This is a genomic window from Kitasatospora sp. NPDC097691, assembly GCF_040302665.1.
Classification (GTDB): Bacteria; Actinomycetota; Actinomycetes; order Streptomycetales; family Streptomycetaceae; genus Kitasatospora.
In genome coordinates this window covers 113,814-213,741 of record NZ_JBEORY010000008.1, presented here as the reverse complement: position 1 = coordinate 213,741, position 99,928 = coordinate 113,814, and the positions used below count along the sequence as shown (strand labels likewise).

At 73.0% G+C, this 99,928-nt stretch carries 95 protein-coding genes (1 of these 95 running past the window's edge); 42 read left to right on the top strand and 53 right to left on the bottom strand.

What is annotated here, in order from left to right:
• Positions 1–116: 116 nt before the first annotated feature.
• A complete protein-coding gene (locus ABTY56_RS08955; protein WP_350627705.1) occupies positions 117–2,501 on the bottom strand; it encodes an outer membrane protein assembly factor BamB family protein in 2,385 nt (794 codons plus the stop codon).
• A gap of 424 nt (positions 2,502–2,925) precedes the next feature.
• Here ABTY56_RS08955 and ABTY56_RS08950 point away from each other — a divergent pair, with 424 nt between their 5' ends.
• Complete coding sequence (locus ABTY56_RS08950) at positions 2,926–3,573, top strand: TetR family transcriptional regulator (protein WP_030055725.1); 648 nt, start codon at positions 2,926–2,928, stop codon at positions 3,571–3,573.
• Positions 3,574–3,768: 195 nt separating this feature from the next.
• Here the strand turns inward: ABTY56_RS08950 and ABTY56_RS08945 are convergent, their stop codons facing one another.
• The 6 genes from ABTY56_RS08945 to ABTY56_RS08920 form a co-directional block, all read right to left on the bottom strand.
• Positions 3,769–4,713 (bottom strand): beta-ketoacyl-ACP synthase III, encoded by a 945-nt coding sequence (locus tag ABTY56_RS08945; protein ID WP_350627703.1) that lies wholly within the window; start codon positions 4,711–4,713, stop codon positions 3,769–3,771.
• A gap of 119 nt (positions 4,714–4,832) precedes the next feature.
• Positions 4,833–6,170: a L,D-transpeptidase family protein gene (locus tag ABTY56_RS08940; RefSeq protein WP_350627701.1), complete on the bottom strand. Its 1,338-nt coding sequence runs from the start codon at positions 6,168–6,170 to the stop codon at positions 4,833–4,835.
• Between the two features lie 128 nt (positions 6,171–6,298).
• Positions 6,299–7,462, bottom strand: coding sequence for an aminofutalosine synthase MqnE (gene mqnE / locus ABTY56_RS08935; RefSeq protein ID WP_350627699.1), 1,164 nt, complete (start codon positions 7,460–7,462; stop codon positions 6,299–6,301).
• Positions 7,463–7,513: 51 nt separating this feature from the next.
• Positions 7,514–8,476, bottom strand: coding sequence for a threonine ammonia-lyase (locus ABTY56_RS08930; RefSeq protein ID WP_350627697.1), 963 nt, complete (start codon positions 8,474–8,476; stop codon positions 7,514–7,516).
• A gap of 3 nt (positions 8,477–8,479) precedes the next feature.
• Entirely contained in the window at positions 8,480–8,938 is a 459-nt protein-coding gene (locus ABTY56_RS08925) for an Lrp/AsnC family transcriptional regulator (RefSeq protein WP_030055719.1), read from the bottom strand.
• A 119-nt stretch (positions 8,939–9,057) separates the two neighbouring features.
• The gene (locus tag ABTY56_RS08920) at positions 9,058–9,741 is read right to left on the bottom strand and encodes a UbiX family flavin prenyltransferase (protein ID WP_350627695.1); all 684 of its coding nucleotides are present in this window, start codon (positions 9,739–9,741) and stop codon (positions 9,058–9,060) included.
• Between the two features lie 67 nt (positions 9,742–9,808).
• Between ABTY56_RS08920 and ABTY56_RS08915 the strand changes: the two genes are divergently transcribed.
• Positions 9,809–10,561 (top strand): cyclase family protein, encoded by a 753-nt coding sequence (locus tag ABTY56_RS08915; RefSeq protein ID WP_350627693.1) that lies wholly within the window; start codon positions 9,809–9,811, stop codon positions 10,559–10,561.
• Positions 10,562–10,636: 75 nt separating this feature from the next.
• Entirely contained in the window at positions 10,637–11,353 is a 717-nt protein-coding gene (locus ABTY56_RS08910; RefSeq protein ID WP_350627691.1) for an MOSC domain-containing protein, read from the top strand.
• 7 nt (positions 11,354–11,360) lie between these two features.
• On the opposite strand, the gene ABTY56_RS08905 is transcribed toward ABTY56_RS08910, so the two are convergent.
• Complete coding sequence (locus ABTY56_RS08905; protein ID WP_350627689.1) at positions 11,361–11,744, bottom strand: VOC family protein; 384 nt, start codon at positions 11,742–11,744, stop codon at positions 11,361–11,363.
• Positions 11,741–12,559 (bottom strand): TetR/AcrR family transcriptional regulator, encoded by an 819-nt coding sequence (locus ABTY56_RS08900; protein ID WP_350627687.1) that lies wholly within the window; start codon positions 12,557–12,559, stop codon positions 11,741–11,743. The genes ABTY56_RS08905 and ABTY56_RS08900 overlap by 4 nt, the downstream gene beginning before the upstream one ends.
• Before the next feature lie 100 nt (positions 12,560–12,659).
• Between ABTY56_RS08900 and ABTY56_RS08895 the strand changes: the two genes are divergently transcribed.
• The 5 genes from ABTY56_RS08895 to ABTY56_RS08875 all read left to right on the top strand — a co-directional run bounded on the left by ABTY56_RS08895 (position 12,660) and on the right by ABTY56_RS08875 (position 19,338).
• Positions 12,660–13,883, top strand: coding sequence for an FAD-dependent oxidoreductase (locus ABTY56_RS08895; RefSeq protein ID WP_350627685.1), 1,224 nt, complete (start codon positions 12,660–12,662; stop codon positions 13,881–13,883).
• A 107-nt stretch (positions 13,884–13,990) separates the two neighbouring features.
• Positions 13,991–14,377, top strand: coding sequence for a glycine cleavage system protein GcvH (gene gcvH, locus ABTY56_RS08890; protein WP_350627683.1), 387 nt, complete (start codon positions 13,991–13,993; stop codon positions 14,375–14,377).
• 70 nt (positions 14,378–14,447) lie between these two features.
• Positions 14,448–15,203 carry an alpha/beta fold hydrolase gene (locus ABTY56_RS08885; RefSeq protein ID WP_350627681.1) on the top strand — a complete coding sequence of 252 codons (756 nt, stop codon included), beginning with the start codon at positions 14,448–14,450 and terminating at the stop codon, positions 15,201–15,203.
• Between the two features lie 367 nt (positions 15,204–15,570).
• Complete coding sequence (locus ABTY56_RS08880) at positions 15,571–18,003, top strand: HelD family protein (protein WP_350627679.1); 2,433 nt, start codon at positions 15,571–15,573, stop codon at positions 18,001–18,003.
• Positions 18,004–18,102: 99 nt separating this feature from the next.
• The gene (locus ABTY56_RS08875; protein WP_350627677.1) at positions 18,103–19,338 is read left to right on the top strand and encodes an MFS transporter; all 1,236 of its coding nucleotides are present in this window, start codon (positions 18,103–18,105) and stop codon (positions 19,336–19,338) included.
• 86 nt (positions 19,339–19,424) lie between these two features.
• Here ABTY56_RS08875 and ABTY56_RS08870 read toward each other — a convergent pair whose 3' ends face one another.
• The 7 genes from ABTY56_RS08870 to ABTY56_RS08840 form a co-directional block, all read right to left on the bottom strand.
• Positions 19,425–20,375 carry an ATP-grasp domain-containing protein gene (locus ABTY56_RS08870; protein WP_350627675.1) on the bottom strand — a complete coding sequence of 317 codons (951 nt, stop codon included), beginning with the start codon at positions 20,373–20,375 and terminating at the stop codon, positions 19,425–19,427.
• A gap of 39 nt (positions 20,376–20,414) precedes the next feature.
• Entirely contained in the window at positions 20,415–20,831 is a 417-nt protein-coding gene (gene panD, locus ABTY56_RS08865) for an aspartate 1-decarboxylase (protein WP_350627673.1), read from the bottom strand.
• A gap of 38 nt (positions 20,832–20,869) precedes the next feature.
• Entirely contained in the window at positions 20,870–21,511 is a 642-nt protein-coding gene (locus ABTY56_RS08860) for a class I SAM-dependent methyltransferase (protein ID WP_350627671.1), read from the bottom strand.
• A gap of 31 nt (positions 21,512–21,542) precedes the next feature.
• The gene (locus ABTY56_RS08855; RefSeq protein WP_350627669.1) at positions 21,543–22,874 is read right to left on the bottom strand and encodes a hypothetical protein; all 1,332 of its coding nucleotides are present in this window, start codon (positions 22,872–22,874) and stop codon (positions 21,543–21,545) included.
• Complete coding sequence (locus tag ABTY56_RS08850; RefSeq protein ID WP_350627667.1) at positions 22,871–24,052, bottom strand: hypothetical protein; 1,182 nt, start codon at positions 24,050–24,052, stop codon at positions 22,871–22,873. Before ABTY56_RS08850 ends, ABTY56_RS08855 begins: the two co-directional genes overlap by 4 nt.
• A 55-nt stretch (positions 24,053–24,107) precedes the next feature.
• Positions 24,108–25,466, bottom strand: coding sequence for a DUF6002 family protein (locus tag ABTY56_RS08845; RefSeq protein WP_350627665.1), 1,359 nt, complete (start codon positions 25,464–25,466; stop codon positions 24,108–24,110).
• Positions 25,467–25,849: 383 nt separating this feature from the next.
• The gene (locus ABTY56_RS08840) at positions 25,850–26,893 is read right to left on the bottom strand and encodes a methyltransferase (RefSeq protein WP_350627663.1); all 1,044 of its coding nucleotides are present in this window, start codon (positions 26,891–26,893) and stop codon (positions 25,850–25,852) included.
• A gap of 266 nt (positions 26,894–27,159) precedes the next feature.
• Between ABTY56_RS08840 and ABTY56_RS08835 the strand changes: the two genes are divergently transcribed.
• The 14 genes from ABTY56_RS08835 to ABTY56_RS08770 all read left to right on the top strand — a co-directional run bounded on the left by ABTY56_RS08835 (position 27,160) and on the right by ABTY56_RS08770 (position 43,551).
• Complete coding sequence (locus ABTY56_RS08835; RefSeq protein ID WP_350627661.1) at positions 27,160–28,311, top strand: glycine amidinotransferase; 1,152 nt, start codon at positions 27,160–27,162, stop codon at positions 28,309–28,311.
• A 107-nt stretch (positions 28,312–28,418) separates the two neighbouring features.
• Complete coding sequence (locus ABTY56_RS08830; RefSeq protein WP_350627716.1) at positions 28,419–29,549, top strand: cytochrome P450; 1,131 nt, start codon at positions 28,419–28,421, stop codon at positions 29,547–29,549.
• A gap of 23 nt (positions 29,550–29,572) precedes the next feature.
• Positions 29,573–29,770, top strand: coding sequence for a ferredoxin (locus ABTY56_RS08825; protein WP_350627659.1), 198 nt, complete (start codon positions 29,573–29,575; stop codon positions 29,768–29,770).
• A 31-nt stretch (positions 29,771–29,801) separates the two neighbouring features.
• Positions 29,802–30,944 carry a glycine amidinotransferase gene (locus ABTY56_RS08820; protein ID WP_350627657.1) on the top strand — a complete coding sequence of 381 codons (1,143 nt, stop codon included), beginning with the start codon at positions 29,802–29,804 and terminating at the stop codon, positions 30,942–30,944.
• Between the two features lie 36 nt (positions 30,945–30,980).
• Positions 30,981–32,279, top strand: a complete 1,299-nt coding sequence (locus ABTY56_RS08815; protein ID WP_350627655.1) for a cytochrome P450 — start codon at positions 30,981–30,983, stop codon at positions 32,277–32,279.
• Positions 32,276–35,362 (top strand): non-ribosomal peptide synthetase, encoded by a 3,087-nt coding sequence (locus ABTY56_RS08810; RefSeq protein WP_350627654.1) that lies wholly within the window; start codon positions 32,276–32,278, stop codon positions 35,360–35,362. Before ABTY56_RS08815 ends, ABTY56_RS08810 begins: the two co-directional genes overlap by 4 nt.
• Positions 35,359–36,108, top strand: coding sequence for a thioesterase II family protein (locus ABTY56_RS08805; RefSeq protein ID WP_350627653.1), 750 nt, complete (start codon positions 35,359–35,361; stop codon positions 36,106–36,108). The genes ABTY56_RS08810 and ABTY56_RS08805 overlap by 4 nt, the downstream gene beginning before the upstream one ends.
• A gap of 62 nt (positions 36,109–36,170) precedes the next feature.
• The gene (locus ABTY56_RS08800; RefSeq protein WP_350627652.1) at positions 36,171–37,583 is read left to right on the top strand and encodes an enoyl-CoA hydratase/isomerase family protein; all 1,413 of its coding nucleotides are present in this window, start codon (positions 36,171–36,173) and stop codon (positions 37,581–37,583) included.
• A 135-nt stretch (positions 37,584–37,718) separates the two neighbouring features.
• Positions 37,719–38,843 (top strand): pyruvate dehydrogenase (acetyl-transferring) E1 component subunit alpha, encoded by a 1,125-nt coding sequence (pdhA, locus tag ABTY56_RS08795; protein ID WP_350627651.1) that lies wholly within the window; start codon positions 37,719–37,721, stop codon positions 38,841–38,843.
• A gap of 1 nt (position 38,844) precedes the next feature.
• On the top strand, positions 38,845–39,861 hold the full coding sequence (locus tag ABTY56_RS08790) for an alpha-ketoacid dehydrogenase subunit beta (RefSeq protein WP_350627650.1): 1,017 nt from the start codon (positions 38,845–38,847) through the stop codon (positions 39,859–39,861).
• Positions 39,858–41,144 carry a dihydrolipoamide acetyltransferase family protein gene (locus ABTY56_RS08785; RefSeq protein WP_350627649.1) on the top strand — a complete coding sequence of 429 codons (1,287 nt, stop codon included), beginning with the start codon at positions 39,858–39,860 and terminating at the stop codon, positions 41,142–41,144. Before ABTY56_RS08790 ends, ABTY56_RS08785 begins: the two co-directional genes overlap by 4 nt.
• Positions 41,145–41,204: 60 nt before the next feature.
• Positions 41,205–42,293, top strand: coding sequence for a branched-chain amino acid aminotransferase (locus ABTY56_RS08780; protein ID WP_350627648.1), 1,089 nt, complete (start codon positions 41,205–41,207; stop codon positions 42,291–42,293).
• The gene (locus ABTY56_RS08775; protein ID WP_350627647.1) at positions 42,290–42,541 is read left to right on the top strand and encodes a hypothetical protein; all 252 of its coding nucleotides are present in this window, start codon (positions 42,290–42,292) and stop codon (positions 42,539–42,541) included. The genes ABTY56_RS08780 and ABTY56_RS08775 overlap by 4 nt, the downstream gene beginning before the upstream one ends.
• Before the next feature lie 203 nt (positions 42,542–42,744).
• A complete protein-coding gene (locus ABTY56_RS08770; RefSeq protein WP_350627646.1) occupies positions 42,745–43,551 on the top strand; it encodes a Rossmann-fold NAD(P)-binding domain-containing protein in 807 nt (268 codons plus the stop codon).
• A 39-nt stretch (positions 43,552–43,590) separates the two neighbouring features.
• Here ABTY56_RS08770 and mqnP read toward each other — a convergent pair whose 3' ends face one another.
• Together mqnP and ABTY56_RS08760 are read right to left on the bottom strand one after the other, a co-directional pair.
• On the bottom strand, positions 43,591–44,496 hold the full coding sequence (gene mqnP / locus ABTY56_RS08765) for a menaquinone biosynthesis prenyltransferase MqnP (RefSeq protein ID WP_350627715.1): 906 nt from the start codon (positions 44,494–44,496) through the stop codon (positions 43,591–43,593).
• On the bottom strand, positions 44,484–45,941 hold the full coding sequence (locus tag ABTY56_RS08760) for a menaquinone biosynthesis decarboxylase (RefSeq protein ID WP_350627645.1): 1,458 nt from the start codon (positions 45,939–45,941) through the stop codon (positions 44,484–44,486). Before ABTY56_RS08760 ends, mqnP begins: the two co-directional genes overlap by 13 nt.
• A gap of 91 nt (positions 45,942–46,032) precedes the next feature.
• Between ABTY56_RS08760 and ABTY56_RS08755 the strand changes: the two genes are divergently transcribed.
• The 4 genes from ABTY56_RS08755 (at position 46,033) to ABTY56_RS08740 (ending at position 49,626) form a co-directional block, all read left to right on the top strand.
• Positions 46,033–46,455, top strand: coding sequence for a PLD nuclease N-terminal domain-containing protein (locus ABTY56_RS08755; RefSeq protein ID WP_350627644.1), 423 nt, complete (start codon positions 46,033–46,035; stop codon positions 46,453–46,455).
• A 451-nt stretch (positions 46,456–46,906) separates the two neighbouring features.
• Complete coding sequence (locus tag ABTY56_RS08750; RefSeq protein ID WP_350627643.1) at positions 46,907–48,508, top strand: acyl-CoA carboxylase subunit beta; 1,602 nt, start codon at positions 46,907–46,909, stop codon at positions 48,506–48,508.
• Between the two features lie 72 nt (positions 48,509–48,580).
• A complete protein-coding gene (locus ABTY56_RS08745) occupies positions 48,581–48,790 on the top strand; it encodes an acyl-CoA carboxylase subunit epsilon (protein ID WP_350627642.1) in 210 nt (69 codons plus the stop codon).
• Between the two features lie 224 nt (positions 48,791–49,014).
• Positions 49,015–49,626, top strand: coding sequence for a ScbR family autoregulator-binding transcription factor (locus ABTY56_RS08740; protein WP_350627641.1), 612 nt, complete (start codon positions 49,015–49,017; stop codon positions 49,624–49,626).
• A gap of 73 nt (positions 49,627–49,699) precedes the next feature.
• Here ABTY56_RS08740 and ABTY56_RS08735 read toward each other — a convergent pair whose 3' ends face one another.
• Positions 49,700–50,335 (bottom strand): ScbR family autoregulator-binding transcription factor, encoded by a 636-nt coding sequence (locus tag ABTY56_RS08735; protein WP_350627640.1) that lies wholly within the window; start codon positions 50,333–50,335, stop codon positions 49,700–49,702.
• Between the two features lie 349 nt (positions 50,336–50,684).
• Between ABTY56_RS08735 and ABTY56_RS08730 the strand changes: the two genes are divergently transcribed.
• Positions 50,685–51,803, top strand: coding sequence for a ScbA/BarX family gamma-butyrolactone biosynthesis protein (locus ABTY56_RS08730; RefSeq protein WP_350627639.1), 1,119 nt, complete (start codon positions 50,685–50,687; stop codon positions 51,801–51,803).
• A 73-nt stretch (positions 51,804–51,876) separates the two neighbouring features.
• Here ABTY56_RS08730 and ABTY56_RS08725 read toward each other — a convergent pair whose 3' ends face one another.
• The 7 genes from ABTY56_RS08725 to hemL form a co-directional block, all read right to left on the bottom strand.
• Positions 51,877–52,284, bottom strand: coding sequence for a hypothetical protein (locus tag ABTY56_RS08725; protein ID WP_350627638.1), 408 nt, complete (start codon positions 52,282–52,284; stop codon positions 51,877–51,879).
• A gap of 125 nt (positions 52,285–52,409) precedes the next feature.
• A complete protein-coding gene (gene ccsB, locus ABTY56_RS08720) occupies positions 52,410–53,543 on the bottom strand; it encodes a c-type cytochrome biogenesis protein CcsB (RefSeq protein ID WP_350627637.1) in 1,134 nt (377 codons plus the stop codon).
• A gap of 3 nt (positions 53,544–53,546) precedes the next feature.
• On the bottom strand, positions 53,547–55,325 hold the full coding sequence (gene resB, locus ABTY56_RS08715) for a cytochrome c biogenesis protein ResB (protein WP_350627636.1): 1,779 nt from the start codon (positions 55,323–55,325) through the stop codon (positions 53,547–53,549).
• Between the two features lie 2 nt (positions 55,326–55,327).
• A complete protein-coding gene (locus tag ABTY56_RS08710) occupies positions 55,328–56,101 on the bottom strand; it encodes a cytochrome c biogenesis CcdA family protein (RefSeq protein WP_350627635.1) in 774 nt (257 codons plus the stop codon).
• Positions 56,098–56,715: a TlpA family protein disulfide reductase gene (locus ABTY56_RS08705; protein WP_350627634.1), complete on the bottom strand. Its 618-nt coding sequence runs from the start codon at positions 56,713–56,715 to the stop codon at positions 56,098–56,100. The genes ABTY56_RS08710 and ABTY56_RS08705 overlap by 4 nt, the downstream gene beginning before the upstream one ends.
• A gap of 234 nt (positions 56,716–56,949) precedes the next feature.
• Positions 56,950–57,600: a histidine phosphatase family protein gene (locus tag ABTY56_RS08700; RefSeq protein WP_502893059.1), complete on the bottom strand. Its 651-nt coding sequence runs from the start codon at positions 57,598–57,600 to the stop codon at positions 56,950–56,952.
• Positions 57,601–57,663: 63 nt separating this feature from the next.
• Entirely contained in the window at positions 57,664–58,992 is a 1,329-nt protein-coding gene (gene hemL, locus ABTY56_RS08695) for a glutamate-1-semialdehyde 2,1-aminomutase (protein WP_350627632.1), read from the bottom strand.
• Positions 58,993–59,457: 465 nt separating this feature from the next.
• Here hemL and ABTY56_RS08690 point away from each other — a divergent pair, with 465 nt between their 5' ends.
• Entirely contained in the window at positions 59,458–59,940 is a 483-nt protein-coding gene (locus ABTY56_RS08690; protein ID WP_078589103.1) for a hypothetical protein, read from the top strand.
• Positions 59,941–59,974: 34 nt separating this feature from the next.
• Positions 59,975–60,424 (top strand): hypothetical protein, encoded by a 450-nt coding sequence (locus ABTY56_RS08685; RefSeq protein ID WP_350627631.1) that lies wholly within the window; start codon positions 59,975–59,977, stop codon positions 60,422–60,424.
• On the opposite strand, the gene ABTY56_RS08680 is transcribed toward ABTY56_RS08685, so the two are convergent.
• The 5 genes from ABTY56_RS08680 to ABTY56_RS08660 form a co-directional block, all read right to left on the bottom strand.
• Positions 60,396–61,853, bottom strand: a complete 1,458-nt coding sequence (locus ABTY56_RS08680; protein WP_350627630.1) for an MFS transporter — start codon at positions 61,851–61,853, stop codon at positions 60,396–60,398. The two genes, ABTY56_RS08685 and ABTY56_RS08680, sit on opposite strands and share 29 nt — an antisense overlap.
• Positions 61,854–61,961: 108 nt before the next feature.
• The gene (locus tag ABTY56_RS08675; RefSeq protein WP_350627629.1) at positions 61,962–62,450 is read right to left on the bottom strand and encodes a MarR family winged helix-turn-helix transcriptional regulator; all 489 of its coding nucleotides are present in this window, start codon (positions 62,448–62,450) and stop codon (positions 61,962–61,964) included.
• 63 nt (positions 62,451–62,513) lie between these two features.
• Positions 62,514–63,794, bottom strand: a complete 1,281-nt coding sequence (locus ABTY56_RS08670; RefSeq protein ID WP_350627628.1) for a glycosyltransferase family 39 protein — start codon at positions 63,792–63,794, stop codon at positions 62,514–62,516.
• A gap of 249 nt (positions 63,795–64,043) precedes the next feature.
• Positions 64,044–65,681, bottom strand: a complete 1,638-nt coding sequence (locus ABTY56_RS08665; RefSeq protein WP_350627627.1) for an RICIN domain-containing protein — start codon at positions 65,679–65,681, stop codon at positions 64,044–64,046.
• Between the two features lie 242 nt (positions 65,682–65,923).
• On the bottom strand, positions 65,924–66,163 hold the full coding sequence (locus ABTY56_RS08660) for a chaplin (protein ID WP_063348866.1): 240 nt from the start codon (positions 66,161–66,163) through the stop codon (positions 65,924–65,926).
• Positions 66,164–66,735: 572 nt separating this feature from the next.
• Between ABTY56_RS08660 and ABTY56_RS08655 the strand changes: the two genes are divergently transcribed.
• The 3 genes from ABTY56_RS08655 (at position 66,736) to ABTY56_RS08645 (ending at position 67,854) form a co-directional block, all read left to right on the top strand.
• Positions 66,736–66,978, top strand: coding sequence for a chaplin (locus tag ABTY56_RS08655; protein WP_350627626.1), 243 nt, complete (start codon positions 66,736–66,738; stop codon positions 66,976–66,978).
• Between the two features lie 109 nt (positions 66,979–67,087).
• Positions 67,088–67,357 (top strand): chaplin, encoded by a 270-nt coding sequence (locus ABTY56_RS08650; protein WP_350627625.1) that lies wholly within the window; start codon positions 67,088–67,090, stop codon positions 67,355–67,357.
• A gap of 116 nt (positions 67,358–67,473) precedes the next feature.
• On the top strand, positions 67,474–67,854 hold the full coding sequence (locus ABTY56_RS08645; protein WP_350627624.1) for a hypothetical protein: 381 nt from the start codon (positions 67,474–67,476) through the stop codon (positions 67,852–67,854).
• Positions 67,855–67,991: 137 nt separating this feature from the next.
• On the opposite strand, the gene ABTY56_RS08640 is transcribed toward ABTY56_RS08645, so the two are convergent.
• Positions 67,992–68,711, bottom strand: coding sequence for a hypothetical protein (locus ABTY56_RS08640; protein ID WP_350627623.1), 720 nt, complete (start codon positions 68,709–68,711; stop codon positions 67,992–67,994).
• A gap of 300 nt (positions 68,712–69,011) precedes the next feature.
• Between ABTY56_RS08640 and ABTY56_RS08635 the strand changes: the two genes are divergently transcribed.
• The 3 genes from ABTY56_RS08635 (at position 69,012) to ABTY56_RS08625 (ending at position 70,274) form a co-directional block, all read left to right on the top strand.
• Complete coding sequence (locus tag ABTY56_RS08635) at positions 69,012–69,356, top strand: hypothetical protein (protein WP_030232098.1); 345 nt, start codon at positions 69,012–69,014, stop codon at positions 69,354–69,356.
• 82 nt (positions 69,357–69,438) lie between these two features.
• The gene (locus ABTY56_RS08630) at positions 69,439–69,783 is read left to right on the top strand and encodes a rodlet layer protein (protein ID WP_350627622.1); all 345 of its coding nucleotides are present in this window, start codon (positions 69,439–69,441) and stop codon (positions 69,781–69,783) included.
• A gap of 224 nt (positions 69,784–70,007) precedes the next feature.
• Positions 70,008–70,274, top strand: coding sequence for a hypothetical protein (locus ABTY56_RS08625; RefSeq protein ID WP_350627621.1), 267 nt, complete (start codon positions 70,008–70,010; stop codon positions 70,272–70,274).
• 73 nt (positions 70,275–70,347) lie between these two features.
• Here the strand turns inward: ABTY56_RS08625 and hemB are convergent, their stop codons facing one another.
• From hemB to ABTY56_RS08590, 7 genes are all read right to left on the bottom strand, one after another.
• On the bottom strand, positions 70,348–71,328 hold the full coding sequence (gene hemB / locus ABTY56_RS08620) for a porphobilinogen synthase (protein ID WP_350627620.1): 981 nt from the start codon (positions 71,326–71,328) through the stop codon (positions 70,348–70,350).
• A 76-nt stretch (positions 71,329–71,404) separates the two neighbouring features.
• Complete coding sequence (locus ABTY56_RS08615) at positions 71,405–73,054, bottom strand: bifunctional uroporphyrinogen-III C-methyltransferase/uroporphyrinogen-III synthase (RefSeq protein WP_350627619.1); 1,650 nt, start codon at positions 73,052–73,054, stop codon at positions 71,405–71,407.
• On the bottom strand, positions 73,051–74,058 hold the full coding sequence (gene hemC, locus ABTY56_RS08610; RefSeq protein WP_350627618.1) for a hydroxymethylbilane synthase: 1,008 nt from the start codon (positions 74,056–74,058) through the stop codon (positions 73,051–73,053). The genes ABTY56_RS08615 and hemC overlap by 4 nt, the downstream gene beginning before the upstream one ends.
• Positions 74,059–74,099: 41 nt before the next feature.
• On the bottom strand, positions 74,100–75,443 hold the full coding sequence (locus ABTY56_RS08605; RefSeq protein ID WP_350627617.1) for a glutamyl-tRNA reductase: 1,344 nt from the start codon (positions 75,441–75,443) through the stop codon (positions 74,100–74,102).
• 25 nt (positions 75,444–75,468) lie between these two features.
• On the bottom strand, positions 75,469–76,365 hold the full coding sequence (locus ABTY56_RS08600) for a redox-sensing transcriptional repressor Rex (RefSeq protein WP_350627714.1): 897 nt from the start codon (positions 76,363–76,365) through the stop codon (positions 75,469–75,471).
• Positions 76,366–76,472: 107 nt separating this feature from the next.
• Complete coding sequence (locus tag ABTY56_RS08595; protein WP_350627616.1) at positions 76,473–77,219, bottom strand: 3'-5' exonuclease; 747 nt, start codon at positions 77,217–77,219, stop codon at positions 76,473–76,475.
• 162 nt (positions 77,220–77,381) lie between these two features.
• Positions 77,382–77,657, bottom strand: coding sequence for a glutaredoxin family protein (locus ABTY56_RS08590; RefSeq protein ID WP_350627615.1), 276 nt, complete (start codon positions 77,655–77,657; stop codon positions 77,382–77,384).
• Between the two features lie 112 nt (positions 77,658–77,769).
• Here ABTY56_RS08590 and ABTY56_RS08585 point away from each other — a divergent pair, with 112 nt between their 5' ends.
• The 3 genes from ABTY56_RS08585 (at position 77,770) to ABTY56_RS08575 (ending at position 81,739) form a co-directional block, all read left to right on the top strand.
• Entirely contained in the window at positions 77,770–78,771 is a 1,002-nt protein-coding gene (locus ABTY56_RS08585; RefSeq protein WP_350627614.1) for an HAD family hydrolase, read from the top strand.
• Positions 78,772–79,390: 619 nt separating this feature from the next.
• The gene (locus tag ABTY56_RS08580; RefSeq protein ID WP_502893058.1) at positions 79,391–80,164 is read left to right on the top strand and encodes an ECF subfamily RNA polymerase sigma factor, BldN family; all 774 of its coding nucleotides are present in this window, start codon (positions 79,391–79,393) and stop codon (positions 80,162–80,164) included.
• Between the two features lie 270 nt (positions 80,165–80,434).
• The gene (locus tag ABTY56_RS08575; RefSeq protein WP_350627613.1) at positions 80,435–81,739 is read left to right on the top strand and encodes a DUF5667 domain-containing protein; all 1,305 of its coding nucleotides are present in this window, start codon (positions 80,435–80,437) and stop codon (positions 81,737–81,739) included.
• A gap of 71 nt (positions 81,740–81,810) precedes the next feature.
• Here ABTY56_RS08575 and ABTY56_RS08570 read toward each other — a convergent pair whose 3' ends face one another.
• The 5 genes from ABTY56_RS08570 to ABTY56_RS08550 form a co-directional block, all read right to left on the bottom strand.
• A complete protein-coding gene (locus ABTY56_RS08570) occupies positions 81,811–82,818 on the bottom strand; it encodes a lysophospholipid acyltransferase family protein (protein ID WP_350627612.1) in 1,008 nt (335 codons plus the stop codon).
• Positions 82,819–82,825: 7 nt separating this feature from the next.
• Positions 82,826–83,935 (bottom strand): NAD-dependent epimerase/dehydratase family protein, encoded by a 1,110-nt coding sequence (locus ABTY56_RS08565; protein ID WP_350627712.1) that lies wholly within the window; start codon positions 83,933–83,935, stop codon positions 82,826–82,828.
• Positions 83,936–84,157: 222 nt separating this feature from the next.
• The gene (locus tag ABTY56_RS08560; RefSeq protein ID WP_003948845.1) at positions 84,158–84,256 is read right to left on the bottom strand and encodes a 30S ribosomal protein bS22; all 99 of its coding nucleotides are present in this window, start codon (positions 84,254–84,256) and stop codon (positions 84,158–84,160) included.
• A gap of 190 nt (positions 84,257–84,446) precedes the next feature.
• Complete coding sequence (locus ABTY56_RS08555; protein WP_045699258.1) at positions 84,447–84,656, bottom strand: helix-turn-helix domain-containing protein; 210 nt, start codon at positions 84,654–84,656, stop codon at positions 84,447–84,449.
• Positions 84,657–84,892: 236 nt separating this feature from the next.
• Positions 84,893–86,089 carry an acetoin utilization protein AcuC gene (locus ABTY56_RS08550; protein ID WP_350627611.1) on the bottom strand — a complete coding sequence of 399 codons (1,197 nt, stop codon included), beginning with the start codon at positions 86,087–86,089 and terminating at the stop codon, positions 84,893–84,895.
• 178 nt (positions 86,090–86,267) lie between these two features.
• Between ABTY56_RS08550 and ABTY56_RS08545 the strand changes: the two genes are divergently transcribed.
• Positions 86,268–86,798 carry a hypothetical protein gene (locus ABTY56_RS08545; protein ID WP_350627610.1) on the top strand — a complete coding sequence of 177 codons (531 nt, stop codon included), beginning with the start codon at positions 86,268–86,270 and terminating at the stop codon, positions 86,796–86,798.
• Between the two features lie 48 nt (positions 86,799–86,846).
• Here ABTY56_RS08545 and ABTY56_RS08540 read toward each other — a convergent pair whose 3' ends face one another.
• A complete protein-coding gene (locus ABTY56_RS08540; protein WP_350627609.1) occupies positions 86,847–88,052 on the bottom strand; it encodes an MFS transporter in 1,206 nt (401 codons plus the stop codon).
• A 115-nt stretch (positions 88,053–88,167) separates the two neighbouring features.
• Complete coding sequence (gene proC, locus ABTY56_RS08535; protein ID WP_350627608.1) at positions 88,168–88,995, bottom strand: pyrroline-5-carboxylate reductase; 828 nt, start codon at positions 88,993–88,995, stop codon at positions 88,168–88,170.
• A 257-nt stretch (positions 88,996–89,252) separates the two neighbouring features.
• Between proC and ABTY56_RS08530 the strand changes: the two genes are divergently transcribed.
• The 3 genes from ABTY56_RS08530 to ABTY56_RS08520 all read left to right on the top strand — a co-directional run bounded on the left by ABTY56_RS08530 (position 89,253) and on the right by ABTY56_RS08520 (position 91,173).
• Positions 89,253–89,702, top strand: a complete 450-nt coding sequence (locus ABTY56_RS08530) for a hypothetical protein (protein WP_350521622.1) — start codon at positions 89,253–89,255, stop codon at positions 89,700–89,702.
• A gap of 124 nt (positions 89,703–89,826) precedes the next feature.
• Entirely contained in the window at positions 89,827–90,006 is a 180-nt protein-coding gene (locus tag ABTY56_RS08525) for an SCO2583/SCO2584 N-terminal domain-containing protein (RefSeq protein WP_350627607.1), read from the top strand.
• A gap of 159 nt (positions 90,007–90,165) precedes the next feature.
• Positions 90,166–91,173: a hypothetical protein gene (locus ABTY56_RS08520; RefSeq protein WP_350627606.1), complete on the top strand. Its 1,008-nt coding sequence runs from the start codon at positions 90,166–90,168 to the stop codon at positions 91,171–91,173.
• A gap of 31 nt (positions 91,174–91,204) precedes the next feature.
• On the opposite strand, the gene ABTY56_RS08515 is transcribed toward ABTY56_RS08520, so the two are convergent.
• From ABTY56_RS08515 to ABTY56_RS08485, 7 genes are all read right to left on the bottom strand, one after another.
• On the bottom strand, positions 91,205–91,768 hold the full coding sequence (locus ABTY56_RS08515; RefSeq protein WP_350627605.1) for a hypothetical protein: 564 nt from the start codon (positions 91,766–91,768) through the stop codon (positions 91,205–91,207).
• Between the two features lie 93 nt (positions 91,769–91,861).
• Entirely contained in the window at positions 91,862–93,706 is a 1,845-nt protein-coding gene (gene ilvD / locus ABTY56_RS08510; protein ID WP_350627604.1) for a dihydroxy-acid dehydratase, read from the bottom strand.
• A gap of 306 nt (positions 93,707–94,012) precedes the next feature.
• Positions 94,013–94,783 carry a class I SAM-dependent methyltransferase gene (locus ABTY56_RS08505; protein WP_350627603.1) on the bottom strand — a complete coding sequence of 257 codons (771 nt, stop codon included), beginning with the start codon at positions 94,781–94,783 and terminating at the stop codon, positions 94,013–94,015.
• Between the two features lie 49 nt (positions 94,784–94,832).
• Positions 94,833–95,636, bottom strand: a complete 804-nt coding sequence (locus ABTY56_RS08500; RefSeq protein WP_350627711.1) for a sugar phosphate isomerase/epimerase family protein — start codon at positions 95,634–95,636, stop codon at positions 94,833–94,835.
• Positions 95,637–96,213: 577 nt separating this feature from the next.
• A complete protein-coding gene (locus ABTY56_RS08495) occupies positions 96,214–97,176 on the bottom strand; it encodes a Ppx/GppA family phosphatase (RefSeq protein WP_350627602.1) in 963 nt (320 codons plus the stop codon).
• 266 nt (positions 97,177–97,442) lie between these two features.
• Positions 97,443–98,750: an SUKH-4 family immunity protein gene (locus ABTY56_RS08490; protein ID WP_502893057.1), complete on the bottom strand. Its 1,308-nt coding sequence runs from the start codon at positions 98,748–98,750 to the stop codon at positions 97,443–97,445.
• An 821-nt stretch (positions 98,751–99,571) separates the two neighbouring features.
• Positions 99,572–99,928, bottom strand: the 3' portion of a protein-coding gene (locus tag ABTY56_RS08485) for a DUF5959 family protein (protein ID WP_350627600.1). Its footprint extends 117 nt past the window's final position; only the last 357 of its 474 coding nucleotides appear in the window; the start codon falls outside the window, past its right edge; the stop codon is at positions 99,572–99,574.

The window sequence follows — 99,928 nt, the reverse complement described above, 5'->3', positions numbered from 1 at the left end:
ACGACGCCGGTGTCGCGCTCGGCGCCGCCTGGAGCGTGCGGCCGCCCGCTGCCGCCCCCGCCCCGCTCGACCCGTACCTCGGCAGCCCGGTGTGCCCCGCCGCCACCGGCCCCGCCTCAGCGGGCGGGCACCGCCGTACCGTAGAAGGCGTCCAGCGCGTACACGCAGCGGTCCTTGGAGCCGACGAAGACCCGCCCGCCGACGGCCACCGGCGAGCCGGTGAGCTCGCCCTTGGTGCCGAGCTCCCAGCGGAGCTGACCGCTCGCCAGGTCCAGGGTGTGCAGCGAGTGGTCCCGGCTGCCCAGGTGCACCAGGCCGTCGGCCACCGCCGGGGAGCCGACGATCTCGCCGCGGGCGGTGTAGCGCCAGCGCTCCCGGCCGGTCGCCGCCTCGAAGGCGTACAGCACCTCGCCGCTGCCGACCAGCACCATGCCGTCCCCGACCACCACGGGCTCGCCGCCCTGGCGGCTGCCGGTGACCCCGCGCCAGCGGTCCAGGCCGGTGGCCGCGTCCAGCGCGTAGACCGTGCCCAGGTAGTCGGCGACGTAGACGGCGTCGGCGTCCAGCGCGGGCGGGGTGAACAGCACCACCGGGGCCTCGAAGCGCCAGCGCTCGGCCCCGCTGGCCGCGTCCAGCGCGTACACCCGGGTACCGGCCGTGACGTACAGCACGCCGCCGCGTTCGACCGGGTGCGAGGGCACGTCCTCGCCGACCGGGAAGGACCAGCGCAGGCCGGCCCCGCGCGGGTCGATGCAGCGCAGCCGCCCGGCGCCGTAGTAGTAGGCGGCGCCGCCCACCAGGACCGGGCCGGACTGCGGGTTCTCGTAGTCCTGCTGGGCGTCGTCGGAGCGCCACAGCTCGGCGCCGTTGGCCGCCGAGCGCAGCTGGACGCCGCCGCCCCTGATGCCGCAGCAGAGCACGCCGTCGGCGGCCGAGAGCGAGTAGACCCAGCCGTCCAGCGAGGTGCGCCAGCGCTCGGTGCCGTCGGCGGCGTCCACGGTGTACAGGTGCGGGCCGTCCGCGGCGTGCACCCGGCCGGCGTCCACCGCGAGCGCCCAGGCGACGTCCCGGGTCTTGTAGCGGCGCTCGCCGGAGCCGATGTCCAGCGCGTGCACCTCGAAGCTGGAGACGAAGAGCGTGCCGTCGGCGACCACCGGGGTGCCCCAGACGTCGTTGGACATCCGGAACCGCCAGGGGCGCCAGCGCGCGGCCGGGGCCGGCGGGGGCGGCGGGGTGGGGCCCGCCCGGCGGACCCAGTCGGTCGCGGCCGGGGCGGTGTTCGGGCCGGGCTGCTCGTGCTCGGCCCGCGGCCCCGGGCCTATCCGCACCGAGGCGCCGGAGAGCTGCACCTCGACGGCGCCGCCGGTCGGCGCGCGGTGCCGGTTCGGGGAGGCGATCTTCGCGGTCGGGATCTCGGCGTCGGAGGCCTGGCCCGGCCGCGGCGCGGCGTGCACCGGCCCGGCCGGCGGCTGGGCGTGCCGGCCCGGGTTGGTGCGCGGGTCGGCCGGCCCGTGGGGCTGCGGCGGGACCTGGGGGTGCGGCGGCGCGTGCGGGGGCGGCTGCGGCGGCTCCGCCGGGCCCTGGGGCGGGCGCGGCGGCGGGGCGGCCGGGCGGCGGCCGCGCTTGCGCTCGATCAGCTCCAGCGCGTTGGCCGGCAGCCAGTCCCCGGCCTCGCCGGAGGCGTCGTCGCGGGAGAAGAGGTGCGGGGCCAGCTCGGCCTGGATCTGCGCCGGGGTGGGCCGGTGCTCGGCCGACTGCTGCATGCAGGCGCGCACCAGGTCCATCAGCTCGGGCGGCATGCCGGTCAGGTCCGGCTCCTCGCGCAGCAGCTGGAACACCGTCTCGACCGGGTTGGAGCCGCGGTAGGGCGGGTGCCCGGTGGCGCAGAAGACCATCAGCGAGCCGAGCGAGAAGACGTCGCTGGCGCCCCGGACGGTGCGGCTGTCCCGGGCCTGCTCGGGGGACATGTAGGCGGGGGTGCCGACCGCGACGTTGGTCATGGTGAGCCGGGTGTTGGACACCCCGGCCGCGATGCCGAAGTCGATCACCTTCGGGCCGTCCTCGACCACCAGGACGTTGGAGGGCTTGAGGTCGCGGTGGATCAGCCCGGCCGCGTGGATGGACTGCAGGGCCTCCGCGATCCCGGCGACCAGCCAGCGGGTGGCCTCCACCGGCAGCGGGCCGCACTCCTCGACCAGGTCCTCCAGCGAGGGCGCCGGGATGTACGCCGTGGCCAGCCAGGGCACCCGGGCGTCCGCGTCGGCGTCCACCACGGCCGCCGTGTAGAAGCCGCCGACCGTCTTGGCCGCCTCGATCTCCCGCGCGAAGCGGACCCGGAACAGCTCGTCCTCGGCCAGCTCCCCCCGGACGGTCTTGATGGCCACCCGTCGCCCGGACGCGGACCGCGCCAGGTAGACCAGCCCCATCCCGCCCGCGCCGAGCCGCCCCAGCACCTCGAAGGGCCCGATCCGCCTCGGATCGTGCGCCGTCAGCTGGTCCACTCCGCTGCCACCTCCCCGTTTCCGCACCCGCCGCGTGGTGCCGGACCCGATTCTCCAATGCCGCCCGGCGCATCTCCAACCTCCCCCGCCCGGAGAGCACCGTCGGGCGCCCCCGGGCCGACCGGAACGGAACGGCCGGATTCTGACGCCCGCTCCGGCCCCGGCTTGCGCCCGGCACCCTGGACCGTCCACTTCGGGACGATTCCGGACCCGCCACAAGTCGTCACGCTCCGTCACCCGACCACCCCTCAGCGGACTCGCCGTCACGCTGTGAGATCAAAAGCACACGGGGGGGCTTCAACAGGGGCTTCGGAGCCCGGTGAATATCCGTCCGAAGCGGTTCATGCCGCTATAGCGACCCCCGTGCGGAGTAATAGTCGCATCACCGAATCGCGCCAAGATCGTGCCACGGTAAGCTGACGGCATGACAGGACAAGTTCGCACCGTCGACGGTCGCGTCGCCGGGCGACGCGGACAGGAGACGCGGCAGAAGCTGCTCGACTGCCTCCGCGAGATGCTCAGCACGTCGCCCTATCGGGACGTCAAGGTCATCGACGTCGCCCGTATGGCGGGTACCTCCCCCGCGACCTTCTACCAGTACTTCCCGGATGTCGAGGGCGCAGTCCTCGAAATCGCCGAGGAAATGGCCAAGGACGCCGACACCCTCAAAGAGCTGGTGGCCGGAAAGTCCTGGGCAGGGAAGTCCGGACCGACCACTTCGGAAGAACTGGTCGACGGATTCCTCGCCTTCTGGCGCAAGAACGACGCCATTCTCCGAGTGGTCACGCTCGGTGCCGCCGAAGGGGACAAGCGGTTCTTCAAGATCCGCATGACGGTCCTCAACGCGGTCGCCAAGCCGCTCGCGGAAGCCGTCAAGGAACTCCAGGCGAAGGGTCAGGCCGACAAGTCGCTCGACCCGAACGCCGTGGCCGGGGCCCTGGTCTCGCTGCTCGCTTCGGCAGCCGAGCACCAGAAGGCCTTCACCTCCTGGGGCGTCAAGGTCAAGGACCTGAAGCCCAACCTCGCTCCCCTGGTGTACCTGGGCGTCACCGGCAAGAAGCCGCCCAAGTAGACCGATCCCCACACCCACCATCCGCTCCGCGCGCAGCCCCGGCCTCCTGTCCGGGGAACGACGGACGGCGGCCGTGTCCTCGGGGGAGGTCCGCCGACGTACCGCACGCGCGCCAGACATGCCGGTGGGCGGGCACCCCCTACGAGGGGTGCCCGCCCACCGGCATTCGTCGTTCTCGGAGCCTTCCGGCCGTCTCTATGGGCAGCGCACGACCTGTCCGGCGTACGCCAGGCCGCCGCCGAAGCCGAAGAGCAGGACCGGGTCGCCGGGCGACAGCTCGCCGCGCTCGACCAGCTTGGAGAAGGCCAGCGGGATGGAGGCCGCCGAGGTGTTCCCGGAGTCGACCACGTCCCGGGCCACCACCGCGTCGGAGAGGCCCAGCTTGCCGGCGATGGCGTCGATGATCCGCAGGTTGGCCTGGTGCGGGACGAAGCCCTTCAGCTCGGCCGGGTCGATCCCGGCACGCTCGCAGGCCTGCCGGGCGAGCGGGGCGAGCTGGGTGGTGGCCCAGCGGAACACCGACTGGCCCTGCTGGCTGATCACCGGGTCCCAGCCGGTGATCACCACGGCGTCGCCCTTCTCCGGCTCGGTGCCCCAGACCACCGGCCCGATACCGGGCTCGGCGCCCTCCTCCTGGGCCTCGACCACCGCGGCGCCCGCGCCGTCGCCGAAGATCACGCAGGTGGAGCGGTCGGTCCAGTCGAGTGTGTCGGTCATCCGCTCGGCGCCGATCACCAGCGCACGGCGGGCCGCACCGGCCCGGATCGCGTGGTCGGCGGTGGCCAGGGCGTACGAGAAGCCGGAGCAGACCGTGTTGATGTCGTACGCGGCGGGCGAGCGCACGCCCAGCCGGGCGGCCACGGCGGCCGCGGTGTGGGGGCTGCGCTCGATCGCGGTGCAGGTGGCGACCACCACGAGGTCGATCTCCGCCGCCGTCCGGCCGCTGTTGGCGAGTGCCTTCTGCGCGGCCTCGGTGGCGAGGTCGACCAGGCTCTCGCCCTCGGCGATGTGCCGGGTGCGGATGCCCACCCGACTGCGGATCCACTCGTCGTCGGTGTCGACCAGCGCCCTCAGGTCGTCGTTGGTGAGGACCTTGGGGGGCTGGTAGTGCCCGAGTGCCACAATGCGCGAACCGCTCATGCTGCCATGGAACCGGGTTACCCGCTGGTCAGCGGGGCATGACCGGCGACAGGATCCGCGCTCGTGATCTGTAGGGGATCGACAAGGGGCGTTGCGGGGACCGGGTCGCGCGTCAGCGGTCAGGTGGCCAGGGTGGTCGTGTCGCCCATCACGATGACCGGGTGGGCGGCCGGGTCCAGGGTACGGATCAGCTGGGCCATCTTGTCCTCGGGGATCGACACACAGCCGTGGGTGGGGCCGTCGTGGTCCACGTGGAGCCAGATGCCGCCGCCCTTCTTGGAGCCCATCGGGCGGCGCGCGTCGAGCGGGGAGTTGCCGGCGACGCGGTTGTAGTTGATCGCGACCACGTAGTCGAAGGAGCCGGCCAGCTGGTCGCCGAAGAAGCCCGTGCCGGAGACCACGAAGCTCGGGTCCTTGTCGTACGGGAGCTTGCTGCCCGGGTTGTCGTTGCGGCCGCCGGCGTCGGTGAGGCCGAAGACGCCGATCGGGCTGCGCAGGTCGCCCTCGTTGTGGTCGGTGGTCCAGCCGTTCTTGCCGTTGTGGCCCTGCCAGGTCTCGCCGGCCAGCCAGCGGCCCTCGGGGGTGCGGGTCCAGAGGACGACGGTGTTCTTGTCGGTGTTCTTGTCCGCGCCGGAGGCGACCACGACCTGGGTGGTCTCGGCGGGTATCTTCGCGGTGAAGGTGGCACCGAGGCCGGGTATCGCGGCCACCGAGGCGTCCGGGCGGGCCTCGCCGCGGGCGGCGGCCTGGGGCGCGGCCTGCCGGTCGGAGGCGGCCTGGACGGCCGCGGGGGCCGGGGCCGGGTGGTCGGGCTTGCTGACGCCCTCGGGGCCGGGGCCGTCGGCCGCGGCGAGGCCGGGCTTGGCGCCCTCCTGGCCGACGGTGTACCAGCCGGCGGCGGCCGCCACCAGCAGGGCGGTGCCGGCCATCACGGCCTTGCCGTGACGTTTCTTCTGCTTCGCCTTGCGCCGTCGGCCCCGGGCGGCCGCCCGACCGCCCTCGACGGGCGTGGCGGCGGGCACGACGGGGGCGAGCGGAGCGAGGGGTTCGGCGGCCGGCGCGTGGACTGCGGTCCCCGGCTCCTGGGCGGCGGACTCCGGCGCGGAACCGTACGGCCCGAACGGCTGCGCGTACGCCTCGGAGTACCCGTCAGCGGTCTGCTCGTAGGACGACTCGTACGGCTGCTCGTAGACGTGCTCGGGGGACTGCGCGTACCCGGGCTCGTACGGCTGCTCGTAGGACGGCTCATAGGACGGCTCGTACGACGGCTCGTACGACTGGTAGACGCCCTGGCCGTAATCCTGCCCCGCGGGCTCCTGGTACGCCTGCCGGACCGGCTGCGAGTACGGCTCGTACGTGCCGTACGGCGCCTCCTGCGACTGCTGCGGCACCCCGTACACCGGCTCCTGCATCGGCTCGTACGGCGGGTACTCGGTGGCGCGATGAGAACCGGACATGTCGTCGATCCTGCCAAACGCCGTACCCGTTGGTAAACCCGGGGTCGCGTGCGGAGGCCGTGAAGACGCCGCCGCCCGGGCCGAATGACGGCCCGGGCGGCGGGGAAGTGCGCAGGTCGGAGGGTGTGTCAGAGACGCATCGCCTGCGGCGACTCACGGCGCGTCGGGTCCGGGCCCTCGTACTCGCGGATGATCTCGTAGCGGGTGTTGCGCTCGACCGGGCGGAAGCCGGCGTCACGGATCAGGCCCAGCAGGTCGTCGCGGCCGAGCTTGTTCGGGGTGCCGAAGTTGTCCGCGTCGTGGGTGATCTTGTACTCGACCACGGAGCCGTCCATGTCGTCCGCGCCGTGGCTGAGCGCCAGCTGCGCGGTGGTGACGCCGTGCATCACCCAGAAGACCTTGACGTGCGGGACGTTGTCGAAGAGCAGCCGGGAGACGGCGAAGGTCTTCAGCGCCTCGGCGCCGGTGGCCATCTCGGTGCGGGCCATCAGCTTGTTGCGCACGACGCCGTCCTTGGAGTCGTGGAAGTCGTGCTGGTAGCGCAGCGGGATGAAGACCTGGAAACCGCCGGTCTCGTCCTGCAGCTCGCGCAGCCGCAGCACGTGGTCCACCCGGTGGCGGGGCTCCTCGATGTGGCCGTACAGCATGGTGGACGGCGTCTTGAGGCCCTTGCCGTGGGCGAGCCGGTGGATCCGGGACCAGTCCTCCCAGTGGGTGTCGTGGTCGACGATGTGCCGGCGGACCTCCCAGTCGAAGATCTCCGCGCCGCCGCCGGTCAGCGACTCCAGTCCGGCGTCGATCAGCTCGTCCAGGATCTCGTCGGCGGGCAGGCCGCTGATCTTCTCGAACCAGTGGATCTCGGTGGCGGTGAAGGCCTTCAGCGAGACGTTCGGCAGGGCCGCCTTCAGCTCCCGCAGCGAGCGCGGGTAGTAGCGCCACGGCAGGGTCGGGTGCAGGCCGTTGACGATGTGCAGCTCGGTGAGGGAGTCGACCTCCATCGCCTTGGCGAGGCGGACGGCCTCCTCGATGCGCATCGTGTAGGCGTCCTTCTCGCCCGGCTTGCGCTGGAACGAGCAGTACGCGCAGGACGCGCTGCACACGTTGGTCATGTTGAGGTGGCGGTTGACGTTGAAGTGGACGACGTCGCCGTTCTTCCGCGTCCGCACGTGGTGGGCCAGACCACCCAGCCAGGCCAGGTCGTCGCTCTCGTAGAGCGCGATCCCGTCCTCGCGGGTCAGCCGCTCACCCGCGTAGACCTTCGCCTCCAGCTCGCGCTTGAGCCCTGCGTCCATGCGGTGCCCCGCCTCCTCCGACTTCGATTCCTTGCCGGAACGAGGTTACGCCTATGCCGAGAGCAGCTCCGCGAGCAGTGCGGGTTCGATGTTCCCGCCGCTGACCACGGCCGCCACCGACTGGCCGCCGGTCTCGGCGGCGCGGTGGAAGTACGCGGCCGGGGCGACCGCCCCGGAGGGCTCGGCGACCAGCCGGCCGCGCCGGGCCAGCAGGGCGACGGTGGCACGGATCTCGTCCTCGGTGACGGTGACGATGTCGTCCACGTAGGCGGTGATGTGCTCGTACGGCAGCACGCCGACGGCCGGGGTGCGCAGGCCGTCCGCGATGGTGCGGTAGGTGTCGGCGACCGGCCAGGAGAGCCGTCGGCCGGCCCGCAGGCTGGCCTGGGCGTCCGCCGCCAGCTCGGGCTCCACCCCGACCACCCGGATGCCCGGGCGGGTGAGCTTGAGCGCGGCCGCCGTGCCGCCGATCAGGCCGCCGCCGCTGACCGGCACCAGGACGGTGTCCAGCCCGGCCGGGGCGTCCTCGGCGATCTCCAGGCCGACCGTGCCCTGGCCCGCGATGATGAACGGGTCGTCGTACGGGGGCACCCAGACGTAGCCGTGCTTCTCGGCGAGCTCGCCGGGCACGGCGTCCCGGTCCTCGGGCGACACCAGGACCACCTCGGCGCCGAACGCCCGGGTGGAGTCCACCTTCACCGCCGGCGAGGTGTCCGGCATCACGATCACGGCCTTGATGCCGAGCAGCCCGGCCGCGTACGCCACCGCCTGCGCGTGGTTGCCGCTGGACTGGGCGACCACGCCGCGGGCCCGCTCGTCCGCGGTGAGCGCGGCCAGCCGGTTGTAGGCGCCGCGGGTCTTGAAGGCCCCGGTCGGCTGGAGGTTCTCGGGCTTCAGCCAGAGCCGCCGCTCCCCCTCGGCCGCCCAGGGGGCGGGAACCAGCGGGGTGCGCACGGCGACCCCCGCGATCCGCTGCCGAGCTGCACGCAGCTCCTCCAGACCGACCAGTGCCATGCGTCACTCTCCTACAGGAGGAAGTTCACTCACCCGGTTCTCCCACTTCGTGGAGAGTACGACCGTGGTGCGGGTCCGGGCCACGCCTTTTGTGCCCGAGATCCGCTTCACCACCGATTCCAGGCCGGCCACGTCGGCCACCCGGACCTTGAGCATGTAGGAGTCGTCACCCGCGATGAACCAGCAGTCCTCGACCTCGTTGAGGTCCTTGAGCCGGAACGCCACGTCCTCGTGGTCCGCGGCGTCCGTGAGCTGCAGGCCGATCAGGGCCGTGACGCCGAAGCCGAGCGAGGCCGGGTTGACCGTCGCCCGGTAGCCGGTGATGACCCCGGCCTGCTCCAGGCGGTTGATGCGGTCCGTGACGCTCGGGCCGGAGAGTCCGACCAACCGGCCCAGCTCGGCGTAGGACGCACGGCCGTTCTCCCGGAGCGCCTGGATGAGCTGTCTGTCCACCGTGTCCATATACCGTCCGCGTCCTTCCGAACCTCTCCAGACCCACAGATCATTATCCGGATTCAAAGGCGCTGTGCGCCGACCGACCCGGATATCGCAGAGAAGATACTCTCCCGCCTTCGGTCTCCTTACTCCCCCTCAGCCGTAGCGCCGTCCTCGCGCCCGGTCCGGCGGGCCGCCGCGCCCAACTCCCCTTCCCAGCGCAGGTACAGGGAATGCGGTACGCCGACGGCGTCGAGGACCCGTCCGGCGACGAAATCCACGAGTTCGCGCACGGTGGAGCCGCCGGCGTAGAAACCGGGCGAAGCGGGCAGGACGACCGCGCCCTGCGCGTCGAGTTCCACCAGGTGCTTCAACGTCACCCCGTTGAGTGGCGTCTCGCGGACGCACACGACGAGCGGCCGGCGCTCCTTGAGGGTGACGCTGGCGACCCGCTGCAGCAGGTCCTTGCTCAGGCCCAGCGCGATCCCGGCCACCGCGCCGGTGGTCGCGGGCACCACCAGCATGCCCTTGGCGGGGTACGAGCCGCTGGACGGGCCGGCCGCGAAGTCCCCGGCGGGCCAGTAGCGGACGTCGTCCAGGCCGTCCTCGGGGCCCTCGATGCCCAGCCAGGCGGCCAGGTCGGCGCGCCAGTGGGCGTCCCGGAAGGAGATGCCGGTCTCGTCCAGGATGGTCAGCCGGGCGGCCCGGCTGACGATCAGGTCCACCGCCTCGCCCGCGGCCAGCAGCCCCCGGATCACCGAGGCCGCGTACGGCGTCCCCGACGCGCCCGAGACCCCTACCACCCACGGCTGACGCTTCGCATTTCCCATGGGGCATTTCTATCCGGCTTCCCCCGGTCCGGCCGCATCCGCGGCTGCCCCTGGAAGGATGGGGGCCATGGCAGCGACCCTCGTCGACCTCACCCATCAGGTGACCACCGCGATGCCGGTCTACCCCGGCGATCCGGCCGTCCTGCTGGCGCCCGCGCTCACCACCGCCACCGCCGGGGTGAACGTGCTGGCCCTGCACCTCGGCTCGCAGTCCGGGACGCACGTGGACGCGCCGTACCACGTGGACGTCACCTGGCCGACCCTGGACGGGCTGCCGCTGGAGCGGTTCACCGGGCCGGCCGTGCTCGCCGACCTGCGCGGGCTGGAGCCCCGGGCGGCCGTCACCCCCGAGCTGCTCGCTCCCGCGCTGGAGCGGGCCGTGGGCTCCGGTGACGGCACCGTCCTGCTGCTGGCCACCGGCTGGGCCCGGCACTGGGGCACCGACGCCTACCTCGCCCACCCGAGCCTGACGCCGGCCGCAGCCGAGGCCATCGTGGCCGCCGGGGTGCGCACGGTCGGGGTGGACGCGCTCAGCGTCGACCCGACGCCCGACCCGGGGCCGGGCGACCCCGCGGTGGCCGCGCTGCTGGCCGACCTCACCGACGAGCACGACCCGGACGCCGCCGACGAACCGTCACTCGCCGCACACCGGGTGCTGCTGGGGGCGCCCGGCGGCGGGGTGATCGCCGAGAACCTGACCGACCTGCGGGCGCTGCTGGAGGCCCAGGAGGCCGGCCTGCCGGTGACGGTCTCGCTGTTCCCGCTGCGGCTGGTCGCGGCGGACGGCGCCCCGGTGCGGGCGGTGGCCCGGCTGGGCTGAACCGCGCCGATCGCCGCCGCCCGTACGCCACTTGGTCTAGACCATCCCCCGGTGGCGCCAGTACGCTGTCCGCCCATGGCTGAGATCATCGGAGTGATCGAGCGACTGTGGCGCTACCCCGTGAAATCCGCCGGCGGCGAGCGGCTCGACTCCGTCGAGGTGGACGGGCGCGGCCTGGCCGGCGACCGCCTCTACGCCGTCCGCGACGCGGCCGGGAAGCTCGGCTCCGGCAAGAACACCCGCCGCTTCCGCCGGATGGACGGCCTGTTGCGCCTCTCCGCCCGCCTCGGCCACCGGATCGACGGCCCCGAGCTGTTCGACCCGCTCGGTCGCCCGGTCGACCGGCCGACCGCCTTCCTGCGCGCCTACCTCCAGCGCGAGGACGTCGAACTCGCCCGCGAGGACGCCGTCTCGCACTTCGACCGGCTGCCGGTCAGCGTGCTCACCACCGCCACCCTGGACTGGGTCCGCGAGGCCGTCCCCTTCGCCGTCGTCGACGAGCGGCGCTTCCGGCCCAACATCGTGCTGCGCACCCCGCCCGGCACCCCGCCGTTCGTCGAGGACGCCTGGTTCGGCCACCAGGCCCGCGCCGAGGCTCCGGGCAGCGCCCGGCTCGCCTTCGTCACCTCCAGCGAGCGCTGCGCGATGACCGGCGCGCCGCAGCCGGGGCTGCCGCACGCACCCGAGATCCTCAAGGCCGTCGTGCACGCCCACGACGGCCGCCTCGACGCCCTCGCCGAGGTCGCCGCCCCGGGCCGGCTCCGGGTCGGCGACCGACTGATCCTTGCCTGACGCTTCGTCAACTTCCGCTGCGCGGGGGGCCGATCAGACAGAACGGGTGACCGGCCGGGTCGACGAAGACGCTCCACCGGCCCGCGTCGTACAGGTGGGCGGCGCCGAGGGCGCGCGCCTCGCGCGCGGCGACGGCGAGGTCCGCCACGTCGAGGTCCAGGTGTGCCTGCTGGGGGTGCTCCGGGTCCCCCCAGCGCGGCGGGCGGTGGTCGGCGACCTGCTGGAAGCAGAGCACGAGGCCGCCGTCGAGGTGCAGGGTGGACCAGCCCGCGCCCAGCGACCAGCGCGGATCCGGGCGGTCCACCTCGCCGCCGAGCAGGCCGGCGTAGAAGCGGGCCGGCGCCGCCGGGTCGGAACAGTCGAGCACGAGGCACTGCAGGGTACCGATCACGGTTCTTCTCGGGTCGGGTCGCCGTCGCTCCCGGACTCCGCCCCGGGCAGGGCGACCGCCCGCAGGTAGGCGTCGGCGAACAGGTCGATGGACTCCTCCAGCGAGGGCAGCCCCGCACCCAGTGCGGGTTCGAGCACCGGCCGCAGCAGGATGTGCGTGATCAGCGGGCCGAGCAGCAGTTGGACCAGCACCGGGAGCGGCAGCGGCCGCAGCCGGCCGGCCTCGATGTGCGGCCGCAGCAGCCCGTTCAGCCCCTCGAACATCCGCGGCAGGTTGGCCGCCATCATCCGGGCGGCGGGGCCGCCGGGGCGGCTGAACAGGTCGGCGAAGACGGCCGGAACGATCCGGGGCTCCCGCCCGAAGGCCGCGGCGAAGGCGTCGTAGAACGCCCGGACGGTGTCCGGCAGGCTCTCCGGCGGGTCGGCCGCCAGCGCCTCCAGGTCCGGCAGCGGGCCGTACTGCCCGAAGACGGCGGCGAGCAGGCCGTCCCGTCCCTCGAAGACGGTGTGCAGGCTGGGCAGCGAGCACCCGGCCCGGTCGGCGACGGCGTCCAGGGTGATCCCGGCCAGGCCGCGCTCGGCCACCAGCAGGGCCGCCGCCTCGATCGCGCGCTCGCGCACCGGCGGCCGGCCGCCCGGGTCGACCCCCGCCTGCCGGACGGCCTCGTCCAGCGCCGCCCGGGAGCCGCCCAGCCGGCGCAACAGCGTGCTGCGGGAGATGCCGGCCGCCGAGGCGATCGCCGTCAGCGGGACGTCGGCGACGTCCCGGTCCCGCTCCTTCGCCGCCGCGAGGGCGGCCGCCACCAGATCCTCCATGTGGAGCATCGTACTACTTGACACCTGAGACGGTTCCATAGAGTCTGTAAATGCAAGTTCCACGCGGGAAGTGATCAGTCGAACACTGAGGGAGACAGTCATGAGCGTCGTGATCTCCGGGGGCGGACCGGCCGGAATGATGCTGGGCCTGCTGCTGGCCCGCGCGGGCGTCGACGTGACGGTGCTGGAGAAGCACGGGGACTTCCTGCGCGACTTCCGCGGCGACACCGTCCACGCCTCCACCGTGCGGCTGATGGACGAGCTCGGCCTCGGCCGGGAGTTCGCCGCACTGCCGCAGAGCCGGCTCGGCAACATGGTGGTGACGGTGCCCGGCGCCGGCCCGGTCGCCCTGAGCGCCTTCGAGCGACTGCCCGCGCCGTACGACTACATCGCGATGATCCCGCAGTGGGACCTGCTCGACTTCCTGGTCGCGGCGGCGAAGCGGGAACCCACCTTCACGGTGCGGATGAACACCGAGGCCACCGGACTGCTCCGGGAGGGCGGCCAGGTGGTCGGCGTGCGGTACCGCACCCGGGACGGCGAGGAGGGCGAGCTCCGTGCCGCGCTCACCGTCGCCGCCGACGGCCGGCACTCCACCCTGCGCCGGGAGTCCGGCCTGGTGCCCGAGGAGTTCCCGGTGCCCTTCGACACCTGGTGGTTCCGCCTCCCCCGGCACGCCGACGAGCAGGCCGCGCCGCCCAGCCTCACCCCCGGCTTCGGGCACGGCGACATGGCGCTCAGCCTCACCCGCGACGACTACTTCCAGATCGCCTACTTCCGCGCCAAGGGCACCGACCCGCAGCTGCGCGCCGAGGGCATCGAGCACTTCCGCGAGCGGATCGCCCGACTGCTGCCCCAGTACGCCGACCGGGTCGACCGGCTGGCGGGCCTGGACGACGTCCACCTGCTCGACGTCAAGCTCAACCGGCTGGACCGCTGGTACACCGACGGGCTGCTGCTGATCGGCGACGCCGCCCACGCGATGTCCCCGGCCGGCGGGGTGGGCATCAACCTCGCCATCCAGGACGCCGTCGCGGCCGCCGCCCTGCTCGCCGAACCCCTGCGGCGCGGCCGGCCCACCGAGGCGGCCCTGGCCCGGGTGCAGCGCCGCCGGTGGCGGCCGACCGTGATCATGCAGCGCCTGCAGCGGGTCCTGCACCGCGTGATGTTCCAGCCCGTCCTCACCGGCCGCCGGGTCGGCCCGCCGATGCAGCTGGTGCTGCTCTCCCGCTACGTCCCCGGCTTCCCCGCGCTGCTGTCCCGCATGATCGCCTTCGGCCCGCTCCCCGAGCACGCCCCGGCCTTCGCCCGACGCGACGCCTGAAGTTCGCTCGTTCGAGTGACCGTCGCGGCGCGGGGCGGCGGGCTGTAGCAGGCTCCTCCTCGACGCTGACGAACCGTCAACGCATCGCGGAACCAAGGGAGCCCGTCATGGCCAACGTCCCGAAGAGCCTCAAGTACACCAGGGACCACGAGTGGGTGGAGACCATGGGCAAGGACAAGGTGCGGGTGGGCATCACCTACTACGCACAGAAGCAGCTCGGCGACATCGTCTTCGTCGACGTCCCCACCGAGGGGAAGACCCTCGACGCCGAGGAGGTGTTCGGCACGGTGGAGTCCGTCAAGTCGGTCAGCGACCTCTTCCTGCCGCTCACCGGCTCGATCACCACCCTGAACGAGGCACTGTCCGACGAGCCCGAGCTGATCAACGCCGACCCCTACGGCGACGGCTGGATCATCGAGCTCACGCTGACCAAGCCCGACGAGCTGAAGTCCCTGCTCACGGCCGACCAGTACGAGAAGCTCATCGCCGAGTAACAGCAGGGCCGGCCGATCGTCCGGCGAACCGGCCGTTCGGACGGGCCGGTCGAGGGGAACGACCGAGGGCATGACGATCCCTCACCGCTCGACCGGCACCGGCGACCACCACGTCCTGGTCCTGCACGACTGGTTCGGCACCAGCGCGGGCTGGGGCCCGTTCCTCGACTACCTCGACGGCGGCGCCTTCGGCTACGCCTTCCTCGACTACCGCGGCTACGGCGAGCGCAAGGACGTGACCGGCGACTACACCCTCGCCGAGATCGCCTCCGACGCCCTCGCCCTGGCCGACCAGCTCGGCTGGGACCGCTTCTCGGTGGTCGGCCACTCGATGGGCGGCAAGGCGGCGCAGCAGGTGCTCGCCGAGGCGCCGCTGCGGGTGCGCAAGCTGGTCGGCCTGGCCCCGGTGCCCGCCGGGGCCTACCCGCTGGACGAGGCCGGCGAGGCGCTGTTCTACGGCGCCGCCGAGGACCGGGAGAAGCGCCTCGCGATCCTCGACCTGGTCACCGGGCAGCGGGCCGGCCGGATCTGGCTGGACCGGATGGTCGACCAGTCCCTGCACCTGTCCACGCCCGAGGCCTTCGGCGGCTACGTCCGCGACTGGACCACCGCCGACCTGGAGCGGCGGATCAGCGGCAACCCGGTGCCGGTCAAGGTGATCGTCGGCTCGCACGACCTCGCCCTGACCGCCGACGTCATGCGCGGGACGTGGCTCACCCACTACCCCAACGCGGAGTTGGAGGAGCTCGGCGGCAGCGGCCACTACCCGATGTACGAGGCGCCGGTCGCCCTGGCCGCGTCGCTGGAGGGCTTCCTGCACGACTGACGCCCCAACTCCCGCGCGTGGGACGTCGGACGGGCCGACCTCCCACGTCCGACCCGGGGGAGCTCCGAACAAGTCTGCTATACTGCCCGCAGGTTCGTGATCTCCGAGCCGGTTTCCCCGAGGCGCTGCACGGTGGCTCCGCCACCCCGCCTCTCCCGCTCGCTCCCCGGCTCGACGGGTGCACCGCGGCGGACCGCAGTACCGACACACAGCACAGCACCCCGACGACGCGTTCCCCGACCACCGGGACCCACGATCGTCGACCGCGAACACCCTCCCGGCCACCGGCCGGGAGGGTGTTCGTCGTTTCCACCCCCGTCACCGGCGCGCGCCACCAGGCACGCCGGCCTTCGCCATGGAGTCCGCTATGACGTCTTCCCCACCGGAGCACCCGGCCGAGCCGGACGAGCTCCACCGTGAGCAGAACCGACTCGGCCTGCTCTACCGTCAGATGGACGTCCTGCGCGAGGAGACCGGCCGGGAACTGCGCGACGTGCTGTACGAGTCCACCGGCACCGCACAGGCGCGGGTGGAGCGCGGCGCCACGGCGGCGCGGCTCGGCCGGCGGCTGGCCGCCCTGGAGGCCGCCGAGCACGGCCTGTGCTTCGGCCGGCTCGACCGGACGGCCGGAGACCGGCTCTACGTCGGCCGGATCGGCGTCCCGGGCGTCGGCCCGGACGACGACCCGCTGCTCATCGACTGGCGCGCCCCCGCCGCCCGGCCGTTCTACACCGCCACCGCCGCCGCCCCCCAAGGGGTCCGGCTGCGCCGCCACCTGCTGACCCGCAACCGCCGGGTCCTGCGGGTGGACGACGAGGCGTTCGACGGCCTCGCCGCCATCCCCGACGACACCCTGCAGCTCTCCGGCGAGGCCGCGCTGCTGGCCGCGCTCCGGGAGGGCAAGACCGGCCGGATGAAGGACGCCGTCGCCACCCTCCAGGCCGAGCAGGACCGCATCATCCGCGCGCCGCACACGGGCGTCCTGGTCGTCCAGGGCAGCCCGGGCACCGGCAAGACCGTCGTCGCCCTGCACCGCGCCGCCTACCTGCTCTACACCCACCAGCGCCTGGAGCGCACCGGAGTCCTGGTCGTCGGTCCGAACCCGGTCTTCCTCGACTACGTCGGCCAGGTCCTGCCCGGCCTCGGCGAGACCAGCGTGCTGCTGTCGTCCGTCGGCGGGCTGTACCCCGGGCTCTCGGCCGTCGGCGAGGAACCGCCGGGCGCCGCCGAGGTCAAGGGCCGGCTGGCCATGGCCGACATCCTGGCGGCGGCCGTTCGGGCCCGCCAGGCGGCCGTCACCGAACCGGTCGAGGTGGTGCTCGGCGGCGAGTTCATCCGGCTGACCCCCGAGTTCCTGGCCGAGGCCGCAGCCGATGCGACCGGGGACGGCGTCCAGCACAACCTCGCCCGGCCCGCGTTCCGCGAGGCCCTGTTCGACGAACTGGCCGACCGGCTGGCCCGGGTGATCGGCGAGATCGAGGCGGGTTTCGAGGACATCCTGGCCGGTCAGCTCGACGTCTCGGAACTCGACCGGGCCATCAAGGAGGACCTGGCCGGCGTGTTCGGCGAGGGCGTCGCCGCGTACGACCTCAAGGCGCAGGAGCCGGTCGAGTTCGCCGAACGGAAGGCCCACTGGCTGGACGCGCTGCCCCGCGACCCGGTGGCCCGCAAGCTGCTGGACTCGCTGTGGCCCCTGCTCACCCCGGAGCAGCTGCTCACCGAGCTGTTCGCCGACCCCGGCCTCCTCGCCGAGGCGGCACCTCGGCTCGGCGACGCCGAACGGGCGCTGCTGCGGCGCGCGCCGACGGCTCCCTGGACGCCCTCCGACGTCCCGCTCCTCGACGAGGCGGCCGAACTGCTCGGCCACGACGACCGGGCCGAGACCGCGCGGGAGGCCGCCCGGCGGGAGGAGCGGAACGACTACGCCCAGGGCGTTCTGGACATCGCGCGCGGCTCCCGCGACCGGGACGGGTCGTCGGAGGAGTCCGAGCAGCTGCACGTCTCCGACCTGCTCAGCGCCGAACAGCTGGCCACCTGGCACGCGGAGGCGGATTCGCGCACCATCGCGGAACGCGCCGCGACCGACCGCTCCTGGGTCTTCGGCCACGTCATCGTCGACGAGGCGCAGGACGTGTCGCCGATGACCTGGCGCCTGCTGGTGCGCCGCTGCCCCACCCGCTCCTTCACCATCGTCGGGGACGTGGCGCAGCGCAGTGAGGCCGCCGACTCGGTCTCCTGGCGGCAGATCCTCGAACCGGTCTTCGGCGCCCGCTGGCGGCTGACCGAACTGACCGTCAACTACCGCACTCCCGTCGAGATCATGGCGGCCTCGCACCGGGTGCTGGCGGAGATCGCCCCGGACCTCAGCCCGGCACACGCGGTCCGCGACGGCGCCGAGCCACCCCGGTACGAGCGCACCACCCCCGAGGAGTTCCCGGCCCGGCTGGCCGAGGTGGCGGCCGGGGCGGCGCGCGGCGGCGCAGGCGCGCGGGTCGCCGTGATCGTGCCCACGGACGAGCTGGAACGGCTCGCCACGGCCGTCGCCGCGGCGGTCCCCGGCGCCTCCTGGGGCCCGGACCCCGACCTGGAACGGGGCGTCGCCGTCCTGAGCGTCCGGCAGGCCAAGGGGCTGGAGTTCGACTCGGTCGTGGTGGCCGATCCCCAGGGGATGCTGGACGGCTCCCCGCGCGGACTCAGCGACCTCTACGTGGCACTGACCAGGGCGAGCCGGAGCCTGCACGTGCTGCACCCCGGCCCGCTGCCGGCCGTCCTGGACCTCCGCGACCGGCAGCCCTCCTGACCGGTCCGTCGGCGCCCTCCGCGCTCCCCCTCCGTCCTCCTGCCCTCCGTTTCTCCTGCCCTCCGTTTCTCTCGCCCGGACAAGGAATCCACCAACGACATGTCGACCACGCTGACCGTCCCGCTCCGCCAAGTCGCGGGGTTCCGGAACTTCTGGCTCTCCCGTGCGGTCTCCGGCCTCGGGTCCGCCATCACCACCGTCGCCCTGCCCGTCCTGGTCTTCCAGGAGAGCGGGTCGCCCCTGCTGGTCTCGCTGGTCGCGGCCTCCGCGACCCTGCCCTACCTCGCCTTCGGCCTGATCGCAGGGGCCGTCTCGGACCGGGTGGACCGGCGCACCCTGATGATCGTGACCGACGTCCTCAACGCCCTCTGCATCGGCTCCGTCCCGCTGGCCTGGGCGATGGGCTGGCTGACGGCCGGTCACGTCGTCGCGGTGGCCTTCCTGTCGTCGAGCCTCGCCCTGTTCTTCGACGCGGGGGTGTACGGCTTCGTGCCCGACATCGTCGGGAAGGAGAGCCTGACCCAGGCCAACAGCGCGATCTACGGCGCGGAGACGGTCGTCCGCATCGCCGGCAACGCGGTGGCGGGCGGGCTCATCGCGCTGTTCCGTCCGGCCGGCACGCTCGCCCTGGACGCCCTGAGCTTCGCCGTCTCGGCGATCTTCATCAGGGCCGTCACCAATGTCGCGGCCCGGATCGCACCGGCGGGCGCGCGGCCGGGCTTCAAGGAGTCGATCAGCGAGGGCCTGCGCTTCCTGGCCGGCCATCCCACGCTGCGGGTCATGACGCTGGTCGGCACCCTCCAGTCGTTCTCCGGCGGTGCCATCGTCGGCCAGCTGGTGGTCTTCGCCGACCGGGTGCTGGGCATCCACGGCTCGGACGGGCGCATCGGCCTGCTCTACATGGCCTGGAGTGCCGGCGGCATCGGCGGGTCCATGCTGTTGCCCCGGCTGCGGCGCCGCTTCGACGCCTTCCCGCTGCTGCTGTGGGTGCTGCCGGTCGGGGCGCTGCTCGGCCTCGTCGTCGTCCTCACCACCGACTGGCGGGTCGCCCTGGTGGCGCTCGCGGTGTGGGGCACGGCCTACCTGGTCGTCCTGGTGAACACCATGACCTACTCCCAGGAGGTCACGCCGCCCGAGCTCCAGGGCCGGGTCAACACCACCCGCCGGATGCTGTCCTCGGGCCTGGGCGTCCCGCTCGGCGCGCTGGTGGCGAGCAGCATCACCCTGTCCGTCGGCATCCGGGCCGGGATGGCCACCGCGGTCGTCTCGATCGCCCTCGCCGCCGTGGTCGTGTGGGTGGTGCGGCTGAGCGGTCGGCTGAGCCCGGCGCAGTAGCCGGGAAAGGCCGCGCCGCCCTGCGGTCTGCAGGGCGGCGCGGCCTCGTGGTCACGGTCGGAGTGGTCCGAGTGGTCGGAACCGGCTCACCGGCCGGGATCCGTCTCGAACCGGCGGCGGATCCAGCCGAAGAAGGCGTCCGCGACCTTGCCGAGCTCCGGCTCGGGCATCATGGTGAAGCCGCCGTGCGCGGTGCTCCACTCGTTGAGCACCGGGCCGGAGTCGGTCATCAGCCAGTCGATGCACATCCACTCGGCCCGCAGGTCCTGCGCCATCCGGCCGCAGAGATCGGCGACCTCGACATGGTCCTCGTTCACCTCGATGCTCCCGCCCTGGCTGACGCTGGCCAGGTAGCCGCCGGGCCGGGGACGGCGGGTCAGGGAGGAGACGACCTTGCCGTCGGCCACGAAGACGCGCATGTCGCCGAGGTGCTCGATCAGGGGCTGCACGATGTACCCGGCACCGGCCTGGGCGGCGATGTCGATCGTCGCCGCGAGCTGCTGGTCGGAGTCGACCCGCAGGACGCCGTAACCGCCGGTCATCTCACGCGGCTTGACGACGTACGGTCCGTCGCCGAGCTCCCGCCGCACCTCCTCGATCGCCCGGCGGGCGTACTTGCCGGGGGGCACGGTGACGGTCGGCGCGGTCGGGATGCCCAGGCCGGCGGCGTGCTGGAGCTGTGCGAGCTTGTCGCGCTCCAGGTAGTCGGGGCCGTCGAACGATCGGTTGAGCAGCACCGAGCCGCTGGCCTCGATGGTGCGGTAGACGGCGCGCAACGCCTGCAGGCCCTGCGGGTCGGTGGCCATGTCCTCCACGATGAAGCACTGCCGCTGCTCCAGCAGGTCCTCACCGCCGTGGCGCAGGACGGGCCGGCCCACGCAGGACGGCACCAGCTCCGTCGCCCTGATCACCCGGAAGTCGAAGCCGCGGGGCCGTGACAGCACCGAGTAGCGCCGGGTGATGCTCTGCTCGAACGCCTCCACCTCCGCCGGATCCGAGTCCTCGGACTGGTAGATCCATGTGATGACCGGGTTCATACGCCGTGAGTCCTTCTCTCGCTGGTGAGTGGCCGACCGCTACCGGGACACCCGGTTGCCGGGCGTCAGACCGAATCCGGCCGGGACCTGCGCCGGGTCACTGTCCTGGCTCACGATCCGGTTGTCGCCGTCCACGAAGACCACCCGGGGCTTGAGGTCCCGGGCCTCGTCCTCGGTGACCGTTCCGTACGCGATGAGGATGACCAGGTCCCCGGGGCTGATCAGGCGGGCGGCGGCACCGTTGATGCCGATGACCCCGGAGTCGCGGGGGCCCTCGATGACGTAGGTGGTGAGCCGGGCCCCGTTGTCGATGTCCACGATGTCGACCTGTTCGCCCGGGAGCAGGTCGGCGGCCTCCATGAGGTCGGAGCTCACGGTGACCGAGCCGACGTAGTGGAGGTCCGCCTGGGTCACGGTCGCGCGGTGGATCTTGGACTTCATCATGGAACGCAACATGATGCGGTCTCCTCGCATGGTGTGTGGGGGTTGAACTGCTAGGCCCGTTCGGGCAGTCGGGACCAGAGGAAGTAGTAGTCCTCGTAGCCGTCGCCGCACTCGAAGGCGCCGACGACCTCCAGGCCCGCCTTCTCGGCCATCCCGGTGAAGTCCTCCGGGGCGGAGAACCGGTGGTTCTCCTGGATGACGACGGACCCGCCGGGCCGCAGCCGATCCGCCGCCGCGTCGTAGAACTCCCGGTGGATGGCCCAGTCGGTGTCCTTCCAGATCAGCGGGGAGTGGCTGTGCTGGTACTCCGAGCCGGCCGCGGCCGCGTTGACGTGCGGCGGGTTGCCGACCATCAGGTCCCAACCCAGCTCGCCGGGCACGTCGTCGAAGCCGTCCGACAGGTGGAACCACACCTTCCCGTGGAGGTCGTTCGCCTCGACGGACCGCGCGACCGCCGCCCCGGCGTCGGGGTTCACGTCGCCCAGGTCGAGCCGGTCGCAGAGACCGGCCGCCAGCAGGGAGAAGCCGATGAATCCGGGGCCGGCGCACCACTCGAAGACCGAGCCGACCCGGCCGAACCGGGACCGGACGAACGGCTCGTAGGCCCGCCCGAAGGCGTTGCCCCCACCGTCGAGTTCGGCCGTGTAGGACACCGACAGCGGTCCGTACCGGGCCTGCGCGTAGGTCGTCATGCCATCCTCCTGGGAAGGGTTCGGGTGCCGGTCACCGGAGGGCGAGCGCCACGTTCGACAGGGCGCCGTGCCCGTGGATGCTGACCACGCCGTCCCGGTCCGGCGGCAGGTAGCGCACCATGCAGCCGGCGTCCCGCCGGTCGAACAGGAAGGGGCTGAACACCGGAACCACGTCGGCCTCGTGGCCGCCGGATCCGTCCGGCCCGGCGAACTCCATGCGGTAGGGCACGGGTTCCACCAGCTCCTGCGCGATGTGGTCCTCCGCCGCGACGGCCGCGGTGACCGCGGCCCGCCAGGTCCGCGGCGGGCACGAGCGGCCCATCAGGACCTTTGCGCCGCTCATCCCGATGGCGGGCTTCAGCACGAAGTCCTGCTGCCGGTCCAGCAGCAGTTCCGGCAGCGGCACCGTACGGCCGTGCCGCTCGACCGGACGGTCCCCGACCACCCGGGTCCACGGCAGGTAACGGGCGACGACCTCCCGGTCCCGGTCCGTCATCCACGGCCGGCCCTCGGAGACCCAGCCGAGCACCTTCTTGTTGGCGATCAGGTAGGCCGTCTGACTCGCGATCAGCCGGACCCCCGCGTCCAGCGCGGTCCGCACGGGCTCCAGGTCGATGCCGTGCGCACGCCATTCGAGGATCGTGAAGTGGCGCAGGCCGAGCCGGAAGCGGGGTTCGCCCGGCAGGCCGAGCCCTTCGAGCAGGTCCTCGGGCTCGAACACCTCGGCCGCCAGGCCGCGCCGGCGTAGCGACTCCGCCTGGACCTCGAAGTAGCGGCCGTTCCCCCCGAAGTCGCGGAGCGTGCCGACGATCGCCACCGCGGGCGGGACGCCGAGGTCCCGGACGGCGCGCGCGAAGAGGTCGTCGCGCACCGCGAGCGGGTCGACGGCGTCGAAGGGCATCCGCTCGGGGCCGCCGAACGCCGCCACCCAGGCGGCGGTGTGCAGGGCGGTGTCCACCACCCCGCCGATGCCGGAACCGATGTTGAACTCCACGAACTTGGGGCCGTCCGTGCCCACCATGACGTCGGGCCGGGCGATGCAGGTGGCGTAGTCCTCCTCCACCGGGCCGGCCATGACCAGGGGGTACATCCGCTCGTCGGCGCCGAGGGCGGCGATCCGCCCGGCCGCCGTGGGGGCGCGTTCCAGCAGGGTCCGCCGCAGCAGGCCCAGCAGCGCCGCGGTGGCGGTGAACAGTTCGTCGTAGGAGGCCCGCGGCAACAGGACCGGCCGCAGCGAGGCCGTGCTGGGCACCACGTGGACGTACTCGCCGTCCGCCAGCCGGGCCAACTCCGCCTGCACGGCGGCCGGTTCGACCCGGTTGTCGAGCGGCAGCGGCCCACTGCCGTACCACCGGGCGGTCACGAGCGGGCCCTTCCGGTGTTCCGGCCGGCCACCGGGGCGAGGAACCGGTCGAGGTCCACCTCGCGCACCCCCGCCACGCCGGGGGACTTGGCGGAGTAGTCGAGCTGCGGGGCGCGCTGCGCGTCGTGGAAGTAGACCGCCTCCAGGGAGCCGTCCGGGGCCTCGGCGAGCAGCGGGTTGGCGACCAGGTAGTCCCGCACCTCGGGGGTGTCGCTGCGGACCTGGAACCACAGCCGCTTGTGGCCGAAGTGGTTCGGCGGCAGGACCACGCTGGTGCCGAAGCGCCGCTTCCACTGGTAGGTGCCCTTGCTGAGGAAGGGCTCGGTGCCCTGGAAGTCGAGCCGGCGCACGCCGTGGCGGGCGCACCAATCGATCAGGAGGTGGTAGATCGCCTTGAACGCGCCGCTGTCGTAGTGCTGCTGCGAGCCGCCGGCCACGCCCAGCAGGCGCAGGGTCATGGTCCGGGAGGCCCGGTCCCAGTGGCAGAGCGCCCCGCCGATCCGCTCGCCGTCCTCGGAGAGGACGAACATCCGGCCGTCCCGGAAGAGGCACTCGTAGGAGACGTCCCTGGTCTCGGTGCGCTCCCGGGCCCCGTGCCGCTGGAACATGGTGGGGCGGTAGTAGTCGTCGTAGAAGCGGTCGAACCAGGCCGGGTCGCGGTCGAGGCCCCAGCTCCAGGCGTGGCCGCGCAGGTCGCGCCGGAACTGCTGGCGCTCCCGCTTGGAGATGCGCTGCTGCGCGCTCTCCGGGTCCCCGTCGAAGTCGATCACGAAGTGGACCCGCATCGGCACGACCAGGGAGGCGGCCCGCGGCAGTTCGCGGGCGCGCGCGGCACTCGTACCGACGATGACGATGTCCGCATCCGGCAGCCGGTCCGGAGCGCGGAGGGCCGCGCCGGTCAGCCGCCCGGTCCGGCGCGCGGCGCCGAGCCGGTCGGCGTCCCGCCGCAGTTCGGTGAACTCCAGGGTGTACGCGAGGCCCTCGGCCAGGCCCGCGTAGCTCACCGACAGGCCGCCGGCCTCGGACCGGACGGCCGGCACCCCGACACCGCCCCGGGTGTCCCACGCGGCCCGCGCGGTGGCGAGGACGTGGTTGCCGCTGTTGCGCCAGTGGTAGCCGGCGTGCATGCGCAGCCGCTGGTGCAGCGGGGAGCGCGGGGGCGGGACGGCGGGAAGCACGTCGGATCTCACCTCGGCAGGTCGTCGGTTCGTGCGGGCGGTACGGGGGCGGCGGTCACGAGGAGGGCGTGGCCTTCAGCACCACGTGCTTGAGGTCCTCGGCGTCCTCCACCGGGTGCAGGTCGCGGACGGTGAGGTGGCCGTAGTCCCCGGCGGAGTAGCTGCCGGACCCGTGGACCAGGATGTCGGTCTCGGTCACCAGCCCGCGGTCGACCGCGTTCAGGACGCCGGTCACCGCCATGGTCAGCGACCACTCGCGCAGCTCGGTGGGGTTCGCCGGCAGCCGTACCCCGGCCTCACCGAGCATCGCGCGGACCTGCCCGTAACGGCTCAGGCACTCGGCCAGCGAGACCACGATGCCGCCACCGCCCTGGCTGCGGATGATCTCGTTCATCCGCGGGGAGGTGGGCGGGTTCCGGGTGTAGAAGGTCGGGTCGAGCGTCTCGCCCGGGTCGAAGGTCGTGGCCGGGTAGCGCGGGTCGACGCCCTGTGCGAACAGTCCGGTCTCGGCGTCGAAGGCGTACGCGGGGAGGTTGGCGGTGTCGGTGGAGCCGTTGTTGTACAGGCTGAGCACCATGTCGGGCGCGCCCAGGTGCTGGACCAGGAGGTAGCGCGGCGGCAGGGTCCGCGCACGGACGTCCTCGGGGAGCCGGCTGCGCCCGTACGCGTGGCCGAGCAGGCCGTACGCACTGGACACCGCGTGGACGTGCAGCCGGGCCTGATCGGGCGCCGAGGGGAACAGCTCGGCCTCGGCCAGCGCTCTGACCACGTCCGCGGCCAGGTAGTTCTCCAGCTGCAGGGTGTACCAGAGGTTGGTCTCGCACTCCTTCTCCACCACGCCCCGGAACTGCTCGGCGAGTCCGAGGGCGATGGTCTTCACCGTGCCGGGCGCTTCACCGCCGTAGACCGCGATCGGGTTGCGCACCCGCAGCGCGGGGTCGGTGAACAGCTCCGAGGAGCGCAGCTTGGCCACCGAGCCCTCGGGGACCACGGTGACCACGTTGAGCTGGGCGGCGTCGACCAGACCGGTCCGGATGGCCCGCAGCACGGCGTCCCGCATGGCGATGGCCTTGTTGGCGGAGGACGGCGTGACGATGGTGACCCGCTGACCGGTGTCCTGGATGAAGCGGATCGCCCTGGCGACGATGACCAGCGACGCGAAGGTCTTGGTGGTCATGGTGGCCGGGTTGCGGGTGAGGTCGAGCAGTGCGAGGCGCCGGCCCCGGTACGACGGCATCCCGGCGTGGCCGAGGGCGGAGACGGACAGGTACTCGCGCATGGCGGGAGTGAGTTCGGGCAGTTCCACGCCCGGGGTGAACCCGTCGGCGTCGCTGTCGTCCCGGTCGCCCAGGAGGTCCCGCAGTGTCGCTCGGATCTCGTCGTAGTACTGGACAAGAGCGTTGTCGAGAACCACTTTTCCGTACCTTTCGGATACTGTTCCCGGCCACGGACCGGCATGTTCGGCCGAGGAGTTCGTTGTCCGTGACGGGGTGGACGTCCGCAGTCCGCGCGCGTGGTCGCCGCCTGCCGGCCGGCTCGGCCGTCGTGGTCGACCGCCTCCCGCGCCGGACCGTGCCCGGGGGAGGCCGCGAGCGCCGAGCGCCGGTGGGCGCCGGGCCACGGCAGCGGACGCGCGTTCATGGTGTCGGAGACCGAACGGAACCACCGAACGGCCGACAAACGGCGGGGCGGCCCACGGAATATCTCGTCGCCCCTGTTTCCCAACGCTCCGCGAGACGGTGGCACGGCCTGCTCCCGGAAACCTCGGCAGGTCGTGCCACCCGTTCTGCGCGTCTACTACGGCTTGGTTCCGATGTGGAAGCCGTGCTCGTAGTCGAGTTCGCCGACGGTCTTGACGTCGACGAATCCGACCTTGCTCAGCCAGCCCTCGAAATCGTCCGCGGGGTAGGCCATTCCCGTACCACTGGCGAGAATGTTGAAGTAGAGCCCGAGCCGCGCGCCGTAGATTCCCGTGGTCTCTTCATTCGTGACGTTGTAGTCGTAGATGAAGATCCGGCCGCCGCTGGGCAGCACGTCGTAGGCCTTCTTGAGAAGGGTGACGATCTGCTCCGGCGAGAAGATGCCGAGAACGTGGCTGAAAAGCACCGAGTCGGCACCCTCGGGGAAGGGGGTGTCGAAGAAGTCACCGGTGACCAGGTCGATCCGGTCGATGAAGGCCTGTGCTTCCTTGCCGTGGGCGAGCTCCGAGACGCTCGGCTGGTCGAAGACCGTCGAGCGCATGTTCGGGTAGCGGGCGAGCAGGCGGGCCGTGGTGGTGCTGTCGCCGCCGCCGATGTCCAGCAGGTGGCTGACGGTGCCGAACTCCTCGCGCTCCACCAGGTCGTTGATCGACGCGAGGGTGAAGGCCGCCATCGCCTTGTGGAAGACCGCTTCCAGCTCGGGGTTGCGGGTCAGCCGCTTGTAGAGCGTGGGCTCGTCGCCGGGGTAGCTCTCCAGCGCGGTGTTGGTGCCGGCCTTCAGGGCCTTGGTCATCTGACCGAAGGCGGGGTAGTAGATCTCCTTCCAGCCGATGAGGGTGTGCGCCCAGCTGTCGGGCTCGTCGGACGCCAGGAGGTCCTCGGCGACGGCGGAGTTGCGGTACTTCCCGTCGGTGCGCTCCATCAGACCGGCCGCGCAGATCCCCTGCAGCAGCACGCGGAGCTGGTGGGCCGGGACGCCGGAGAACTCGCGCAGCGCCTCGAAGTCGGAACCCGGGTTCTCCGACAGGTAGATGAACAGACGCAGCTCCGCCCCCGTCGCGGCGGCATTGAACAGCGCCGGCGCGTTCATGAGGAAGTCGAACTGCTGATAGTCAGGGCCACTCTTTTGCTGGCTTGGCATTGCCTCTGAGCCTCCGCACCGGAACTCTCGTGAAGTCCCGGATGGTTGGGTGGATTCGCGCCATCTGATGACGTAGCAGCTACGCAAACCGGAGTATTGATCGCTTGCGTGGACACCGTCAACCACCCGTCGATGTGACGCAGGTTACACCCACGCGCCCCACACGTGACGTTGCGTCACACAGTTCACTGTGCTTAGCATGACAAAAGTTTGTTGTGTAACTTGCCTTCCCTTTCGGTCGGTGCACACATATACGGGGAGCGTCAGTGCGGCTGAATAGCTTTGATGAATGGTCACCCCTGAAGGAAATAGTCGTAGGCTCGGCCGAGAACTATGTTTCGCACGAGCGCGAGCTTTCTTTTGAACTCTTTTTCCACGACAACATCGCCGGGGACAACCGGTCGGAGTGGTACTACCCGCGCCTGACTTCCCGCCTCGGCGACCCGACCGCCGGCGGCACCCGGATCCCGGTCAAGCAGCGGTACGTCGCCGAGCTGAACGAGGACCTGCAGGGTCTGGTCGACACGCTCACCTCCCTCGGAGTGACGGTGCACCGGCCGACCGACGTCACCCCGGAGACCGCGGAGGTGCGGACGCCGGCCTGGTCGGCCTCGGTGGTACCGCCGCTGAACCTGCGCGACAACACCCTGATAGCCGGGGACGAGATCATCGAAACCTCTCCGATGATCCGCTCCAGGTACTTCGAGACCCAGCTGCTGAAGCCGGTGTTCCAGGAGTACTTCCGGCGCGGCGCCCGCTGGTCGACCATGCCCCGGCCGCTGATGACCGACGCCTCCTTCGACCTGTCGTACGCTCGCTCCAGCAAGGCCGGTGGCCCGATGGAGCCGATCGAGGACCCGCAGTCGTCGCCCTACGACGTCGGCTACGAGATGCTCTTCGACGCCGCGCAGTGCCTGCGGCTCGGCCGGGACATCGTCGCCAACATCGCGACGGAGAACCACGCCCTCGGCGTCGACTGGCTGGAGCGGCACCTGGAGGGCCGCTTCCGCATCCACCGCGTCCACCGGCTGAGCGACAGCCACATCGACAGCATGGTGCTGGCCCTGCGCCCGGGCACGCTGCTGTGCCGCTCGCAGGCCGTGGTGGACCTGCTGCCCGAGCCGCTGCGCAAGTGGGACGTCATCGTCCCGCCCGCTCCGGAGACCTACAACTTCCCCGCGTACGCGGATGACGACCTGATCCTCACCAGCCCGTTCATCGATCTCAACGTGCTCTCGGTGAGCCCCGACACCGTCCTGGTCAACGAGGCGTCCCCCGAGCTGATGCGCGAGCTGGAGCGCCACGGCTTCACCGTCGTGCCGGTCCGCCACCGCCACCGCCGGCTCTTCGGCGGCGGCTTCCACTGCTTCACCCTCGACACGGTCCGCGAGGGCGGCCCCGAGGACTACCTCGACTGATCCACCGGCAGCGCCTCTCACACGAAAGGAGGTCGACCGTGCCCACGGACCCCGTGCCATCCCATCCGACCGCGCGCGTCCGTCCGTTCGATCCGCCCGTGGACCTGATGGAGTGGCAGGACAACGAGCCGCTGCGGCGGATGAGCTACCCGGACGGCCACGTCGGCTGGGTGGTGACCAGCCACCAGCTGGCTCGCCAGATGCTCACCGATCCCCGCTTCAGTGCCCGTTCCGAGTTCAAGCGGGCGCCGGTGTACCGGCCCGGCGCGGATCCGTTCTTCGGTGTCCCCGCACTGCCCGGCTGGCTCGTCGACATGGACCCGCCGGAGCACACCAGGCTGCGGCAGCAGCTGGCCGGCCAGTTCACCGCGCGCCGGATGCGGGAGATGCGACCGCAGATCGACCGGATCGTCGACGACCTGCTGTCCGACCTGGAGCGTTCCGGCCCCGGGACGGACCTGGTCGAGGCCTTCGCACTGCCCCTCCCCTCGCAGGTGATCTGCGAGCTCCTCGGTGTCCCGTACGACAAGCGCGCGGAGTTCCAGCACAACAGCAAGCGGCTCTTCGACCTGGAGTCCACCGCGGCCGAGACCTCCGCCGCCATGGACCGGCTCTACGCCGTGGTGCGCGAGATCGCCGAGGGCCGGTCGAAGGACGAGACCCCCGGTCTGCTCAGGGTGCTCGCCGAGGACGGCACCCTGGACACCGAGGAGATCGCCGGGGTCGGAGTGCTGCTGCTGACAGCGGGCCACGACTCCACCATGGGCTCGCTCGGGCTCAGCGTCCACGCCCTGCTGTCCCACCCCGACCAACTGGCCAGGCTGGTCGCCGATCCGTCGATCGTGGACAACGCGGTGGAGGAACTGCTCCGCTACCTGACGATCTTCCACTTCGGCGTGCCGCGGACCCCGCTGGAGGACCTGGAGTTCGCCGGGCAGCACCTCAAGGCCGGCGACTCCGTCACCGTGTCGCTGTCCGCGGCCAACCGGGACCCGAACTGGTTCCAGGACGAGGCCGACCGGCTGGACCTCGGTCGGCGCACCACCGGCCACCTCGCCTTCGGCTACGGCATCCACCAGTGCCTCGGCCAGAACCTCGTCCGCATGGAGATGCGCGCCGCACTTCCTGCGCTCTTCCACCGCTTCCCGTCGCTCGCACTGGCCGTTCCGGCGGACGAAGTCCCGCTCGCCACCGACCGGAGCGTGTACGGCGTGCACCGCCTGCCCGTCACCTGGTGACGCCGACCGCGCCGGAGGACACCATGCGCGTATCCGTGGACACGCACGCCTGCATAGGGGCCGGCCAGTGCGCCATGGCCCTGCCCGAGGTCTTCGACCAGGACGACACGGACGGCCTCGTCGTCCTGCTGGACGAGACACCGCCCGAGGATCTGCACGACGCCCTGGACGAGGCGGTCAGGCGCTGTCCGGTGCAGGCGATCACGACCACCGACTCCTGACCGCCACCCCGCCGAGAAGGGCACCGCTTCCATGCGACTCAACAGCTTCGACGACTTCACCCCGCTCAAGGAGATCATCGTCGGCTCCGCGGACGGGTACGCCGACCGCATCCGCGACCTGTCGTTCGACATGTTCATCAGCGACAACCTGTCGGGCACCCGGGGCTACTTCCCGAGCCTGTCGACCTGGCGGGACAGCGAGGCCCGCCGGCAGCGCAACGAGCCCGACCGCCTGGCCCTCAAGGAGCGCTTCCTCCAGGAGCTCATCGAGGACGTGGAGGGCGTGGTCGAGCAGCTGGAGGCCCTGGGGGTGACGGTGCACCGCCCGCTGGAGCCCGCCGCCGACCTCACCAAGGTCACCACCCCCGCCTGGGACGCCGCGGTGGTGCCCCCGCTCAACCTGCGCGACAACACCCTCGTCATGGGCGACGAGATCATCGAGACCCCGCCGACCCTGCGCGCCCGGTACTTCGAGAACCAGTTCCTCAAGCCGACCTTCATGGGCTACTTCGCCCAGGGGGCGCGCTGGACGGTCATGCCGCGCCCGGTGATGACCGACGCCTCCTTCGACCCGGACAACGACAACCCCGCGCCCAACATCGAGGTGCCGGAGAACCCTCAGCCGTCGCCGTACGACTCCGGCCTGGAGCCGATGATCGACGCCGCGAACTGCCTCCGGCTCGGGCGCGACCTGATCGTCAACGTCGCCAACCGGAACCACGCGCTGGCCTACGACTGGCTGGAGCGCCACCTCGACGGGCGCTTCCGGGTGCACCGCATGGACAAGCTGACGCAGAGCCACATCGACAGCGTCGTGGTGCCGCTGCGGCCGGGCACGCTGCTGCTCCGCTCGGCCGACGTGCTGGACTACCTGCCCGAGCCGCTGCGCACGTGGGACGTGATCGTGCCGCCGGCCCCGCAGATCAGCGACTACCCGCAGTACGAGAACGGCGACCCGATCCCGCCCAGCCCGTACATCGACCTCAACGTGCTCTCCATCGACGAGAACACCGTCATGGTCAACGACGCCTGCAAGACGCTGATCCGGACCCTGGAGGAGCACCGCTTCACCGTCGTCCCGGTCCGCCACCGCCACCGCCGGCTGTTCGGCGGCGGCTTCCACTGCTTCACCCTCGACACGGTCCGCACGGGCGGTGCCGAGGAGTACATCTGAGCCGGTCCCCCACTCGTGTCGTAGGGAAGCAGAACCATGCGCATAACCTCTGGCGGGGCCGCCGCGGACGACGAGCCCGGACCGGACCTCTCCGATCCGCACTACTTCGGCACCGGGGACCCCCATCCGGTCTGGACCCACCTGCGCGCCCACGATCCCGTCCACCGGCAGTGCCCCATGGGTGGCAAGCCGGAGTTCTGGGCGGTCACCCGGTACGCGGACGTGTCCCGGGTGCTCTCCCAGCACGGCGAGTTCACCACCACGCGGGGCAACATCCTGACGACCCTGGGGCAGAGCGACATCGCCGGCGGGAAGATGCTCGCCGTCACCGACCCGCCGCAGCACAAGCGGCTCAAGGACCCGCTGTCCCCGCACCTGACCAGGCAGGCGGTCCAGGCGTACGAGCCCGCACTGCGGGAGTTCTCCCGCCGCCTGCTCTCGGTCGGTGCCCGGCAGGACACCTGGGACTTCGCGGCCCAGGCCGCCTACTACCCGATCGCGATCGCGGGGCTGCTGCTCGGCATCCCGGAGTCCTCCTGGAACCGGCTGAGCCGCTTCACCTACGCGGCCGTCGCCGAGTCCGACCCGGACTACGCCGGAACCGGCGACTCCCGCTCCGCCGTGCTCAACCGGGCGCACTCCGAGATCTTCCTGCACTTCCACACCGAGGTGTCCCGCCCCGGCCGGGCAGAGGCGGACGACCTCATCGGGGCGCTGCTGCGGGCCGCGCCGGAGGGCGAGCAGCTGAGCCGCGAGGAGGTGCTCCTCAACGCCTACAGCCTCCTCATCGGGGCGACCGTCACCACCTCCCACGCTGCCGGCGCCGGCCTGCTCGCCCTGCTGGAGAACCCCTCCGAGCAGGAGCGCTGGCTGGCGAGCGGGGACACCGAGTCCCTGGTGGAGGAGATCCTGCGCTGGTCCTCGCCCGCCAACCACGCGCTCCGGCACACGACCGGGGAGGTGCGGATGGGCGGCACGACCATCGGGGCCGGCCAGCCGGTCACCGCGTGGCTGGGCTCCGCCAACCGCGACGAGAGCGTGTTCGACGAGCCCTTCCGCTTCCGGGCCGACCGGACTCCCAACCGCCACATCGCGTTCGGCGTGGGCGCCCACCGCTGCATCGGGACCCACCTGGCCCGGCTCGCCCTGACCGTCCTGTTCGACGAGATCGCCAGGAACTTCGAGCGGATCGAGTCGGCCGGGGAGCCGCGCCACCTGCACTCCACCTTCATCGCGGGGATCAAGAGCCTCCCCGTGCGAACGGTCCTGCGGCCGGACGGAGCCGGGCTCCGCGACCTCCGACCACTCGGCGACACCTCTGAGGAAGCACTGTGACAGCCCCGGCACACCCGACATCCGACCCACTCGAACCCGGCCCGGCCCCCTGGTCGCACCCCTCCCACCACGTGGTCCGGTGCCTTCGGCTCACCGGGGAGTTCGACCCCGCGGCGGCACACCACGCGCTGCGGGAGCTGACCTCGCGACACTCCGTGCTCCGGACCGTGCTCCCCGCGTCCACCGGACTGGCGGTGCCGCAGTCCGCCGCGCCGGACACCGAAGGCGCGGCGGAGGCCGACTTCGCCGCGATCGACGTACCGCGCGAGCAGGCGACCGGGCACGCCGCCCGGCTGGCCGCCGAGCCCTTCGACCTCGCCCGCGGCCCGCTGCTGCGAGTTCGTGCGCTGCGGGTCGGCGAGCAGGAGTGGCTCCTGCTCGCCGTCGCGCACCGGCTGGCGCTCGATCCGGTCGCCCTGGACGCCCTCCTCGTCGAGCACGCGCTCGCCCACACCGCCGTACGGCAGGGGGCGCCGCTCGCCGCGGCGGAGGTCCCGGAGCTGCGCCGGCCCTCCGCCGCGGAGGCGACCGTCGAGCTCGACCACTGGCTGAACCGGCCGGAGGCGCTCCCCGTGGTCGACCTGCCGACCGACCGGCCCCGCCGGCCCCGAACCTCCCGCCCCGGCGGCGTGGAACACTTCGCCCTCCCGGCCGGCCTCGCGCCGCGCCTGCGCGAACTGTCCGGAACGGCCGACGCGCTGAGCGCCCTGTGCGCCGCCGCACTCGCGCTGCTCGCCCGCCAGACCGGACAGCAGGCCGTCCCGCTCCTGGTCCCGGTCCGCCCCGACCCGGACACCCCGCTCGGCCGGCCGGAGACCGACGTCGTCCTGGACCTCCGGCTGGACGGCAAGCCGACCTTCCTGGACGTCGTCGAGCAGGCCCGGACGGAGCTGGCCCGGGCCCGCGCGCACGCCACCGCCCTGCCGCCGGGAGCCCTGGCCGGGCCGGCCGGAGCCTGCGGTGACCCGGCACGCCAGCCGGTGCCGGTCAGGCTCGCCGCCCGGAACTTCGGCACCGCGCTGCCGGAGTATCCCGGTGCCACCTGCACCCCCGTCGAGCTGCACCCGGGGACGGCTGCCCGGGACCTCTCCCTCGTCTTCGAGCTGCGCGGGGACGAACTGCGCGGGACGGTCGAGTACGACGCCGACCTGTTCGAGCCGGTCACCGCACGACGGCTGGCGCGGCGGATCGAGCTCCTGCTCACCGCCGCCGCGGAGAACCCGCACACACCGGTCGCCGCCCTGCCCGTGCTCCCGCCCGAGGAGCGCGCCCTCGTGGTGACCGAATGGAACCGCACCGGGCGCGACTTCCCGCGCGACCGCACCACCGCCGCCCTGTTCGAGGAGCAGGTCCGCCGCGACCCCGAGGCGACCGCCCTCGAACACGAGGACGTCCGGCTCTGCTACGGCGAACTGAACACCCGGGCGAACCGGCTGGCCCACCGCCTGATCGAGTGGGGTGTGGGCCCCGACGTCCCGGTCGGCATCTGCCTGCCCCGGTCGGTCGACATGATCGTGTGCCTGCTGGCCGTGCTCAAGGCCGGCGGCGCCTACCTCCCGCTCGACCCCGACCACCCCGCGCAGCGGCTCGCCTTCGTGGTCGGGGACGCCGGTGCCCCGGTCGTCCTCACCGACACCGCCCACGCGGAGTCCTTCGCCGGGACGCCCGCCCGGGTGTTCCGGCTCGACGCGCCGGACGACGCGGAGCGGACGGACGGCCTGCCCACGACCGACCCGGTCGTCCCGGCGGCCACCGCCGAGCACCTCGCGTACGTCATCTACACCTCGGGCTCCACCGGCGCCCCCAAGGGCGTCGCCGTCACCCACCGTGCCCTCAGCCGGCTGGTCAAGGGCGCGGACTACGTACGGCTCGGGCCCGGCGAGACACACCTGCAGCTCTCCCCGCTCACCTTCGACGCCTCGCTGATCGAGCTGTGGGGCGCGCTGCTGAACGGCGGCACGCTGGTCCTGCCGCCGTCCGGGCTGCCCTTCCCCGACCTGCTCAAGGCCGCGCTGCAGCGCCACCGGATCACCACGCTGCTGCTCGTCTCGCCCCAACTCCACGTGGCGGCCGAACAGTTCCCCGAGGAACTGGCCCGCGTCCGACAGCTGATGGTGGGCGGTGACGTCCTCTCGCCGGCCAGCGCCGCGCAGCTGCTGCCGTACCTGACCGACACCAGCTTCCTGCACGTGTACGGCCCCACCGAGTGCACCCTGTTCGCCACCTGGAAGCCCATCGAGGCCGCCGACACCACCCGCCCCACCATCCCCATCGGCCGTCCGATCGCCAACACCCGGACCTACGTCCTCGACGAGGACCTGGAACCGCAGCCCGTCGGCGTCCCCGGTGACCTGTGGCTCGGCGGCGACGGCCTGGCCCGGGAGTACCTGGGCCGACCCGACCTCACCCGGGAGCGGTTCCTGCCCGACCCGTTCGGCCCGCCGGGAAGCCGGATCTACCGCACCGGCGACCTGGCCCGGTGGCTGCCGGACGGCAACCTCGAATTCCTCGGACGCGGCGACGACCAAGTCAAGATCCGGGGGTACCGGATCGAGCTGGGCGAACTGGACGCCGCCCTCGCCGCGCACCCCGACATCCGTGCCGTGGCCACCGTGGTCCGCGACGACGCGCCCGGCGGACCGGCCCTGGCGGCCTACCTGGTGGGCGACGCGCGGCCCGACCACGCGCAGCTGCGGGAGTACATGGCGGCCCGGGTGCCGTCGTACATGATCCCGGCGGCCTTCGTCTGGCTCGACGAGATCCCGCTGACCGCGAACGGCAAGCTCGACCGCAAGGGCCTGCCCGCACCGGAGTACGACTCCGGGGCCGGCCCGGACTCCGCCCCGCGCACCCCGGTGGAGGAACGGGTCCTGTCCGTCATGGCGCAGACCCTCGCACGCGAATCGGTCGGCCCCGACGACGACTTCTACGAGCTCGGCGGCAACTCGCTGCTGCTGGTCACGCTCTTCACCCACCTCCAGTCGGCCTTCCCCGACGCCGGGTTGAGCCTGGTGGACCTGCTGGACAACCGGGCCGGCGGGCAGATCGCCGCACTGCTGGAAACCCGGCAGGGCACCGCGTGAACCCCGACACGACGCGCTGGCTGCTGGGCCCCCCGGCCACCCGCGCGGCCGAGGAGCGGCTGTTCTGCTTCCCGCACGCGGGCGGCGGGGCGAGTGCCTTCGCCTCCTGGCGCCCGCACCTGCCCGACTCGGTGGAGCTGTTCCCGGTCCAGCTCCCGGGCCGGGAGAACCGGGTCGGCGACCCGCTGCCGGCCACGCTCGAAGAACTCACCGTCCAGGCGGCCCGGGCGCTGCTCCCGCTGCTCGAACCGCCGTACGTCCTCTTCGGCCACAGCTTCGGCGGTCTGCTCGCCTACTCGCTGACCAGGCACCTGCACGAACACGGCCACCCGCTGCCCCGGACCCTGCTGATCTCCGGTGCCCGGCCGCCGCACCTGGCCGCCGACACCGCGTACCACGCGCTGCCCCACGACGAACTCCTCGACTTCCTGCGCGCCACCAACGGAGTCCCCGAACTCCTCCTGCAGCACGAGGAGTTCGTCCACCGAATGCTGACCGGTCTGCGCGCCGACCTCAGGCTCGCCGCCGAGTACCGGCCCGCCCCCGCCGCGCCCCTGCCGTGCGACCTGCGGGTCTTCGCGGCGACGGAGGACCCGGTGGTCCCGCCCGCCGCTCTGGAGGGCTGGCGGGCCTACGCCGGCGGGGAGTTCAGCATCCACCGGCAGCCGGGCGACCACCACACGGTCTACGAGCCCTCCGGCGGCCTGTTCGACGCGATCGTGCAATCGGGGCTGACCCGCCCATGACGGCGCGCGCCGGTACGGACCGGCCACGTGCCGCGAGAACACCCATGAGGAGATGACCCAGCATGCACACACCCGTGCCGACCCAAGCAGCGGCGGCGCAGCCCGACCCGTCCCGCGGCGCGGCGGCCCGCGTCACCGGGGTCCCGCGCTTCCGCGGGGACCACCCGGCGGACACCCGCCTGCTGACCACCTACCTCGAAGCCTGCGCGGAGCAGACCGCGGCGCTGCCGCCGCGCGCCGAGCGCTCCGCCGCCGAGCGCGACGGCGCGGATCACGTCGAGCGGGCCGCCCGGCAGGCCCGGCACCGGTTCCTCGACCTGCACGCGGGCCGCGTCTACGACGAACTCACCACCGGCCGTCGCCGCCAGGTCCGGGTGGACGACCTCGCGTTCGCGGCAGCGGAGGCCTACCCCGGGCTGGTCCCCAGCCGCGCGCAGGTCGCCGCGGACCGTCTGGTCCCGCAGTCCGCGAAGTCCGGTGGGGAGCTCGACCAGGGCGTCCTCTTCACCCACCTGCTGGGCCTGCGCGACACCGGCGAGCACCTGCTGCGGTCGATGCTGGCCCCCACGCCCCGGGCCCTGGAGCTGCTCCCCGAGTTCCGCCGGACCGGCCACCTGGACCTCGGCCAGGCCACCGTCCGCCGCGACGGCTTCGTGGCCGAGGTGACCATCTGCAACCAGCACGTCCTCAACGCCGAGGACGACGCGGTGGTGGAGGCCCTGGAGACCGCCGTCGACCTGGCCCTGCTCGACGACGCGGTCGCGGTGGGCGTGCTGCGCGGCAGCGAGCTGACCCACCCCCGGTACCGCGGCCGGCGGGCGTTCGGGGCCGGCATCAACCTGACCCACCTTTACGAGGGGAAGATCTCCTTCGTGGACTTCATGCTCCGGCGTGAGCTGGGGTACATCCGCAAGCTGATCCACGGACTGCGAGGCCCGGCGGACGACCTGCTCGACCTGCCCGGCGGCAAGCCGTGGATCGGCGCCGTCGAGACCTTCGCGATCGGCGGTGCCACCCAGGTCGCGCTCGTCCTCGACCGGGTCGTCGCGGGATCCGACGCCTACTTCTCGCTGCCCGCGCTCAACGAGGGCATCATCCCCGGCGCCGCCAACCTGCGGCTGGGCCGGGTGGTCGGGCGGCGGATGGCGCAGCGCCTGGTCTTCCACGGCGAGCAGGTCCCGGCGGACAGCCCCCAGGCCATGGCGCTCTGCGACGAGGTCGTCAAGCCCGACGAGGTCGACACGGCCGTGGCCTCCGCGGCCGACCGGCTGGCCGACCCGGCCGTGCCCGCCAACCGCCGGATGATGCACCTGGCCGAGGAGTCCGACGAGCTGTTCCGGACCTACATGAGCCGGTACGCGCTGGAGCAGTCCGTTCGGATGCACAGCGCCGACGTGGTGGCGAAGCTGGAGCGCACCTGGGTCAACCGGCGGGCGTCCGCGGCGCCGGACGGGGAGTCCGCCACGCACGCCTGACGGACCGCCGCCCCCTCCGCCACCGGCCGCCCGGCGCCGGCCGCCCGGCGCCGGCCGCCCCGCAGAGAACCCGCAGAGAACCCGCAGAACCCGCAGAACCCGCAGAGATCCCGCACAGAGAGCGAGCCCCTCCCCATGTCCGCCACGGCCACAGCGTCCGAGCAGGGCTTCCGACCGGCGGCGAAGGCGCTGCTGCCGTCAGCCACCCCGGTCCGGCTGGTCACCGAGGCCGGCACCGCGGCCACGACCCCCTCGGGGTACCCCGCGCCCCCGGCCGGGCGGCTCCGCGAGGCGTACCGGCGGATGGTGGTGGGGAGGCGCTTCGACCAGCAGGCGACCGCGCTGACCAGGCAGGGCCGACTCGCCGTCTACCCGTCGAGCCGGGGGCAGGAGGCCTGCCAGATCGCCGGCGTCCTCGCCCTGCGGGACGGGGACTGGCTGTTCCCCACCTACCGCGACACGGTGGCCCTGGTCGCGCGGGGCGTGGACCCGGTGGAGGCCCTGACCCTGCTGCGCGGCGACTGGCACTGCGGCTACGACCCTACGGCGGTCCGGGTCGCGCCCCAGTGCACGCCGCTGGCCACGCAGCTGCTGCACGCCGTCGGCATGGCCGACGCCGTGCGCCGCAAGGGCGAGGACGGCGTGGTGATGGCCTTCGTCGGGGACGGCGGGACGAGTGAGGGCGACTTCCACGAGGCGCTGAACTTCGCCGCGGTGTTCCGTTCCCCGGTGGTCTTCCTGATCCAGAACAACCAGTACGCGATCTCCGTACCGCTCGCGCGGCAGACCGCCGCACCGGCCCTCGCGTACAAGGGAGTCGGCTACGGGGTGCGCTCCGAACAGGTCGACGGCAACGACCTGGTGGCGGTCCTGTCGGTGCTGGACACGGCCGTCGAGCACGCCCGTTCCGGCCGGGGCCCGTTCCTGGTGGAGGCCCACACCTACCGCGTGGACGGACACACCAACGCCGACGACCCCGGCCGCTACCGGGACGAGGAGGAGGTCCGGCGCTGGGACGCCGCGGACCCGCTGCACCGCCTGGAGACGTACCTGCGCGGCACCGGACTGCTCAACGGACAGGACGTCGAATCCGCCCGGGCGGAGGGCGACGCCCTGGCGGCGGACCTGCGTGCCCGGATCGACGTCGGGGAGCAGCCGGACCCGCTCGAACTCTTCGAGCACGTCTACGCCGAACCCACCCCCCAACTGCGCGAGCAACGCGACCAGCTGTCCGCCGAGTTGGACGACACGGAGAACTGACATGGGAACGGCCACGATGGCGCAGGCGCTCAACGCGGCGCTGCGGGACGCGCTGCGTGAGGACGAGCGGGTGCTGGTGTTCGGCGAGGACGTCGGCCGGCTCGGCGGCGTCTTCCGGATCACCGACGGGCTGACCGCCGAGTTCGGCGAGCAGCGCTGCTTCGACACGCCACTCGCCGAGTCGGGCCTGGTCGGGCTGGCCGTCGGACTGGCGATGGGCGGGTTCCGGCCGGTCGTGGAGCTCCAGTTCGACGCCTTCGCCTACCCCGCGTTCGAGCAGATCGCCTCGCACGTGGCGAAGATGCGCAACCGCACCCGGGGGCGGATCTCCCTGCCGATGGTCCTGCGCATCCCGTACGGCGGCGGGATCGGCGGCGTCGAGCACCACAGCGACTCCAGCGAGGCGTACTACGCCCACACCCCCGGGCTGAAGGTCGTCACCCCGGCGACCGTCGAGGACGCCCACTGGCTGCTGCGGGACGCCGTGCGGGATCCCGACCCGGTCGTGTTCCTGGAGCCCAAGAAGCAGTACTGGACCAAGCAGGACGTCGACCTGGAACGGCGCGGTGCGGCGCCCTTCGGCCGGGCGGCGGTCCGCCGCGCCGGACGCGACGCCACCCTGCTCGCCTACGGCCCCGCCGTCCCGGTCGCGCTCGCCGCGGCGGCCGAGGCGGCGCGCGACGGCATCGAGCTGGAGGTCGTGGACCTGCGCACGCTCGTGCCCTTCGACGACGACACGGTGACGGCGTCGGTGCGCCGGACCGGCCGCTGCGTGGTCGTCCAGGAGGCGCAGGGCTTCGCGGGCGTCGGCGCCGAGATCGCCGCGCGGGTGCAGGAGCGCTGCTTCCACTCGCTGGCCGCGCCCGTCCTGCGCGTGGCCGGATTCGACATCCCCTACCCGCCACCGAAGTTGGAGCACGCACACCTGCCCGGGGTGGACCGGGTGCTGGACGCCGTCCACCGCCTGCAGTTCGACGACGAGCCCGACACCGGGCACCTCGCGCGGGTGGCCTCATGACCGCCGCGGCCGAGCCCCGGGTCTTCCTGCTGCCCGACCTGGGCGAGGGCCTCACCGAGGCCGAGGTCGTCGGATGGCGGATCGCCGCCGGGGACACCGTCGAGGTGGACCAGGTGGTCGTGGAGGTCGAGACGGTGAAGGCGGCCGTCGAGGTGCCCGTGCCGTACGCCGGGACGGTGCTGGAACTGCACGCCGAGGTGGGGGCGGTGGTCGCGGTCGGGGCGCCGCTGGTCTCCGTCGGAGCGGCTGTTCCGCCCTCCGCCGAGCCGCCCGCCACGTGGGAGGCCCACGGCGAGGAGACGCCGGCACCGAGCGGCAACGTCCTGGTCGGCTACGGGACGCGGCCTGCACCGACCGGCCGCCGCCGCGCCCGGCGCACCACCGGCCGGAGCGGTCCGCCGGAGCGGTCCGCCGCCCCCCTGGTGATCTCCCCGCTGGTCCGCTCGCTGGCGCGCGAGCACGGCGTCGACCTCACCCGGCTCTCGCCCAGCGGGCCGCACGGCGTCATCCTGCGCCGTGACGTCGAACGCGCCCGTGACGCCGAACGGGCCCGTGACGTCGAACAGACCCTGCGGCCCGCGGTGGATTCCGCTCCGCAGGAGCGCATCCCGCTGCGCGGCCTGCGCCGGGCCACAGCCGAGAAGCTGACCCGCAGCAGTGCGATCCCGACCGCCACCACCTGGGTCGACGTGGATGCCACCGGCCTGCTCCAGGCCCGGGACACCCTCCGGGCCGCCGCCCCGGACCGGCCGATCGGGCTGCTCGCGCTGCTGGCCCGGATCTGCGTCGCCGGGCTCCGCCGGTTCCCCGAGCTGAACTCGACCGTGGACCTCCCGCGCGGCGAGATCGTCCGCTTCCCCCACGTGAACCTGGGCTTCGCCGCGCAGACCGACCGCGGTCTCGTCGTGCCCGTGGTGCGGGACGCGCAGCTGCGGACGACCGCCGAACTGGCCGCCGAACTCGTCCGGTTGACCGCCCTGGCGCGCACCGGCAGCCTGCCGCCGGGGGAGCTGACCGGCGGCACCTTCACGCTCAACAACTACGGCGTCTTCGGCGTCGACGGCTCCACGCCGCTCGTCAACCACCCCGAGGCCGCGATCCTCGGCGTCGGACGCGTCGTCGACAAGCCCTGGGTCGCGGACGGCGAGCTCACCGTCCGCAAGGTCACCCAGCTGTCCCTCACCTTCGACCACCGGGTCTGCGACGGCGCGGTCGCCGGCGGTTTCCTGCGCTACGTCGCGGACTGCGTGGAGCGCCCCACCCTGCTCCTCGCCGCCCTCTGACCGCCTCCACCCGCACTGCCCAGACCTCGACCGCCCCCCTTCCCTTCGCAGGAGTTGACGATGAGTCCGGCCTTCCCCCTGGTCCGCACCACGAGTCCGGTGCCGGAGGCGGAACGCGCGGCGATCCTGGCCGCACCGGAGTTCGGCCGGCACTTCACCGACCACATGGCCCTGGCCCTCTGGACACCGGAAGCCGGCTGGCACGACCGCTCCGTGGGCCCGCTGGAGCCGTTCACCCTGCACCCCGGCACGGCTGCGCTGCACTACGCCCAGGAGGTCTTCGAGGGGCTCAAGGCCTACCGGCACGCCGACGGAAGCGTCTGGCTGTTCCGCCCCGAGCGCAACGCGCGCCGCTTCGCCCGCTCCGCGGCGCGGATGGGCCTGCCCCCGCTCCCGGAGGAGGACTTCCTCGCGAGCGTCGAGGCCCTGGTCCGCGCGGACGAGCCCTGGGTGCCGGTGACCACGGGCGAGGAGAGCCTGTACCTCCGGCCGTTCATGTTCGCCGCCGAGACCTTCCTCGGCGTCCGTCCGGCCGAGCGGGTCGCCTACTCCGTGATCGCCTGCCCCACCCAGCCGTACTTCTCCGCGGGCACCGGCGGCGTGACCCTGTGGGTCAGCACGGCCTACACCCGGGCGGGCAGGGGCGGCACGGGCGCCACGAAGTGCGGCGGCAACTACGGGGCGAGCCTCGCCGCGCAGGCCGAGGCCCGGCAGCACGGCTGCGACCAGGTCCTCTACCTCGACAGCACGGACGAGGAGGGCTGCATCGAGGAGTCCGGGGCGATGAACCTCTTCCTGGTCACCGCTGCCGGCGAGCTGGTCACCCCGGCACTCGGCACCATCCTGGAGGGCGTCACCCGGGACACCGCACTCACGCTCGCCCCCGACTTCGGCCTGGACCCGGTCGAACGCCCCGTCACCCTCAAGGAGTTCCGGGCCGGCCTCACCGACGGCACCATCACGGAGGTCTTCGCGGCGGGCACGGCAGCCGTCCTCACCCCGGTCGTCGGCATCAAGGGCGAGGGCTACGCCCTCACCGTCGGCGACGGCACACCCGGCCGGCTCACCACAGCCCTGCGCGAACGGGTGCTCGACCTCCAGTACGGCCGGGTCGAGGACACCCGCGGCTGGCTGCGGCGCGTCCTGTGACCGCCGCCGTCCTCGTCCTGCTCGGCCTCCTCGCCACTGCCCTCGGCTCCCTCTGGGCCGCCGACTTCCGGGCGGTCGTGACCCGCCTCCACCACCGCCAACTCGCCGAGCGCGCCGGCCTCCCCCCGCACCTCCGCCGCGCCACCCCTCCCCCCGCCACCCCCACCGCCCAACGCGCCCTCGGCGTCCTCCTCGCCCTCCTGGGCCTCACCCTCCTCCTCACCGGCGCCTACGCCCTCGCCCCCTGACGGCCGGGACCAGGGCGGTGGCGTGGCGCTCCCCCGGCGGGCGTCCGGCGGGCGTCCGGCGGGCGTCCGGCCGGCGACGCACAGCCGGCGCTCGACGCACCCGGGGGCGTACGGGAGTCGGCGCGCACCGGGGTAGACGCTGGCGAATGGACCCGAGACCCGTGCGCATTGGGCGTCTCATCTTCGTCGCCTACGTTCTAGGCATGACAGAAAAGCGAGTTGACGACGCGTCGGCCGTGCTGGTGGTCGGCGTCTCCGGGACGGTCGGGCGGCACGTCGGGCTGCAGCTCGCGGCCGCCGGAATGCGGGTACGGACGCTGACGCAGCGGGACCTGCTCGACCCGGCGTCCCTGGAGGCGGCGGTGCAGGGCGTCGACGCGGTGCTGCTGGGGTGGCCGCACCCGACGACGGAGGCGGCGCCGGACGCGGTGGGCGTGCTGGCCCGCGAGGTCGGGCGGGTGGTGTTCCTCTCCTCGGCGGCCGTCCGGGACGTCCCCGAACAGCCGGAGGGCGAGATCGAGGCGCTGCTCGCCCGGAGCGGAGTGCGGCACACGGTGCTGCGGGCGTACGGGTTCGCCGCCGCGCTGCAGTGGGTGCAGGAGATCCGCGCCGGGGACGCCGTGCGGGGCTACGGCGGTGCGGCGGGGCTGAACCCGGTGGACGAGCGGGACATCGCGGCGGTCGCCGTCCGGGCCCTGGTCGAGGACGGCCACGCCGGCGCCAGGTACGTGCTGACCGGCCCGGATTCGCCGACGCAGGCCGAGCAGGTGGGCATCATCGGCGAGGCGGCCGGCCGCCCGGTGACGTGGGAGGAGATCCCCCGCGAGACCGCCCGCCACCGCATGACCGCCACCGGCCGGGCCGGGTCGGCGGTCGACAGCACGCTGGACTTCATCCACGCCCGCATCGCCGACCCCGAGCCGGCCACCACCACGGTCCAGGACGTCACCGGCCACCCGGCCCGCAGCTTCCGCACCTGGGCCGCCGACCACGCCGCGCTGTTCCGGTGAAGCGGGGCCGCTCCTGACCCGGGGTCGGGCTCGTCGGGATCAGATCCCGAGGCCGCGGATGACCAGGTCCAGCAGGGCGAAGCAGAACAGCGAGATGCCCACGAACCCGTTGGTCTGGAAGAACGCCCGGTTCAGCTTCGACAGGTCGTTCGGCTTCACGATGATGTGCTCGTAGACGAAGGCGCCCGCGACGACCGCCAGGCCGATCCAGAAGGCCGCCCCGGCGTGCGTCAGGACCGCGAACCAGCCCAGCAGGAGCGTGGTCAGGACGTGGCAGACGCGTGCACCCCGGATGGCCGCGGGGATGCCGAACCGAGCCGGCACCGACCGGACCTTGCCGTGGCGGTCGGACTCGACGTCCTGGCAGGCGTAGATGAGGTCGAAGCCGCCGATCCAGATGCCGACGGCGACACCCAGGACCACGGCCTCCCAGGACCAGCTGCCCGTCACCGCGAGCCAGGCGCCGACCGGGCCCATGGCCTGGGCCAGGCCGAGGATCGCCTGCGGGAAGTCCGTGAAGCGCTTGCCGTACGGGTAGACCACCATCGGCACCACGGCGACCGGCGCGAGCACCAGGCAGAGCGGGTTGAGCAGCGCCGCCGCGCCGAGGAAGACCACCAGCGCGACTGCCGAGCCGACGTACGCGGTCTTCAACGACACCGCGCCCGTGACGAGTTCGCGCCCGGCCGTGCGCGGGTTGCGGGCGTCGATCTCGCGGTCGATGATCCGGTTCGCCGCCATCGCGAAGGTCCGCAGGCCGACCATGCACACCGTGACGACGAACAGCTGGCTCCAGTGCACCCGCTTGTCGGCGAGGAACATCGCCGTCAGCGCGGCGATGTACGCGAAGGGCAGGGCGAAGACCGAGTGCTCGATCATCACCAGGCGCAGGAACGCCTTCGTGCGCCCCGGGGTTTCGACAGCCGCCGTGCTCACAGTCCGTATTCCTTCCAGCGGCGCGACACCAGTGCGGCGGTGGCCGGGTCCGAGGACACCATCTCCGGCCAGCCGCCGTCGCGGGTGTAGCCCTCCTCGGGCAGCTTGCGGGTCGCGTCGATGCCCGCCTTGCCGCCCCAGAACTGCTGGTACGAGGCGTGGTCGAGGTGGTCGACCGGGCCCTCGACCACGGTGAGGTCCCGGCTGTAGTCGACGTTGCCGAAGGCCCGCCAGGCGACTTCCTGGTAGTCGTGCACGTCGCAGTCGGCGTCCACCACGATGATCAGCTTGGTCAGCGACATCATGTGCGCGCCCCAGATCGCGTGCATCGTCTTCTGGGCGTGCTTGGGGTACTTCTTGTCGATCGAGACGATCACGCAGTTGTGGAACCCACCGGCCTCGGGCAGGTCGTAGTCGACGATGTCCGGGATGATGATCTTCAGCAGCGGCAGGAAGAACCGCTCGGTGAACTTGCCCAGCGGGCCGTCCTCCGTCGGCGGGCGGCCGACCACGATCGACTGCAGGATCGGACGGCGGCGCATCGTCACGCAGTCGATCGTCAGCGCCGGGAACGGCTCCTGCGGGGTGTAGAAGCCGGTGTGGTCGCCGAACGGCCCCTCGGGCAGCATCTCGCCGGGCTCCAGCCAGCCCTCCAGGACCACCTCGGCATCGGCCGGGACCTGCAGCGGGACGGTCTTGCAGTCGACCATCCGCACCCGCTCCCCGGCGACGAAGCCGGCGAAGAGGTACTCGTCGATGTCGCCCGGCAGCGGCGCGGTGGCCGCGTAGGTGACGGCGGGCGGGCAGCCGAAGGCGATCGCGACCGGCAGCCGCTCGCCCCGCTTCGCCGCCACCGCGTAGTGGTTGCGGCTGTCCTTGTGGATCTGCCAGTGCATGCCGATGGTGCGGCGGTCGTGCCGCTGGAGCCGGTAGAGGCCCAGGTTGCGGATGCCGGTGTCCGGGTCCTTGGTGTGCGTGAGACCCAGGTTGAAGAAGGAGCCGCCGTCGAGCGGCCAGGTGAAGAGGGCGGGCAGCTCGTCCAGGTCGACGTCGTCGCCGGTGACCACGACCTCCTGGACGGGGGCGTCGCCGGACTTCACGTGCCGCGGCGGCACGTGCGCCATGGAGGCGAGCTTGCCGAAGGCGTCGCGGAAGCCGGTGAAGCCCTGCGGCAGCTCCGGCTTGAGCAGGCCGGCGATCTTCTCGGAGATGTCGTCCGGGCCCTTGAGGCCGAGCGCCTTGGCCAGGCGCCGTTCGGTGCCGAAGACGTTCATCGCGAGCGGCATCGACGAGCCCTTGACGTTCTCGAAGAGCAGCGCGGGACCCTTGGCCTTCTGCACCCGGTCGACGATCTCGCCGATCTCCAGGTGGGGGTCCACCTCCGCCTTGATGCGCTTGAGATCGCCCTCGCGGTCGAGGGCCCGGAGAAACGAGCGGAGATCGTCGTATGCCATGCCTGTCAGTATCCGCCACCCGATAGCCTGGCTTGCGTCAAGGGCCCGGGAAAGGCGCCCGCCGCGCCGCCCCTGGGGGAAGATCGCAGCCATGTTGCGGATCCTGCTGACCATCGTCCTTCCGCTCGCGCTCTGGGTCTGGGCGTTCGTGGACTGCCTGACCACGCCCGAGGACGAGGTGAAGCACCTGCCGAAGGTGGTCTGGGTGCTGATCGTGCTGCTCTTCCCGCCACTCGGGCCGATCGCCTGGCTGATCGCCGGCAAGCAGCGCGGCTTCCTGCGGGCCGCGGCCGCGGACGGCCACCCGGGGTACCCGGCGGCCGACGGTCCGGGGCGCCCCTCCGGGCGTGGCGGGCGTCCGCTCGCGCCGGACGACGACCCGGAGTTCCTCGCCTCGTTGAAGAAGAGCAACAAGGACCACGAGGACATGCTCAAGCAGTGGGAGGCCGATCTTCGTCGCCGGGAGCAGGAGCTGCGCGACCGGGACGAGCCGGAGGACGGCCGCAAGAGCTGATCACGGGGGCTGCACGGGTACCTCCAACAGCCCACCGGGGCGGCCCCGGGTGGGCTGCGGCCTTTTTGGCGCTTCCCTACGACTGGGCACGGTCTCACCCTGGTGGCCGCCTGCTGGGCACCCGGCTTGAGCAGACCTTGAGCAGCACCCAAGACGACCGGCCTACATTACTGAGGGACGGCCCTGACCTGCGCTTTTCTTCACGCTCAGATCATCGGACCATCATCTGTCCGACAACCCCCGGTATTCGAACGATCACCGAGCGCACCGGCTCCGACCCGACCGCTTCTGTGCAGGCCTGACAGCTAAACGAACCCGACCTTGTACGGAATCGACGCCGAAACCAGCGCACGGCCCCTCGTACAGTCATAAGTGAAGAAAGTGATTCGCGGCCGGGGGCACAGCAGACGTTGGCTGTCGGACAGTTCCCTCACCCTTGGAGTGGTTCGAGATGACGGTTGTGCATGAGGCGCCGGTCGACGGCGAGGTCCACGAGGTCCCGGCCGACGCCCGCGGGCGGGTCGCCGAGCTGCACGAGCTGCGCGAGAAGGTCCTCCGCGGCCCCAGCGACAAGGCCACCGAGGCCCAGCACGCCAAGGGCAAGCTGACCGCCCGCGAGCGCATCGAGCTGCTGCTGGACGAGGGCTCCTTCCACGAGGTCGAGCCGCTGCGCCGGCACCGCGCCCAGGGCTTCGGCCTGGAGGCCAAGAAGCCGCACACCGACGGCGTCGTGGTCGGCTGGGGCACCGTGCACGGCCGCACCGTCTTCACCTACGCGCACGACTTCCGGATCTTCGGCGGCGCGCTGGGCGAGGCCCACGCGCAGAAGATCCACAAGATCATGGACATGGCCATCGCGGCCGGCGCGCCGCTGGTGTCGCTGAACGACGGCGCCGGCGCCCGCATCCAGGAGGGTGTCACCGCGCTGGCCGGCTACGGCGGCATCTTCCAGCGCAACACCAAGGCCTCCGGCGTCATCCCGCAGATCTCGGTGATGCTCGGCCCGTGCGCCGGTGGCGCCGCCTACTCCCCCGCGCTGACCGACTTCGTGTTCATGGTCCGCGAGACCTCGCAGATGTTCATCACCGGCCCGGACGTGGTCCAGGCGGTGACCGGCGAGAAGATCACCCAGAACGGCCTCGGCGGTGCGGACGTCCACGCCGGCGTCTCCGGCGTGGCCCACTTCATCTACGACGACGAGCAGTCCTGCATCGAGGAGGTCCGCTACCTCCTGTCGCTGCTGCCGCAGAACAACCGCGAGATGCCGCCCTCCGTGGTGAGCGAGGACCCGGTCGAGCGGCGCAACGACAGCCTGCTGGACCTGGTGCCCGCCGACGGCAACCGCCCGTACGACATGCGCAAGGTGATCGAGGAGATCGTCGACCACGGCGAGTACCTGGAGGTCCACGAGCGCTGGGCCACCAACGTGCTGTGCGTGCTGGCCCGGGTCGACGGCCACGTCATCGGCATCATCGCCAACCAGCCGCAGTCGCTGGCCGGTGTGCTGGACATCAACGCCAGCGAGAAGGCCGCCCGCTTCGTGCAGATGTGCGACGCCTTCAACATCCCGCTGGTCACCCTGCTCGACGTCCCCGGCTTCCTGCCCGGCGTCGACCAGGAGCACGGCGGCATCATCCGCCACGGCGCCAAGCTGCTGTACGCGTACTGCAACGCCACCGTGCCGCGCATCTCGCTGATCCTGCGCAAGGCCTACGGCGGCGCCTACATCGTGATGGACTCCCGCTCCATCGGCGCCGACCTGTCCTACGCCTGGCCGACCAACGAGATCGCCGTCATGGGCGCCGAGGGCGCGGCCAACGTCATCTTCCGGCGCGAGATCAACGCCGCCGAGGACCCGGACGCCATGCGCGCCCAGAAGATCAAGGAATACAAGAACGAGCTGATGCACCCGTACTACGCGGCCGAGCGCGGCCTCGTGGACGACGTCATCGACCCGGCCGAAACCCGCCAGGTGATCGCCTCCGCCCTGGCCATGCTCCGCACCAAGCACGCCGACCTGCCGAGCCGCAAGCACGGCAACCCGCCGATGTAGCAACGCGGTTCAGTGCAGCAGGCCGTATCGAGAACCACCTCACACCACAGCCACCGGGGGAGAAACCAGGACATGACCGCTTCCGCCGAACCCCTCGTCCGCATCGTCCGCGGCAGCCTCACCGACGAGGAACTCGCCGCCCTGACCGCCGTCCTGATGGCGCGCGCCGCTGCCGCGCAGCAGGCCGCCACCAACGCGCCGATCGAGCCGATCGCCAACTGGCAGCGCCTGGAGCGCCGTCCGGCCTACTACTCGCCGGTCAGCTGGCAGCAGGCCGCCTGACGGCCCGCGGCTCGTGCAGACGGCCGGTCACCCCGTCCGGGTGACCGGCCGTCTGCCGTTCCCGGGGAGCGGGCGCCCTGTTCGCGCCCGTCCGTTCCGCGCGGGCCGGACCGACCGGTGGACGGCTCGGTAGGATGCCTACCGGTCGGTGTGCCTCCGCCGCCCCGTCGGCCCCACGGGATCGGTCGCTGCCGAGGTACCAGAACTTTTCCAGGGAGGCTGCGATGGCCAGGCAGGCCCGCGCGCTGGCGACCCGCCAGGCGGTACTCCTCGCGGCTGCCGAGGTGTTCGACGAGCGGGGTTACGCCGCCGCCACGATGTCCGAGATCCTGGACCGCGCCGGCGTCACCAAGGGCGCGCTGTACTTCCACTTCCGCTCCAAGGAGGAGCTGGCCCTCGCCGTCATCGAGGGGCAGGGCGCCTGGATCGCCGGCTGGGAGCCGTCCTCGGACAGCTCGGTGCAGAACCTGATCGACCTCGGGTACGCCTTCGCCCGCGCGCTCCAGGACGATCCGCTGGTGCGCGGCAGCATCCGGTTGACGATCGAGCACGGCAGCTTCACCCAGCCGCAGATCGCGGCCTACCAGGGCTGGATGGACCTCGTCCGGGAGCTGCTGGAGCAGGCCCGGGACGCCGGGGACCTCCACCCGGGCATCGACCTGGCCGCGGCCTCCGGGGTGATCACCGGGGCCGTCACCGGGATCCAGCTGAGCTCCCAGGTGCTGGCCGGCCGGGAGGACCTGATCCAGCGGATGGCCGACCTGTGGACGCTGCTGCTGCCCGGTCTGGTCCAGCCGCACGCGCTCGCCCGGCTGAGCGTGGCCGAGCGCGCCTGACGAGCGGGCGGGCCGGGCCGGGCGCGCCCGACGAGCGGGCGGACACGGCCGCGCACCCGACGGGCGGCGCGGGTCAGACCCGGTAACCGGCCCGGTTCTCGGCCGCCACCAGGGCGGGCAGCGTGGCCGTCCAGACCCGCCGCACGGCCTCCGCCCGGGGCCGGTCGGTCTCCTCGCCCGCCAGCAGCACCTGGCCGGCCGCCACCGCCGTGAGCAGCTCGGCGGCGGCCCGCCGGTCCACTCCGGGGCACAGCTCGCCGGCCTCGGCGGCGCGGTCCAGCAGGCGGTGGACGACCGCGGTGAGACTGCGCCAGGTGGCGTCCGGGCCGGGCGGGCCCGGCAGGCCGACCCGGGTGTCCTCCCGGCGCGGGCCCTGGCGGCCGAGCCGGACGCCGGCCCGCACCACCACGTCCTCGCGCAGCATCCGGGCCAGCTCGTGCGAGAAGTCGATCAGTCCCTGGAGCGCCGGGCCGTCGGCCCGCAGGGCACGCAGCGCGGCCGAGCCGATCTCCCGCCCGGCGGCACCCCGCACCCCGTCGGCGAGGGCCTGCTTGGACACGAAGTGGAAGTAGAGCGCGCCCTTGCTCACCCCGGCCCGGCGGCTGATGTCGACCAGGCTGGCGGCCTCGAAGCCCACCCGCGCGAAGGTCTCCGCCGCGGCGAGCAGCACGGCCTGCCGGGTCCGCCCAGCCCGTTCCTGCTTGACCACTGGCCCCCTCCGGACTCGGCCGGGCGCATTCCCTCCCCCGGCCCGGCTGCTGTCGGCACGCCCCCTGCCGGGAGCGGCGCTCGCATGCGGACGGCTGCGACCGAAACCGCATGGTTGGTATCTAATCTAGCGCGTGCGTCGCCCCCGCCGTCCAGCGGGGACGGCCCCCCGCCCAAGGTCTGCGGTCATCCGTAGGGCATTGCCCCAGCCCACAGGGCGGGTAGCGTGAGCGGGCCGGGCTGTGCGGCCGGGGCACCCCAGTCGCCGAACACAAACCGGGTGGTATGTATGTTTTGCTCGGGCGTCCATCGCGGCCGCCCGACCGACACCCTGGGAGCGGGGGCCAGTCATGCCATCGATCGTAGAGCCGGACCCCCACGGCGCTTTCGCCCACCCCGGGCCCGGCCTCGGCCTCGATTCCGGCCCCGGCCTCGGCCCCGGCCCCGGTTCCGGCTACGACTTCCACGACCGGACCGTCTCCCGGCACCTGGTGCACCGCGCCTCGGTCTCCGAGGTCTTCCTCACCGGCTGGCAGGCCACCGGCCCGTACGACTTCCTGCTCGGCGCCCAGTGGCCCCGGCTGCACGGCTTCTACCGGCTGCCCGGGGACCGCTACCACGACCCGGTGCTGATGGCCGAGACCGTCCGGCAGGCCGGGCTGCTGATCGGCCACGCCGGGTTCGGGGTGCCGCGCGGCCACCACTTCGTGATGGAGGACCTCTCCTACGCCCTCGGCGAGTCCGGCCTGCCCGGTCTGGCCGTCGGCGCGGGCCCGGCCTCCCTCATGCTCGCCGTCGGCTGCGAGGACGTCCGGATGCGGCACGGGCGACTGGCCTCGCTGCGGGTGCACACCGAGATCACCCGGGACGGCCGGCCGATCGGCCGCGGCTCGGGCCAGCTGCGCGTGCTGTCCCCCGCCTCGTACGCCCGGCTGCGCGGCCCGGGACGGCACGCCGTCGCCCCGCCGCGCCCGCCGGCCCCCGCCGCGCCCGAACTCGTCGGCCGCGCGCAGCCCGCCGACGTGGTGCTCAGCCCGACCCTGCGGCCGGAGACCTGGCTGCTGCGCGCCGACGCCGCCCACCCGGTGCTGTTCGACCACGCGCTGGACCACGTGCCCGGGATGCTCGTGCTGGAGGCGGCCCGACAGGCCGCCCAGCGGCTGCGCCACCCCGAGCCGGTGGTGCCGGTCGAGCTGGTGACCTCCTTCGACCACTACATAGAGCTGGACCGGCCCTGCTTCGTCCGGGCCGTCCCCGAACCGGCCGCGGACGGCCGCCGGCAGCCCGTGCGGGTCCAGCTGCTCCAGGACGGGCGGACGGCGGCCGAGTGCCGGCTGCTCACCGAGCCGCTGGACGGGCCGCTGGACGGGCCCGCCGAGCGACCGACGGTGCCGGCCCGGCGGGACGCCCTCGACGACCGCCCCACCGCGCCCGGGCTGGGCAGCACCCGGCTGCCGCTGGCCAGCTGACCGGCCCCGCCGCCGGGGCCGGTCAGGCCGCCGTCGGCGCCGGGCCGTCAGGGGACCGGCAGCGCAGGGGCCGTCAGGCGGCCACCAGCGCCGAGGACGGCCGACCGGCGTGCATCACGCTGAGGTTGGTCGCCAGTCGGGCCGGGTCCTGCGCCAGCCAGAGCCGCAGCGCCGCGCCCAGGGCGGCACTGGCCGACTCGATCCGGACGTCGGTGATCTGCGCGATCCGGGCCGCGCCGGGCACCAGCAGGTCGGCCAGCGGGGTCGGCAGCCAGACCGTCAGGGCGCACGGCGCCGGCATCGCGAGCGCACCCAGCAGCCGGTAGGCGTCCCCCGGCGCGCTGAGCGTGGGGATGATGTCCAGCAGGGCGTCCGCCACCACCTCGGACACGTCGCTCCGGTGTCCCTGGGCGAGCCGGCGGAGCAGCAGCTGCTCGGCGGCGGTGATTCGGACGGTCAGCATGACCTCGTCGCACTCCATTGCGCGATTTCCTCCTCAGTTCCTCCCCGTACCGGCGCGGACGCGGCCGGCACGAACTACCCCTGTCGCACCTCGGCCCGGCCACCTCCTGCGAAAAGCCGGGCCGTCGGGTGACTGCGCCCCGGTCAGATCCCCGCGTACGAGTGCTTGCCGGTGACGAAGATGTTCACGCCGTAGTAGTTGAAGAGCCAGCAGGCGAAGGCCGCCAGCGCCAGGTAGGCGGCCTTGCGGCCCTTCCAGCCGGCCGTCGCACGGGCGTGCAGGTAGCAGGCGTAGGCGACCCAGGTGATGAACGACCAGGTCTCCTTCGGGTCCCACTCCCAGTACTTGCCCCAGGCCGCCTCGGCCCAGATCGCGCCCGCGATGATGGTGAAGGTCCACAGCGGGAAGACCAGGGCGTTGATCCGGTAGGACAGCTTGTCGAAGGTCGACGCGGCGGGCAGCCGGCGCCAGATCGACGCCGAGGTGCCCAGCGGCCCGCTGGTCAGGCCGGCCGCGATCCGCTTGTCGAACGAGTCCTTGCCGAGGTACAGCAGCGTGGCGATGAACGCCGCGTAGAAGGCGCCGCCGCAGAAGATCGCGGTGGACACGTGGATCGCCAGCCACGGCGAGTGCAGCGCCGGGACGAGCTGCTCGGAGTCGGTGTACAGCACCGTGGTGGCGATGCCGAGGGTCAGCAGCCCTGCGAGGACGACCGGCAGGCCGAGCCAGCGGACGTTCTTCTTCGCCGCCAGCAGCACCAGGTACGCGGCCGTCATCGCGAAGGCGAAGGCGCAGGAGAACTCGTACATGTTGCCCCACGGCCAGCGGGACACCGACAGGCCGCGGGCGACGATGCCGCCGCCGTGCAGCAGCAGCCCCAGGACGGTCAGCGAGACGGCGATCCGGCCGGCCAGGTCGGCCTTCTCGTTGGTGCCGGCCGCGCCCGGGCCGTCCTCCTCCTCGGCGCCGCGCCCGCTGGTGACCACCGTCGCGCCCTCGCCCGCGATCGCGGTGCGGGTGAGCGTGGTGGTGCCGCCGCCGGCCCCCGCGACGGTGACGGTGACCGTCTTCGCGGCCTTCTTCCCGCCGGTCGCGGCGACGGTCTCGCCCAGGGTGCCCGACTGTTCCTTGGAACGGACGGCGACGGCGCCCTTGCTGCCGAACGTCCACTCGATCATGTGGGCGAACATGGCGAGCGTGTAGACCACCATCGCCGAATAGATCAGCTTGTTGGAGAGGTCGGCCAGCTGTGGGTCGACCGCCGAGGCGAGTTGCACCGTCTACTCCTTGGAGTTCTGGTCGGCAGGGACTGCGGGGTCCGAGGCCTCGGCCTCGGGGTCGTCGGGCGCGGCGGCTTCCCCGGCCGGGGAGGCGGCTCCGACCTCCGCCGGAGCGGCGGCTCCGTCCTCCGTCTCGGAGGCCGGGGCGTCGTCCTGGAGGTCCACCGCGAGTTCGGCCAGCTCCTCGGCGATCTTCGCCGACTCGCTGCGGCCCAGCCCGGCCAGCTCCACCTGGGTGCCGCCGCCCGGCAGGGCGACCGCCCGCACCCAGATCCGGCGGCGCTGGATGAACAGCGAGCCGATCAGGCCGAGGATCGCCAGCACGGCGCCGGTCAGGGCGATCGCGTTGCCGGGGCGGTGCGAGACGTTGAAGCTGGCCCACTGCTTGTAGCCCTCGAAGGTGACGGAGCCGTAGCCGTCGGGGAGGGTCCAGCCCTGGCCGGGCTTGAGCCGGGCCTTGGCCGGCTGGCCGTCCTGGGTGAGCTGGGTGAGCTTGCGGGTGTTGAGCTGGTAGACGTTCTGCGGCAGGCCGGAGTCGGTGCCGAGGTCGCCCGCGAAGGCGTTCAGCACCAGCTCGGGGGCGGCGTCGCCGGGGAACAGCGAGACCGGGCCGGTGCCCTCGAAGCTCAGCGGGGCGGTCGGCAGGAAGAAGCCGGAGAAGCCCATCTGGGTCTTGCTGCCGTCGGGGCCCGTGCCGTAGTCGGAGACCTTCACGACGCCGGTCGAGGTCAGGTTGGCGTCCTGCGGCAGGAAGGGGACGGCGCCCTGGTAGACGACGTCACCCTGGCCGTTGCGGACAGTGATCACCGGGGCGTAGCCGTGGCCGATCAGGAAGACCTTGCTGCCGCCGATCTCCAGCGGGTGGTTGACCTCGATCGTGGACTTCTTCAGCTTCGACGCGTCGCCGCCCGCGTAGTACTCGACGTTCGCGGTGAACTGCCGGGCCGCGCCGATCTGGTCGCCCTTGGTCTGGAACTGCGACGTGAAGCCGTCCAGCTTCAGGTAGAACGGGTCGAGGTCCTGGTTGCCGTAGAACCGGGTGCCGTTGAAGTCGTCGAGCTGGGTGATGGTGTTCGAGTAGCCCTCGCCCTCCACCATCAGCTTGCCGCCCGTACCCGACGCCAGGCTGGCCCAGGCGAAGCCGCCGAGCAGCGCGAACAGGGACAGGTGGAAGAGCAGGTTGCCGACCTCGCGCAGGTAGCCCTTCTCGGCGGCCACCGCGCCGCCGGACAGGTTGGCGCGGAAGCCGCGCTTGCGCAGCAGCCGGTGCGCGGCGGCGTTCACCGTGGCGGCGTCCGCCTCGGTGCGCCACACCGCGTGCACCGGCATCCGGGTCAGGTTGCGCGGCGCGGCCGGCGGCTGGGAGCGCAGCACGCCGACGAACTGCCAGGTGCGCGGGACGATGCAGCCGGCCAGCGAGACGAACAGCAGGATGTAGATCGCCGAGAACCAGACCGAGCTGTAGACGTCGAACAGCTGGAGCTTCTCGTAGATCGGCGCGACGGTGCCGTGCTGCGCCTTCCACGCCTCGACCTTCAGCTGGCCCTGGCCGTTCTGGTACTGCGGGATCAGCGAGCCCGGGATGGCGGCCAGCGACAGCAGGAAGAGCAGGATCAGGGCGACCCGCATCGAGGTCAGCTGACGCCACATCCAGCGCGCCCAGCCGAACGCCCCTATGCCGGTCGGTCCGTCGGACTCGACCGGCGCGGTGCTGAGCCGCTCGGCGGCGGCGTCGTCCGGCGCCGGGGGCTGCTCGGCCTCGGTCGTGGTGTTGCTCACGGTCAGATTCCGATCGAGGAGTCGGCGGTCCAGGACTGCAGTTCGCTCATCCAGGAATCCCAGATCCCGGTGACGAGCAGCAGACCGACCGCGACGAGCATGCCGCCGCCGATCCGCATGACGAGCGGGTAGTGCCGCTTGACCCACCCGAAGGCGCCCAGCGCCCGGCGGAAGGCCACCGCGGCCACGATGAACGGTACGCCGAGGCCCAGGCAGTAGAAGGTCATCAGCATGGCACCGCGCGCCGCGTCGGCCTGGTTCAGGGCCAGGTTCTGGACGGTCGCGATGGTCGGGCCGAGGCAGGGCGTCCAGCCGACGCCGAAGACCACGCCCAGCAGCGGTGCGCCCAGCAGACCGACCGCCGGTCGGCGGTGGGAGCGCACCTCGCGCATGCTCAGACCGGGGACGAGGCCCATGAAGGCGAGGCCCATCACGACGGTCAGCACGCCGAGCACCATCGAGATGACCCGCTTGTGCTCCTGGAGGGTGTCGCCGAACTGGCCGAACAGCGCACCGCCGGAGACGAACACCGCCGTGAAGCCGAGGATGAAGAGCGTCGCGCCGAGCGCCATCCGACCGCGCCGGGCGCCGCGCGCGTCCGCGAGGTCGGCCGCGGAGAAGCCGGTCACGTACGACAGGTAGCCCGGGACGAGCGGCAGCACGCAGGGGGAGAAGAACGACACCAGGCCGGCCGCCAGCGCGATCGGCGCGGCCACCAGCAGCGCCCCGCTCTGGAGCGTTCCGGTGTTGTCGGCGAGCTGCTGCGGCAGGCTCACTGCTTCTGCTCCGCGACCACCGGCTGCAGGATCGACTCCAGCGCGTCCTGGGTCGTGCCGCCGATGGCGCGGGCGGCCAGCTTGCCGTCCCGGTCGACGATCAGGGTGGTCGGGATGGACTGCGAGTTGAGGCTGCCCTTGGGGAACTTGAGCAGCTGGGTGCCGGCCGGGTCGAAGATGCTCGGGTAGGTGACGCCCTGCTCCTGTTCGAAGCGGACGGCGTTGCCCTTCTCGGTGTCCCGGGTGTTGATGCCGAGGAACTGGACGCCCTGGTCCTTGTACTTGTCCGCGACGGCCTGCAGGCTCTTCGCCTCCGCCCGGCACGGCCCGCACCAGGAGCCCCAGACGTTCAGCACGACGACCTTGCCGCGGTAGTCGGAGAGCTTGGACTGGCCGCCCTCCAGGGTCTCCCCGGAGATGTCCGGCGCGTCCCCGCGCTTTCCGGCGTCCACCTTCGACAGGTTGGTGCCCTTGACCGTGACGAAGCCGACCTGACCGTCGCCGCTACCGGACGAGCCCGAGGACGAACAGCCGGTGAGGGCGAGCGCAGCGGCCGCGGCGGTGGCGACGGCAGCCGCGGCGACACGGGGACGGGGGCGCGTCATGGCAGACATGTGAAAAGTTTCGCATGGAGTTCCGGGCAGGTTCGGGGGGGTCCTGCCTTGCGCGTCGCACCCATTCTGACCTGCGACGACTTCGGGTCACCCGGCGTACGCCGGGTGACCCGAAGTCATACTTACGCACCACTTACCCGCCGTGCGCGCGGGCGTGTGACGTCGCTCGCACGCCCCTGCGTGACGCCGGTCGCACACCGCCGGGTGACGCCGGCCGCAGGCCCGTGCCGGGGGCTAGGCGCCGAAGCTCTTGCCCACCGGCTTGTCGCCCTTGCGGCCCTTGCCCACCAGGTGCGCGGGCAGCAGGTCGCGGGCCGGCTCGCGGTAGCCGACCGAGACGATCTTGTCGCCCTCGAAGGTGAAGCTGGTCAGCGAGGCCAGCGAGCACTGCCGGTTGCGCGGGTCGTGCCAGAGTCGGCGGCGCTCGACGAAGGAACGGACGATCCAGATCGGCAGCTGGTGGCTGACGCAGACCGCCTCGTGCCCGCGCGCGGCGTCCCGGGCGGCGCCGAGCGCGCCCATCATCCGCACGACCTGGTCGAGGTACGGCTCGCCCCAGGACGGCTTGAACGGGTTGGTGAGGTACTTCCAGTAGCCCGGGTTGCGCAGCGAGCCGTCGCCGACCCCGAAGGTCTTGCCCTCGAAGATGTTCTCCGCCTCGATCAGCCGCGCGTCCGCCGCGACCTCCAGGCCGTGCGCCTTGGCGATCGGCTCGGCGGTCTCCTGGGCCCGCTCCAGCGGCGAGGCCACCACGTGGGTGATGTCCCGGCCCGCCAGGTCCTCGGCCACCCGGTCGGCCATCTGCCGGCCCAGCTCGGACAGGTGGTAGTCCGGCAGGCGCCCGTACAGGATGCCCTCCGGGTTGTGCACCTCGCCGTGCCGCATCAGGTGGACGACGGTGATCTCTTTGGCGCTCACTTCTCAACTGCTCCTGGGGCTCGTAAGGGACTAGGCCGTGGCGGCCGCGGCTGCGCGGGCCGCGGCCGGCAGCGCGGCGGCGATCCGCTCGATCGCCCGCTCGTCGTGGGACGCCGAGACGAACCAGGACTCGAAGGCGGACGGCGGCAGGTAGACGCCCTCGGCCAGCATCGCGTGGAAGAAGGCGGTGAAACGGTACGCCTCCTGGGTCTTCGCCTCGTCGTAGTTCGTGACGGCGGCCTCGGTGAAGAACACCGAGAACATGTTCCCGGCGGTCTGCATCCGGTGCGCCACGCCCTCCTTGGCGAGCGCCTCGGAGACCAGGCCGGAGACCTCGGCGGCGACCGCGTCCACCCTCGCGTACACCTCGTCGGTGCAGCCGCGCAGCTGGGCCAGGCCGGCCGCGGTGGCGATCGGGTTCCCGGACAGGGTGCCCGCCTGGTAGACCGGGCCGGCCGGGGCCAGGTGCGCCATCACGTCGGCACGGCCGCCGAAGGCCGCGGCCGGGAATCCGCCGCCCATGACCTTGCCGAAGGTCAGCAGGTCCGGCGCCCAGCCCTCGTTGGCGGCCTCCAGGCCGTACCAGCCGGCCTTGGAGACGCGGAAGCCGGTCATCACCTCGTCGGAGACGAACAGCGCGCCGTTGTCCCGGCAGAGCCGGGCCAGGCCCGCGTTGAAGCCGGGCAGCGGCGGGACGACGCCCATGTTGCCGGGCGAGGCCTCGGTGATCACACAGGCGATCTCGCCCGGGTGGGCGGCGAAGGCCTGCTCCACGGCGGCCAGGTCGTTGTACGGCAGGACGATGGTGTCGCCGGCCTGCGCGCCGGTGACGCCCGGGGTGTCCGGCAGGCCGAAGGTGGCCACGCCGGAACCGGCGGCGGCCAGCAGGGCGTCCACGTGACCGTGGTAGCAGCCGGCGAACTTCACCACCTTCGCGCGGCCGGTGAAGCCTCGGGCCAGCCGGATCGCGGACATGGTGGCCTCGGTGCCGGAGGAGACCAGGCGGACCTGCTCGACCGGGGCGACCCGGGCGACGATCTCCTCGGCCAGCTCGACCTCGCCCTGGCCGGGCGTGCCGAAGGAGGTGCCGTGGGTCACGGCCCGCTGGACGGCGTCGATCACCGCGGGGTGCGCGTGGCCGAGGATCATCGGACCCCACGAGCACACCAGGTCGACGTACTCGCGGCCGTCGGCGTCGGTGAGGTAGGGGCCGGTGCCGGACACCATGAAGCGCGGCGTGCCGCCGACCGCGCGGAAGGCGCGCACCGGGGAGTTGACGCCGCCGGGCGTCACCACGGAGGCGCGATCGAACAGCGACTGGGACTGGGGGGCTTCGTAGGGGTAGCTCACGGGAGACATGGTCTCAAATCGTGTCCTTGCCCTCTGCATGTCGGACCCGATCATCTGGAACGATGATCCGGGCACCGTTGTCTGTACGGTTGTCCGTACAGTCCGTACAGACGGGGCCGCTGACTGCTCCCGACGACGGACCAGTCAGACTGTGTACACAGAGTGCGCGAGCGCTCCGGTTGTGTGCAGGGGCGTGGAGAGGACTGTTGTGCGCCGCGAGTGGGTACGGCCCGCTGGTGGGTACGACGGCGCATGACGGGTAAGGAGCACGTCCGGAGGGACGCCGGGCGTGCGGGGGTCTGTCGATTCCGGCGAATTCCGGTGAGGATGGTCCGAGTGTCCGAGGCGCAGGACGGCTACGACGAGGCCGCGGGGGGCTCCCGCCGGCCTGCCGAGGCCGCACGCGGGGGTACGGGAGCGGGTACGGGACGTGGTCGCCGCGGCGGCGAGAGGCGGGGTGAGGGACGCGTGGGGGTGACGTACAAGTACTTCGGCGCCCCCGACCGTGCGACCGCCGCGAGGGTTCCCACCGCCCTCGGACCGGGCGGGCTCGGCCTGGACGCCGGGGAACTCGGCTCGCTGGGGCGGCTCGGCGACCTGATGGAGACCAGCGGCTCCCCCACCGGCCACCTCTCCACCAAGATCAAACCGGAGACCATGAGCGCCATGGTCCTCACCGGCATCCAGGGCGTCCCGCTGCACCAGGTGCCCCCGCTGGAACTCGTCGTGCTGCACCCGGACTACGCCGTCGTCCAGCTCCCCCACAACGTGGTCGAACCGCTCCGCAAGGCGGACGAGACCGAGCTCGGCGCCGCCGCCTTCATCTGGTCCACCGTTCCGGACCGGCGCGGGCCGCGGGACGCCTTCGTCATCTACAGCATGCTGCACGAGTGGCAGGACTTCGCCAACCGCCTGCACGAGGCCGGCCACCAGCTGTACTGCCTGGTCTGGCCGTAACGGAGCGGCACGGGGAACAGCGGGGGACGACTTCATGACCTACGTGGAACCGGCCGCGGGTGGGCGCACCCGCGACCGGTTCGAGGCCGCCCTGCCACTGCTGCTGACGGTCGTCGGGATCGCCTGCAGCTGGTGGGCGGGCGCCCGGGTCGGCGACGTGCGGCACCTGCTGAGCACCTGCCACAACAGCGACGGGGCTCCGGCGTACGTCGTCCCGCTCGGCTGGGCGGGCGTGGCGCTGGGTGCGGCCGCGCTCGTCCGGGCAGCCTGGCTGGTCGTCGCCGCCTTCCGGAGGCGGTCGGCGGTGCGGGCGGGCCGACTGCACGGCGTGCTCGTCGCCCTGCTGCCGGTCATGGTCCTCGTCGTCGCCGTCCAGGCCTACGCGGCGGGCGACTTCGGCGCCTACACCCACCACCGGCACCACTACTGCTCCGGCAGCGCCCCGCTCGCCGACATCAACCGGCTTGTGAATCAGCCGCGTTGACACCTGGTCGCAACACGGTGGCGGCGAGCAGCAGGGCCACCGACAGCAGGCCCGCGGCCACCGCGAAGGCGAGCCGGAAGCCGCCGGTGAGCGCCTCGGCGGCCGGCTGCCCGGCGGCCGTGAGAGCACGGGCGCGGCCGTCGGCGAGGGTGGTGAGGACGGCCACCCCGAGCGCGCCGCCGACCTGCTGGGTGGTGTTGAACAGGCCGGAGGCGGTGCCCGCGTCCGCCGGGCCGGCGCCCGACATGCCGAGCGCGGTGAGCGCCGAGATCGCCAGGCCGAAGCCGGCCGCCGACAGCATGGTGGGCAGCAGGTCGAGGACGTAGTCCGCGTCCGCGGGCAGCCGGGTCAGCAGCGCGAGGGCGACGACCAGCAGGCCCAACCCGGCCAGCAGCACCGGGCGTTCACCGAAACGGGCGTTCAATCGGGCGGAGAGCACGAGCGAGACGGTGCCGATGGCGAGCGCCGCCGGGAGCATCGCGAGTCCGGTGGCGGCGGCACCGTAGCCGCGCACGTTCTGCAGGTAGAGCGCGATCAGGATCTGGAAGGCGAACAGCCCGGAGACCATCAGCACCTGCACCGCGTTGGCGCCGGAGACGTCGCGCGAGCGGAACATCCGCAACGGGAGCAGGGGTTGGGCGGCCCGGGCCTGGCGGAGCAGGAAGCCGGCCAGCAGGGCGAGCGAGAGCGCGCCGAGGCCGAGGGTGCGGGCGGAGGCCCAGCCGTGCTCGCCGGCGCCGACGAGCGTGTAGATGCCGAGCATCAGGGCGCCGGTGACGAGCGCGGCGCCGAGGGCGTCGGCGCCGGCCCGCAGGCCGGGGCCGCGGTCGCCCTCCAGCACCCGGACGGCCAGCAGGGCGGCGGCGAGGCCGAGCGGCAGGTTGATCAGGAAGATCCAGTGCCAGTCGAGGGCCTCGGTGAGCACCCCGCCGAGGACCTGGCCGATCGAGGCGCCGGCCGCACCGACGAAGCTGAACGCACCGATCGCCCGTCCGCGTTCGCGCGGTTCGGGGAAGAGCGTGACGATCATGCCGAGGCTGACGGAGGAGGTCATCGCGCCGCCGACGCCCTGCAGGAAGCGGGCGGCGATCAGCACCCCCTGCCCGGTGGCGAGGGCGCAGAGCAGCGAGGCGGCGGTGAAGAGGACGAGCCCGGCGACGAACACCTGCTTACGGCCGATCAGGTCGCCGAGCCGGCCGGCCAGCAGGAGCAGGCCGCCGAAGGCGATCAGGTAGGCGTTGACCGTCCAGGTGAGGTCGGCGGGCGAGAAGTGCAGGTCGTCCTGGATCGCGGGCAGCGCCACGGTGACGATCGAGCCGTCCAGGACGATCATCAGCATGCCTGCACAGAGGACCGCGAGGGCGAGCGCGCGGGAGCGGGCGGGTGCCGTACGGGCCGCGATCGGCGCGGCCGGGGCGTGCGTGGTCATGGCGGTTCTCCCGGTTCGTCGAGTACCGGGTAGGACGCTATCAGATTGTTTTGTTCGGGACTATCCATCTCGGGACTAGGCCTCGGTGTCACCCGGACCCGGGACCGCCTACCCCCGGGCCCGGCGGGCGCGGCGTACGGTGCGTTCGCTCTCCACCGGCTCCGCGAGGTGGCCGCCCACGAGGTGCGTCAGTGCCGAGACGAAGACCTCGCGCTCGGGCTGCGGAAGCGACTCCAGCAGCTCGCGGTGCACCCGGTCGGCGATCGCGGTGCCCTCCGCGACGGCGCGCTCGCCCGCGTCGGTGACCGAGATGATCCGGGCCCGGCGGTCGGTCGCGGACGGGCGGCGCTCGGCCAGCCCCGCCTTCTCCAGCTCGTCGACGGTGACCACCATCGTGGTCTTGTCCAGGTCCGCCAGCTCGGCCAGCTGGATCTGGGTGCGCTCGGTCTCCTGCGCATGGAACAGCACGCAGTACGCGCGCGGGGTGATCCCGAGCTCGGTGAAAGCGGCCGCCATCCTGGTCGCCAGCACGTGGCTCGCGTGGTCCAGCAGGCCGGAGATGTCGCGGATCTGGCGCACGGGCGGGGTCGTCGTCATACGTCCGAGATTAGCAACGGCCCGTCTGCTGCCGGATGATCCCGTTGCCAACCAACACCGGGTCTACGGGATGCCCAACTCGAACAGCGCATAGCCGGCGTACCAGCCCGCCGCGATGGCGGGCATCGCGAACAGCCCGACCAGCGAGGAGGTCCGCACCCGGCGCAGCGCGAACGCCAGGCCGATGCAGAGCGGGAAGGCCGGCAGCAGGTAGCGCGAGATGTTGCCGAAGATCTGGTTGCTGCTCAGCGCGGTGGCGATGGTGAGCGCGGTGTAGACCCACAGGACCAGCGGCGGCCGGGCACGCCACAGCAGCACCAGCAGGCCGGGCAGGGCGATCAGCAGGGCGATGGCGATCAGGTCCGGGACGGGGTTGGACTGCCAGAAGTCCCAGTGGCCGGTGATCACGTCCATGATCGTGCGGAGCGTGGAGGCGCCGCCGTCGAAGTAGCGGTTCCACGCGCCCCGCTGGAGCTTGAAGTAGCCGCCCCAGTCGCCCATCTTCCAGCCGACCCAGGCGACGTAGCCGATCAGGCCCCAGGGGGTGATCAGCATCGCGGTCAGCGGGCGGGCCACCCCGTCGGTACGGCGGACCAGCGCGACCAGCGCGGCGATCGAGACGGCGGCGATCAGCGCGGCGGCGGTCGGCCGGTTGAGGCCCGCCACCAGCGCCAGCACGCCGGCCGTCAGCCAGCGGCGGGTCATCACGCAGTAGCAGGCCCAGGCGGACAGCGCGACGAACAGCGAGTCCGAGTAGACCGCCCACTCCACGCCGGAGCCCGGGAACAGGGCCCAGAGCACCGCGGCCGTGACGCCCGCCCGGAAGCCGCCGAGCCGGTCGGCGATCGCGAAGATCCCGGCCGCCGCGACCAGCGAGGCGAGCACCGAGACCATGATCCCGGAGCCGTACGAGCCGAGCCCGGTGACCGTGCCGACCAGCCGCATCAGCCAGGGGTAGAGCGGGAAGAAGGCGGCCGAGTTCTCGTAGTACGAGGCCAGCGGGAAGCCGTGCAGCGGGATCAGCTGCGGGTTGTACCCGTTCTCGGCGATCCGCTGGTACCAGACGCCGTCCCAGGTGCTCAGCACGTCCCAGGGGTTGGCGCCGCCACCGCGGCCCGGCTGCTTGGTCAGGTAGTCGCCGGTGTGCGAGAGCAGCAGCATGAAGACGGTCAGGCCGATGGCCTTGACCGCCGCGTACGCGCCCAGCGCGGGCGCGAAGCGGTCCACCAGCGCCCCGAACCGCCCGGGCGTCCGGCCCGCCTGTTCCTCGGACGGTGCCGCCGTCGACGCGGCGGGCGACCCGGGCTCGGTGCCGGGCGACTCGGTGCTCGATGCCGTGCTCATCTGCTCTGGGTACTCCCCCGCCCCGCCCGTGGTCCGCGCGGCTCCGGCGCAACGATTTCCCGTGAGCCTACGGCACGTCCCCGACCGGGCCCGCCGTCCCCCGCCCGATCGGACGTCACCGCGCTGGCCGAACGGGTGCGGCTGGAGCGGGACCCGGCGCTGCTGCCGGTGGAGACGCCGTACCCGACGGGCGCGGCCGTCGCCGCCCGGTTGGGGGCGGCGACGGCCTGAGCGGTCCGGCGGGGCGGGTCAGCCCTTGACGTAGACGATGCCGAGCTTGGTGAGCTGCCAGAGCTGGTCGGCGGAGCCGGTGTCGCCGGCGAGCTGGACGTAGGGGTTGCCCTTGGCGTCCACGGTGCTGCCGGCGGCCAGGACCTTGCTCGGGTCCTGGGAGTCGGCGATCTTGTAGCGGCCGTCGCCGGCCGGCTCGAACACCCAGTGCTGGTTGCCGCCGCCGTTGCAGCGCCACTGCTGGATCCGGGTGCCGGGGGCGGTGGAGGCCGCGTTGGCGTCCAGGCACATGTCGCGGTTGCCGCTGAAGTCGAGCTCGTAGCTGCCGCCGGCCTTGGCCTCCAGCACGAAGGACTGGTTCAGCCCGCCGCCGGCCGGGTAGCTGATGGCGGCGCGGCCGTTGGCCGAGTCGCCGTAGGTGCCGCCGCCGGTGAGGTCCAGGACGTTGCCGGTGGCCGCGTTGGTCAGCTGGTACCAGGCGCCGTCCTCGGGGGCGTCGCCGAAGGGCTTGCCCGGGGTGAGCGGCTGGATCGACGTGGTGTTCTGCTGGTTGAGCGTGCAGTAGGCCTGGGCCAGCTCGGGGCGGGCGTAGAACTGGCCGAGGCAGACGCCCTCGCCGCGGTAGCCGGCCACCCGCAGGTGGTACGACTGGCGCACCATGTTCATGCAGAGCCCGGGGATGCCGATCTGCGAGTCGCAGCCGTTGCGCGCCCACTCGGAGAGGTTGATGACGTCCCCGTTGCTGTACTCGTACGGGGAGCTGGTCCACTCCGCGCAGACCTCGTGCCCGAAGGCGACCCGCCGCTGGTCCAGGTACCGGACGCCGGGCACCTGCTCGGCGGCGCCGCGCAGCGCGTCGCTGAAGGTCGGCACCACCCAGTTGTGGCCCCAGGCGAGGTCCTCGGGGAAGGCCGGGCACCCGTCGGCGATCTTGCCGAGGTAGTCGTTGCGCCGGATGTCCGGCGTGATCGGGTTGAAGTACGACTGGTAGACCAGCTGGTAGGCGGAGTCGGCGTAGCCCGCCTTGCGCATGGTCTGACGGATGTTCTGCAGCGCCGCGACGACCTTCGGCTGGACGCCCTTGGCGCGCCGGCGGATCTCGTCGCTGCCGATGGTGTCGCGGCAGCCCTGGTCCTTGGGGATCGGGAAGTACTGCGCCAGGCAGTGCATCATGACGCCGCTGAAGTCGAAGTCGTCGTTGGCGCCGATCGTCACCACGACCAGTTTGACGTCGTACGTGGACGCCACGTCGGCGAGCTTGACGTCCTGTTTGGGCTCGCCGAAGTCGCCGCTGCCCGGGCCGGTGACCTTGGCCAGCTCGGGGTCGCTGACCAGGTCGCCGGTCTGGGCGCCGGAGCAGGCGAGGTCGATCGGGGTGACGCCGGGGATGTCGGTGACGAAGATCTCCGACTTGGGGTGGCGGTGGCAGTAGTTGGTGGGGCTGTCGGTCTCCGGGAAGTAGCCGTCGTTGGTGTCGGTGCCGGCGCCCTCCCCGGAGATGGCGCTGTCGCCGAGGGCGACGACCGCGGCCGGTTTGGCGGCGCCGGGTGCCGGGGCCGGGGCGGAATCGGCGAGGGCGGCGGGGGCACCGGCCAGGCCGAGGGTGACGACGAGGGCGCCGGTGGCGAGCGCCGCCGACAGGCGGGACCTGATCACACGCGACTCCTTGCGGGGGGGGTGGGGGCCGCCCGGGCGGGGCCGAGCGGCGCGGAGCAAGAGAGGAGCTGAAAAGGTGAGCAGGACTCGGATTCTAGGAACTGACAAGTAACACAACAAGGCTTGGGACAGAGCCGGGCCCTGACGGACAGACGGATTCCCGGGCACGACGAAGCCGCCGCCCCGCGCCCCAGGAGGGAAGCGCGGAACGGCGGCTCACACCGGCCGAACCGGGTGCGGGCTCAGCCCACGTTGGCGCAGTGGTTGCCGAACGCCGGGTTCAGCAGACCGATGATGTCGATGGTGTTGCCGCACAGGTTGATCGGCACGTGCACCGGAACCTGGACCTGGTTGCCCGAGATGACACCGGGGGAACCGGCGGCGACGCCCTCGGCGCCGGAGCTGGCCATCGCGGTGCCGGCGCCGGCGGCCACGATGCCCACCACGGCCGCGCCGACGGCGGCGGTCTTCTTGATGCTCATGCGAGCCTCCTGACTGTTCAACAGAGATGCACGGGGAGTGCGACATCAAGAACGACACCCGGCCGGACCGGTTGCGACGGTGCGCGCACTGTCACCCGTCCGGAGCAATGGCGCCCCCGGTCGGCATTCGGGTGATCGGCTTCGGCCGGGCCGTTTCCCCGCGCGCGGTGCCTCGTTCTCCCTGACGGAACCCGGTCCATCCGGCCCCCTACACACGAATCGAGCACGTCCATGCGCAACCTCGCCCACGGCCTCGCCGGCACCGCGGCCACCGGCGGCTCGATCGACGTGGCGGGCCCCACGAACGCGGCGTCCGGCAATCCCCGCCGGAACGTCTGACCGGGAATTCCGCCCGGTCGCGCCTTTGTCCGAGCCTTTCCCGGCCGTGCGGGAGGGGTTTCGAGAGGCGCTGCAACACGGCGGCTGCGTCCACGCCCGAGCCATGGGCGGAACACGCCGGTGTGCGCCGTCCGAGTGACAATCACGGCAATCCCTGAAACCAGCGGACGAGTATTCGTGCTCGCCCGGATCCCGACAATTCCCTTCCGTCGGGCCGAAATCGGAGGAAGAACATGCGTAACCTCAAGAAGGCCGCCGTCCTGTCCCTGGCCGCCACCGGCCTGGTGCTCGGTGCCGCCGGCGGCGCGTTCGCCAGCTCCGGCGCCGAGGGCGTGGCCGCCGGCTCCCCCGGCGTGCTCTCCGGCAACCAGATCCAGATCCCGGTGCACATCCCGGTCAACCTGTGCGGCAACAGCATCGACATCGTCGGCCTGCTGAACCCGGCCTTCGGCAACCACTGCACCAACGTCGGCTGAACCCGCGGTCGCCGCACCGGCGACAGCTGATTCACCGAGCCCGTGCCGCGCCCCGCAGCGCCGGGGCGCGGCCCGCTCCCCCCGTGTGTGATCGAGGAGATCAACCCCCATGCAGAACGTGAAGAAGGCCGCCGTCCTCTCCGCCGCCGCCGCCGGCCTGGTGCTGGGCGCGGCGGGCTCCGCCGCCGCGAGCTCGGGCGCCGAGGGCGTGGCCGCCGGTTCCCCCGGTGTCGCCTCCGGCAACCAGATCCAGGTTCCGGTGCACATCCCGGTCAACCTGTGCGGCAACTCCATCGACGTGGTCGGCCTGCTGAACCCGGCCTTCGGCAACAGCTGCGCCAACGTCGAGCTGCCCCCGCCGCCGGCGGACAACTGCTGATCCCCGATCGGCACGTGTTCCGGCCGTCCTGCCCCCCGACCAGTCGGCCGGGGGGCAGTTCGGCATCCCCGGACGGCCGTCCGGGACCTCCGATCCACCGAAGGGTGATGATCCGCATGGTTTCGAAGAAGAGCGGGGCCGGCCTGGCCGCCGCCGTCGGTGCCGCGGTGCTGCTCGGCGCAGGCTCGGCGCAGGCCGCCACCGCCCCGGCGGGCCAGGCGCCCACCGGCCCGGCCACCCTGGCCAGGACCGATGTCGGCCAGGCGCTGAACGGGACGACCTCCGGCCTCGGCTACGGCGTCGCGCCGATCAAGAGCCTGCGCCTGGACCCGTGGGCCAACTCCTCCGCCGACGTGCTCAACAACGGCGCGACCGTCCAGCCGGACCAGGGCCTGGCCCCGGTCGGCACCGGGACCCTGACCGGCCCGCTGAGCGCGGGCGGCGGCGTCAAGGACCTCCCGCTGGTCGGCGGGCTGACCGGCGTCCTGCCGGGCTGACGGGCACCCCGTCAGCCCGGGCGTCGCACGCACCGGAGCCCGGCACCCCGCGCCGTGAGCGGGGTGCCGGGCTCCCGTCGTGCCGGGCTCCCGGGGTGTCGGGCTCCCTATGTGCCCGACACCGGGTCAGAGCCCGGTCAGAGCCGGGTCAGGTCGGTCAGCCCGGTCTGCCGGAGCGCGCCGGTGGCGGTGGCGGTGGTGGCCGCCGGGTCGGCCAGTCCGGTCTGCCCCACCACCTCGGTGGCGGTCGCGGCGGTGGTCGCGGTCAGGTCGTCCACCTCGTCGGTGACGGAGAGCCGGTGGTCCTCGCCGCCGAGGCTGGCGTTGGCCCCGGGGACGGCCTGCACGGCGCCGGTGAGCAGGCGCGGGTCGACCTCGTCCACCTTGAGCCGGCCGCCGGCGAGCTGGCCGGCGCCGTCCTGGGCGAGCGAGAGCGGCTTGCCGAGGCTGAGGCCGGGGGTGTCGGCGTGCAGCGGGGCGGCCGGGGCGTCCAGCAGCACCTGGCCGAGGTCGGCGCCCTGGTCGAGCAGCGGGAGCGGCAGCTCGGCCTTGGCGCTCGGGCCGACCTTGCCGGTGCTCAGCTGGGGGACGATCCGCTCCGGGATCAGCTCGGTGCTGGTGCTGGTGGTCCGGCCGGGCACCGGTGGCATGAGCACCGAGGTCGGGATGCCGCCCGACAGCCGGCTGCCCAGCGGGGTGAGCGGCACCTCCACCGGGACCTGCTGGGTGGCCAGCGCGTCCTCCAGGGCTCCGACCTGGTCGGGGCCGACCGGGGCGGCGGAGGCCGATCCCTGGGAGGCGAGCATGCCCGCACCGACCGCCAGCAGCATCGCGCCGGCCCGCTTGGAGAACTTCATGCTTTTCACCGTTCTGCTGTCCGTACTGGGGTTCACTGAGGAAGGGCTGCGCGGGCGCAGCCGGAAAGCAATCTGCCTCAACGAGTGACCCGGAGTACGGATTGCGCCGGTTAGCCGGTTCGGCCTAATAATCCGACCGGAAACCATCCGTCGTCGCGCCTCCCGGACTCTTTTCAAAAATCCCCGTAACCTTCCGTGCCGTCATTCTTTGATCTGGACGTCAGTGACTGCAGACCGGGTCTGAGCGTTCTACGCGTTGTACGCACGGAATCCAAGAGCATTTCAGAGAGGGATCTCCCCATGATCCAGAAGTCCTTCGCCGCTGCCGGCCTGGCCGTCGCCGCGCTGGCCGCCGCCGCCGCGCCCGCCTCGGCCATCGGTGACGCGGACGGCGCCGCCGCCTCCATCGAGGGCAACGGCGGCACCAACTTCACCGGGACGGTCGGGAACAACAGCCCGAACTTCCACTTCCTGGACAACGCGAACGTCTGCCTCCCCGAGATCCACAACATCGCCGTCGGCGTGCTCGGCGTGGCCGTCCCGGTCGAGGTCCCGATCGCCAACAGCGGCGGCAAGCAGTACTGCACCCAGGGCCAGGGCACCCAGAGCCACGGTGACGCGGGCGTGTCCCACCTGATCGGCTGACGCTCCGTTCAGCTCCCTGCACCACCCCTTCTGATCCATCGTCGAATCGCTCCCCGATTCATCCCCGAGAGGAAAACCGGAAATGATCAAGAAGTCCCTCGCCGCCGCCGGCCTGGCCGCCGCCGCCATCGCGATGTCCGCCGGCTCGGCCTCCGCCATCGTCGACTCGGACGGCGCCGCCACCTCCGTCCAGGGCAACGGCGGCACCAACCAGACCGGCACCCACGGCAACGGCAGCCCGAACTTCCACACCCTGGACAACCCGAACATCTGCCTGCCGGAGATCCACAACATCGCCGTCGCGGTCATCGGTGTCGCGGTTCCGGTCGAGGTTCCGGTCCTGAACAGCACCCCGAAGCAGATCTGCAACGTCGGCCAGAACACCCAGTCCTCGGGCGACGCGGGTGTCTCGCACCTGATCGGCTGATCAAGGGGCATGGCACGGACGGAGGGCCCGGGGAGGAAGGTCTCCCCGGGCCCTCCGGGCTTGCGGGCCGAGAAGTCCGGCCGGGCCCACGGCCCGACCGGGTGACCGTCCGTCCGGCCGGGCGCACGGGGCGCCGGGCGGGACGGACGGGCTGTGATCACGAGTCAGATCACGAGTCAGACGCAGAGCGCCCGCGGGGGCGCTCCCAGAGAGAGGGCAGATCCATGAAGAGCAAGCTGGCCAAGGCCGCCCTGACCGCCACCGCCGCGCTGGCGCTCGCGGGTGCCGCTACCCCGGCGTTCGCCCACGTCGGCCTCGCGGGCGGCGGGGGCATCGTCGCTTCCGGCGACCAGCCGTTCGTGGCCGGCGGGGGCTGGGGCGTCGCCCACACCTCCGACATCGCCGCCGGCGGCTTCGGCGGCGGCGCGGCCACCTCCACCGACCTGATGGGCGGCGGCGAGGGCTTCGCGCACATCGCCGGCTGGAACTAGCCGGACGCGGAAGGCCGGGCCGCTCCCGTCGGGGGAGCTGCCCGGCCTTCCGTCTGCCCTGCTGCCGCGCCCGCTACTTGAGCATCGCGGCGGCCTCGACGGCCCAGTAGGTGAGGATCTGCTCGGCGCCGGCCCGGCGGATCGAGGTGAGCGTCTCCATGATCATCCGCTCCCGGTCGATCCAGCCGTTCGCGGCGGCCGCCTCGACCATCGCGTACTCGCCGGACACCTGGTACGCGGAGACCGGCACCGGGGAGGCGTCGGCGACCTGACGCAGGATGTCCAGGTAGGCCATGGCCGGCTTGACCATCACCATGTCCGCGCCCTCGGCGAGGTCCTGCTCCAGCTCGCGCAGCGCCTCGCGGGCGTTCGCCGGGTCCTGCTGGTAGCTCTTGCGGTCGCCCTTGAGGGAGGAACCGACGGCCTCGCGGAACGGACCGAAGAAGGCCGAGGCGTACTTGGCGGTGTAGGCGAGGATGCCGACGTCCTGGTGGCCCGCCTCGTCCAGCGCCCGCCGGACGACGCCGATCTGGCCGTCCATCATGCCGGAGGGGCCGACCAGGTGGACGCCGGCGTCGGCCTGCACCCGGGCCATCTCGGCGTAGCGCTCCAGGGTGGCGTCGTTGTCCACGCTGCCGTCGGCGGCCAGCACGCCGCAGTGGCCGTGGTCGGTGTACTCGTCCAGGCAGAGGTCCGACATGACCACCAGCGAGTCGCCGACCTCGGAGACCACGTCCCGGATCGCCTGCTGCAGGATGCCGTCCGGGTTGGTGCCCTCGCTGCCGGTCGCGTCCTGCACCTTCGGGACGCCGAACAGCATGACGCCGCCCACTCCCGCCTCGGCCGCCTCCACGACGGCCTTGCGCAGGGTGTCCCGGGTGTGCTGGACCACGCCCGGCATCGAGCTGACCGGGACGGGCTCGCTGACGCCCTCGCGGACGAACAGCGGCAGGATCAGCTCCGCCGGGTGCAGCCTGGTCTCCGCCACCAGGCGGCGCATCGCCGGGCTCTGGCGCAGGCGACGGGGGCGTACGTACGGGAATTCAGCGGACACGGCTTCTCTCTCCGAACGGTTGTGCAGTGCCGGGGGCGACGGCTCGCCGCCCCCGGCCGGGGTTTGGGGCAGGCCCTCAGCGGGCCTTGCGGCGCGAACCCGGACGGCGCTCGCTGGGCCGGTAGACCGGCTCGCCCGCGGCCGTCGCGGTGTCGCGGCGCTTCGCCCCGAAGTCTGCCAGCGCCTGGGCCAGCGCGGCCGCCGACGGTGCCGGGGCCATCACGTCGACCCGCAGGCCGTGCTCCTCGGCGGTCTTGGCGGTGGCCGGGCCGATGCAGGCGATGACCGTGACGTTGTGCGGCTTGCCCGCGATGCCGACCAGGTTCCGGACGGTCGAGGACGAGGTGAACAGCACCGCGTCGAAGCCGCCGCCCTTGATCGCCTCACGGGTCTCGGCCGGCGGCGGCGAGGCGCGCACCGTCCGGTACGCCGTCACGTCGTCGACCTCCCAGCCGAGCTCGACCAGGCCGGCCACCAGGGTCTCGGTGGCGATGTCGGCGCGCGGCAGCAGCACCCGGTCGATCGGGTCGAAGACCGGGTCGTACGGCGGCCAGTCCTCCAGCAGACCGGCGGCGGACTGCTCGCCGGAGGGCACCAGGTCCGGCTTCACGCCGAAGTCCACCAGGGCCTGCGCGGTGGTCTCGCCGACCGCCGCGACCTTGATCCCGGCGAACGCGCGGGCGTCCAGGCCGTACTCCTCGAACTTCTCCCGGACGGCGCGCACCGCGTTCACCGAGGTGAAGGCGATCCACTCGTAGCGGCCGGTGACCAGGCCCTTGATGGCCCGCTCCATCTGCTGCGGGGTGCGCGGCGGCTCGACCGCGATGGTCGGCACCTCCTGCGGCACCGCGCCGTACGAGCGCAGCTGCTCGGACAGGCCGGTGGCCTGCTCCTTGGTGCGCGGCACGAGCACGTTCCAGCCGAACAGCGGCTTGGTCTCGAACCACGAGTGCGAGGCCCGGTGGGCGACCTGCTCGCCCACCACGGCTATCACCGAGGTGGCCGGGTCGACCGGCGCGGAGACCGGTGAGGGCAGCACCCGGGCGGCCTTCAGGTCGGCCGCGATGGCGGACAACGTGGAGGTGAAGGTCCGCTGGCGGGTCGTGGTGCCGGAGAGCGTCGCGCTGAGCGCGGACTCGGGCTTGCGGCCGTTGGAGACCAGCGCGTTGGCGGTGGCCGGCAGCTGGCCCAGGGTGGTGCGGACCACCAGGGTGGTCTCCGGCGCGCCCAGGTCCACCGGGCCGCCGGACAGCAGCTGGGCACCGTCCACGAAGCGCACGTCGGTACCGGCCCCGGCCCGCAGCGGGACGCCCGCGTACGCCGGGACGCCGACCGACTGGGCGACGCCCGGGATCACCTCGAAGGGGATCCCGTCGCCCGCGCAGCTGAGCATCTCCTCGGCGGCGCAGCCGTCCAGGCCCGGGTCGCCGTCGACGGTGCGGACCACGTGCTTGCCCGAGCGGACCGCCTCGGCGACCACCTTGGCCAGGTCGAAGTCGGCGCCCTCGGCGGACGGGTCGTGCACGTGCACGGCGGCCGGGCAGTGGCTGCGCACCGCGGCGGCGGTCAGCGGGTCGGTGACCAGGACGTCGGCCGTGGACAGCACCTCGACCGCGCGCAGGGTCAGCAGGCCCGGGTCCCCGGGGCCCGCGCCCAGGAAGGTGCACCGTCCGGTGGCGGGCTGCCCTGCGGGGAACAGGGCGTCGGTGGCGGCGGTGGGGCTCATCGGGCTCGCTCCCCCATCAGGGCGGCCGCGCCCGCGCCGAGCAGCCGGTCAGCCAGCGCGCGGCCGAGGGCCGCCGCCTGCTGCTCGGCGGACTCGTCGAGGACGATCGGACCGTTTGCGGACATCTTCAGCAGGGCGGAGCCGTCGGGGTTGCCGACCACGCCGTCCAGCCGCAGTTCGTTCTGCCGGCCCCAGGTGGCCAGCGCGGCCACCGGCGCCGAGCAGCCGGCCTCCAGGGTGGCCAGCAGGGCGCGCTCGGCGGCCACGGCGACCCGGGTGGGGGCGTGGTCCAGGGCCGCGAGCGCGGTGGTCAGTTCCGTGTTTCCGGTGGTGCACTCGATCGCGAGCGCGCCCTGGCCGGGGGCCGGGATCATCAGCTCGGGGTCGAGGTGCTGGGAGATCTCGGCGCTGCGGCCGAGCCGGTTCAGGCCGGCCGTCGCCAGCACCACCGCGTCCAGCTCGCCGCCGGTCACGTAGCCGATCCGGGTGTCCACGTTGCCGCGGATCGCGACGGTCTCCAGCTGGGCGCCGCGGGCGGTTGCCCAGGCGTTCAGCTGCGCCATCCGGCGGGGTGAGCCGGTGCCGATCCGGGCCGGGCGGCCGGCTCCGGCCAGCTTCTCCACCAGCTCGTCCAGGGTCAGGCCCTCGGCCGCGACCAGGGCGTCCCGGACGTCCTCGCGCTCGGGGACGGCGGCCAGCACCAGGCCCTGGGGGGCGGCGGTGGGCAGGTCCTTGAGCGAGTGCACGGCGAAGTCGATCCGGCCCTCCAGCAGTGCGTCCCGCAGCGCGGAGACGAACACGCCGGTGCCGCCGATCTGCGCCAGCGCCTCCCGGGAGGTGTCGCCGTAGGTGGTGATCTCGACCAGCTCGACGGGGCGCCCGGTGACCCTGGTCACCTCGCGGGCCACCATGCCCGACTGGGCCATGGCGAGGGCGCTGCGCCGGGTGCCGAGCCGCAGGGGTGCGGCGGCCGAGGGCTGCTCCGTGATCGGTTGACCATTCATGGGGTGATCGTCCCGGTGGTACTCGTGGGATGGCTGACGGTTCATCTGGTGCCCCCGGCGGAGGGCTGGGGCGCGCCGCCGACGGGCGTCCCGGACACGGCGTGCACGGCGGCCGGGTCGAGGTCGAACAGTTCGCGCAGGGCCTCCGCGTAGGAGGCGCCTCCGGGCTCGGCGGCCAGCTGCTTCACCCGGACGGTCGGGGCGTGCAGCAGCTTGTCGACGACGCGGCGGACGGTCTGGCCGATCTCGGCGCGGGAGCGGTCGTCCAGGTCGGGCAGCCGGGCCTCCAGTCGGCCGAGCTCGGCGGCGACCACGTCGGAGGCCATCGAGCGCAGCGCGACCACGGTCGGCGCGATCCGGGCGGCCCGCTGGGCGGCACCGAAGGCCGTCACCTCGTCGGCGACGATCCGGGTGACCTGGTCGACGTCACCGGCGCCGGGGGTGGCGGCGTGCGCGTGGGAGAGGCTCTCCAGGTCGACCAGCAGGGCGCCGTCCAGCTCGTGGACGGCGTGGTCGACGTCGCGCGGCATGGCCAGGTCGAGCAGGGCGAGCGGGCCCCGGTCGGCCGGGCGCAGGGCGACGGCGGCCGCCACGTCCTCGGCCTTGACCACCACACCGGCCGCGCCGGTGCAGGAGATCACCAGGTCCACGTCGGCCAGCGCCTCCGGCACCTTGGCGAGGTCCAGGGTGCGGGCGACGTCCGGGCCGAGGATCTCGACCAGTCGCTCGGCGCGGGCGGCCGTCCGGTTGGCGATCAGCAGGTCGGTCACGCCGGAGCGGACCAGGGTGGCGGCGGCCAGCGAGCTCATCGAGCCGGCGCCGACCACCAGCGCGCGCTTGCCGGCGATCTCGCCCGCGCCCGCCGCGACCTGCTCCAGGCCGAAGGTGACCAGCGACTGGCCGGCCTTGTCGATCCCGGTCTCGCTGTGCGCCCGCTTGCCGACCCGCAGCGCCTGCTGGAACAGCTCGTTCAGGTCGCGCCCGGCGGTGTGCTCCTCCTGGGCCTTGGCCAGGGCGTCGCGCAGCTGGCCGAGGATCTGGCCCTCGCCGACCACCATCGAGTCCAGGCCGCAGGCCACCGAGAAGAGGTGGTGGACGGCGCGGTCCTCGTAGTGGACGTACAGGTGGGAGGTCAGCTCCTCCAGGTCCACCCCGCTGTGGTGGGCGAGCAGCAGCGACAGCTCGGCGACGCCGGCGTGGAACTTGTCCACGTCCGCGTACAGCTCGATCCGGTTGCAGGTGTTCAGCAGCGCGGCCTCGGCGACGGTCGCGGTGGCGGCCGCGTCGTGCAGCAGCCGGGTCGGCACGTCGCCGGTCAGCGCGGCGCGCTCCAGCACCCCGACCGGGGCGGTGCGATGGCTCAGCCCTACGACGAGAAGGCTCATGCCCGCCCCCCACAGCTCTCGGTGTTCATGCGGGCATCACCGCGGAGAGATCCCCGTCGCCGCCCTTGGCGGCCTTTCCCTTGCCCTGCTCGGCCTGGTCCTTGGCCGTCGACTCGGCGGTGCCGCGGCCCTTGCCGGTGCCGCCGGCCGCACGCCGCAGCTTGGCGGCGGCGGCGCGGACCGGGCCGGGAGCGCGGTCGAGCACCGACTCGGCGCGGTCGTCCGGCTCCTCGCCGGCCTTGCGCTGCTCGTGGAAGGCCAGGATCTGCAGCTCGATGGAGAGGTCCACCTTGCGCACGTCCACGCCGTCCGGGACGGTCAGCACGGTCGGGGCGAAGTTCAGGATGCTGGTGACGCCCGCCTCGACCAGCCGGTCGCACACCTGCTGGGCGGCACCGGGCGGGGTGGTGATCACACCGATGGAGACGTGCTGGCTCTCGACGATCGACTCCAGCTCGTCCATGTGGCGCACCGGGAGCCCGGCCGCGCTGGTGCCGACCACGTTGGGGTCGGCGTCGAGCAGGGCGGCCACCCGGAAGCCTCGGGAGGCGAAGCCGCCGTAGTTGGCGAGGGCGTGGCCGAGGTTCCCGATGCCGACGATGACGACCGGCCAGTCCTGGGTCAGACCGAGCTCGCGGGAGATCTGGTAGACGAGGTACTCGACGTCGTAGCCGACGCCGCGGGTGCCGTAGGAGCCGAGGTAGGAGAAGTCCTTGCGGAGCTTGGCCGAGTTCACGCCGGCCGCGGCGGCCAGCTCCTCGGAGGAGACGGTCGGCACCGAGCGCTCGGAGAGCGCGGTGAGCGCCCGCAGGTAGAGGGGCAGGCGGGCGACGGTCGCCTCCGGGATGCCCCGGGCACGCGAGGGTCGGCGCGCGGCGCCCTGGTCGGGCGTCTGCGAACTGCTCTGTGGTGATCGGCCGATTGCCACGGTGCTCCTGTGGGTGAAGCTGGGCTTTGGCAGCCAGGCTATGCGTTTGTGAACGTGTGCACAAAGATGGTGTCCGATTTGTCCCCGCACAGTGATGCGCATCACGCCATCGAGCCCATAGCACCGGCGTGTGTCAGCACGACCTCCGGGGCCTGCGCATCGGGCAGCCAGGGGCCGTACGGCGCCTCCCGGCGCAGCAGCGGGACGGCCGCGCCGGACGGGCCGGAGCGGGCCGGCCCCAGCCGCGGCCAGGGCACCCGGGCCGCCTCGCGCAGCGGACCCGCCCAGTCGTCCGGCGGGCAGGACGGGGCACCCAGGCAGTGCCGCAGCAGCTCGGCCGTCACCCGGGCGTCGCCGAGTGCGGTGTGCGCCGGGTACCAGCCCAGGTCCGCCGCCTCCACGCAGGCCGCCAGGCCGTGGCTGCGGGCCTCCGGCAGGTGGGCGCGGGCCAGCCGCATCGTGCACAGCAGCGGGACGGGCGGCAGCGACACCCCGATCCGGGCGAACTCGCGGTCCAGGAATGCGTGGTCGCAGCTGACGTGATGGCCGACCAGCACCCGGCCGGCCAGCAGCTCCAGCAGCCGCGGGGCGATCTCGCGGAAGCGCGGGGCGCCGTCGACGTCGCACTGGCGTATCCGGTGCACATGGGTCGGGCCGACCGGGCCCAGCGGGTCCAGCAGGGTGGCGAACTCGCCCTCCGGGCGCAGCCGCTCGTCGAGCAGCACGACCGCGACCTCGACCACCCGGTGCCGCCACGGGCTGCGGCCGGTCGCCTCCACGTCCACCACCGCGAAGCCCCCGGCCCCGGGCGGGGCTTCGGGTGTGCCGGGGGGCGGACCGGGAAGCATGGCGGCACTCCTCGCGTGCTCAGCCCCCCACGGGCGCAAACGCGTTCGATCGTAAGCCGACCAAGGCACCCCGACCGGAGCCGAAACGGAGTGCGTTTGGCAACGATTCGGCGAAGCGCCCCCGCCGAGTGGCGGGGGCGGCGGCGCCCGCGCGCCGGGCCCTCAGCCGCCCAGGGCCGCGCGCAGCCGGCGCTCGTCGACCCGCCAGAAGTCGTGCTGACGGCCGTCGATCAGGGTGACCGGGATCTGCTCCCAGTAGCGGCGGTACAGCTCCTCGTCCTCGGTGATGTCCTTCTCCTCGAAGGACGCCCCCAGCTCGCGCGTCACCCTGACGATCACCTCGCGGGCCTCGTCGCACAGGTGGCAGCCGGGCTTGCCGACCAGGGTCACGGTCCGGTCCGCGGGCTCGGGGCTCTTACGTCGCAGCAGTGGGCTCACCGCCCCATTCTGCGCCCACGGGGCACCCGCCCCCGCGCGCGGTGGAGCTGTTCACCTCACGGGCACGGCACCGTCACGGCCGCTCCGCGCCCGGCTGGCTATGCTCGATGCCATGGCCGTGCTCCGAAGGCTCACCCAGGCAAGACGTTCCACCAGCGAGCGGAGCGCCCTGGCGGGCGAGGCCGCGGCCGCGGCCGCCGAGGCCGCGCTGCGGGCCGAGCCCGGAGCTGCGGACGCCCCCGTGACGGACGCGCCCACCACCGGGGACGCGCAGGCCCCGGCCAAGCCCGGGAAGGCGCCCAAGGCCCCGGCCGAGAACCACACCCCGGACCCGGACGACCCCCGCGCCGCCGCCTTCTTCGACTGCGACAACACCATCCTGCGCGGCGCCGCGATCTTCTACCTCGGCGTCGGCCTCTTCCGCCGCGGTTTCCTCACCCGCCGCGACATCGCCCGCTTCGCCTGGCAGCAGGCCTGGTTCCGGCTGCACGGCGCCGAGGACCCGGACCACATCTCGGACGCCCGGAACACCGCCCTCGGCATCGTCGCCGGCAAGCGCACCGCCGACCTGGAGGAGATCTGCGAGGAGATCTTCGAACCGGTCGTCGCGGACAAGATCTGGCCGGGCACCCGCGCGCTGGTCCAGATGCACCTGGACGCCGGCCAGCGGGTCTGGCTGGTGACCGCCGCCCCGCTGGAGGTGGCCCGGATCATCGCCCGGCGGCTCGGCATGACCGGTGCGCTCGGCACCGTCGCCGAGGCCCGGGACGGCCTCTACACCGGCGGGCTGGTCGGCGACATGCTGCACGGCCCGGCCAAGGCCGCCGCCGTCCGGGCGCTGGCCCGCCGCGAGCGCCTCGACCTCGACCGCTGCGCCGCGTACAGCGACTCGGCCAACGACATCCCGATGCTCTCGCTGGTCGGCCACCCGTACGTGGTGAACCCGGACGGCGCGCTGCGCCGCCACGCCCGGGCCCAGGGGTGGCGGGTGCGGGACTTCCGCACCGGGCGGAAGGCGGCCCGGGTGGGGCTGCCGGCGGCGGCCGCGGTCGGGGTGCTGGCGGGCGCGACGGCGGCCGCGGTGGCGCTGCACCGGCGACGCCGGCCGGCCTGAGACCCCCGCGGCACCCTGCGGCCGGAGCCGTCACACCGGCTCCCGCGGGGTCACCCGACGGGCTCGCCCGCGCGGGTGACCGGACGTCAACCAGGGCCCTGACCTGGCCGCTCGTACGGGCGAACTCCCCTTCGCCGCACCGCAGTCAAGGGCCGATGCGCGAACCTGCCAGCCGGTGACCGGTTCTGATCGTTCGCCAGACCGGGAAAGTCAGGGGTTGCGGAGTCCCAAGGCTGGGAAACCGCCCGCCAGACCGCCGAATTGGTCACCCTGAGCGCCTGTTCGATCACGTTGAGCCGGATGAACGCCGACAGCTCCGGTCAATGTCAGCCGAATATGCGCAACAAATGGATCCCAAACGACCACTTCGACCACACGGTGTAGCTGTCATTGCACAAAGCGTTATTCTCTCCTGGATGCACGTCCCCACGCGTCCCGCTCGAACGGACGCTTCGGGGAGTGCTCTCCGCGCAGGCGGAGGTGATCCGTCCACAGTTCTGCCTCTGGGAGTCCCGTGTACCCACCCGTCCGGAACGACGCGCCTGCACCCTCCCGCCCGTCGTCCGCGCCCCTGCGCCCCCGCACCGGCCACCGCGGCCGGCCCACCGCCGAGCGGCAGATCTCCACCGGCCTGGACCTGCTGCGCAGCCTGCTCCGCAGCCAGCTCGCCGCCTCGCTCCAACTCGTGCCCGCAGGCGGGCCGTTCGGCCACCCGCACGGACCCGGCCTGGCGCTGCGCACCACCGCCGCCGGCTCGACCGGCACCGGCTCGCGCGGCCGCACCGGCAGCGCCGGCGTCGGGCGCGGCCGCTCCCGGACCGCGACCGGCCCCGGCTACGAGACCGAGCACAACCCGATCATGGAGCTGGTCGAGCGGGCCCAGGCCGGCGAGAGCGAGGCCTTCGGCCGGCTCTACGACCACTACGCGGACACCGTCTACCGGTACATCTACTACCGGGTCGGCAGCCGGGCCACGGCCGAGGACCTCACCAGCGAGACGTTCCTGCGCGCGCTGCGCCGGATCGGCACCTTCACCTGGCAGGGCCGGGACTTCGGCGCCTGGCTGGTCACCATCGCCCGCAACCTGGTCGCCGACCACTTCAAGTCCAGCCGCTTCCGGCTGGAGGTCACCACCGGCGAGATGCTCGACTCCAACGAGTGCGAGCGCAGCCCGGAGGAGTCGGTGCTGGAGTCGCTCTCCAACGCCGCCCTGCTGGACGCGGTGCGCCGGCTCAACCCGCAGCAGCAGGAGTGCGTCACGCTGCGCTTCCTGCAGGGGCTCTCGGTCGCGGAGACGGCCCGGATCATGGGCAAGAACGAGGGCGCCATCAAGACCCTCCAGTACCGAGCCGTACGGACCCTGGCGCGGCTGCTGCCGCCCGACGCCAGGTGAGCCGACCGTGACTGCGGGGGACACAGCCGGAGGGCCGCCCGGCCGGCCGTCACCGTCCACGCCCGACCGACACGTCAGAGTGAACGGTCGGTCCGATGATCAGCCGTGCGTAACCGACCGCCCGCACCGATCGTTGGCCAGCGTGCAAGCCTCCACCAGGCGTACGGTCAAGCCGAATTGCGACCCGTCACCCGATGGAGTGGCTTTGGCCAGCCGGGGCAACCGTCCGGCGGGCCAGGGTGTCGACAACGACGAAGGGAGGTGTGGCCCGTGACGGCAAACGTGCTGGAGCACCGGCGGGCGAAGGCCTTCGCCGAGGCGCTGGAGGCCCACCGGACGGAGCAACGCGCTGCAACCGACGCGGAACCGGCCAACACCGCAGGCACCGGCCCCGGTTCGGCCGCGATGGCCGAACTGGTCGGCCTGACCGACGTGCTGGGAGCGCTGCCCGGGCCGGTGCTGGACCAGGAGGTCCGAACGGTCCAACGCGCCCAGCTGATGGCCGCGTTCGAGCAGGCCTTCGCCGGCGGGCCGGGCGCCGCGGTGCCCCGCCAGCGGCGCCACCGGGCGATCCGGTCGGCGCCGCGCGGCCGGTGGAGCCGTCGGTTCGCGATCGGCGGACTCGTCGCCGGGCTCGCCGTCGGCAGCCTGGCCGGTGCCGCCGCCGCGAGCACCGGCGCCGTGCCCGGGGACACGCTGTACGGGCTGAAGCGCGGCCTCGAAGGGCTGCGGCTCGACTTCGCCGGCTCCGACGCCGAGCGCGGTGAGCTACTGCTCGACAACGCCGCCGCCCGGCTCGGCGAGGCCAAGGTCCTGGTCGGCCGCACCGGCCCGGCGGGTGCGCTGAGCCCGGCCACCGTCGAGCAGGTCCGCCATGCCCTGGACGACATGCACGCCGACGCCCTCAAGGGCCGCGAGCTGCTGCGCTCGGTCTACCGCAGCAACGGCTCGCTCGACCCGATGCGCGCGCTGGCCGGCTTCGCCCACGACGAGGACGGGCGCTGGACCGAGCTGCAGGGCAAGCTGCCCGCGCAACTCACCCAGCAGGCCTCCCTGGTGAGCCAGCTCTTCGACGACATAAGCGAGGACGTCGCGCCCCTGCGTCTGGTCCAGCCCTCCGGCAAGAACGGTGGGTCGGCCGGCTCCGGAGCGGGCGGCGGATCGGCCGACCCGACGGGTGGTTCCCCCGCCGGTTCCCCGGCCGACGGCTCCGGCGCCACGCAGGGCGGCGGCCAGGCCCCGGGCGGCGGCGCCACCGGCGGCAACCGCCCCGGCGCCACCGACCATGCCCCGGCCGGGCCCGGTGCCGGCGCGACCGGCGGCAGCGGCGGCAAGGGCGCCGGCCTGCCGAGCACCCTGCCGACCAGCGCCCCGGAGGCCGTCAACGGGCTGGTCGGCGACCTCACCAACGGGCTCACCGGCGCCAAGCCCTCGCCGAGCGCCGACGCGGCCCCGCCGCAGGCGCCACAGCCGTCCGGCACCCCCGGTGTCCCGGACGAGGCCCGGCAGCAGGGCGTCGAGGTGCCCCCGCTCGTCCCGGGCCTGCTGCCCGGGCTGCGGATCCTCGGCGGCTGACCGGCGCGCGCAGCGGGCCCGGCGGAGTGCGATATCCGCCGGGCCCGCTCCGTGCTCCCGTACGGGAAGGGTCAGAAGAACACCGAGCGCCGCTGCACCAGCAGCTGGTAGAGCGTGTGCTGGATGGTCTCGCGCACCTCGTCGGCCAGGTCGAAGACCAGCATCGGGTCGTCCGCCGCCTCCGCCGGGTACCCGTCGGTGGCGATCGGCTCGCCGAAGCGGATCGTCCACTTGGTCGGCAGCGGCAGCACCCCGAGCGGGCCCAGCCAGGGGAAGGTCGGCGTGATCGGCACGTACGGCAGGCCCAGCAGCCGGGCCAGCGTCTTCACGTTGCCGATCATCGGGTAGGTCTCCTCCGCCCCGACGATCGAGCACGGCACGATCGGCACCCGCGCCCGCAGGGCCGAGGCCACGAAGCCGCCGCGGCCGAACCGCTGGAGCTTGTAGCGCTCGGAGAAGGGCTTGCCGATGCCCTTGAAGCCCTCCGGCCAGACCCCGACCACCTCGCCGCGCTCCAGCAGCGCCTGGGCGTCCTCGTTGCAGGCCAGGGTGTGGCCGGCCTTGCGGGCCAGCTCGTTGACGCCGGGCAGCACGAAGACCAGGTCGGCGGCGAGCATCCGCAGGTGCCGCCGGTTCGGGTGGTGGTCGTGGATGACCACCTGGGTCATCAGCGCGTCCAGCGGGATCGTCCCCGAGTGGTTGGCGACGATCAGCGCGCCGCCCTCGGCCGGGATGTTCTCCACGCCCTGGACGTCGATCCGGAAGTACTTCTCGGCCAGCGGGCGCAGCAGTGAGAGCAGCACCTCCTCGGTGAGCTCGCGGTCGAAGCCGAACTCGTCCACCTCGTAGTCCCCGGTGACCCGGCGGCGCAGGAAGGCCAGCCCCTCGGCGGCGCGGCCCTCCCACCCCTTGCCGAACAGCCGGGCGGCCGCCGGGCCGAGCGGCCCCGACAGCGCTCCGCCGACCGCCCCGGCGAGCCGGTCGGCCAGGCCGGGGCCCTCGGGGTCGGTCCAGCTGGGGGCGGACTCGATCGGGATGACCTTGGCCTCGCCCGACGCGTTCTTGGCTGCGGCACTCATCGCGGGTTCAGCTCCTCGGTCGGCGGGGGCGGTTCGGTACGGTGCCCGGGGCGGCGGGGTCGGCGGCCTCCGGGCCGAGCAGGGAGGTCAGCCGGTCGGCGACGGCGGCCAGTCGCTCGGGCGGCAGCAGGCCCGGGCCCAGGGCGGCGGCGAAGTCGGCGAAGGCCTCGGGGGTGGTGAAGGCCGGGCGGTAGCCGAAGGTCTCGCGCAGCCGCGTGGTGTCCACCACCCGCCCGTGGGTGAGCAGCCGCAGCTGCTCCGGCGAGACGTCCACCAGCCGGGTCTGCCGGGCCAGCACGGCCATCCAGCTGACCGCGGGCAGCAGCAGCGGCAGGGTGGGCCGGCCGAGCCGGCGGGCGCACTGGGAGAGCAGCAGGACGCCCTCCCCCGCCACGTTGAAGGTGCCGGTGTTGACGGTGCCCGGCTCGGGCTCGCCGGCGGCCCGGCAGAGCACCGCGACGGCGTCGTCCTCGTGGACGAACTGCAGCCTGGGGTCGTAGCCGAGGACGGTCGGCAGCACCGGCAGCGCGAAGTACTCGCTGAGCGGGGTGTCCGGGTTCGGGCCGACGATGTTGGCGAAGCGCAGCACCGTCACCGCGACGTCCGGGCGGCGCCGGGAGAAGCCGCGGACGTAGCCCTCGACCTCCGAGGCGTCCTTGGCGAAGCCTCCGCCGGGCGGGGTCTTCGGCTGGATCCGTTCGCTGAACACCGCCGGGTCGCGGGGGGCGGATCCGTACACGCCGGTGGTGGACTTCACCACCAGCCGGCGCACCCCGGGCGCCTTCTGGCAGGCGCCGAGCAGCTGCATGGTGCCGATGACGTTGGACTCCTTCACCGCGGAGCGGTTGGTGGAGCCCAGGCCGGTGGCGCTGACGCTGAGGTGCACGACGGTGTCCACCTGGTGCTCGGCGAGCACCCGGGACAGCGCAGGTCGGCGCAGGTCGAGCTGGTGGAAGCGGTACGGGGCGACCGGGCCGGGCGGCTCCTCGGCCGGCATCCGGGGCGGCTGCACGTCCACGCCGACGACCAGGTCCACGCCCGGACGGCGGCGGACCTCGGCGACGAAGCGGGCACCCAGATGGCGTGCCACGCCGGTGACGAGCACGACCACGCCCACGGTGCTGCACCCCATTCCCTCGACCCGAGCGGCCTTCGTGCACCGTACCGCGCCGCCCCGCCGGGCCGTGAAACGACACCGCCCGCCCGGGCCACGAGGGCCTGGGCGGGCGGTGGAACGCCTGAACCCCGCGAGGCGGGGCCTACCGGTTCTTCCTGCGCCGCTGGACGCGGGTGCGCGGGTGACCCCCGCAGAGGCGGGGCCGGGACGCAGGCTCAGGTATTACTTCTTGTTGCGACGCTGGACCCTGGTCCGCTTCAGAAGCTTGCGGTGCTTCTTCTTGGCCATACGCTTGCGACGCTTCTTGATGACAGAGCCCACGGAACAACCCTCGCTCACTGAGACTCTCGTCCGTGAGAGACGGAGTCCATACGACTGACGTGAGGGCCTAGCCTACCGTCCGCGCGGCCGGGGCTGTAAATCGCACTCCCGGCAACCGGGAAACTCGCGGGAAATCCGGGGCGAACGGAGCCGGATCCGCGGCTGCGGATCCGGCCCCGCCGACCCGGTGCTACGCGCTCTCAAGCCGCACGTAGGACTCCTTGAGGTACTCGTGCACCGCCTGCTGGGGCACCCGGAAGGACCGTCCGACCCGGATGGCCGGCAGCTCTCCGCTGTGCACCAGCCGGTACACCGTCATCTTGGACACCCGCATGACCGCAGCGACCTCCGCCACGGTCAGGAAGACGACTTCCTGCAGGGGACGCTCCACGGAACTCATGACCATCACCCGACCCTTACCCGTGTGCAAGGCACCGGCTTCCCCTCCGGTGACTCCACCGGCACACGTGTATCCCCAGAGTAGTTATGGGTGGTACCAGTGGGAAGAGGGGAGGTGCAGTCCTCGTACGGTGAGAGATAGGACTGTTGCAGTACGTAGCCGATCGGCGGATCGCACCGCCCGGCGTACGCACGGGCCGGCCGGTGCCGCACGGGCGCCGGGCCGGGGCGGCGGGTTCAGGCCAGGAGGCCGTGGTGGGGGAACACCGCGCGGCGGCCGGCGAGGATGGCCTGATCGAGCCGGTCGGCCGGATCGTAACCCGCGTCGAAGTCGCGCCAGGCCGGGCGGGCGCCGTCGGTCATCCGCAGCGGGGCCGGGCGGCGGGTGCGGCGGTAGACCTCGGCGCGCCAGGACTCGGGGGTCTCGGTGCCCGGGTCGACGGGCCGTCCGGCGGCGGTGGCGACCAGGTGGGTCCAGGTGCGCGGGACGACGTCGACCACCGCGTAGCCGCCCCCACCGGTGGCCACCCAGCGGCCGTCGGCGTACCGGTGGGCGAGGTCGTGGAGTTCCTCGGCGATCAGCCGCTGGGCGTCCACCGTGACGGCGAGGTGGGCGAGCGGGTCCTCCAGGTGGGTGTCCGCGCCGTGCTGGGTGACCAGGACCTGCGGCCGGAAGGCGTCGAGCAGGTCGGGCACCAGGGCGTGGAAGGCGCGCAGCCAGCCGGCGTCGCCGGTGCCGGCCGGCAGCGGCAGGTTGGCGGCGGAGCCGGGGGCGTCCGGGCCGCCGGTCTCCATCGGCCAGCCGGTCTGCGGGAAGAGCGTGGCGGGGTGCTCGTGCAGGGAGACGGTGAGCACCCGGGGGTCGTTCCAGAAGGCCTCCTGGACGCCGTCGCCGTGGTGGACGTCCACGTCGACGTAGGCGACCCGCTCGGCACCGAGTTCGAGCAGCCGGGCGATGGCCAGCGCGGGGTCGTTGTAGATGCAGAAGCCGGAGGCCTTGCCGGGCATGGCGTGGTGCAGGCCGCCGGCGAAGTTGACGGCGTGCGGGGTCTCGCCGCGCCAGACCGCCTCGGCGGCGGCCACCGACTGGCCGGCGATCAGCGCGGAGGCCGTGTGGACTGCGGGGAAGGCCCAGTTGTCGTCGGTGCCGAGGCCGTGCCGGACGTCGGTCAGCTCGGGGTGGGCGGCGGCGTGCTTGACCGCCTCGACGTACTCCCGGGTGTGCACCAGCTGGAGGGTGGACTCGCCGGCGGGCGGTGCGGACCGGACACTCACCCCGGGTCCGGCGTTCAGTCCGAGTGCCTCGACCAGGCGCATGGTGAGTGCCAGCCGGGTCGGGTCCATCGGGTGGCCGGGGCCGAAGTCGTAGGCGGTGACGGCCTCGTCCCAGAAGAGGTGCAGGCCGCAGGGGGTGTCACGCTCGGCTTCGGGCATGGCCTCCACCGTAGCGGGTGGCGGCGGCCGGGCCGCTGCCAGGGCACACCGGGGGCGGCGGCGGGGTACCGGTCGCACGGCGAGGGAGGGCGGTCGTGGTGCAGCTGTGCGGCAGTCGTGGAGGCACTTTGTTGATGCGGTACAGACAAAAGCTCCGCGCCTCCATATCCTCTCCGCCATGAAGCCATTCAGCGTGCAACGCCTTGGGGTAATTCTCGCTGCAACACTGGGACTTGGCCTGCTCTTCGCCGCCCAGCCGGCCTCCGCCACGGTCAGCGGGACCGCCTTCGCCGTCGACAAGTCGACCGCGAAGGCCGGGGACCAGCTGACCCTGACGCTGTCGCTCACCAATACCGAGACCAGCGACATCTACTTCGCCTACGAGGCCATCCAGCCGACCTGGCCGGCCAACTCGCAGGCCGGCGCCTTCACCGTCACCGGTTGCACCGGCGACACCGTGGACTGCGTGATCAACGGGAACAGTGCCAACTTCCACTTCGACGCGCCCATCGCGCCGGGCGCCGCCAAGACCGTCACGCTCACCGTGAAGATCTCCGACACCCCGCCGTGGAGCGCCACCACGCCGTACACGGTGAACTGGGCGCCCTACGTCTACTACGAGTTCGGCCAGGTCGGCGGCACGACCTCGGCCAAGGACCAGGGCTGGGCCTACGGCGTGACCGGGATGGAGACCACGATCCTCGGCTGATCCCCGCCGGCCCCGTCCCGCCCCCTGCCGCCGCTCCCGCTCCCGCCCTCACCCGGCGGGGGCGGGAGCGGGGGCCAGGGCCGGCGCCGGGGCGAAGCGGTCGGCCAGCGGCAGCACGGCGAGCACCAGCAGCATCGGGGCGAGCAGCGCCCAGCGGTACGAGCTCGCGTCGGCGATCGCCCCGACCAGCGGCGAACCGAGCAGGAAACCCACGTAGTTGAAGAGGTTGAGCCGGGCCACCGCGGCGTCCGAGTCGGCCGGGTAGAGCCGGCCGCCGGCCGCGAAGACCTGCGGGATGATCGCGCAGATACCGAATCCGAGCACGGTGAAGGCGGCGATGCCCGCCCAGGCGGCGGGCGCGACCGCCGCCAGCCCGAAGCCGAGCGCGGCCAGCGCGGCACCGGCCCGGACCACCGGGACGGCGCCGAAGCGCTGCACCGCGCGGTCGCCCAACGCGCGGCCGAGCAGCATCGCGACCATGTAGCCGAGGTAGGAGAGCTTGGCGAGGTCCTCCCGGCTGCCCAGGCCGTCGGTGAGGTACTTGACGCTGTAGTTGGAGACCGAGGCGTCGGCGATGTACGCGAAGGCCATCGCCAGGCAGAGCGGCAGCAGCGGCCGCCAGGGGACGGACCGGGCGGCGGCCTCGGCGGCCTCCCGGACGGCGTCGCCGAGTTCGGCCGGGCCGGCGAAGCCGGTGCCGGTGACCACCGCGAGCGGGGCGATCACCGCGGCGGCAGTGCCGAACAGCACCGGCAGCCCGAGGTCGTAGTGCGAGCCGAGGCCCGCCAGGACGGCGCCGACGATGCCGCCCAGGCTGAACGCGGCGTGGAAACCGATCATGATCGAGCGGCCGTAGCGGTGCTGCAGGCCCACCCCGAGCATGTTCATACTGGCGTCCAACGCCCCCACCAGCAGCCCGAACGCCCCCAGCGCGAGGGCCAGTTGCCACAGCGCGTCGCCGAGCCCGACGGCCGCCAGGCTGAGGCAGACGGCGGGCTGGACCACTCGCAGCACGGCCCGCGCGCCGGTGCGCTTCACCAGTTGCTCGGAGGTGATCGAGCCGACCCCGGCCAGGATCGGCACGGCCGCCAGGAAGACCGGCAGCAGCCCGTCGCTCAGCCCGTACCGGTGCTGGATCTCCGGGATGCAGGTGACCAGCAGCGCGAAGGTGGTGCCCTGGAGCAGGAAGCTGACGGCGAGCGCGGCCCGCCCGACCCTCAGGCCGGGCGGGACGTCGGTCGGCGCGGCACTCATACGGACCTCCACACGGGCCTCCTGGCGTCCTCGCTACCGACCGGTAGGACGATGTTGGCGAGAGCGTAGGCGGTGCGCCGCGATTGCGGGAGGGGTCGCGCAGGGTCCGGGCGTACTACTTCCCGCCGGAGGCCAGCTCCCGGGAGCGGTCCCGGGCCGCCTCCAGGGCGGCCAGCAGCGCGGCCCGCACACCGTGGTTCTCCAGCTCGCGGATGGCCGAGATGGTGGTGCCGGCCGGGGAGGTGACCGCCTCGCGCAGCTTCACCGGGTGCTCGCCGGAGTCCCGCAGCATCACCGAGGCACCGATCGCGGACTGCACGATCAGGTCGTGCGCCACCTGGCGGGGCAGGCCGAGCAGGATCCCGGCGTCGGTCATCGCCTCGACCAGGAAGTAGAAGTAGGCCGGGCCGGAGCCGGAGAGCGCGGTGGCCGCGTCCTGCTGGGACTCGGGCAGCCGCAGCGCCTTGCCGACGGAACTGAAGATCTCCTCGGTGCGTGCCAGGTGCTCCTCGGTGGCGTGCGAGCCGCCGGAGATGACGCTCATCCCCTCGTCCACCAGGACCGGCGTGTTGGGCATCACCCGGACCACCGGGGTCCCGGCGGCGAGCCGCTCCTCGAACCAGGCGGTCGGAACGCCGGCCGCGGCCGAGATCACCAGCCGGTCCGCGCCGACGTGCGGAGCCAGCTCCTCCAGCAGGGTGCCCATGTCCTGCGGCTTGACCGCGAGGATCAGGGTGTCGGCGAGCTTGGCGGCCTCGGTGTTGGAGACGGCCACCACCCCGTACCGGGCGGCGAGTTCGGCCGCGCGCTCGGGGCGGCGGGCGGTCACCAGGACGTCCGCCGGGCTCTTGCCGGCCCGCAGCAGACCGGAGAGCAGGGCCTCGCCGATCTTGCCGGTGCCCAGGAAGGCGATCTTCTGTCCGTGTGCTGCGCTGCTGCCCATGGTCCGCTCCTTGCCTCGGTACTGCGGCCATCCTCGCACCGCGCGGCGGGGCCCGGCGGGACCGTCCGGTCCGTGGTCGCCCGGCCCGGCGGGGTACGCGGGCCGGACGCTCCGGGCTACGCGACCGGTCCTCGGCGGGGTATGCGGCCGGTCCCGGGCGGGGTGCGCGGCCGGTCCCGGGCGCCGGTTCGCCCCTAGGGAGAAAACCAGGGGGTTCCCCTATGGCCTCCGGGGCCGGGCGGGCGCACCGTTGAACCATGGCACACGACGAAATGTCCCGACGTGAGAACCGGCAACTCGCCGTCGCCTCGGCGACCGTGGGCCCGTGGCGGACCGCCGCGGGGGTCGGTGCGGTGGTGGGGGCGACATCCCTGGGGATCGAGGCGATCTCCGGGAACTGGTCGCTGAGCATGCTGGCCGGACCGGCCGGCTGGGCCCTGTTCTTCTTCTTCCTGGTCGGCACCGTCGGCGGGCAACTGCGCCGCGACACCGCCGACCGACGGCTGCGCCGCTGGGCGAACGACCACCCGTGGCAGTCGGCACTCCCGGCGGCCGGCGGGCTGCTGGTCCTGAACACTCTGGCGCAGCTGTTCCTCGGCGACGCCGGCCTGTTCGGCGCCTTCTTCATCTCACTGCTGCCGGCCGGCATCCTGCTGGCGATCGCCGGGGTGGTGGGCTCGGTCAAGCAGGCCAGGGGCAAGGACTGACGCTCGGCGCGGTTCCGGGTGAACCAGGGCGAACCGGCGCGAACCACCACCCGGTGGGCACGAGTTCACCACCCGGTGTGCCCCCGATCGACGCATCGTCACCCCCCGTCGTCATACTGGCGCGATGCCGATAGCCGAAGATCCGGAACCGCGCTCCGCAAGGGGCGACGAGCCGGGCGGGTCCGACCCGTCCGGGACGGGTGCGAGGGACCCGTTCGCCGACCTCGTCCTGGACGAGGAGTTCGTCCGCAGTGCCGCCGTCACGGAGCAGAGCGGGCGCACCCGCATGCTGGCCGCCCGGTGAAAACACACCCCGCCGGTCGACCCGGGCGGCCGCCGCTCGGTCAACGACGGCCCGGCGCCCAAGCGCCGTTTCGGCCGCAAGCCGAAGCCCCGGGCGCTCGACCCCTGGGGCAACCCCCGCCCGCGCCGCCGGCTGCCCTGGCGCACGCCGCTCTACGTCGTGCTGACCGTCGCCGTCCTGCTCGCGGCGCTGAACATCGACGGGCTGCGCCGCTGGTACTCCGACCACTACGGCGGCACGTCGTCCTCGGCCGGACCGGTACCGACCCTCGCCCCGGAGACGGCCAAGCCGACCTCGGCGCCGCCGACCGCCCCCGACGACACGCCGACCGTCGACCACCCGTGGAAGGGCTCCCCCGCCGAGGGCTGGCCGACCGGCGCGGAGGCCTTCGTGCTGCCCGACGCCAAGGCCATCGGCGTCTTCTCCGCCGACGAGGTCGCCGCCCAGCTCCAGTCGGTCAAGGCCTACCTGACGGCCGCCGACCTCGACCCGCGGGTGATCGCCGGCGCCCGGCCGGATGCCGCCCTGGCGATGCTCGACCACGAGGAGCGGGCCTCCGCCGTCGCCGCCCTCGACCACCCCGGCAAGGACACCGACCCGACGAACTGGTTCCCCCGCTTCGACCCGCGCGAGGCGGCCCTGGTCGGCGGCACCGTCAAGGTCCAGGGCCGGATGAGCATCGAGGGGGACGGTGACGGGGGCGTGCTGGTGCACACCGACTTCACCTTCGTCTACCCGCTGCAGCCGGGCCCCGACGCGGAGAAGCTGGCCTCGACCCGCCGCACGCAGGGCGCCACGCCGCCCGGCACCGCGCAGGGCGGCACCGCCAAGCCGGTCGGCCTGCTCGCCGGGCCGGCGAGCCCGGTCGTCCCGGCCGCCGACAACACGGGCGACACCATGACGGCCCGCACGATCGTCCGCAAGGTCGACGACTTCCGCTTCTACGACCCGAAGCGCTACAAGGTCGACGCGAAGAAGCTGGTCTTCGCCAAGACGCAGTCGGACGTGGGCAACAGCGCCTGTGACATCTACGACGGCTTCCTGCACCCGCGGTTCCAGCAGTTCGCCGATCACGACCCGGCGCCGACCGGCCCGACCAGCGACCCGTACGACCGGAGCAAGGACATCGCGCCGGACGGGCAGTGCGGAACGGTGAGCCGCAGCTGAACCACGGCCGCCGAGGCGCGGCCGAGCCGCGTCAGCGCTTGCGCTTGGCCCGGCTCGGCGCGCCGGAGGGCCGGCCGCTGCGGCCCGCCTGGCGCTTCTCGTACCGGGCGACGGCCCGCTGGTACGAGGCGCGCTGCACCGCCTCGCCGGGCGCCTCGACCAGGCTGCGGGCGAAGTAGGCGGCCAGGGCGCCGGCGCTGCCGATGAGCCAGACCGCGCCGAGCGACTTGTCCTCGGCCATCCAGCCGGTCAGCTGGTCCTTGCCCTCGGTGAGCAGCTTCCAGGTGCGCCGGACGGACATCATCGAGCAGATCGCGATGGCGACCGTCATCAGTCCGTTGACGAAGGTCCCGTTGTCGGAGAGGGCGATGCCCTCGACGCCGAAGCGCAGCAGCAGCACCACCGCGGCGGTCGCGACCAGCGCGCCGACGGACACGGCGACCCGGCGCAGCCAGTAGCCGCCGTCCCGGTTCAGCCAGCTGGTGCCGAACCAGCGGATCGGCTCCGGCTCGGGGCCGCCGACGGCCCTGGGGGCTCCGGCGGCCGCGGGGGCACCGGCGGCCGCGGGGGCGGGGGTGGGGGGCTGCTCGCTCACGCCGTCGATTATCACCCGACCGCCACGTACGACGGAGGAGCCGTCCCGGCCTACGGGACGGCTCCTCCTCGTGCTTCCGGGTGTCGCCCGGTCTCAGCCGAGCTTGGTCACGTCGCGGACGGCGCCCTTGTCGGCCGAGGTGGCCATCGCGGCGTAGGCGCGCAGGGCCTGGCTGACCTGGCGGTCCCGGTTCTTCGGGCGGTAGCCGCCCGAGGCCTCCAGGACGCGGCGGCGCTCGGCGAGGACGTCCTCCGGGACCTCCAGGGAGATCGTCCGGCCGGGGATGTCGATGGCGATGGTGTCGCCGTCCTCGACCAGGGCGATGGTGCCGCCGGAGGCCGCCTCGGGGGAGGCGTGGCCGATGGACAGGCCCGAGGTGCCGCCGGAGAAGCGGCCGTCGGTGACCAGCGCGCAGGCCTTGCCGAGGCCGCGGCCCTTGAGGAAGGAGGTCGGGTAGAGCATCTCCTGCATGCCCGGACCGCCCTTGGGGCCCTCGTAGCGGATGACGACGACGTCGCCCTCCTTGATCCGCTTGGCCAGGATCGCCTCGACCGCGTCGTCCTGGGACTCGACCACGACGGCCGGGCCGCTGAACGTCCAGATCGACTCGTCCACGCCGGCGGTCTTCACGATGCAGCCGTCCTCGGCGAGGTTGCCGTACAGCACGGCCAGGCCGCCCTCGACGGAGTAGGCGTGCTCGACGCTGCGGATGCAGCCCTTGGCGGCGTCGGTGTCCAGCGACTCCCAGCGCTCGGACTGGGAGAAGGCCTCGGCGGAGCGGACGCAGCCGGGGGCGGCGTGCCACAGCTCGACGGCCTCGGCGGAGGGCGAGCCGCCGCGCACGTCCCAGGTCTTGAGCCACTCGGCGAGCGAGTCGGCGTGCACGGTGTGGACGTCCTCGTTGAGCATCCCGCCCCGGTACAGCTCACCGAGGATCGCGGGGATGCCGCCGGCCCGGTGGACGTCCTCCATGTAGTACGAGCCGTTGGGCGCGACCTTGGACAGACAGGGCACCTTGCGGGAGATCGCGTCGATGGCCCGCATGTCGAAGTCCAGCTCGGCCTCCTGGGCGGCGGCGAGCAGGTGCAGGATCGTGTTGGTCGAGCCGCCCATGGCGATGTCCAGGGCCATGGCGTTCTCGAAGGCGGCGCGGGTGGCGATCGCCCGGGGCAGGACGGAGGCGTCGTCACCGCCGTAGTAGCGGTTCGCGATCTCGACGACGTTCTGCCCGGCCCGCTCGTACAGCGCCCGGCGGGCGGTGTGGGTGGCGAGCACCGAGCCGTTGCCGGGCAGCGAGAGGCCGATGGCCTCGGTGAGGCAGTTCATCGAGTTGGCGGTGAACATGCCGGAGCACGAGCCGCAGGTGGGGCAGGCGTTCTCCTCGATGATCGCGATGTCCTCGTCGGAGACGTTCTCGTTGACGGCCTGCGAGATCGCGTCGACCAGGTCGAGCTTGCGCACGGTGCCGTCGACCAGGGTGGCCTTGCCGGCCTCCATCGGGCCGCCGGAGACGAAGACGGTCGGGATGTTCAGGCGCAGCGCGGCCATCAGCATGCCCGGGGTGATCTTGTCGCAGTTGGAGATGCAGATCAGGGCGTCCGCGCAGTGCGCGTTGACCATGTACTCGACCGAGTCGGCGATCAGGTCGCGCGAGGGCAGCGAGTAGAGCATGCCGGCGTGGCCCATCGCGATGCCGTCGTCCACGGCGATCGTGTTGAACTCGCGCGGGATGCCGCCCGCCTGCTTGATCGCCTCGGAGACGATCCGGCCGACCGGCTGGAGGTGGGTGTGGCCGGGGACGAACTCGGTGAAGGAGTTGGCGACCGCGATGATCGGCTTGCCGAAGTCCTCGCGGGCTACGCCGGCCGCCCGGAGAAGCGCCCGGGCGCCTGCCATGTTGCGACCGTGGGTGACCGTACGGGACCTCAGCTCGGGCACTGTGCTCCACTCCTTCGGGGCTCTCGCCGGCGCCCCGCCGGTGGGAGGGTACGGGGGCCGCTGTGGCTACCGAGCCTACGCCCGCCGTCCGGGCGGCCGACGGGCCGTCCGCGATGCGGTCAGACGGCGAGTCGCGGCCGACCCGGGTGCGGTCGGACGGGCGGGACGGGGCCGGCCCGGACGGCCGACCCGGGTGCGGTCGGGCGCGCGGGGTGCGGGCGTACGGGCGTGCGGGGCGTACGGGCGTGCGGGCGTACGGGCGTGCGGGGCGTACGGGCGTGCGGGCGTGCGGGCGTACGGGCGCGGTTAGCTCGGGGTGACGGCCACGGTGAGGTCGAGGGCGAACGGCTCGACCACGACGCCGTCCGGGAACTCGGTGAGCATGGCCTCCCGCTCGGCGGCCAGCACCGGCGCGCGCTCCTCGGGCGTCAGCGAGGCCAGGTACGAGCGGGACGTGAGGTCGGTCAGCACGTGGTCGACGGTGACCCGACGTTCCCAGTGCAGCACCGCCCGTCCGACCGTGAGACCGGCCGGCTCGAAGTGGCCGGTGAAGCTGCTGATCCCGCCGTAGCCGCTGTAGCGGGCGGGCAGTGCGGCGGCCATCCGCCGGTCCCGGGCGCGGATCCACGGCACCGTATCGTCGTGCACGTTCCACCAGACGGCGATGGCACCGCCCGGCCGCAGGACCCGGACCGCCTCGGGGACCGACCGCTCCGGGTACGTCCAGTGGAAAGCCTGGGCGTAGGTGATCAGGTCGGCCGAGTGGTCGTGGAAGGGCAGGTCGTCACCGCCGCCGCGGACCAGCGGCAGCGTGGGCGCGGAGGCCAGGAACTGCGCCGCCATGCCGGGGCTGGGCTCGACGGCGACGACGTCCGCGCCCCGGGCGGCCAGCAGCCGGGTGGCGATGCCGGTACCCGCGCCGACGTCCAGGACCCGCGCTCCCTTGAGACCCCGGCCCCACAGCCGCTCCAGCGCGTCGACCAGCTCCTCGGGGTAGCCGGGACGGGCCCGGTCGTACTCGGCGGCCACCGCACCGAAGCTCCCGGCGGCCTCGCGGTAGTTCTGATCCTCCGTCACGCCTCCCCCTTCCCAAGGAAGTTCGCACCCGCAGCGGGGCGCGTGCGGCTCAGCGTACGTGCGAGGGGGTGGCCAGGTGCAAGCGGGTAAAAGCCAGCGCCTCGGCCAGATCGGCCTCCCGTTCTGCGGGCGACGCGGAGCGGCGGGTGTTGACCTCCAGCACCACGTGACCGTCGAAACCGGTGCGGGCGAGGTGCTCCAGCAGCTCGGCGCAGGGCTGCTTGCCACGGCCCGGGATCAGGTGCTCGTCCTTGCCGGAGCCGCTGCCGTCGGCCAGGTGCACGTGGGCGAGCCGGTCGCCCATCCGCTCGACCATGGCGAAGGTGTCGATCCGCGAGGTGGCGACGTGCGAGAGGTCGATCGTGAAGTGCCGGTAGTCCTCGTCGGTGACGTCCCAGCCGGGCGCGTACGCCAGCACCTCGCGGTCGCGGTAGCGCCACGGGTACATGTTCTCGACGGCGAAGCGGACGTCGGTCTCGCCCGCCATCCGGTTGATGCCCTCGACGAAGTCCCGGGCGTACTGCCGCTGCCAACGGAACGGCGGATGGACGACGACGGCGCTCGCGCCGAGCTTCTCGGCCGCCGCCCGGGCCCGGACCAGCTTGGTCCACGGGTCGGTGGTCCACACCCGCTGGGTGATCAGCAGGCAGGGCGCGTGCACGGCCAGGATCGGCAGCTGGTGGGCGTCGGAGAGCCGGCGCAGGGCCTCGATGTCCTGGCTGACCGGGTCGTTCCAGACCATCACCTCGACCCCGTCGTAGCCGAGCTTGGCGGCCAGCTCGAAGGCCACGGCGGTGCTCGCCGGGTACACCGAGGCGGTGGACAGGACCACCTTGGTGTCGGGGATGTGCAGGGCCGGGTGCCGGGGCAGCACCAGCCGGTCGGTGGTGCGCAGCAGCGGTGGGCGGGCGGCCTCCCGCCGGGCGGCCTTGACCGAGCGCACCGACTGGACGGCTGCCTTGGCGGCGCCGGCGGCCCGGGCGGTGCGGGTCTCCTTCGGCGCGGCCTTGGCGGCGGCCTTGCGGGGGGCGGGCGTCGCGGATGTCGTCGCGGACGTGCTCGCGGGCTTCTCGGCCGCCTTCTCCGTCGGCTTCCCCGTCGGCTTCGGCGCGGCCTTCTTCGACGTGGCCTTCTTCGGCGCGGCCTTCTTGGTCACGGTCCTGCCCGACGCGCCCTTCCCCGCGGTGTCGTCCTTCGCGGCGGTGTCGTCCTTCGCGGCGGCCTTCTTCGCGGTGCGCTGGGCCGCCTTGACGGCCTTGGCGGCCTGCGCGGCGGTGGCGCCCTTGACCGCCTTGCCGAGCCGGCGGCGCGGGCTGTCCGGCCGCGACTGCCCGTCCCCGGGAGCGCGATCCTCCCGCGTTCCGTCCTCGCCCGCTGGTTGCACCACGGGAGACAGCGTAAGCGGAGCGCGCCCCGAACGGGACGCCGTCCTACGGAGTGAGCGCCGGTCGGCTCCGGTCGGCGGGGCTGTCCATGGTGTCCAGGCGGCGCAGGATGATGCCCTCGCGCAGCGCCCACGGACAGACGTCCAGCTCGTCGAGGCCGAACAGGTCCATCGCGGCGTCGGCGACCAGCGCGCCGGCCAGCAGCTGCTTGGCACGGCCCTCGGAGACACCGGGAATCTGCGCGCGCTCGGCGACGGTCATCGTGGCCAGCCTCGGCAGCCAGGCGGCCAGCCCGCTGCGGGTGAGCCGGCGGTCGGCGTACGGTCCGGCGTCGGCGGGGGCCGCGCCGGTCATCCGGGCCAGCTGCTTGAAGGTCTTGGAGGTGGCGACCGCGTGCTGCGGCGGCCCGAACCGGGAGATCTCGCCGACCACGGTGGCCATCTCGGCCCGGATGTGGCGTCTCAGCTCGCGCAGCCCGTCCGGATCGGCGACGTCCCCGGGCAGCCAGCGGCCGGTCAGCCGCCCGGCGCCCAGCGGCAGCGAGCAGGCGACGTCCGGCTGCTCGTCCAGACCGCAGGCGATCTCCAGCGAGCCGCCGCCGATGTCCAGGTTGAGCAGCCGGCCGGAGGACCAGCCGAACCAGCGGCGGACCGCCAGGAACGTGAGCCGGGCCTCGTCCTGCCCGGAGAGCACCCGCAGCTCGACACCGGTCTCGGCGGCCACCCGGCGCAGCACCTCCTCGCCGTTGGCAGCCTCGCGCACGGCAGAGGTGGCGAACGGCAGGATGTCCACGACACCCTTGTCCTCGGCGACCCGCAGCGAGGACGCGACGTGGCCCACCAGCCGCTCGATGCCGGCCTCGCTTATCGCGCCATCGGCGTCCAGGAGCTCAGCCAGGCGCAGTTCGGCCTTGTGGGAGTACGCGGGCACCGGGGCAGCACCCGGATGGGCGTCCACCACGAGGAAGTGGACCGTGTTGGAACCTACGTCGAGAACACCGAGTCGCATAAGTCTCCACGCTACGCGATCCGTGCCCGGGCGAGGCAGGTAGCGGTGGTGTTCGCGCTGGTCCGGCGGGCGCGGGGGTACGGCTGCGGGGCCGGGAGCTGGGGTTGGGGCGGGAGCTGGGGCTGGGGCGGGAGCTGGGGCTGGGGCGGGAGCTGGGGCTGGGGCTGGGGGCGGGTCCGGGCACGGAGCCGGGGGCAGGGCGGCCGTAACCGGTGGTCCGAGTCGCCCGAGGGCCCTGCGGCGGCGTCAGGTCCCCCCGCGCCCCGTCACAGCAGGCCGTCCCACAGCTGCTCCACGATGACGGCCCACCAGTTCTCGGGATCGGCGAAGACCGTGCCGTCCGCCTCCACCAGGGCCCGCTGCAGGCGGTCCACCGCCTCGCCCGCGGCCACCGGGTCCAGTCCGCGCAGGACGGGCCACCAGCCGGCGAACACCTCCAGGCAGCGGACGAAGGCCCGCAGGTCCGCGTTGCAGTGGCGGACGGTCCCGTAGTCCGGGTCCACTGCCCGGACGGCGCCGTCCGCCGTGTCGAGCGCCACCACCGCCCAGCCGTCCGTCCCCAGCACCAGCTGACCGGCGAGCGCCGGTCGGTCGTGCTCGGCCGCCCGGGTGCCCCGGCCGAGTGCGGTCAGGTGCGCGGCCAGTGGCGGCAGTACGGTGCCGGAGCGGGTACCGTCCGCGATCGCCTCGGTGCCGGGGTGGTGGAGTGCGAAGAACCCCTGCACCGCCGTCGGCACACCTACCGACTGCAGCAACGCGGCTGCCTCGCCGGGAAGTTCGGCCCGCGCCACATCGGCCGCACCGAAGCGCTGCACGCCCGCCGGACCGAACCGCTCCGCGAGCCGCGCGGCGAGCGCCGCGTCGGGCTCGGTCGGCCAGGTCGGCCCGGTCGGATCGGTCGGCCCGGCGGGGCCGGTCCGCACCGGGCGGGGGAAGGGCACCCGGTTGCGGGCCGGCCCGTCCGGGGGCGCGGGCAGCGCCCGTACGGCAGCGGCGCGGTGGTCGAACCGGGGGCCGTACGGCAAGGCGAAGTCGACGCGGGCGTTCGGCAGTTCGGCGGCCAGCACGTGGGCGCAGTAGCCACCGGGCAGGGCGCTCAGCCGCAGGTCGGTCCGGACGGCGAGCACGTCCTCGGCCGCCACCCCCTGCTCGCGCAGCCACCACCAGCCGCGCAGCGCCGGATGCGGCAGGCCCGCCGCCGAACGCAGCGCCAACGACCGCTCCTCGCCCGCACCGTCCCGGTACGTCAGCTCGACGCGGGCGCCCCGACCGGTCACCGGCGGCCGGGTCGGGTCGTACCCGCCCGCGCCGACGAAGTCCCGGTACAGCCCGACCACTTCGTCCACCGGCACCGAGGGCCACACCGTGAACCGCCCGCTCTCCCGGTCCACCACGGCACAGGCTGCCCCCACCTCCTCGGGTGCCCGCCGCTCACCGGTCCGCGGATCCACCGTCACCGGTGCGGGCTCCGCCCACACCACCCACCCGAGCTCGAACTCGTGCGCGCACACCCGCCGAACCGCTCCGGCACCCTGCGGCAGATCCCCGTTGATCCACCGATGCCCCGCCTCCACCGCCTGCGCCCGCGAAACCACCCGGCCACCCCCGTCCCCGACACCCGACCCGACCGCGCCCCGACCCTACGCCCCCACCCAGCCCCTGCCTCCCCACCCGCCGGGGCTGCCGAGGCCGGGGCTGCCGGGGCTGCCGGACGCCCAGGCGCCCGCGCGTCGAATATGACGACCGGTCTACATACCCGCCCGAACCTGGCGGCTCCGGCGGCCCCGGCGCCCATGGCAGCCCGCACAGAAAGTCGACCCGCTCGACTTCCTGCGCAATCCGCCACTCCCGCGCGCACGAATATGCAGACCGGTCTACGGATTCACGCGGGAACCTCCGCCTGCACGCACAGGAAGTCGGCCCAGCCGACTTCCTGTGCACCCCGCCCGCCCTGGCCTCCGCCCCGGCCCCCCGGCCCCCCGGCCCCCCCGGGCCCCAAATTATGACGACCGGTCTACATAGTTACCGCAAGCGCGCATCCCCTACCCGCGCAGGAAGTCGACCCCGCCGACTTCCTGTGCACCCCGCCCGCCCCAAGCTCAAATTATGACGACCGGTCTACATATCCACTGGAGGTCCGATGCCATCGCGCACCAAAAGTCGGCCCGGCCGACTTCTCGCGCAAGCCACTTCCGGATTCCGACGGAAGGAATATGAAGACCGGTCTACATAACCGCCTGCCAGGTTATTTCAAGCGCAGGAAGTCGGCCTGGTCGACTTCCTGCGCGAACCTGCTCCGCGAACCTGCTCCGTGGATCCGGCAACGGGCCTACGGAGGCGGTAGCCGCTGGAACGTGGACGCGTGAAAGCGGCGCGGCGGGAGCGCCGGCGCTGTTCAGCTCCGGCGGGGTGGGCGCCATTCGTAGGTCATGGGAGCCGTCTCCGCGACTTCGCTGGGCCAGGTCTGCCGGACCTGTTCCAGTCGCTCGTGGTGCTCGTCCATCCAGTTCTCCGGCGGACGGATCCACAGCATTGCGCTGAGCCGGTCGGGATCGTCGATCGTCACGGCCAGGGAGCGGTCCTCCTGCATGTGGAGGTTCAGGCTCAGCCCGCGGTCCCCACCGATGTGCGCGCTCGTTCCCGGTGCGAGGCCGGCGAGTTCCCGCTTCCAGGCGTCGAGGTCGCGCGGGAACAGGTAGAGCTCCAGGCGGGCATCGACGAAGTCGGCGTGCGCCAGGACCTCGGCCCGGAG

Excerpts from the sequence above, each read along its gene's own strand:
- ABTY56_RS08950 (WP_030055725.1), top strand. The coding sequence starts at position 2,926 with ATGACAGGACAAGTTCGCACCGTCGACGGTCGCGTCGCCGGGCGACGC.
- ABTY56_RS08945 (WP_350627703.1), bottom strand. The coding sequence starts at position 4,713 with ATGAGCGGTTCGCGCATTGTGGCACTCGGGCACTACCAGCCCCCCAAG.
- ABTY56_RS08940 (WP_350627701.1), bottom strand. The coding sequence starts at position 6,170 with ATGTCCGGTTCTCATCGCGCCACCGAGTACCCGCCGTACGAGCCGATG.
- mqnE (WP_350627699.1), bottom strand. The coding sequence starts at position 7,462 with ATGGACGCAGGGCTCAAGCGCGAGCTGGAGGCGAAGGTCTACGCGGGT.
- ABTY56_RS08930 (WP_350627697.1), bottom strand. The coding sequence starts at position 8,476 with ATGGCACTGGTCGGTCTGGAGGAGCTGCGTGCAGCTCGGCAGCGGATC.
- ABTY56_RS08925 (WP_030055719.1), bottom strand. The coding sequence starts at position 8,938 with ATGGACACGGTGGACAGACAGCTCATCCAGGCGCTCCGGGAGAACGGC.
- ABTY56_RS08920 (WP_350627695.1), bottom strand. The coding sequence starts at position 9,741 with ATGGGAAATGCGAAGCGTCAGCCGTGGGTGGTAGGGGTCTCGGGCGCG.
- ABTY56_RS08915 (WP_350627693.1), top strand. The coding sequence starts at position 9,809 with ATGGCAGCGACCCTCGTCGACCTCACCCATCAGGTGACCACCGCGATG.
- ABTY56_RS08910 (WP_350627691.1), top strand. The coding sequence starts at position 10,637 with ATGGCTGAGATCATCGGAGTGATCGAGCGACTGTGGCGCTACCCCGTG.
- ABTY56_RS08900 (WP_350627687.1), bottom strand. The coding sequence starts at position 12,559 with ATGGAGGATCTGGTGGCGGCCGCCCTCGCGGCGGCGAAGGAGCGGGAC.
- ABTY56_RS08895 (WP_350627685.1), top strand. The coding sequence starts at position 12,660 with ATGAGCGTCGTGATCTCCGGGGGCGGACCGGCCGGAATGATGCTGGGC.
- gcvH (WP_350627683.1), top strand. The coding sequence starts at position 13,991 with ATGGCCAACGTCCCGAAGAGCCTCAAGTACACCAGGGACCACGAGTGG.
- ABTY56_RS08885 (WP_350627681.1), top strand. The coding sequence starts at position 14,448 with ATGACGATCCCTCACCGCTCGACCGGCACCGGCGACCACCACGTCCTG.
- ABTY56_RS08880 (WP_350627679.1), top strand. The coding sequence starts at position 15,571 with ATGACGTCTTCCCCACCGGAGCACCCGGCCGAGCCGGACGAGCTCCAC.
- ABTY56_RS08875 (WP_350627677.1), top strand. The coding sequence starts at position 18,103 with ATGTCGACCACGCTGACCGTCCCGCTCCGCCAAGTCGCGGGGTTCCGG.
- ABTY56_RS08870 (WP_350627675.1), bottom strand. The coding sequence starts at position 20,375 with ATGAACCCGGTCATCACATGGATCTACCAGTCCGAGGACTCGGATCCG.
- panD (WP_350627673.1), bottom strand. The coding sequence starts at position 20,831 with ATGTTGCGTTCCATGATGAAGTCCAAGATCCACCGCGCGACCGTGACC.
- ABTY56_RS08860 (WP_350627671.1), bottom strand. The coding sequence starts at position 21,511 with ATGACGACCTACGCGCAGGCCCGGTACGGACCGCTGTCGGTGTCCTAC.
- ABTY56_RS08840 (WP_350627663.1), bottom strand. The coding sequence starts at position 26,893 with ATGCCAAGCCAGCAAAAGAGTGGCCCTGACTATCAGCAGTTCGACTTC.
- ABTY56_RS08830 (WP_350627716.1), top strand. The coding sequence starts at position 28,419 with ATGGAGTGGCAGGACAACGAGCCGCTGCGGCGGATGAGCTACCCGGAC.
- ABTY56_RS08825 (WP_350627659.1), top strand. The coding sequence starts at position 29,573 with ATGCGCGTATCCGTGGACACGCACGCCTGCATAGGGGCCGGCCAGTGC.
- ABTY56_RS08820 (WP_350627657.1), top strand. The coding sequence starts at position 29,802 with ATGCGACTCAACAGCTTCGACGACTTCACCCCGCTCAAGGAGATCATC.
- ABTY56_RS08815 (WP_350627655.1), top strand. The coding sequence starts at position 30,981 with ATGCGCATAACCTCTGGCGGGGCCGCCGCGGACGACGAGCCCGGACCG.
- ABTY56_RS08800 (WP_350627652.1), top strand. The coding sequence starts at position 36,171 with ATGCACACACCCGTGCCGACCCAAGCAGCGGCGGCGCAGCCCGACCCG.
- pdhA (WP_350627651.1), top strand. The coding sequence starts at position 37,719 with ATGTCCGCCACGGCCACAGCGTCCGAGCAGGGCTTCCGACCGGCGGCG.
- ABTY56_RS08790 (WP_350627650.1), top strand. The coding sequence starts at position 38,845 with ATGGGAACGGCCACGATGGCGCAGGCGCTCAACGCGGCGCTGCGGGAC.
- ABTY56_RS08785 (WP_350627649.1), top strand. The coding sequence starts at position 39,858 with ATGACCGCCGCGGCCGAGCCCCGGGTCTTCCTGCTGCCCGACCTGGGC.
- ABTY56_RS08780 (WP_350627648.1), top strand. The coding sequence starts at position 41,205 with ATGAGTCCGGCCTTCCCCCTGGTCCGCACCACGAGTCCGGTGCCGGAG.
- ABTY56_RS08770 (WP_350627646.1), top strand. The coding sequence starts at position 42,745 with ATGACAGAAAAGCGAGTTGACGACGCGTCGGCCGTGCTGGTGGTCGGC.
- ABTY56_RS08760 (WP_350627645.1), bottom strand. The coding sequence starts at position 45,941 with ATGGCATACGACGATCTCCGCTCGTTTCTCCGGGCCCTCGACCGCGAG.
- ABTY56_RS08755 (WP_350627644.1), top strand. The coding sequence starts at position 46,033 with ATGTTGCGGATCCTGCTGACCATCGTCCTTCCGCTCGCGCTCTGGGTC.
- ABTY56_RS08750 (WP_350627643.1), top strand. The coding sequence starts at position 46,907 with ATGACGGTTGTGCATGAGGCGCCGGTCGACGGCGAGGTCCACGAGGTC.
- ABTY56_RS08745 (WP_350627642.1), top strand. The coding sequence starts at position 48,581 with ATGACCGCTTCCGCCGAACCCCTCGTCCGCATCGTCCGCGGCAGCCTC.
- ABTY56_RS08740 (WP_350627641.1), top strand. The coding sequence starts at position 49,015 with ATGGCCAGGCAGGCCCGCGCGCTGGCGACCCGCCAGGCGGTACTCCTC.
- ABTY56_RS08730 (WP_350627639.1), top strand. The coding sequence starts at position 50,685 with ATGCCATCGATCGTAGAGCCGGACCCCCACGGCGCTTTCGCCCACCCC.
- ABTY56_RS08725 (WP_350627638.1), bottom strand. The coding sequence starts at position 52,284 with ATGGAGTGCGACGAGGTCATGCTGACCGTCCGAATCACCGCCGCCGAG.
- ABTY56_RS08705 (WP_350627634.1), bottom strand. The coding sequence starts at position 56,715 with ATGTCTGCCATGACGCGCCCCCGTCCCCGTGTCGCCGCGGCTGCCGTC.
- ABTY56_RS08700 (WP_502893059.1), bottom strand. The coding sequence starts at position 57,600 with ATGCGGCACGGCGAGGTGCACAACCCGGAGGGCATCCTGTACGGGCGC.
- hemL (WP_350627632.1), bottom strand. The coding sequence starts at position 58,992 with ATGTCTCCCGTGAGCTACCCCTACGAAGCCCCCCAGTCCCAGTCGCTG.
- ABTY56_RS08685 (WP_350627631.1), top strand. The coding sequence starts at position 59,975 with ATGACCTACGTGGAACCGGCCGCGGGTGGGCGCACCCGCGACCGGTTC.
- ABTY56_RS08680 (WP_350627630.1), bottom strand. The coding sequence starts at position 61,853 with ATGACCACGCACGCCCCGGCCGCGCCGATCGCGGCCCGTACGGCACCC.
- ABTY56_RS08675 (WP_350627629.1), bottom strand. The coding sequence starts at position 62,450 with ATGACGACGACCCCGCCCGTGCGCCAGATCCGCGACATCTCCGGCCTG.
- ABTY56_RS08670 (WP_350627628.1), bottom strand. The coding sequence starts at position 63,794 with ATGAGCACGGCATCGAGCACCGAGTCGCCCGGCACCGAGCCCGGGTCG.
- ABTY56_RS08660 (WP_063348866.1), bottom strand. The coding sequence starts at position 66,163 with ATGAGCATCAAGAAGACCGCCGCCGTCGGCGCGGCCGTGGTGGGCATC.
- ABTY56_RS08655 (WP_350627626.1), top strand. The coding sequence starts at position 66,736 with ATGCGTAACCTCAAGAAGGCCGCCGTCCTGTCCCTGGCCGCCACCGGC.
- ABTY56_RS08650 (WP_350627625.1), top strand. The coding sequence starts at position 67,088 with ATGCAGAACGTGAAGAAGGCCGCCGTCCTCTCCGCCGCCGCCGCCGGC.
- ABTY56_RS08645 (WP_350627624.1), top strand. The coding sequence starts at position 67,474 with ATGGTTTCGAAGAAGAGCGGGGCCGGCCTGGCCGCCGCCGTCGGTGCC.
- ABTY56_RS08640 (WP_350627623.1), bottom strand. The coding sequence starts at position 68,711 with ATGAAGTTCTCCAAGCGGGCCGGCGCGATGCTGCTGGCGGTCGGTGCG.
- ABTY56_RS08635 (WP_030232098.1), top strand. The coding sequence starts at position 69,012 with ATGATCCAGAAGTCCTTCGCCGCTGCCGGCCTGGCCGTCGCCGCGCTG.
- ABTY56_RS08630 (WP_350627622.1), top strand. The coding sequence starts at position 69,439 with ATGATCAAGAAGTCCCTCGCCGCCGCCGGCCTGGCCGCCGCCGCCATC.
- ABTY56_RS08625 (WP_350627621.1), top strand. The coding sequence starts at position 70,008 with ATGAAGAGCAAGCTGGCCAAGGCCGCCCTGACCGCCACCGCCGCGCTG.
- ABTY56_RS08615 (WP_350627619.1), bottom strand. The coding sequence starts at position 73,054 with ATGAGCCCCACCGCCGCCACCGACGCCCTGTTCCCCGCAGGGCAGCCC.
- hemC (WP_350627618.1), bottom strand. The coding sequence starts at position 74,058 with ATGAATGGTCAACCGATCACGGAGCAGCCCTCGGCCGCCGCACCCCTG.
- ABTY56_RS08605 (WP_350627617.1), bottom strand. The coding sequence starts at position 75,443 with ATGAGCCTTCTCGTCGTAGGGCTGAGCCATCGCACCGCCCCGGTCGGG.
- ABTY56_RS08595 (WP_350627616.1), bottom strand. The coding sequence starts at position 77,219 with ATGCTTCCCGGTCCGCCCCCCGGCACACCCGAAGCCCCGCCCGGGGCC.
- ABTY56_RS08585 (WP_350627614.1), top strand. The coding sequence starts at position 77,770 with ATGGCCGTGCTCCGAAGGCTCACCCAGGCAAGACGTTCCACCAGCGAG.
- ABTY56_RS08570 (WP_350627612.1), bottom strand. The coding sequence starts at position 82,818 with ATGAGTGCCGCAGCCAAGAACGCGTCGGGCGAGGCCAAGGTCATCCCG.
- ABTY56_RS08555 (WP_045699258.1), bottom strand. The coding sequence starts at position 84,656 with ATGAGTTCCGTGGAGCGTCCCCTGCAGGAAGTCGTCTTCCTGACCGTG.
- ABTY56_RS08550 (WP_350627611.1), bottom strand. The coding sequence starts at position 86,089 with ATGCCCGAAGCCGAGCGTGACACCCCCTGCGGCCTGCACCTCTTCTGG.
- ABTY56_RS08545 (WP_350627610.1), top strand. The coding sequence starts at position 86,268 with ATGAAGCCATTCAGCGTGCAACGCCTTGGGGTAATTCTCGCTGCAACA.
- ABTY56_RS08540 (WP_350627609.1), bottom strand. The coding sequence starts at position 88,052 with ATGAGTGCCGCGCCGACCGACGTCCCGCCCGGCCTGAGGGTCGGGCGG.
- proC (WP_350627608.1), bottom strand. The coding sequence starts at position 88,995 with ATGGGCAGCAGCGCAGCACACGGACAGAAGATCGCCTTCCTGGGCACC.
- ABTY56_RS08530 (WP_350521622.1), top strand. The coding sequence starts at position 89,253 with ATGGCACACGACGAAATGTCCCGACGTGAGAACCGGCAACTCGCCGTC.
- ABTY56_RS08525 (WP_350627607.1), top strand. The coding sequence starts at position 89,827 with ATGCCGATAGCCGAAGATCCGGAACCGCGCTCCGCAAGGGGCGACGAG.
- ABTY56_RS08495 (WP_350627602.1), bottom strand. The coding sequence starts at position 97,176 with ATGCGACTCGGTGTTCTCGACGTAGGTTCCAACACGGTCCACTTCCTC.